Here is a 111,672-nt window from a genome sequence, read left to right as displayed (position 1 = left end):
TCCGATGCTGCTGCGCCGATTGCCAACCCCAAAACGGAATTGGTCGCTAGGAACAATTGAAGCGCGAGAATTTGCGCAATCATATCCCCTGTCATCAGCGCGAGCGGGCCGGACCCGGCAAGCGTAAAGGGGAGTGCGATGGCCGTGATCATAAGAAGGCCAACTGCCGCGGCTTTCACTCCTCGGCTGAAGGCCAAGAATACCAGCGCAGGCGGCACCAGGAACAGGAATGGATAAGCGCTTTGCGCGAAGACGAAGAAAGTCGTTGCGCAAAGTAAACCGAGCTTTGCAACATACTGAAAGTCTGGGGCACTGGTGCCGTACTTCGAAGAGCGCTCCAGAAGAGACCAGGTGATTGGCGCGAATAGCAAAATGCCAAGGAAGTCCGCAGAAAACCAGTTCAATGCTTCGCGCAGGACGAATGCCTCGCCTGTTACCAGTAAACCAATGGCGGCCAATCCAGCAGAAATCGCGCATCCGATGGTCGACCCTGCCACAAGAACTGAAATTCCCGGCAGACTGAAGAAGCGAACGGAAGGCACGCGCTCAAAAACGTAAAGGACGCAGCAGATCTCAGCGAGATTCGCGAGAGTGAGAATGGCGGATCGCGGAATGTCATTGCCTGAAGTCAAGTTCGCGGCGAACAGGCCCATGCCGGTGGCGACAAGGAGCGACAGCCAGTTGGAGCGATGGCTTTTCAGTAGAAGGGCGATCAAGATGGCATTGATCGGCCAGATTGTGGCGATCTGACCTGCGCCTCTTGTGAATTCGATTGCAGCGACTGCGATCACATATGCGAGGATACTAACAGCGAGCGCTCTAACGGTCAGCGATCGAATCGCGCCGGTACCTGTCACGTTCTTCAGGACCAGGTTTCTGGAATGAGGCTGTTCCGTCATTTCAGTGGTCTCGGCGACTGCGCCTGACCGAATGTCCCCTCACGAAATGAGCGGCCAGACTGGCATAGACGAAACATAAGCAAAGTGTCCCAAGTCAGGTAGTGTGTATGATCTTGTTGGATAGTTTCAGATTCGCGTGCTTTCGAAGCAAGTGCTCAAACCATTTCCGGTCTGAAATACCTTCGCGACTCGCCAACCGTCCGTTGCGACCAATATGAATGAAATCGATTGTTGTTTGATAGAGTTAACATCCAGATAGCGTGGCAGATTCGGCAATATAATGCGCCAAAAAGAGGGATAATTGACAGTTTTGCTGCGCTTTCAAGTAGAAGCAAGCTGCCTAGAGGCGTATCTTCCTACCGGAAATAATTGCCAAGCAAGCACTGAGTGCTCGCGAGCAAACCTTGGCCCGATATCAAGAAGAGGGGACCGTTCTTGATTTTCAAAGCTGTATCCGAGGCGCTCCCATCGCTACGCTCGTATGCGCACTTGCTCATTGAGGACACAGTCGCTGGGGACGAAATCGTCGGTCATGTGTTGAAGGACCTTGTTTACGATGACGAGACGTCCGAGTGCCAGGAAGTAAGCCGAGAGGATTTGTTCCAATCGGTCGATGCGAGATTGCTGAACCACCTGCAGGCGATGAGCGATGGCGGAGCGGCATTGGAAACGTTGCGGGGGCTGACCCTTTATGAGCGAAGATGCCTGTTGCTTACGGCGATTGGCCGGTTTGAACCGTGCCAGGTCGCGCGAATTACCGGGATAAGCCTCGGAACCGTCGAGTATGTTCTCAACCGCGTTCGGCCCATAGTTTCCGCCGCGCGGTGCACAGGCGTGCTAATCATCGAAGATGAGCCGCATATGGCAGAGTTGTTGGGGGTATTGGTTGAGCAGTCCGGACACCACGTGGCTGGCATCGCTCACACGCTGGACGAAGCTGTAGAGCTTGCGCGCTCGAAACAGTTTGAATTGATCCTCTCAGATATTCAGCTTCATCATAGCGAAAGCGGCAAAGACGCCGTCCAGAAGATCTGCTGTTTGGTGGGCTGGCGCATTCCGACGGTTTACATCACTGCGCATCCAGAGCGTGTCTCACCAGAAGAGGCTGCGCAGGCGGATGGTCTGATCTCGAAGCCGTTCGATATCTGGCGTGTTCGCGAAGCGATTGACGGGGCTTTGGGCCGTGCGACGGCCCACCAGCAGGCCGGTTAGTGAGTTCCCGCTCTGGTTCGCCTCCCAAACCAAGGTGCTAGGGGGCGATCGAATCCGATCGTAGATCGCTATTCTTCGCAGCGATTTTCACGCTGACGATATAGGCCTTTTCATTATCCATATTGGCCAGGATCAGACCCGCCTGATCGCTTGGTATGAGGCGCAGAAAGCCAGCCGCAAAGCCAGCGTCCATCTGATCGAAGATACCGGCAGCCTGATCAGGTTTCATGGCTGCATACATTTGGGCCAGATGGTGCAAGTCCTGATTGGCGGTATCAGACATTTTCTGCCAACGGGTGTCCAGCTGCTCCTGAATCTGCTTGAGATCCTCGGCCTGCTGGGCAAGTTCGAGCTTGCGATTACGCAGTTCAATCTCGTCTTGTCTCAAATCGGAGATGCGTTGCTCTATGTCCTTCTGATCCTGCTCCATCGCGGCGGCAAGGTCGCCCGTCAGGCAGACATTCTGGACGCGATCAGATTCATCAACAGTCATGGCCTGCGGGAGCGCCTTGAGCGGGTCGTTCACGGTCGAGGCGCGGTCCGTCGTCGCGAAAGCCTGCGGCAGCCAGCGTGTGCCACCTGCAATCGTGAACAGGACGCCAATGGTGAGAAGGACGTGAGTGCGGCCTTTGCTGTTCATTCCTTCAACCCTCGTAAACCCGTTTGGACTTGCTCATTTGTTCTTCATCGAAAAGGTAGTCTGCGCTGTCGAAGCGTGCCGACGTGCGATCAGCGATAGCTTCGAGCCGTTTCGTCAGCCGTGTGATTTCAGTGATCTTGCCAGATGACGCTTCAAGTGTTTCTCGCAATGTGCTGCGAATGTCGGCATCGGCCGCTTGGATGCGACGTGACAGTTCGCGATCTTTCACTTCCATCGCCGTCTTTAGCTCTTTCAGCTTTTCCGCAGTTTCCTGAGCCTCTTTCATCGTCGCGGCGAGCCGGTTGGCCAGGTCACCGGCCTGAGCTTGCGTTTCGTGCCGCGCAGATGAGACAGCGGCGACAGAATCCGACATTGCCCGGATCGTGGCGCCAAGGCCGTTCTTAGTGTTCTGAAGCGCTTTCAGCCGACGGCTGAGCAGCGCGCAGTAAAGGCATGCTGCAAAGGAAACCAGAAACAGGGCGATGTCGGAGATCTCGAAGGGCATCGGCTTACCTCAGCAGGAATTCAGTGATGAGGACGCCGTGCGACGCCTCCGGGCCAAGGACAACTTCAGATCTCACCGCGAGCTGTTCGCGCATTCGGGGATAAAAGTCAGCGGATTCAAAGTCCGACAGCGTCAGGGCGCGCAAATAACCAACAAAGGCGTCGACCAGCATCGGTTCGGCCTTTTTGACGGCGCCCATGTGTTCACTATCGGAAATCACAGACATGTTGATTTTGACATAGCGGGTCGCTGGTTCGTTGCCGATTGTCACGAGAATTTCCTGCAGGTCGACATATACATAATCGTCCATCGCCAACGGCGCGTGTGCGGGGCTGCCTTCCTCGTGATCAGCGCAGGCGAGCACAGTAGGCTCGTCGCCGCCCGACAAAATGAAGACCGTGCCAAATGCGCCAAGCGCGCAGACGACTGCGAGCACAATAAGAGGTACGAGTCCGCCGCCGCTCTTCGGGGCGTCGCCAGGTTCCTTTTCCGGATTCGAAGCCACCAACGCCCCCGATCAAACTATTTGCCGCTGGTTCACGCATATTAAGGGTCGGGTAAAGGAAGCGTTAACAATTTCACGGAAAATATTAACCAAATCGAGAGTCGATGTCGTAAACGGGAAGTACGCATCCATGAAATTGCTGGAAACACTCAAGGCGCTATCGGTCGCGCAGAAACTGGCGCTTGCCGGTTCGGTGGCTGGCGTTGTCATCGCCATGACAATGATGGTGCAGGGAGCTGTCCAGCAGCCGAAGGCACTATTGTATTCCGGCCTTGATCCGATGCACACGGGCGAAGTGATTGCAGAGCTCGAAAAGCGCGGCGTGGATTATGAGCTTCGGGGTGAGGCGATCTTTATTCCGCAGTCGGAACGCGACTCGGTGCGCTTCTCGCTTGCAAAGGATGGCCTGCCACAACAATCGGTGCAGGGCTATGAATTGCTAGATGATGTGAATGGGTTTTCCATCACATCGGAAATGTATAACGCCGCCTATTGGCGGGCCAAGGAAGGTGAGCTTACACGAACCATTCTTGCCATCCCCGGCGTTTCATCCGCGCGGGTACACATCGGTGCCAGCTTGCGCTCAGGATTCTCACGTTCTGGGCCGCCGCAAACAGCATCTGTAACGCTTGTCTCCAACAGCAAGGTCAGCGCCAGCCAGGCCGAAGCCATCCAATACCTTGTGGCGCTGGCTGTGTCTGGTCTGGACCCCGCAGATGTTGCCATCATTGATCCCAAGCGTGGCCTTCTTGCGGGCCCCAATGTAGACCGGATGGAAGAACCGGCGATCGTTGCAGAATCCCAGTCTACCCGTCTCGAACAAAAGATTCTTCGCCTTCTTGAGGCGCGCGTCGGGCCTGGTAATGCGCGAGTCTCGGTATCTGTCGATGTCAATCGCCAGCGCCAGCGCGTGTCCGAAATTGTCTATGATCCAAGCTCACGAGTGATCCGGAATCGGACTACGAATGATGTCAGTGAAGCGAGCGGAGGCGGATCGGCTGGGGTTACCGTTGCCAGTAATCTGCCGCAGGGCGCAGGTGGGCAGGCTGGAGGCTCAAGCACTCTCAAGAACTCGACCGAGAGTGTCGTATACGATGTGAATGAGACCCGCCGGGAAACTGAAACACTGCCCGGCGAGATCGAGCGCATCTCTGTGGCTGTTCTTTTGAACGAACAGGTCCTCGGCTTTGATGCGAATGCGGAGGACTCTGCGCCGCTCATGCGCAGTCTGGTGTCTGATTTCGAACAACTGATCTTGTCGGGAGCTGGCCTAAGCGCAGATCGCGGAGATTCTTTGACGGTAGAGTTGATGCCGTTTCAGGAAATCGAAGTTGAGGAACTCACACCCGCGCCGAGTCTCGTCGAGACTTTGACCGAGCGCTATTTCTGGTCTGGACTTCAGGCCATACTGCTCGGAATTGTGGTTATCGTGCTTGGATTCGGTGTGGTGCGTCCTCTCCTGTCCCAAAGGCCGGCTTCAGTCCTCGATACGACGGCGGACCCGGCGGTCGATGGATCTGGTGTGCTGACGACTGAATCCGTCGACGCGCTGGAGTATCTCAAGAGCTATACACGAGAGCGTCAGGATGAGACAGCCAGTCTGCTGGAAGAATGGCTGAACGAAGATCGAAAGGCGCTCGTCAATGAGTGAGTCCCTTTTCGCGAATCTTCCGCGGTTCGACAGTGGAGACCTTCCAGCTGTGCTTGCGGAAGCGCCTGATCCAGTTGTCGCGGAGCCAGAACTTGTTCAGGTGGACGAACCTGAAGATACGCCGGAGCCAGCGGCTCAGATCGATCCAAACGTAGAAGTGTTGCTGAACCGTCTGGCGCAGGAAATTGAACAGGCGAACAAGCGGGTCGTGGCTCAAACAGCAGATTGGGTGTCGGCGATCATTGAGCGATTGTTTCCGGAACTATCCAAAGCATTCCTCGCCGAAGAGATCGTGCGCCAGATTCCAAACCTGCTTCCTGACACGCCAAATCATGCGGTGCTATCTGCGCCAGCGCCACTCGCGGAGCAGCTCACTGAGATCATCGAGAGCAACCCCCGATTGTCCAACTCATGCATTGTCCAGGTCTCAGAGGATGCGGAGCTCCATGACATTCAGGTCTCTTGGGAGACTGGAGGACTGTCATTGGAGTTTGATGAGCTTCTGGCCGCCTGCCTCGAACGCCTGCAATCCTACAAAACGCCTCAAAAGGACTTTTAGAGATGGCTATTCCCGAAATGACGCCTTCGGATGAAATTGCGATTGAACAGCAGGAAGACGTCCTTCCTGGTGGCAAGGCCTATCGATCAATCTACAACGTCCCAGTGAACGTGATCGTGTCCATCGGTCAGAAGCGCCTGACGGTGGCAGAAATTCTAGACCTCAAACCCGATTCCGTCATCGCGCTTTCCGCGAAGATAGAAGACCCGGTGTCGCTTTCGGTTGACAACAAACTGATCGCACGTGGAGAACTCATCGAGACTGAAGAAGGCGGGATCGGAGTGAAGATCACGGAGATCGCGGAGGATCCCGATGATAAAGGGACCTGATTTCGTTCCGCGCTTTCTTGGCGGGGTCATTGTATTCTTGTTTCTTTACGCGGTCTCAGGGGCCGCTTTTGCGCAAGAAATAGACCCATCGCAGATACAGGTGCCTGAGGGGCTTCTAACCAATGGTGGGGAAGGGGGGCTGAGCGGGTCAGTCATCCTGCTCCTTGTCCTGGTTACAGTTCTGAGTCTGGCGCCCGGTATCGCCATGATGGCGACCTGTCTGCCATTCATGATCATCGTCTTCTCATTCCTGAGGCAGGCGATTGGCGTTCAACAGGCGCCGCCCAACATGTTGATCATGGCGCTCGCAATGTTTCTCACATTCTTCGTTATGGAGCCGACCTTCATGGAGGCGTGGAACAACGGCATCTCACCTTACATGGATGGTGCCATTGACGAAGGGCAGGCCTGGGCCGCCGCAACAGAGCCGTTTCGCGCATTCATGACGGCCCGCGTAGACCCTGAGACCATTCCGGTGCTGGCCGATGCTGTGAATCGTCCGCTGGAAGAGGGCGAAGAACCTTCCTTTGCGCTCTTGTCGACGAGCTTCATGTTGTCAGAGATCAAACATGCGTTTCAGATCGGGTTCGTTATCTTCTTGCCCTTCCTGATCATCGATCTGGTCGTGTCGTCTGTTCTGATGGCGGTTGGTATGATGATGGTGCCTCCGACCGTTGTTTCGCTTCCCTTTAAGGTTGGGTTCATTGTTCTGGCGGATGGCTGGTTGAAGATTACAGAAGCACTTCTGCGAGGGTATGCCGGATGAGTTCGGTTGTTGAAATGAAACAGGCTGCCACGCCACAAGCGGTTGCACGCGCGACCCCGCCGGTGCCGGCCTCGGCGCTAAAGCTTACTCGCGCTCAGAAGGCTGCGGTCGTGATCGCAATGCTTGGTGAGGCTGAGGCGCGGCCGATTGTCGAACGGTTGGATGACCGCACCATGGCGCAAGTCGCAACGGCGCTGGAAACAATCTCCACACTCGCACGCGAAGACCTGATCGAGATTGCTGTCGACTTTCTGAGAGAGCTGCGCGCAGCAAGTGGCTCCTTCTCGGGCGGGCAGGACAAGGCGCGTGAGATCATTGCGAACTTGCTGGACCAGAACCGCTATCAGCAGATCTACGGATCAGAGGAATCTGTCGAATCTGGTGCAGAGGAAGTTGCCACAGATACCTGGCAAAAGCTGGAGCGCCACGATCCACAGAAAGTGGCCGATTATTTCAGCAGCCTCACGCCGAATATCATTGCGCTCATCCTGCGCCGGATCGACGTAGCCGCCGCGTCCGAAATCGTCGGGTTTCTCGAGGAGAACCAGCTCGACCCGGTTGTTGGTCATCTCGTGGAAGATGAGGCGCCGGACGCCGAAATTTATACCGTGCTCGCGCACATGCTGGAAATAGAACTGCTCAACAAAGCCGAGGGCGCGAGCGAGGGAGACGACAGTCATCTGGACGTGATCGGTGAAATGCTCAGCCTCGTGCCAAGTGATCGCCGCGACCGGATTTTGGCATTCCTGAGCAGCACGCATGAGAGCAAACTCAAGAGTATTGAACGGGTCATGTTCACGATCGACAGCTTGCCGGAGATTCTCCCAAGAGAGGTTGTCTCTGTTGTCTTCCGTGAACTGGGTGACGAGTCGATGACGCGGTTGCTCGCGAGTCTTCGGACGAGCGGTGGAGAAGTCACAGACTATCTTCTGAGCAACATTTCATCGCGATTGGCAGACCAATACCGCCTGCAGCTTGAAGATGTCCCGGAAATGTCGCCTGAAAAGGTCGAAAAGGTCCAGCGAGAGTTTCTTCTCTCGCTGATGTCGCTCAAGCGGGATGGCACGATCAAGATCGGCAAGCCTGAAGAGGACTAGGCCGCGTATCGCTGTCTCGGCTTACGCTCAAGCGAGAGCGAATTGTTCGGATTCAGCGAATGATCAGGTCGGCGTGTAGTGCGCCGGCTGTCTTCATCGTCCGGATGATGTCTGCAATTTCCTGGGGTGTCACGCCGAGTGCATTGAGGCCGGCGATCAGCTCGGAAAGCGAGACATTTGGCTCCAACATGGCGATGTTTTTGCTGCCAGTCTGACCGATCGTGATTTGTGACCGCGGCAGCGCAATCGACTCCCCTCTTGCAAATGGGTTTGGCTGCGACACGACAGGACTTTCGACGACCTTGATCGAGATGTTGCCCTGAGCAATCGCGACTTTTGAGATCGTGACGTCTTCTCCGAGCACAATCGTTCCAGACTTTTCGTCGATCACGATACGGGCGGGAACGGAAACGCTGACTGGAAGGTTTTCGATGTCTGCCAGAATGCGGGAGGGTGAGCCCTGAAGACCGCGAAGGTCAAGATCAACAGTGCCGGGATCGCGAGTGTAAGCAACTTGAGTGCCGTATGCGGTGTTGATCACATCTTCCACGCGCGCAGCCGTTGTGAAGTCGGGATCGCGGAGGGCCAGGGTCAGGCTGTCTCGTTGATTGAAATCATAGCCGATCTCGCGTTCAACACGGGCACCATTCGGGATCGCACCAGCCGTCGGCGTGCCACGCGTTTCCCGCGCCGCCTGAGCTTGAACATCAATACCAGAAACGATGATGCTCCCTTGGGCGACAGCGTAGACTTCGTTGTCCGCGCCTTTGAGCGGGGTGAGGATCAAGGTGCCGCCTTCCAGGCTTTTTGCGTCTCCAATTGATGACACGGAAATGTCGATCGTCGATCCACTCCGTGCGAACGAGGGAAGGGTGGCTGTGACAAGAACAGCTGCGGCATTATTCGGCTTGATGTCCTCGCCCTGCACATTCACGCCAAGGCGCTCAAGCATGTAGGTGAGGGAATCCTCGGTAAATGGAGAATTTCGGACCGAGTCCCCAGTGCCATTCAGACCAACGACGATACCGTATCCGATGAGATCGTTTTGGCGAACGCCTTCGACATCCACGACGTCGCGTATGCGCGTTTGTGCTGTGACATTTGTTGCTGCGGTCAATGCAACGAGACAGGAGAGAGCGAGCGTTTTCCAAAACATCGTGATTAGCCTAGATAGTTCAGGAGTGAGAGTTGCGACAGCCGTGCCGTTATCATGTATGAGGCTTCGAGCGTGGTCTCGAGAGACTGAAGTTCACTTGCCGCTTCATACTGATCGCGGGCAGTCAGATTGTTGAAGGAGGCCGTCAGGATCGTTTCTTCTGCAGCAAGGCTTTCAAGGTCATCTGCAATTCTCTGTTCGAATACACCAAGATCCGCACGAAGATTCGTGATCGCTGTTTCACTCGCGGAGAGTTTGAGCGACGTCGATTCGATTAGGCCGGAGTACCCATCGAGGTTTGCGATGCTTCCATCCGGACCTGAGAGAGACAGAATAGCCAAATTGCGGATCTGCGAGCGAATAGCTTCATGGTCCGCATTGACCCCGTCGGGATCAGAAGTCGTGGTATTGCCTTGATAGATGTTCTGCTGCCAGCCGCCGGTCGGAGAACTGAAATAGTCATCGAGCTGGATTTCAAAGTCGTTGGCATCAGTCGCCATTTGAGCGATCGCTTCGATGTCAGCTAGCAGTTGATCTGAGCCAGCAAACGGGATGGAAGATGTTGCATCCCCAGCAAACAGGAATCTCTCGCCATAACGCGCGTTCAGCGCCGACATTGTCGTTGAAAGAGCAGCTTTGGCGTCTCGGGAGGCAGTTGCGATTTCCGTTTCATGGTTGCCAACAACTGCACTGAGCATGCTGGCCGCAATACCCGTGGAACTTTCTTGTACGGTTGTGAGGCTGGACTGGACGAGTGAGAGCCTGGCGCTTCGCAGGTCCAGAACCTCCTTCTCGGATGTGAGGTCGGTTAGTGCTTTCTGGCTCAGCATAGCTTTGCCGATTCGACCGGAGAGATGCAGCGTCAAATCTTCATATCGTCCTGTCGTTGCCTCGGTAGACGTCTTTCCGATCTGTGATCTGAGTTCTGAGATGTGCTGGCTCAGCGTGGAGGTCATGAGACCCGAAGATATGGCAAAACGATCCATGCTAGATCTCCATCAATCTTTGCAGCATCTGGTTGGCGATCTCGATTACGCGGGCATTGGCTGCGTAAGCCTGTTCAATCGCCAGAAGATCTTGCATCTGGCTGTCGATATCGACACCTGTCTCGGATAGTTCCGCCTCCATCATCAAATCGTGCTGGGTCGATGCAGCAGAGAGGGCGGTTTCATGTGAAATGCGCGTCTGCCCTGTCATGGAGGCGACATGTGCAACGAGGTCAGTGGCTGAGAAGCTGCCCTCAATGCCATTGGCGTTCATCGACTGGATTGCTGTGAAGGCGTCCGACATCGCGGACAGGATGGAATTGTTGCCAGGAGGACCTTCGCTCGCTGCCCCGATCCCATCGCGAAGCCGCCAGATGCTACCACCCTGAGTGGGGTCGATCTGAGCGTTGATGTCGATACGCCCTGCCAATCCCGGATCGCCGGGAGTGCCAGTGTCTACAAACAGTCCAAATTCACCAGCAACTTTCGTCGGATCGATCGCGTCGTTGGACAGGCGACTAACCAAATCGTTCGCAATCGTATCAAGCTGGGCACCGAATGCAGGAAGGTCGGCATCACGAAGAGTGAATAGAGCGCCAAACATACCACTTGATACGGCCGCGTAGCTTGAAGCCCCAGGGGTAAGTTCCAAATCGCCGACCATCAGTTTGGACAAAGCACCGTTGTCGACAGTCATGTTTGGTCCGAACGCGTTGCCAGGAGTGAATTCAAGCTGCTTTGCGGTGCCGGCGACCAGGTAGACACCTTCACTCGTGACGACATCTATTGTGCCGCCGTCGCGAGGCACTGCTTCAATAGGAAGGTATTCCGAAATCGTGTCGAGTGCGCGCTGGCGGTCGTCCATCAATGCTGCAGCTTGAGCCGTCGTGCGATCCATACCGGCCAATAAGCCATTGAGTTCTTCAACTTGCTTCAGGGCGGCATTCACGACGTTCACACCATCGGCAATTTCACGATCCGCTTCTGTGCGTTGCTGGGTAACAAGTTGAGAAAGGCTATTCAGCTCGTTCACGGCCGAGTTTGCAGCGTCGAGCAACGCTGACAGCTGCGTTCCAGATTCTGGTGACGCGACCGCAGCAGATAAGGCGGACTCAAAATTTGATAGCTTGCTGAACAAGCCAGTGCCTTCCGCATCGTCTCCAATTCGCGATGAAAGTACTTGCCAAGTGCTGGCCATCAGACTGGATTGTGCGACGTTGCTCGACAATGTCATACGCTCAGACGTGAGGCCTGAATCTGTCGCGCGGACGACACCGGTAGAGCTGACCCCGCTTGTGCGTCCACCGACCAATGTTTCGCTTAATATGATCGAACGCCGGACATAGCCCGGCGTTGATGCGTTTGCGACATTGGTAGCGACAACGTCGGCCCGCAGGCCTGAGACCTTCAGGCCGGTTTGGGCCGCATTGATGGCGTGGGATATACTCACGGCAGGGCTCGCATTTCAGCTAAGGCGGGCTTAGCGCTTCAGATTGGTCGTTTCCTGAAGCATCTCGTCGACGGTTTGAACGATCTTGGCGCTTGAAGAGTAGGCGCGTTGAGTTTCGATCAGGTCAGTCAATTCCGCTGCAATGTCCGTAGTGGACTCCATCAGTGCATAGCCTTCGATGCTGCCAACCGGTCCCGTACCTGCATCCCACAAGTAGAGGTTTCCACTTTCTGCGGATACGCGGAACGCCTGGCCATCCAGCGCCTTGAGACCGTTCATGTTCGGAACGTCACCGACTGGGATCTGATAGAGAGTGCGGCGGAAGCCGGTGTTGTAAATGGCCTGCAGATAACCATTCTCGTCTATCTCGACGGATTGAAGGTCACCGATGGGCGCGCCATCCTTGCTAACCGAAGTCGGAGAGAAGTTGGCAGAAAGCTGGGTGATGCCGGCGCTGTCATTTGGACGCCCGATGAAAACTTCGACGTTTCCGTGTGGCAGGCTCAAGGTCACTGTGCCGGTCGCGTCGTCATATGTCGCGCCATTGGAAGCAGTTACACCGCCTGTGTCGATACGACCGCCATTGGCAGCACTATCAGCAAAGCTGATTGCCAAGTCGCCGATGGACGTCAGCGGATTACCATTGGCGCTGTCAAAAATTTGGACAGTCCAGTCATTGCTGGATCCGGTAGCAGGAACCGACGGGGTGAATTCAATGGAAAGCGTCTGTGCACGGCCCAGATTATCGAAGTACTCGATAGGTAGTGTGTAGGCTTCTCCCGTGCCGCCAGCTGTGGTGGCGTCAGCGGGCAAATTAATGCCCAGTTCGATACGGGACGTCGGTGAGGCGGTGTATTGGGACGCGGCGATGTTGACCGGCTCCAGGTCAGTACCGCTGTTCCGGCTTACATTACCGATCTCGCCATCGGAGTTGGCTGGCCATCCAAGCAGGAACAGGCCGCTTTGAGTGCGAAGATTTCCGCTTTCGTCAGCATAGAAAGATCCGGTAGGGAGCAGCATCAGGCTGCGTTCGGACGACAGAGAGTTCACGCCTGTATTATCAGTTACCGGAACGAGGCCTCGGCCGGAAACCGCAAGGTCAGTCGCGTTTCCGGTTGAAATCAGGGACCCCGTCGCTGCGATATCCTTGAAGGCAGTTACGCGAACACCGCCAGCAGCGTATGCCGATGATTGTTGTTGCAGCACCATGCTCGAAAAATCGACCTGGCTACGCTTGTAGCCGTAGGTGGATGAGTTGGCGATGTTATCGGAAATGGCGGAAAGACGACTCGAATTCGAGTTCAGCCCCATCACGCCCGCATTCAGGGATGAAGAAATGCTCATGGTCGACTCCTACGACAGATGTATTTCTATCAGTGGAGCGCATTCCTTAATAAGCCGATAACCTTAGTTCTTAACAACCCTACAATCTGAGTTCATCTTTGTTCGGCTGATTTGTCAGGATCACGATTGAGATTCGACGGTTCTGGGATGCAGACGGATCGTCTGGAGCCAGTGGGTCTGTGTCAGCGCGACCGGAAACTTCCTTGAGGCGAGAAGGCCTCATGCCCTTTTCCAGCAGGAGCTTACGGATCATGTTGGCGCGATCAGTCGACAAGTTCCAGTTGTCGTAATTGGCATCCAGTCGATATTGGAGGCTATCAGTATGCCCGACAATCTTGATGTCGTTTCGAAATGCATCGAGAGATCCTGATATCGATGTCAGCAAATCCTGGAGAAGAGGGGTCGGATTGCTACTGCCAACCATAAACAGGGGTGAACTGTCGGAATCGATGATTTCGAGAACCATCCCTTCGGGAGACATTTTTATCATGAGGTGCTCAGAAAGCTGTTTGGCATCCTCATTCAATTCGGCCCGCAGATTTTGAAGGTTTTCGGCGACTTCCTCGGCACTAGCATCTGCCGCAGCGGCGCTGGCTTCCTTCTTTGGCGTGTCAATCGTTACATCGCGCGTGCCGCCCGTTCCCATTTTGGCGTAGGTGTCCTCGGTAAACATTGAAGAGCCATTCAGGCCATCAGACCCACCGCCAGAAATCCGGCTCACCGGAATGGTCGGGTTGAAATAGTCGGCGATGCCCTTGCGTTGTTCCTCCGTGGTTGCATTGAGCAACCACATGAGCAGGAAGAACGCCATCATCGCAGTCACGAAGTCAGCATAAGCAACTTTCCAGGCGCCGCCATGATGGCCGTCGCCCTGAACCACTTTCTTGCGCTTGATGATGATTGGTTGCGCGTCTGTCGATGCTTTATCGACCATAATCAGTCCTGCCCCGGTGCTTTGGAACACTACTCCTAACAGGCTTGAATCAATTCATGGCTAATCTGGGCGCAGGGTTTCAGACGGTCGTAGTAACCATTCAGCAACCAAATTACTTAATTCCTACCAGACGGAACTGGGTAAATATGTAGGCTTGTTGTGTCGTCTGTGCTGCGAAAGAAGATCGGGGCAGGGGGAGGACTCCCTCCAACGATTCGCCAATGCGAACCCCTTTGGCTCGCCTTGGCGTCTTCCATTGGTCAATGGACACAAGAAGTTTACGGTCAGGTTTCCACGCCGGACCTTATTTCTCGCAAGGTTTTCGCAGGGGCCGATCTGCCGAGCGCGGCCCATGACGTGTTCACTTATGTAAGCCCTGAGCATAATGTTGGACCTGTTGCTGCGGTGACAATCAACTTCGCGGGTGCCCAGAGATATTCTGCTCAGCGTTTGCGACAGGGCGCGTCTAGCCTGAACAATGCCCCTGAATTGTTTCTTCGTCTGATGGCGGAGAGCGCTGCGCGCGCCCTTTGGAAAAGAATGGCCTGTTCTATCTCCAGCGATAGTGATGCCAATGCTCCGGCGCAATTGATCGATATTGCCCGTGCAGCAGAGCCATTCGACGCCGATACAACTTACATCAACCTGACCTACAAATTGGGAGATGGAGACGGCGAGGACAGTTGGCTTATTGAAGGCGAAACTGCCGCTCCGGAAATTGGAGTGATAGTTCGGTTGTCCGCAATCAAGTCACTTGCCAAGGCCTTTCAAGAGAATGCGGCCAGACCCAAGTCACAGGATGATACGGGACGAGGTGTTCTGCGGGAGCGCGTTCGGCATACGTCAGTCGTGCTGGATGCAGTGCTGGATTCCATGCGCATGACTATTGGTGAGTGCGCCGAGATGAAAATCGGGCAAGTCATCTCACTGCCGGGCGCGAAGATGGACAAACTTGATCTGAGCGCCGGTACGGTGAGCGGATCACTGCCGATCAGCCAAGGGGAACTTGGCGCCTGGAAAGGGCAGAGAGCCTTGAAGCTGAAGGCACCCGTGCCCGAGGATGTCATTCGAGAAATTGCCGAGATTTGAGTTTGTCCCCGCTGATGGCGGAGGAATGCAAGGAGTTTGTAAGTGAACGCAATAGCAGGACTTGTCGTCACAGTCGTGATGGTCTTCGGCGGCTACATGCTGGCTGGGGGGCACCTCGATATTATCATGCATTCTCTCCCCTTCGAGATGATGATGATTGGTGGCGCCGCTACGGGCGCATTCCTCGCCGGCAATGATTTGACTACGATCAAACACGCAGGGGGCGATATTGTCGCTGCGTTCTCAGGCCCAAAATGGAAAAAATCCGACTATCAGGATCTCCTCTGCCTGATGCACGAGCTATTGAATGTTCTCAAAAAGAACCCGGTCGACATCGAAGCTCATATCGAAGCTCCTCAAGATTCAGATATCTTTGCGCGTTACCCGAAAATCCTGAAGGACAAGCGGGCGATTGAAATGATCTGCGATACCATTCGCTCAATGATCATGAATTTCGACAACGTTCATCAGGTTGAGGAGCTTCTCGAAAAGCAGCTTGAAAGCCTGATTGAGGAAAAACTTCACGGATCCCACGCATTGCAGAACATGGCGGATGCACTGCCTGCACTCGGCATTGTTGCGGCTGTTCTGGGTGTGATCAAGACAATGGCATCGATTGACAAACCCCCTGAAGTTCTTGGCGGCATGATCGGCGGCGCGCTTGTTGGTACGTTCCTTGGCGTGTTTCTCGCCTATGGAATTGTTGGCCCTTTCGCGACCCGGGTGAAACATATCCGGCTTGAGGAGCACAATTTCTATTCGATGATCGGCGAAGTTCTGGTGTCAAACCTTCACAAAAATCCGGTGAACATTTGTGTTGAGGTGGCGCGACGCCATGCACCCACCCGTGTGCGCCCTTCTTTCAATGAAGTCGAAGAAGCGATCCGGGGGTTGAAACAAGCCGCGTGACCCGTTCTCGTCTCCCTCTTGTTGTCGGCTTATCCGTCGTGATGAGCATGCCCGCACTTGGGGAGATTTCAGGTGAAACTGGCGTGCCTGTGGCGGAAGCAGATCAACTGTCAGAGCATTTTCGCCAGTTCGTTGACGACGCGATTGATGAAGGATTGCTCGCGCCGGCCGGCTCCAACCCGCAGGCGACGCCGGTGTTCCGGGGGCGCCTGGATAGCGCAGAGCCCAGCCGCCCCGTTCCCATGTCGACAGGATGTACTGCTGAAACTGAACTGGATTTCGCGCCGTACATAAGCCTGAGCAGCTATGAGGACTTCTTGCATTGGCGAGCGCAGAAGCTTTCGGATCAGGAGTCTATACACCCAATCGAGATGGCGATGGCCTACATCACGATTGGGTTGTTTGCTGAAGCCCGGCTTCAACTCGCTGATCTTGAAGGACAGAATGCTGAACTGCTCCGAGACTTCTCTCATTTTCTGGAAGAGGGGCGGGTCACTCGGATCGACGCACTCAATCAGGCCGCGGAGTGCAACCCTTCGGCGGCAATCTGGCAATCTTTGGCGAAGGTCACGATGCTCGATCCGGACGGGGTCTCACAGCTGAATGCCAGTCTGACTCTCTACAGAAAACTACCTTGGTATCTTAAGATACGCTTCGCTGCGATGGCTGTGCCCGCTCTGGACCAGATGGGGGAGCCCTTGCTGGCCGAGAAAATGATGGCGGATTTCACTGCGGAACAGATTGCGCGCTCGCCGCGCTTGTCGCTGAACCAGGCCATTCTTGACATGTACAAGGGCGGACTGGTTGCGGATGAGGGCTTACGACCATTCCTGAGAAACTCTGATCTGAGGTCGGTTGCGGCGGCTGCTTTGTTGAAGCATGGATTTCCCGTCGAAACCGAAGTCCAGAATGAAGTGGTCGGCAACATTGTCGAGAATGTGCAGCGCATGCCGGACGGCCAGAACATCCGTACGAACTTGCGGGCTATGCTGGATCGTCCTGCTGAAATCACGGATTACGAAACGATCTCACGACTGGCGTCCCTGCCGACGCTTCAGGAACCGGAGACGAGACAACTTCTCAGCGCGCAATTGGTGAGAAGGCTGGAGGCGGACTTTTCAAAGGACGACCATTTTTTCAAGGTTGCCGCAATGAGTGCGACATTCCTGAATCGCGATCTGTTGGGAGAGAGCGACGAGGCAGCAGAAGTGCTAAAGTCTGCCACTATCGTCGCTGCGGATCTCGGTCTGGTGAATGTGGTGAATGAGTTCGCCAACGATATCAAACAGGATGATGATCTGGCCTCGAAACGCGCGGAAATGGCGTTCCGGATGTTTGACGTGACAGCACTTCGGAATCTGTCCGGAACAGACCCGAATAATACTGACGTGACCCGACTAGCCGCGATGAGCGCAATCATGGCGCGGGACACGATGTGGCTTCAGACTCTGGTTTCCAAAGTCTCTCTCGACGCAGCGACTCTCGTGGATCTCATCGAATGCGATGCGGTGTATGGCGACTGGGTTCTGCCAGAGAACTTCTATGTCGCTGCTGAACAGATCGCGGACGAACAGTACATAGCACGCGCTCAAGCTGTGCTTGCTCTGCGGGCGCGAGGTTCAGCCACGGGTTCACGAAAGATCCATCTGAACGAAATTCCGGAGAATCTTCAGCTGATCAGTCAGCTCCTTGATTCGACAATTGGAGGTGCTCTCTAGTGTCCAATGCAATTTATGCCACCTTGACGCGCCAAGACGGTCTGCTTCGAGAAATGCAGGTTATCGCGAACAATGTCGCAAACTCCAGCACAACTGGTTACAAATCGAATCACGCCATCTTTGCCGAGCATATTGCTGCGGTAAATGGAGAAGGCGACAGCGTCTCCATGGGTAGCTTGTCGGGCCATTCGCACGATCTGTCACAAGGAGCGATGAAGCATACCGGCGGACAGTTCGATCTAGCGATTCATGGCGAGGGGTTCTTTGTCCTGGAGACTCCAGCAGGTGAGCGGCTTACGCGTGCAGGGGCGTTCCAACTTTCCGCGGACGGAATTCTCGCCGATGCTTTTGGTAATCAGGTCATGGGCGCTGGCGGCGGAGCCATTGCTATTCCCGAAGAGGTTACACGCATCTCCGTTGCGCCCGACGGAACTATTTCGTCAGGCCAGGAAATTTTGGGTCAGATCGGTGTGGTAACTGCGAACGGACAGATCGCTCAAGAGGGCGGTACCATGTTTGTGGCCGCTGAGGGCTATGAGCAGGTCGAAGAGCCAAATGTAATTCAAGGTGCATTGGAACAATCCAATGTGTCTTCGATTCTCGAGATTTCGAGACTGATTGAAGTCCAGCGCGCTTACGAGGCGGGGCAAAGCCTGATCGAAAAAGAAGACGAGCGGATCAATCAACTGATCAAGACAATGCGGCAGCTCTAGAGCTTTCGCAAATTGAGGGGAATGAGATGAAATCATTGCAAATCGCCGCGACAGGGATGGCCGCTCAGCAATTGCGAGTGGAGGTGATCTCCAACAACATTGCCAATATGAGCACGGCTGCTTATCGACCGCGTACGGCTGAATTTTCGGATCTCATGTATCAACAGCATTTGACCCCGGGGACAATCACATCCCAAGTGGGAACGGTCGTGCCCGCAGGTATTCAGCTCGGCACAGGCGTGAAGCCATCCTCAGTGTCAATGGAGATTACTCAAGGCGGCCTTCGGGAAACCAGCTCAGAGCTGGACCTTGCGATCGACGGTACAGGATTCTTTGAGGTTACGCTGCCGTCTGGCGAGTCCGCCTATACACGCGATGGTAAGCTGAACCGCAGTCCGGACGGGGAGATCGTAACGATGGATGGATTCCCGCTCGCAGATGGAATTGTCATTCCGGAAGAGGCGCGCAGCATATCCATCAGTCGCGATGGGGAAGTGGTCGCATACTTTGATGGTGAGTCTGATGGTCAGCCTATAGGCAATATTTCGTTGGTTCGTTTCATCAACGAAAAAGGTCTTGAGGCGATGGGTGACAACATGTTTCGACAGACAGAGGCATCGGGTCCACCAAACCAATTGGTCGCGGGTACGGAGGGTATGGGCCTGATTCGACAAGGCTACCTGGAGGAATCTGGTGTAGATGTGGTTCAGGAAATTTCTGAGCTCATCGAGGCTCAGCGCGGATATGAGCTGAACTCCAAAGTGATCACAGCCGCCGACGAAATGCTCGCGGCGACAACAAGGTTGAGGTAACAGAATGATACCAGCAATAGCATTGGGCCTCGGGCTTGCTGCGCACATGATGGGGGCGTCAGCTTCTGTCGCGACTGAAGTGATACGGGCAGGGGACACCGTCACTGCTGCGAACATCTCTACTGAAACCGGCAGTATGGTGTCATCGGATAATCCACTTATTGGCCGCGAAGTTCGGCGTACTGTCTATGTCGGACAAGAGCTCAGCCTGGACGATACCCAGCCCGCGCGATTGGTGCGGCGTAATCAGGTCGTGACGGTAAAGTTCGTCAGCGGTGCGCTGGAGATCACTACCACGGGACGAGCCATGAGCGAGGCGACAGAAGGAGACAGCGTTTCCATTCTGAACCTCAACTCGAAGAAGATCGTAAGCGGAATCGTGCAATCAGACGGATGGGTACTTGTTCAATGAAGATTACATTCACTCTGACTGCGGCGGCCCTCAGCGTTACCGCCTGTGCTTCGATCCCTTCCGCAGACGCGGAGTTCGACATGACGACACCCACGGTTGTGCCGATGGTGCATCAGCCCGTCGCTGAACCGGTAGGTGCGGATGATGCGTCCCTCTGGACGACGTCTCCAAATGCCTTGCTGAGCATGCGTCGGGCAAAGGCTGTCGGCGATCTTTTGACAGTTGTTGTAGAAATGGATGACCGGGCAAGTCTCCAAAGTTCGCTATCGAGAAATCGGAATAGCAGTGCGGATATGAATGTCGATGCCCTGTTCGGCCTGCCAGAGTGGGCAAATGGTGTGCTGCCCGGCGGGGCTTCCCTGTCTCCTGGTGTAGACTATAGCCGTGGTTCATCTCTCGATGGCAGCGGGGCGATGAACCGGGCCGAGAGTATTGCTTTCACATTGGCGGCACGTGTCGTTGCAATGGAACCGAATGGAAACCTGGTCATTCAGGGCTACCAGCAAACCCGGGTCAGCAATGAGTTGAGAATGCTGACCGTCAGCGGTGTAATTCGCGCACAGGACATTACACGGACAAATACGGTGTCCTACGAGAAAATCGCGGAAGCCCAGATTTCTTATCTGAATACAGGTGACGCAACATCCGTTCCGCAACAAAGGGTAGGGCAGAAAGTGCTCGACCGGGTTATCCCGTTCTAGGAAGACGCCATGAAACAGATAGTTCCGTCCATCGTTGCGTTGCTGGCCATTGTTGCGGGTGGGGGAACGGCGCATTTCCTGACATCAGGTTCAGATGCAAAGCCGGCTGCGGCTGCCCATAAAGACGATAAGCATGCGGAGCCGAAGAAGGAAAAGAAGGCTCACGGCAAAGCAGACAAGCACGGGAAATCCGACGGTTCGGAAGTCACTTACTACAAGTTTTCGCGTGAGTTTGTCGTGCCAATGATCGAAAATGATCGTGTGCAGAGTCTCGTAATCCTGAACCTCAATCTCGAAGTCGATACGTCGATCTCTCAGGAACTGTTCTCGAAAGAGCCGGTCTTGCGAGACAACATCATGACGACACTGGTCAAGTTGAGCAGTGGTGGTCGCACGCTCAATTCGATTACTGACGTCGACAATTATGAAACGCTTCGAGCCATGATTCTCACGAACCTACAGAATGAGGTTCCGGAGGGAATACGAAACGTACTGATACTGGATATGGCTCGGCAGGATCTTTAAAGGTTCGAGAGGTCGTTAGCCTTCGTCCCGGTACTTCGTCACACTGTATAGATCGGCCGATAGGTGGGAAGAGGTTCCGAACCGGAGCGTCCCATTCTCGCTTCCAACTTCAGTGATTGTCGTGATCAGCTGAGGCGCACCAAGGCTGATGTACTCGCTGCCGCTGTAGTAGTCTATGGAGAACTCGAACAGCTCATCTTCAGTGATCGATTCGCCAGTATTTGTTTGTCCATTCCAAGTATGCACGCTGTCTTCAGTGTCGAGTTGTTCGGACCATATCAGTTCACCATCGGAATTTCGGACAGTCAGATATGCACTGTCGGCACTTTCAGGCGCATTTGTCAGATACCTAATTTCAGTGCCTGAGTAAGGCACCCAAGATGACTCGATCGTGACTGTTTCTCCCAGCCATTCACTTGCAAACATCGTGTGTAAGTCGCCGATCAATGATGAGATGCTGCCCAGGCTAGAGTTCGTTTGAACTTGCTGTTCCAGAGACGAGAAGGTGGCCAACTGATCGACGAACTGGGTCGAATCCATGGGAGACAGCGGGTCCTGATTCTGCACCTGTGCCGTGAGCAGTTTGATGAAGTTTGTGAACTCTTCGCCAAATTGCTGAGTGGCGGCTGAGCTGTTCGTTGTCTGCTGGGCAGATTGGGTAGAAGTCGTGTTGGTGACGGTGCTCATGATCGTTGTCTCTTAAACCCGTATGTCCAGGCTAGTTGTGGCTGACGTGTCTGCCCGCGTTGCTGGTTCGCGGTTTAGAAGAGGTGCGTCCGAGCGTTCCATCTCTTCCTCTGGCGTAGTCAGATTTGACGACTCCCAGTTTCGGGCGTTCTGTTGTTGCGGCGTTTTCTCTTGGAACGTCATATCGCTTCCAGACAAGCCATGTTGTTCCAATGTCGCGACCAGGTCTGGATGGAATGCCCGTATCCGGCGAATGGCTTCAGCGGAATCGGCCGTAATTACCACATGCTGCAGACCTTGAGAGTCAAACTTGAACTCCAGCGATACCCTACCGAGTTCGGGCGGATCCAGCTGAATTCGGATTCGAGAATTTTGTGTGTCTGATGAGAGTTCCTGAGAGATGATGCTCGCAATATCGTCAGGAACCGCGACGTAGTTCGTCATAGCAGGTGGCGTCTGAACGGCGGTCTGTATTGGCGGGGTAGCCACCAAAGTTGGGCTTGAAGTCGCGCCGGCAGTCGCCCCTAGGGACGACATAGCGGACACGTCGCTTGGTCTTGGCTGGGTTTCAATAAGCGCATCTGGTTGAGCCTTCGCCGCCGTGATTTGTGTGGCTGCTCCGGACGTTTCAGACTTCGATGTGCGTTCTGGTTGGTCCACAGAAGCGGGATCTTCGACTGGCGGTGCGGCCTGCTTTTCCGTTGATCCAGCCTCTGACGTGCTAGCGACGTTCTCTATCTCCACGCTGGCGATTTCAGGTTTGGTTTGCTGTTCCAAACTTGAAATGGTGGAACGAACGAGCGTTGCGTTGTCTTGATCGACTTCGAGCATATGTCCGCTACGAGAAGTGACAGCGGCTTCCGATGCTTCGGATTGAGCTGCCTCACCAACTTGGTCTGCAGTTGTTACTTCGCCGGACGAGGAGTTGGGTGAAATCAACAAGGGCTGATTCGACTCAGCGTCAATTTCCACGACTGTAGTTTCACGGCTGGATATCGTGGAGGTGGGATGCTCTGGCTCGGTTGGACGTGCCGCCGTCTTCTCTACTCCGGGCGCATTGTTCAAGGCGCTTAGCTCAGCCAGTTCAACGGCTTCAGAATCCGCAGAAGCTGGCAGGTCTATCTCTGCATCGCCAGTCTCGTCGGTCGTTGGTTCCGTCGCGTCTAAATCAAGAAACTGGTGTGATGTCTGATCACTCAGGGGCCCAAAAGGTTGAGCCACAACCTGGAGTTTGTCTGAAGTTTCTTCATCAACATCTTCGTATGAGAGTGTTGAGAGCGCCTCCAGGAATTCCTTCGCAAATCCGCCTCCGACCGGAGCGGGCCTCGTCTCGTCATGGCCACTTTTTTCGGCCGCAGACAAACGTTCCAAGCTAAGGAAAGGCGTCATTCGTTAATCCAGATTAGCTATCTTTTAACCCTAATTGCCTCACCAGTGGTAAATTAAGATTTAAGTTGCGGGGGATTCCGCGCGATTGTTCCAGCCAGAAGGGGAGCCGGTTCATGACGACGATTCAGGGGCAGGGTGGCATTCCTTTGCCTGTTGCAGCCAGTCAATCCGGCGCGCCAACATCCAGCGCGGACGAGCTGATCGATGTAGGAAAGCGGTTCGAACAGCTGCTGTGGGCAGAAATGCTGAGCCACACTGGCTTGGAGAAAGCCTTCACGCAATCAGGTGGGGAGGCGGCGTCGGCATTTTCTCGCATGATCGTCGAATCCATCGCTGAAGATCTGGCTGAGTCTCATCCACTGGGGTTGAACGCGACCGGAGTAGCGCAACTTTCGTCCAATATGGGGAATGGGGATGAGTGAAATAGTAGCCGCCGAAGCCGCTTTGTCTCGTCTGGAGACGGTCTTGGCCACAGAGCGCGTAGCTTTGATGTCTGGTCAAGTTCACCAAATAGCCGAACTGATGTCTGAAAAGATGGAGGCAACTCAGGCAGTCGACGCACTGATTTCTAGTGAGCATCCTGCGCTCGGTCGGGAGCGCATCAGGACCCGCTTGAAAGGTATCAGCGCGGCTGCAATTGAGAACGCTCAGCATTTCAAAGCGGCGCAGAATGGACTCCGCAGCCTTGCCGCGCGCATCGGAAATATGGCGCAGGATTCTTACGTTGGAGCCTACTCCTCCAATGGTTTGCAGACGCCGTTTACCAAGGCGACAGGAAATTATCTAAAGAAGGCATGATGATTAACTGATTGTACACGGCTCCTGTATACTCAAGTACAGCGAACCAAGATGGGTTGCGGGGAATCCCGACGTCAGGACGACGTAAGATCGAACCTAGGCAGCGCTAAGCCGCTCGCCTGACGCAAATGGGGTACATTCAAATGTCCAGTATTCTGACTAACAATAGTGCGATGGTTGCGCTGCAGACTCTGCGCAACATCAACAGCAACCTTGAAACCGTTCAGTCCGAGATTTCGACCGGTAAGAAAGTTGCTACCGCCAAAGACAACGCCGCCATCTGGGCTATCTCGACGGTCATGTCGACCGACGTTGAGAGCTTCAACCAGATCACGGACTCTCTGAACAAGGGTTCTTCCACCGTAGGCGTGGCCCGTGCTGCTTCCGAACAGGTCACCGAGCTTCTCCAGGACATGAAGAACCTGATCGTGTCCGCTCAGGAAGATCTGAATGCTGACGACCGCGCAAAGATCCAGACGGATATTGATGCGAAGCGGACCGCAATCAGCAACATCGTGAACGCCGCTCAATTCAACGGTCAAAACCTCCTGCAAGGCACCGAGAGCATCTCTATCCTCGCATCGCTTGACCGTGGATCTGATGGCTCTGTCTCTGCAACCTCTATCACTGTTGCTCGCCAGGATCTGCAGACAACGGCAGCAGTCGATGCGGCTGCGAAGGAAGCAACTGATGCAGGTTATGTTTCGACTGCAGACTCAGCTACAGACTCCACTGTAGATCTGTCTAGCGGGGATGCAGGTTTCATGTCCACGGCTCAGTCTGGCAATATCACCGATGGTAACGATGCAGACATTACGCTCGACGCCGGTACAGTTACGACGGGTGATGAGTTCACCATCAATGTTGGTGGCTCTGATTACACCTACACCGCGCTGGAAGGTGACACAGCCAATGATGTTGCTGCAGGCCTCAAAACGCTGATCGACGCAGGTAGCATTGCCAACCTCACCGTCACGGTCACCCCAGGCGCAGATCCTGCCTCTGATGATGCGACCATTAATCTGGCCGCTGCTGGCGGAAACGTGACCTTTGACGAAACTGGTCTGGCATCTGAGACGACTCAAGGCGTCATCTCCGATGGTGATACGATCGATGTTACACTCGCTGGTGGCACAATCACCGCTGGTGATACGTTCACGATCAATGTGGGTGATGCAGAGTATACCTACACTGCCGTCGACGGTGACACCAACAATGACGTTGCCGCTGGTCTTAAAACCCTGATTGATGCTGGCAGCATCTCTGATCTTGTCGTTACTGTGACTGATGCAGGGGACCCAACTTCCGATGCTGCGACGATCTCGCTTGAGGCCGACGGTGGCGACGTAAACGTCAGCCTAGCTGGTCTTGGGTCTCAGAACGCAGCTGTTGCGGCAGGCGGTCTTGGCGCGATTGCTGACCTCAGCGTTGCAACGGCTGAAGATGCCACGACGGCTCTGAATACGATCGAAGACCTGCTTGATACGGCGATCAACGCTGCGACATCATTCGGTTCTGCGCAGACGCAGATCGAAGGTCAGGGCGAATTTGTTCAGACACTGATCGACTCCATGACATCCGGCATCGGCGCCATGGTTGACGCAGACATCGAGGCGGCTTCCGCCAAGCTTCAGGCCCTGCAGGTTCAGCAGCAGCTCGGCGTCCAGGCGCTGTCGATTGCGAACTCGAACCCGCAGACACTCCTGTCGCTGTTCAGATAATCCTAACCGGACCCGGGCGCACACCAGTGCCCGGGTTCACCCAGTACCAAGCATAGAGAGGGTGTATGCAACAACTGGCTTACAAGGCATACGGCGAAGTAACGAGCCGTACTGCCAACACCGGACAGATTGAATACACCTTGTTTGAGGAGATCACTCAGGCCCTCAAAGCGGTTGATGCCGAAGAGCATCCCCAACCGACCATCTGGGCAGACGCCATTGATCGCAATATGAAGCTCTGGCAAATTCTTTCCACGGATCTCGTGAGTGACGAGAATCAGCTGGACCCGATGCTCAAGCGCAATCTGATTGCCCTGGCGGAATCTGTTCGCCGCATCAGCTATCACGTTCTTTCTCGTAAAGCAGAATTGTCCGAACTCATCGAGATTAACGAAATCATCATGCAGGGGCTGTCTGGTCAGGGATCAGCAACAGCAAGCGTGGCGGCAGAATAATGTCTGGACTCGTATTGAAACTTGCAGCAGGTGAACGTTTCGTCGTAAACGGAGCTACGCTCGAAAATGGCGATAAGCCCTCGACGGTGCGGGTGGTCGACGATGATGCTCGTATTCTCCGTTGTCGCGATGCGTTGCGACCTGCGGATGTTGATACGCCAACCAAGCGCATATACTACGCCATCCAGCTGATCATTACCGGTGATCTTCAGGAAGAGGAAGTTCTGCCTGCGATCATTGAAGAGTGCGGTCGATTGGAAGACGTGTTCGAAACAATCGACAAAAAACTGATTGCTGTTCTGCGCTCGATGCTTGGCCGAGGTAATTTCTATTCGGCTCTTTGCCATTTGCGAAATGTCATTGCCATTGAGGCGGAGCTGTTGAAACATGCGAACAGCCGCCAGTCGGCTGAACCCCACGCCCGGGTCGCCTGACATGGTGTATCAGCCGGTCATTCCCCTGGCAGGCTATGGCGGGTGGAAATTCTTGGAATCCACCTTCGACAAGCAGTTTGAGGGGTATTCGGATTCAGCCGGTGTAAAAAACGACCGCGCCTACTTCGAAGATAAGATGTCTTCGCCGATTTCGATGGAAGATTTTCTTTCGGATAAGCGGCTATTGAGAATTGCGCTCACCGCGTTCGATCTTGGTGGAGAAGAGTGGAAAGTTGGTTTCATTCGCCACGTCATGGAAGAGAATGCTGATCCCGAGAGCACCTTCCTCAAGCGATTGAACAATCAGTCCTATACAAACTTTGCGACAACGTTCGGATTGAACGATGGGATGATCTCCTTGTCGGCCGATACGATTTCGACATTGGCGGACGATTTTGAGCTTGCGGGCTTTCGCTCAGCCGTAGGCGAGGTCGACAACAACATGAAGCTCAGCCTGAACTATCAGGCAAAGATTGGTGAATTGGTTCGTGAAGGGTCCAGCGACTCGGCCAATCTCTACCGGATTCTCGGCGATGTTCCCGTTCGCACCATGTTGGAAACTGCGCTAAACTTGCCCACGTCCTGGCAAGAGCTAGACGTCGATCGCCAAGCCGAGATCCTCAAAGAACGGATGCTGAGTGTTTTCTCGATAAGCCGGGTTACGGACATTACAAATGAGGACGTTGTGGAAAAGGCGATACAGCGCTTCCACACGATGGACTCTATTCTGAATGGTCAGGAATCTCTGTCTTCCGGCTCTGTGGCGCTAACGCTGTTGAACAATGCTGCCGGCTTTGGTTCGTCTGCCAGTCAGAACTTGTTTCTCAGCATCGTATCGAGCGGTTAGTCTGACTTGCTTTCAGGCTGAGGGGACTCGCCCAGAAGAGAGCTGAGCCTCAAGAATGCGTCCGGAATATCCGCCGGATTCTTCTCTGAAACGAAAGCGTCCAGATCCGGATAGAGCCGGATCGCTCGATCGCCTGCAGCGTCATGACCCTTTTCATAAAGATTGGCGCGCAGCATCGGAGCAATCTCCTCAAATAGTGCGACGGTACGCCGGTAGTCTTTCAAGGTCAGGTTTTCCTCGGGCGTGGCGGCGTCTGGCAGGCACCGAGAGACGCTGCGCAAGACGTCTATCGCGGGATAGCGACCACGTTCTGATATTTCTCGCGATAGAATGATATGCCCGTCCAACACGCCGCGAACCATATCTGCAACCGGTTCTTCCATGTCGGACCCCGCTACGAGCACTGAGAAAATTGCCGTGATGTCACCACACCCGTGCGGGCCGGGTCCGGTGCGCTCCGCGATTTCGGCAATCGCGCGCACTGTTGACGGTGGGAAGGCGTTGAGCGCCGGTGTTTCACCTGCCGCCAGAGAGACTTCCCGGTGTGCTTCGGCGAAGCGCGTAATCGAGTCGAAAAGGAACAGGACCTGATGCCCCTCGTCACGGAAATGCTCAGCTGTGGCGATTGCGCACAAGGCAGCCCGTTTCTTGGCGCCGGGCGGATCATTCGCTGTCGCAGCCACAATGACCGTTCGGGACAGGATGGATGCAGGCAGGGTTTTCTGCACGAATTCGTTCACTTCGCGGCTGCGCTCGCCAATGAGTGCGATCACCACGCGGTCAGCTTTCACGCCCGCAGCCAGCGAGCCGAGGAAGGTTGATTTTCCTACGCCAGATCCTGCGAACAGGCCGAGGCGTTGGCCTTGGCAGATTGGCAGGAGGGTATCAGTGATCATCCATCCGGTGGATAATCGGTTGCCGAGGCTTTTCCGATTGGTGTTGGGCGGAGGCGGCGCGCGCAGCGTCCGGCGTGCCGTGTTGGGGGCAGGAGGCACACTCTCCAGTCCGGGTGATACGCCCCGATAGTCGATGATCTTGCCAAGCCAATGATCGCCGGGGTCGACATAGGCTTCCTGCTCCAGAAATGTCCGGTCTCCGATGCGGATGGCGTCGGACTCACCGTAGAGCATGGCTTTGACGTGCTCTCCCGTTACCGAGAGGACTTCGCCAAAAACTTCCCCCTGGCGGGTTTGAACGCGGATCTCATTGCCGAGCCTGGCGAATTCACTGATGCCCGCAAGTTGGACGAGACCCGGAGTCACCTCCGTTACCGTGCCCCAGATTCGGTACAATCGATCCGGAAAATTGGGTATTTCTCGCAACAAGTAAACAGATCCCGCTCATTCGTTAACCATTTCTTCAAGTTAGAACGGCTAATTTTCTAAACAGTTAATTAAGGGTGATTCCGTGTCGATTCTTAATCTGGACGTTCTGAGTGTCTACAGCGCTATGGCCCGCCACGCGGCGGAAAGCCAAAAGGTGTCTGCAACCAATATTGCGCACGCCAATGACCCGGGCTTCAAGGCCACTCAGGTAGAATCCTTTCAGGACTTTTTGGCGCGTGCTGCTGCAGGAACAGCAGACGAAACGGATCCCGTATTTCGGACATTCCAGAAAGAGATCGCGAACTCACCGAACGGAAATTCGGTCAATCTCGAAGTTGAAATGTTCAAGGCCGCCGAAGCGCAGGGGCAGCACGAGATGGCTTTGTCCGTCTACACAAAGTCGCTGGACCTGTTGCGGACCGCAATTGGCAGGAAGGGGTAAATCATGGACTCGTTGAAAGCCACGATGTTGCAGGCTGTGTCTGGTATGCAGCTGCAGTCAAAACGCATCGACATCACGTCGCAGAACGTCTCGAACGCTGATACGCCCGGGTATCGCCGGAAGGTGCTGACCATTGAGCAGGCCCCATCATCCGGTAGCGCGTTCATGCAGACACGCATCGATCTGGATGAGAGCGAAGGCGAGCGCCGATACGATCCAGCCAGTCCGATGTCTGATGCCGAGGGTTATGTCACGTCGTCGAACGTATCGCTTGTGACCGAAATGGCTGACATGCGTGAAGCAAATCGCAGCTATGAGGCGAACCTCAATTCGTTCCGTCAGGCGCGAAGCATGTACCAATCACTTCTTGATGTTCTCAGGCGCTAAGGGGAGGGCAGAATGTCCAATGTAAGTTTCAGCGCATATGCAGCGCTTGGCTCGGTTCAACCTACGAAGACACCGGAAAAGCCGGCGCAAGCTGAAGAGGGAAAGTCGTCGGGGCTCGCCGAGGGGTTCTCTACGTTCAAGGCCGCGCTACAGGATGCCGAGCAGGCCGCGATGCAGACGGCCGTGTCTGGCGCTGATCCCCATGCGATGGTGGAAGCGCTGGCGCAGGCGGAACTTGTTCTGGATGCAGCCGTGACGGTGCGCGACAAGGTCGTTGAAGCCTATCAGGAATTGCTCCGGATGCCGGTCTAACCAGGACAGGCACAGATGACCGAACTTGCCATCTTTGAAGTCTTGCGCGGAGCGCTGTGGGCGGCGGCGATGATGGCTCTGCCAATCCTCGCTGTTACATTGGTATTGGGTTTCGTGATTGGCTTGCTTCAGGCGCTTACCTCCATTCAGGAAATGACACTAACCTTCGTTCCCAAGATTCTGGCTGTGGTCGTCGTGTTCTTCCTGACGCTCGGCTACATGACCCGTATTTGCCTCGATTTTTTCAATAATACTGTCCTTCCGATGATCTCCCGATAGGGGCACCATGCCGACTTCACGCTTTTTCGACCTTTCGAAACCGACCGCCGTCATCGCCATCGGCCTGATGATGGTGATTTTGGTGATGGTGTTACCGGTTCCGGCCTGGGTAATGGACATTGGCCTGACCGCATCATTCGCCTTTGCGATCTTGATCTTCACGACGAGTATCTTCATCGAGAAGCCGCTGGACTTTTCATCATTCCCCAGTGTCTTGCTGGCCAGTCTCGTACTTCGTCTGGCGCTCAATGTCTCTTCCACCAAACTGATCATCAGTGAAGGGCATACCGGCACGAATGCGGCGGGAGGGGTCATCGAAGGGTTCGCCATGTTCATCATGGGCGGGAATCTGTTCGTCGGATTGGTTGTGTTCGCGGTTTTGGTAATTGTGAACTTCATGGTCATCACAAAAGGTGCTGGTCGCATGGCGGAAGTCGGGGCGCGCTTTGCCTTGGATGCTATGCCAGGCAAGCAAATGGCGATCGATTCCGATCTTGCCGTGGGCGCCATCAGCCACGAAGAAGCGCGCAATCGCCGCCAAAAGGAACAGGAAGAAGCGTCCTTCCTCGGATCTCTCGATGGTGCCTCCAAATTCGTGAAGGGCGACGCAATAGCAGGGCTGTTGATTACGGCGCTGAATCTGGTGGCCGGTATTGGCTTCGGAATTGTCGCCCATGGACTCAGCTTCACCCAGGCGCTCAGCAACTATTCCATTCTCACCGTTGGTGACGGTCTTGTCTCCCAGATTCCGGCCGTGATCGTTTCGGTTTCCGCTGCGTTGCTTCTCGCCAAGGGGCGTGAAGACGGCGCCATTGATCTTGCGCTTGGCGCGCAATTGGGCGGCAACGCCACGTCCCTGATGATTGTTGCCGGCATTCTCGGCGCGTTTGCGCTCTTCCCCGGCCTTCCATTCATCCCGTTCATGCTGGCTGCCGCTGCCTTCGCCACGGCCTCCTTCTACATTCGCAGTCGCGAACGCGAAAAGGCCGCGCAAGCTGAAGCGGAAGAAGTTGAGGCCCCACAAACCAGCCTCGTGATAGGAGACTCCATCCACTCTGATGAAATTCATCTGGAAGTCGCTCCGGACCTTGTCGGCATGGTGCTTCAAGGGGCAGGGGGCTTCGAAAGCCGCATCGACAAGATTCGCCGTTACATTGCGGAGGAATACGGCTTCGTCCTTCCGTCGATCCGCATGACGGACAATCCGACCTTGAGCAAGAACGAGTACCGAATTCGAATTCAAGGTGTGCGTGTTGATAGCGGACTTGTGCGCCCCGGCTCACTGCTGGCTTTGATGGAAGATTCCCAGCTGCCGCATTTGCAAGGCGAAAAGGTCAAGGAACCGGTTTACAAGGCCGCCGCGCGCTGGCTGCCGAGCACAAAGAAGCAGGAGCTTGCTGCTTCAGGTATTCCGGCGATCGAGCCTACGGAAGTGTTGGCGACCCATATGCTCGAAGTTATTCAGGCCAACTTTACCCTCGTCTTTACGCGTATGGTCATGCTCGACACGCTGGATGCGCTGACACACATCAGCGACACGGAGCGCGCGGCCTCCAACCGCCGGTTCCTCGACGAGTACATACCAGGGAAGGTTACGCCGGAATTGCTCCTTTCGGTCTTGCGCCTTCTACTCGAAGAGCGCGTTTCAATCCGGAATCTGTTCCTGATCGTGGAGACCATCGCGGAAGTGAAGTCGCAATCCAGTGCGCCTTCTCGCATTGTGGAGCTTGTGCGCCAACGACTTGGATTCCAGATCGTTGATCGTTTGCAGGATGGCCAAGGGCGCCTGCCCCTGCTGCAGCTCTCTACAAACTGGGAGCAGAAATTCAATGAGCACGAGATATCTCGCGAAGACGGTGGGTCTGACATAGCATTGCCGCCGGAAATGTTTGGCGAGCTGACGGCAGCCGTGCAGGCCAAGCTGAATGAGATGGCGCAGAAGGGGGTTGTTGCATCGGTAGCGACCTCTTCCCGTCGTCGGCGGTTCTTGCAGACCGTGCTCGCCAGCAAGGGCGTGCGTAACGCTGTGCTGGCCTATGAAGAGATCGGGTCCAAAAGCAAGCCGTATATCGTCGGCGTGGTGTGATGCTGGAGCAGCTGCCATTTGGGCCGCAGCTTTCCGCTTGGATCATCATGTTCATGTTGATCGTAGGCAGGTTGACCTTCGTCGTCTTTCTCATGCCCGGTATCGGCGATCAAACTGTTCCAGCGCGCGTTCGCTTGTCCCTTCTTTTGGGGGCGGCGATGCTGTTTGCAATGTCAGGACTTGTCAGTCCACCAACCGATTTATCCATCGGAAATTTTGTTGGGTTGTTGGGCGCGGAGATTATCATTGGCCTGGGCCTTGGCGTCCTGTTGAGAACGACAATCTGGATTCTCAACATGGCGGGTGCGTTGATTGCGCAGTCCATCGGCCTGTCCCAGATGCTGGGTATCGCTCTGGATACAGAGGCGCAAACAGTCACATCGAACCTTCTCGCTTTGGCAGGTGCTGTCCTGCTCTTGTCGGCTGACTACCATGTCAGCGTGTTCGTTCGCATGGCTGAAGTGTATTCCGAAATTCCCGTTGGCGCACTGGCTCAGTTCGATCAAGGTTTCGTCATTGACGGCATGCTGAATGCTGTAAAGTTCGCTGTATTGATCGCTTGGCCTTTCGTGGCGATCAACTTGCTCTACAACATCTCACTGGGCTTCATCAACAAGGCCTTGCCGTCCCTCATGGTGGCGTTTGTGGGCGCCCCCTTCATGATCGGTGCGGGGTTTGTCTTGTTGGCCATATCAATATCAACAATACTGATGGTCTGGATGGATCGCGTGTCCGGTTCTATAGGGTGGTGGTGAGGTGAGGCATGGCTGAAGATCAGTCTGGTGGTGGAGAAAAGGAGTTTGAAGCCACTGAACAGCGGCGCAGGGAAGCGCGCCGTGAGGGCAATATTCCTCAGTCCAAGGAAGCGAATACGTTCGCCCTCTTTGCAGGAATCGTAATTTCCGCAATCGTCTTCAGCGCGATTGTTGCCGGTGCAATGTTCAACGAGTTCTCGTCTCTCATGTACCATGCCGATAGTTACGCATCGGATGTCTTCACGTCAGACGGCAGCGCTACGCGCAGCTGGCTTGTGCGGATCCTAGTCTCGCTGACGCCCATCTTTGCCATTCTCGTTGCGCTCGTGCTCGGGACATTGATTATTCAGCAAGCGGTCGCTTTTTCCTTCAAGAAAATCAAACCCGAGTTCAACAAGATTTCGCCCGCCGAGAACTTGAAGAAGAAGTATGGTGCGAAAGGAATTCTCGATTTCCTCAAAGACATGGCGAAGATGCTGTTCGCGGGCGGTTTGGCCGCGGTATTCCTGTATGGATTTGCTCAGCATTACTACGCCAGCAGTGCGGTAGAACTTGGGCAGTTCTTCAATTTCACATTCAGCCAGGTGCTTACCCTGTTCCTGATCTTCGGCGCCTTTCAGTTCGCCTTGGCCGCGATTGACCTTCCGCTGCAGCGTCAGCTGCATGCGAACAAGCTGAAAATGAGCCGTGAAGAAATCAAGAAAGAGCAGAAGCAAAGTGAAGGCGACCCTCAGCTCAAGCAGAAGCGTCGTGAAAAAGCATCCAGCATGAGTCGAAACCAGATGATGCAGAATGTGAAGACTGCGACCGTCGTCATGGTGAACCCAGAGCACTATGCCGTCGCACTCAAATGGGATCCGGAAGGCGACCGCGCTCCCGTCTGCGTGGCCAAGGGTGTTGATCACCTCGCCGCCAAGATTCGAGAAACGGCAATTGCCAATGACGTTCCAATCTACCGGGATCCGCCTTCGACCCGCTCAATCTATCGACTTGTGGACATTGATGAAGAAATCCACCCGGATCATTTTGCAGCCGTGGCTGCTGCGATCAGTTTTGTTGACCGGGTCCGGAAAGAGGGGCGGGGATCTTGATGTTGAAGGCCGATCAAACACTCTCCAGGATAGTCGCCCTGAAACGCCAGAAGGCGGAGCAATCCCTCGCTCTAATGCAGGCATCGCTTCGGCAATCACGAGAGAAACTGGTGGAGTTGGAAACCGAGCTCGCCCGCGCGAACGATATTGGGCTGGACTTTGAAATGTTGAAGCTCGCGAACCAGAACGGTCACATCCGCCGAATGCTTCACGACATGGAGCGAGTGCGCGGCGAAATTGCTATCATTGAAGGCCGACTGGAAGACGCCAGAGAGGCGCTAAAGCAGATTTTGATGTCGGAAGACGAGTTATCACGAATAAACGTGGCGAGACGTTCAGCGTAAAGCTCTTCTACGCGGCATGCGAGTCAAGCAAGCCGGACTCCACCCGATTCCGCCCATTGCTCTTGGCAAGGTAGAGCTTCTTGTCGGCCTGTTCTATCAGGTCCGCACTCGACGTGCCCGGGCTGAAACGGGCGAGGCCAAATGAGGCCGTGATGTCTCCAATTGGTGTCTTCGTCCCTTTCAGAACCAATCGGCGTTCGCTCATCTGAACCCGGATTCGATCAATCAGCTGTGTCGCCGCGGTAAGGTTCGTCGCCGGCAGGATAATGGCGAACTCTTCACCGCCATAGCGGGCCACCAGATCCTGCCCCTTGATATTGCTCGTAATGACAGAGGCAAAGATCTTCAGGATCTCATCTCCGACCCGATGGCCAAATGTGTCGTTTACACGTTTAAAGTGATCGAGGTCTGCAATCGCTAGGCACAGTTCGGATTGTTGTTTTGACGCGGAGTCGATCTCTGCGGACAGGCGCATGTCAAAGGCGCGGCGATTGTAGATCTTTGTCAGAGGGTCGCGCAGGCTCTCATTCCGAACGGTTTCCAGTTCTTTCTGAAGACGTTCGATCTGTCGTTTTGATTCCTGCAACCCCTCAATAAGATGATGGCTCTGTTCACTCATGCGCTGGTTCTCGGACAGCAGGCGCGTGATTGCGGCGGACACAGGCGCAGTAGAGTCCGAGTTCGAAACCGCTTGCTGGATTTGTTTCAGGGCGAGTTCAAATTGGTCGCTATTTTCTACGCCGGTCCCGACCAGGTCCAGGACGCTGGATAATTGCTGTTCGACTTCACGGCCGATGCCTTCGCGTTTTTCGGCATCATCGCTGCCACCGAGGTGCATATTATAGACTTGGTCGATTTCGTATTGGCTGAAGGAACCGCGTTCCAGCATTTCATTGACGGCGATAACGACGCTTTCGTCAGATTGCGCAGCATAGGCGTACATCAGGGCAAAAGTATTCGGCAGGGGCGGTGTGCCATATTCAGTTATCAGCTCGCAGGCCGAATTTGCATGAGCATATGACTTCGCAAATGCCTGCTGATGTTCCGGGCATTGAAATACAGGCGTTTTACTATCGCTCATTTTCTGGAACCGTCCCCATCGGTTACTGCCAATCGAATGGAAACTTACATGCGTGATGTTCAAATATAGTTAAATTGACTTGCGAACCCTTACAAATACTGGCGATCCCGGCGCGATTCGAACGCGCGACCTACAGATTAGGAATCTGTTGCTCTATCCTGCTGAGCTACGGGACCGCAGGGTTGAGGTGGCTATACGGCAATTGCTGCCTGGATTGAAGTTAGCAATCTCTGGTCTTAATCTGCAATGGAAATTGGCGATCGCGGGGAGCCCGCACGAGATCAGGTGAGGGGTGGCGTGCGCGCGATCGGGGCGATTTGGTTGATTTTACTTGTTGCGGCATGTGGCGCGCGCGGTCCATTGGAAGATTTGGAGCCTGGGGAACGTGGCCGGGTTGTACGCGTGGTGGATGGGGACACAATTGTGCTGGATACCGGCCAAAGTGTACGACTCGTCGGTATCGAGGCGCCATCCGGTGGATTTGGAGACCGCGACCCGCAGCCCTTCCACACAGAAGCCAAACGCATGATGGAAGACATGGTACTTGGCCGTCAGGTCCAGCTTCATTATGGCGGTCTGACGCGGGACAGGTATGATCGTGCCTTGGCGCACGCAGAAACGGTTGATGCCTTGGGGCCCAGATTCTGGCTTAACGCTGAAATCGTTAAGCGCGGCGGTGCCCGGGTTCGGGTCTATCCGGACACGTCAGCTGCCAATGCTCCTCTATTTGATCTAGAGCGGGACGCGCGCGAAAATTCTGTCGGCATGTGGAGCACACGCGAGTATCGCATACCCCACGCCACAGATTTGCCGGACACGTTTGACGGGTTTCAGCTCATATATGGAAATGTTGCTGACATGCAGGGTTCAGACGGTTTCGGCGCCGTATGCGATCTGTCTCTGGAGGGCTCGCATCTTCGTTTGCAAATACAGGTGCCGGCCGCGGGGCATTGTCAAAGCGCGCTGGGCGCAAATGTACTTGCCCGCGGTTATGTGCGCGATCGTGTGATGGAGATATCGGACAAACTGAACTTGCAAATTATGTCGGCGCCACCTGACTAGGTGCCAGGCAACAGACCCGCTTCGTCCGGGTCGCCGACAATACGCTCTAGCGCGCGGCGGAGCTTGCCCAATGCCTGATGCTCAATTTGCCGTACACGCTCTTTCGAGATGCCCAGTTCGTGGCCGAGTGTCTCAAGCGTGACGGAATCCTCACATAGTCGTCGTTGCATGATGATGTGAGTTTCGCGAGGATTGAGCGCTTTCAGGGCGTTGGCGATCCATTCCTTGCGCCGTGAGGAGTCGTGTGACTCCATCACTTGCTGTTCTGGAATTGCCGACTCGTCCGGCAGCAGGTCCTGCCATTCTCCATCTCCATCTTCGGCCATCGGGGCGTTCAGTGAGCGGTCTGATGCGGAGAGGCGAGACGCCATATTCTCAACATCTCGTTCAGGCACGCCCAGATGCTCCGCAATCCATGCGCGATTTTCCTTGGTCATCACGCCATCACCCGTGTCATCAATCCGGGCACGCAGACGACGCAAATTGAAGAAAAGCGATTTTTGGGAAGAGGTAGTCCCCGTCCGGACGATCGACCAGTTGCGAAGAACGAAGTCCTGTATGGAAGACCGAATCCACCAACTGGCATAGGTCGAGAAGCGAACTTTACGGTCAGGCTCAAACCGGGCGGCCGCCATCATCAGGCCAACATTCCCTTCCGAGACGAGATCTGGCATGGGCAGGCCATAGTGGCGGAATTTTGATGCCATCGCGATGACAAGGCGAAGATAGGCGCGAGTCAGTTCGTGCAAGGCCTTTTCATCTTCCTGCTCGCGCCAGCGTCTTGCAAGTTCCAGCTCATGCTCAGCTTCCAGCATGGGGGCTTTCATGGCTTTCTTGACGTAAGACCGGTCTGCAGGTCCGTTGGAGCTGTAGGCGTTCGCCATGACGGGTCATCTCCTTCTGCGACAAGGCATGCTGCCAAACTATCACAGTCTCTACGGACAAGAGCGCGGACCGGATCAACTTCGTTCCCAAAATTGATCACATTCTAGCGAGTGGAGGTGCAAAGCAGGGGGCTGGTCAGGCTTGACCGCGTGCGCCGCGCTTTTGTAACGTTCGAACGAAACGGGAACGAGGTGTCGCTCATGACGGATATGAACAGTGTTGATGAGGCCATGACGCGCGCGGCTGAAATCGTTCGCGGGACACAGCGCCTGTTGGCCGGGCTCGGCTTTTTCGGCGTGACGGAGCTGAGCCTGGCAAACAACCGTCGCGCGGATATCGCCGCGCTGGGGCCGTCCGGAGAGGTCTGGATGGTGGAGGTGAAATCCTCGATTGCTGACTTCCGATCAGATTCCAAGTGGCCTGAATACATGCCGTATTGCGATCAGCTCTATTTCGCGGTGGCGGATGATTTCCCGCAGGAATTGATCCCGGATGAGACTGGCTTGATTGTGGCAGATGCCTTCGGAGGGGCGATCATTCGCGAGTCTCCGGAAGACAAGCTGCCGGCGGCACAGCGAAAGGCAATGACCCTTCGCCTAGCGCGACTCGCGGCGATGCGTTTGACGCAGACGACAGATACTGGCTGGACGGCGGCATCCGGCTTGCTTACCTGAGGCGCATGAGCAACGCTTTTCCCATTGCGGTACGACTGGAAGACGCCCTGAAGCCCGGCGTGAAAGCGGCGCGTACGCGCGCGGCTGCTGAAGCCCTGGTCCCAGACCAGACGATCGAGTCGCTCGAGACCGAATGGCTGAATGTGACCGAGGAAGAAGCCGCAGCCTATCTGGCAGTGCAGTCTGATGAGTCTGGACCACATGGTCATCTTCAGAAGTACGAAGACAATGAGGGCAATCTGGTTCTGGCTGTGACCTGGTGGAAGCTGGTTGATCAGGCAGACATCATGCCGCTTCCGAAAACACGCAAGAAAAAACCGGCGACTGAGAAGCCGCCGGTCGAAGATCATACAGATGATCTCTATTTTCGGTCTGGTCGGACCAAGACGCGCCGGAAGCGCTACATTGACCCCCGACAGCTGGACCTGTTCAAGAACGTCTAGATCAGGCCCTTTACCGTCTCGGCAACGTTCTCGGCCGTGATGCCGAAATGCTCGTACAGTTTCTGGTAAGGCGCGCTTGCACCGAAACTGTCCATGCCGACAAAGCCGCCCTTCGGGCCAATCCAGCGATCCCAGCCAAAGCGGACGCCCGCTTCAACGGCGACTTTTGGCAGGTCGCCGCCAAGTGTCTCTTGCTGGTACTTTTCGTCCTGCTGCGCGAACAGTTCCATGCATGGCATGGAGACGACGCGCACATGGATTTTTTCCTTCGCCAGCTCGGCTTGAGCCTGAAGCGCGATTTCGACTTCAGACCCTGTCGCGATCAGGACGGCTGCTTCGCGAGACTTCACCTTCGATGGCGAGAGGACGTAGCCGCCCAATGCGCTGAGGTTTTCGTCTGTGTGCTCCGTGCGTGCCGGGCTGAGGCCCTGACGCGTCAGCGCCATCGTGGATGGGCCGTCTGCGTGGCCGACAGCCACTTCCCAGCATTCAGCCGTTTCGACACCGTCTGCCGGGCGGAAGACCAGCATGTTTGGCATTGCGCGAAGCGAGGCGACTTGTTCCACCGGCTGGTGCGTCGGACCGTCTTCGCCAAGGCCAATGGAATCGTGCGTCATCACATGGATAACGCGAGTGCCCATCAAGGCGCCGAGGCGGATGGCTGCGCGGCTATAGTCTGCGAAGACCAGGAACGTGCCAGAATAGGGGATGATGCCGCCGTGCAGCGACATCCCGTTCATTGCGGCGGCCATACCATGCTCGCGCACCCCATAATGCACGTAGCGGCCTGACCAGTCGGATGGGGTCATCGGCTTGGTTTCGGCCGTCTTGGTGTTGTTGGAGCCGGTCAGGTCCGCGGACCCACCAACCGTTTCGGGCACCAGATGCGTGATGACTTCCAGCGCGGCGCCGCTCCATTGGCGGGTAGCTTTCTTCTCGCCCCCTTCAACAACAGCCTTCTTGTGCTTGTTGATCGCTTTGGAGAGATTCTTCGGCAGGCGACCGGCCATTGCCGCATTGAACTCGCCCTTGTGCGGCGAGGCCATCTGGCGCTCTTTCCATGCCTTGCGGGCGTCGACGCCGCGTTCACCGACCTTTTTCCAGGCCTTCTCGATATCTGCGGGGACTTCAAACGGCTCATGCGGCCAGCCGATATTCTCGCGAATGCCAGCGATTTCTTCGGCGCCGTAAGGGCCGCCATGTGCCTTGCCGGTGCCGGCAATCTTGGGGGCACCATAGCCGATAATGGTTTTCACGGCGAGGAAGACAGGCTGCTTCTGTTTCTGAGCCCATTTCAATGCGGCTTCGATGTCTTTCTCATCATGGCCGTCAACCTTGCGGGTGACCCAGCCGGACGCTTCAAAGCGGGCGCACTGATCTGTTGAATCGGCCACATCGATGTTGCCGTCGATGGTGACGGAGTTGTCGTCCCAAAGAACGATCAGGCGGTTCAATTTCATGTGGCCAGCAAGCGTGATGGCTTCCTGGCTGACGCCTTCCATCAAGCAGCCATCACCGGCGATCACATAGGTTTTGTGGTCAACCAACTCGTCGCCGAAGCGCGCATTCAGGTGACGCTCAGCCATCGCCATGCCAACAGCTGTCGCAATGCCCTGGCCAAGCGGACCGGTTGTTGTTTCAACGCCTTTGGTGACGAAGTTTTCCGGGTGGCCCGGCGTATTCGCGCCCAGCTGGCGGAAATTGCGAATGTCGTCGCGGCTGACGGATTTGTAGCCGCTGAGGTGCAGTAGCGAGTAGACCAACATTGAGCCGTGTCCGGCGGACAGGATGAACCGGTCACGGTCCGGCCAGTCTGGCTGGGAGGCGTCGAATTTCAGGAATTTCCGGAACAGGACCGTTGCGGCATCTGCCATGCCGAGCGGCAGGCCGACATGTCCGGATTTGGCCGCCTCAACGGCATCCATGGAAAGTGCGCGGATGGCATTGGCCATGTCGCGGTTCGTGACAGCCATTCTGCTGATCTCCTTTGGTTTGCGGGAGTCCTAGGCCAGACTAAGCCCGTTGCGTCAAGTCGCTTGGCTGATTGAGATAATACCGTTACTTCATTGTGTATATGAGTGAAATCGACCCTGCTATTCGCCAATTGGATGAGGCGCTCACACGATTCGAGTCGGCGCTCGACAGTTTGCTGGCGCGCGCGGGTGATCCGGATGTGATCAAGGCTGAACTCGCGGCCCTTGCGCGCGACCGGTCCGACCTTGCTGAACAGCTGGATGCGTCTTTGGCCAGAGAGCGGGAATTGCAGGCCCTCGCCGATGAGGCGAGCGCAGCGCTCGGTGCTGCAATCGAAGAGGTCAAATCTGCCATCGGGCAACAGGGGCAGGGCGATGGCTAAAGCTGACATTCAATTGCGCGGCCGGTCGTATTCAATCGCCTGCGCGCCCGGACAGGAGAGCCGTATTGAAGCGCTCTCGAAACAGCTCGACACACGGGTCAAGCAGATTGAAGGTGCAGTTGGCGATATCGGCGAAGAACGCTTGCTGCTGATCACGGCGCTGGCATTGCTGGACGAACTGGACACCGCGAAACGAACCGGGCCGGGCACGGCATTCAGCGAGGCACGGGCGGCCGAAGCGCTCGTGAAGGCGGCCAGCCGCATCACATCCCTCGCCGAGCGGATGGAAACTGGCAAATGATCGCCGCGACGCTTTGCGCATGGCCTTCCAGTTGCTGCGCCCTATGCTCTGGTCTCTACGCTGCTTGAAAGGCTGCCCATGCAAACCGTTTTGATGACTGGATTTTATATTGCGCTGGTGGCGCTCCTTGTTGTGCTGGGCCTTGGCATTGCGAACATTGCCCGTTCTGACGACAAGCAGGCGAGCCGATCCAACAAATTGATGCGCTTGCGTATTCTGGTGCAGGCTGTGGTGATCGTCATTCTCGTGGCGCTGGGCGTTACTGTCGGCGCGATCAAGATCGGTTTCTAGAGGCGCCAATGGTCAAGCTCGACAAGATCTACACGCGCTCAGGCGACAAGGGTAAGACCCGTTTGTCGACAGGTGAGCCGGTCGACAAATGGCATCCCCGCGTTGTCGCCTACGGAACGGTGGACGAAACCAATGCGGCGCTCGGTGTCGCGGCGTTGAAAGCAGATGGCGACATGCTGACGGCCATCCGCCGTATCCAGAACGATCTGTTTGACCTCGGAGCAGACCTTGCCACACCGGACAGGGGCAAGCCTCTGGAATGGACCCCTTTGCGCATCATCGAAAGCCAGGTTCAGCGCCTGGAGACAGAAATCGACGCGATGAATGAAGCGCTCGCGCCGCTCGACAGTTTCATTCTGCCGGGGGGCAGTGAACTGGCCGCCTACCTCCATGTGGCCCGCACCCTTTGCCGCCGCGCAGAGCGGGAGGTTGCTGAACTCCACGCGATGGAAGACGAGATCGTCAGCGCTGAAGCTCTGGCTTACATCAATCGGCTGTCTGACTGGATTTTTGTTGCGGGGCGCGTCGCCAACAATAATGGTGCGAACGATGTAAAATGGGTGCCGGGCGCGAACCGCTAGCTCGCGGGCGCTCTAGAACCGATCCAGCAAGCGTCGCAGATATTCGCGCTCTTCGGGATCGTCGGACTGATTGTAGCGCTCACGCAGCTCTTCTAGAATGTCCTTGGCGCGTTGGCGTTCGGTCGCATCCGGAACATTGACTTCTTCGCCATTATTGCCGGGTCCGCCGGTCGCACGGCCGAACGGGTCGCTTTGCTGAGAGTCCTGTCCGCGGCGTTCCCGTTCCAGCGCATCGAGACTTGCAGCCATGTCCCGCGCGATCTCCGACAGCGTGTTCGTGGCCCTTTCCTGATTGCGCGCGGCACTGCGCTCATCGCCGCGTTCAAGCGCGTTTTCCGCCAATCTCTGGGCGCGTCGAATGTCTTCCAGCGCTTCGGGATCCACGAGGCCGGCAAGGGCATCTTCGCCGCTGCCGGTTTCCCCGAGGCCGTGCTCGCGGGCGAATTCTTCAACCATACGACCAAGGCGGGCTTGCCGCTCAGCAAGAGTTTCGGATTGTCCGGGGCCTGACCCTTCGCTTTCATTGCCTTCGGCAAATTCGCCGCCATCCGATCCCGGGCGTTCGCCATTCTCGTTCCCGCCGCCTTGTGGGGCTTCCGTCTGGCCGCTCTGACCTTCGCCACCACCAGCTTGTCCTGTGTCCTGACCTTGTTGGGATCCAGACTGCTGGCCTGGCTGTTGCCCGCCCTGTTCCTGGCCGGATTGCCCGGGTCGTTCGCCGCGCTCCTGGGCGAGTGTATCGTCGCTTAGTTGGCGCTGTTCCCGCAGGATTTCGGACAGGCGACGCATGGCATCCGTCAGTTCCTGTTCTTCCTGGGGTAGGTCGTCTTCTTCGCCATCTGCCTGTTGTCCCGGCATGCCGGGCATTCCTCCGGAGCCGGATTGACCGCGTTGGAATTCCAGATTCTGCAGCATGTTTGTGATATCAGACAGAAGCTGGCGCGCCTGATCCGTTGCGCCTGTCTCTGTCAAATCCTGAAGCGCATTCAGCATGTCTTCGAAATCCTGACCGCCAAGGTTCGGCCCGCTGGCCATGGCTTCCTGATCGGATTGCATCTGCGGCTGCTCTTCTCCATTGGCGATGGCTTCCGCCATCTTCGCAGCGAGGTATTCGTTCGCCGCATCCCGGAAGGCTTCCATGCGCTGCTTGATTTCATCCTCAGACGCCCCGTCTCGCAAGGCTTGCTCAAGTGCGCGCCGCGCTGCTTCCAGTCGGCGCAGGGCATCGGCGGCGCTGCCATACTCTGACTTGAGGGCTAGCGCCCAGAGCAGGGGGTCAACTTGCTCGGCTTCTTCCTTCGTGCCCGCAGCCTGCAGAATACTCTTCGCAGTGCGGAATGTGAGGTAGACACCCTGGTCTGGAATGTAGCGTTCGCCTTTGTAGGTCATCGCATCCAGCATCAGCGCAGCCTTCTGGATATCTGGCGGGGCCGTGTCCAGACGGTTTGCAGCGGTCACATTGAGCGCATCCTGCTGCAGCGCGGTCTCGTTTCGTGACAATTCTTCATAGTCTCTCGGTTCTCTCAGAACCGTGACACGGACTTCCTGAGCCACGCGGGCGATCGGATCGAGGAACAGTTTTTCAGGCAACGTGAAATCCAGCGGCTCGCTGAGCCCGGTCTGGCCCGCGCCGTCTGTCGCGACCAATTGCATCTCCACAGGCAGCCCCGCCCAGCGATGCCGCGTCAGGTCCAGTTGGGTGATGTCTTCTGCCGAAGTCGGTGCCACTCCGGGCAGCGGAACGGGCATGTAATCTGCTTCGTCTGGCGCAGCGGGATTCGGTGTTTGCAAGCTGATCTTGAGTTCGAGGGAATCCACGCCATAGTCATCCGTGACCGACCAGGCGATCTCCGTTCGATCCAGCCGTCCCCGTTCGGGCGCCTTCACAAAGGTTGCAATCGGGGCGTCATCTGGTGACGTCAGCAGGCGCCAGGCCGCGCGTTCCCCCCACCAACGGACCGACAGGCGGGTATCTTCCATGATCCGTGCACGCGCTTCGAATGCCCCATCCGGTGTGGGCGCGAATGTCTGCTTGAGCGTCTTCTCGCCCTTCAGGATGAGTTTCGGCGCGCTGTGTGCATCCGTGCGGAGGGTGACTTCAGACCCCTCCGGTACACGCACATTCTGCAGGCCGGGTGTCAGGAAGATCGGCGCGCGCCCGGTATGGTCGGGCGGAGTAATCCACGCTTCGACCACCATATTGTCCGCGCCAACAAGGGCGCCATAGTCCGGAAAGAGAGCCCTTTGCAGGCGGGATGCCGCATCATTGCCTGCCAGAACTGTCAGAAGGATCAGAGCTGCGGGCAGGGCGGCGCGCATCCAGTAAGGATCGAGCCGTCCCCACTCACGCGCCAGTGACGGCAAGCGCAGGCGGGATACTTCTTCCAGCAGTCTCGCGCGATGTTTCTGCCAAAGCCCCTGGGAGTCACGATGCGTCGCTGCGGGTCGATCCGTCAGCGAAGAGACAGGTCGCAGGTCGGATTGCCGGTCCAGAACACGCGCGGCATCTTCCCGGCTGACCGGTGTGAAACGGCGCCCGCCCTGCAGGATGAAGAATACCGATCCGACGAGGAAGATAAGTGTAGCGATCGCCGCAAGCGAGGCCGTCATCCGGTCGATGAGGCCTGCCAGTGCGATCGCCAGAAAAATCGCGGCAAAAGTCAGGAAAGGCCAGAAGGCCTTGAAAAAGGCATAGACCGTCAGCTTCCGCCGTGTCGCGGAAACCTTGGCATTGAGTGCCTTCATGCCTTTTGCGTCAGCCAATCGGGAACCTTTTCAAGGGCGATCATTTCTTCAAATTCCGGACGGCGGCGAACCACATCAAAGGATGACCCGTTCACCAGAACTTCCGGAACCAGCGGCCTTGCATTGTAGGTCGAAGACAGCACAGCGCCATAGGCACCTGCAGACATGAACGCGATCCGCTGGCCGGGGCGGAGCGCTGTCAGTTCACGCGCCTTGGCAAACTTGTCCGTCGACTCGCAAATCGGCCCGACCACATCATAGGTCTTGCGCTCTGCACCCGCGCCAGCTTGCTTGATGGGCAGGATGTCGTGATGCGCATCGTACAGCGCCGGGCGCATCAGATCGTTCATGCCGGCATCGATGATCAGGAAATCCGTCTCAGGTGCGGCTTTCTCATAGAGAACCGTGCTCAGCATCACCCCGGCATTGCCCGTGATCACACGGCCCGGCTCCAGAATGACCTGAACGCCAAGGTCCTGCGTCACGTCCGCGATCATAGCGGCATAGTCGGATGGGGGCGCCGGGGCGTCGTCTTCCTTGTAAGGAATCCCAAGGCCACCCCCCAGATCGATACGGCTGATTTCGTGCCCCGCGTCTCGCAGACGCTTGGTCAGGCCGACAACTTTCTCGAATGCGGCGCGCATCGGGACGAGATCACCAATCTGGCTGCCGATATGCACGTCCACACCGACTACCTTGATACCGGGCAAGGTTGCCGCCTCGGCGTAGAGGTCTTCGGCGTCGCTCCACGGCACACCAAACTTGTCGCCCTTCTTGCCGGTCGAAATATTAGGGTGGCCTCCCGCGGCAACGTCTGGATTGACCCGGATGGCAACAGGCGCGTCTGTGCCCAGCATCGTGGCAACTTCGGACAGGCGGCGCAGTTCTGCGGCGCTTTCGACATTGAACTGGTGAATCCCGGCTTGTAGCGCCAGACGCATCTCTTCGGCGGTCTTGCCAACACCTGAAAACACGATCCGATCCGCCGGAATGCCAGCACGCATCGCGCGCTGCAGCTCGCCGCCGCTGACGACATCCGCGCCGCACCCTTCCTGCGCCAGAGTCGAGAGGACGCCCAGATTGCCGTTCGACTTTACCGAATAGGCGATCAGGCAGTCCTGTCCTTCAAAGGCGGAAGCAATCACGCGTGCGTGGCGGACCAGGGTTGCAGATGAATAGACATAACAGGGCGTACCGACTTCGTCGGCGATCTGCTCAAGGTTCACACCTTCGCAGTGAAGGCAGCCATCCTGATAGGTAAAGTGATGCATAAATTATTCGATCTCACCGAGCGCGCCATTGTCGATAGGCGTTGTGGGTTTGGCATCCGGGACGATACCGCCCCATTGGTTGACGACCGGTCCTTCCGGTTCTGCTGTGTCGAGGGCCGTTGCCACCGTTACTGGTTCAACAGGCTCAGCCGGGGCAACAGCTTCCACGACCAGGGTTTCCGGTTGGCTCTGGCAGGCAGCGGCGAGGCACATGGCGACCAGACCGGCGCCCCAGCGCGCGGTCTTTACAGGTTTGGAAAACGTCATGGAAAACTCCTTACGCGCCGCCGAGCAATTCATCGTCAGCGTCCGGGGCTGCGTCTTCGTCTTCCCGGTCTGGCAGGTCAGGAAGATTGGTCTGGTTCTGGTTTGGCAATTCCGCAGGCTCCAGGTCCCCGCTCGGCTCGCCCCAGAGCGGATCGGGACGCTTCAGGTCTCCGGTCAGCCCACAGGCGGCCAGATTGGCAGACGCCAGAACGGCGGCGACAAATAGAAGAGGGCGTTTCATCAATGACTACTCCAGTCGAAGTCTCTGTTTCCACTGTGCCACTTGTTCGGCGACGCGAACAGGGCTTGTAGCGCCATAAGATGTCCGAGATGAGGCAGACGCCTCAACGGTCAGCACGCCGAAGACGGCATCAGTAATTCCACCATGCACGGCCTGCATCTCTGCCAGAGACAAATCGGCCAGATCGCAGCCCTTTTCCTCTGCTTTCGCAACGAGCGTTCCGGTGACGTGATGGGCATCCCGGAAGGGCAGGCCAAGCTCTCGCACCAGCCAGTCTGCCAGATCGGTGGCTGTAGAGAATCCCTTGGCGGCAGCGGCGCGCATATTCTCGGGCTTGAAGCCGATCGTGTCGATCATGCCGGTCATCGCCTGAATGCAGAGATTGTAGGTGTCAAAGGCTTCAAAGGTCAGACGCTTGTCGTCCTGAAGGTCTTTTGCATAAGCCAGCGGCAGCGCTTTCACTGCGCCTTGCAGCGCCGCGTAGAGCCCGGTGATCAGGCTGGCCTTCGCGCGGATCAGTTCGGCGGCATCCGGGTTGCGCTTCTGCGGCATGATGGAGGAGCCGGTCGACCACGCGTCCGTCAGCTGGGCAAAGCCGAATTGCGCGCTCGTCCAGAGCACGATCTCTTCTGCCAGGCGCGAAAGGTGGGTCGCTGCGATGGAAAGGGCCGCGAGCGCCTCCAGCGCGAAATCACGGGCCGAAACCGCGTCCAGCGAATTTGCCATCGGGCGTGCAAAGCCGAGCGCATCGGCGGTCATGTCACGATCAATCGGGAAGCCTGTACCCGCGAGCGCTGCGGATCCAAGCGGGCACTCATTCAGGCGCTCCGCACAATCCAGCAGGCGGGAGCGGTCACGTTCCAGCATCTCGACATAGGCCAGCAAATGATGGCCCAGCGTGACAGGCTGCGCGGTCTGAAGGTGGGTGAAGCCCGGCATGATCGTCTCAGTGTGCTCACCCGCGCGCTTCACCAGTGCAGCCTGCAGGCCAGCCACGAGCAGACTCGCTTCGTCCAGCGCGCCGCGTGTCCACAGGCGAAAGTCCGTGACGACCTGATCATTGCGCGAGCGCGCTGTGTGAAGTCGACCGGCTGGCTCCCCGATCAGTTCCTTGAGGCGCGCTTCCACGTTCATGTGGATGTCTTCGAGCTCTCGGCGGAAGGGGAAGGTTCCGGCTTTCAGCTCTTCAGTGATCGCATCGAGCCCGCCCTGAATGGCTTCATTGTCCTCAGCCGAAATAATGCCCATTTCGGCCAGCATGTCAGCGTGTGCCCGGCTGCCTGCAATATCTTCGGATGCCATCCGCCGATCAATATCCAGAGAGGCGTTGATGTCTTCCATGATGTCGGATGGGGTCGCGGCAAAGCGTCCGCCCCACATTGTCTGGCCTTTGCCTGTCGTCACTGCCATATCCTTCGAACTTGAATTGGAGACCCGTGCCCCATGACCCGTCTGGCCTATATCGCCCTCTTCTTGGTGGGCCTGATCGCAATTGTCTATGCGCTGATGAGCGCAGGGAGCGGAAAAGCTTCAGATAACCGGCTGGAAGCCTTCGCGCGAGGGGAAATCGAGAAGCTGGACTTCTCAAAGGCCGGAACGCCCGCCGCCTCGTCGCCCTTCTACCGGCAAGACGGCACTCCGGTAACCCTGCAGGCCTATCAGGGCAAGGTCGTGCTGGTGAATTTCTGGGCCACCTGGTGCGCACCCTGCGAAAAGGAGATGCCCTCGTTGGGCGCATTGCAGACAGCGCGGGGCGGCGACCGGTTTGAAGTCGTGGCGATCAGTGTCGATTCCGAGGAGGACCGGGACTATGCCGCGCAGAGGCTCGGGGAACTGGGCGCGAGCAACATCACTTTCCACATTGCGACGCCGGAACAGTATGAAATTGTCTATGATAGCGGCGCTCAGGGATTCCCGACGACGATCCTGTACGATGAAGCTGGTCTCGAGATTGCCCGGCTGGCTGGCGATGCCGACTGGAGTTCGATAGAGGCGGTCGGGTTTATTGATGCCCTTCTAAAGGATTGAGGCCGCTAGGCGCGCGCGGGCGATCTGCGTGCCGATGGCAGGCTCGGGCGCAACGGCGTCGGCGTCTACCGGACCTTCATCAGGCCACATCCGCACCAATATCTCCAGTTCCAGCAGGAGATCATCTCCGTCTTCGATCTGGCGGGCGATGTCACGGGCGATGACCGCGTAGCCATATGACGCCTGATAGGCGAGGGGGCGCTCAATGGCGGCGTCCAACACGCCAGCGGCGTAGGAGTCAGAGCACTGTTCCAGCAGGAACAGGATCTGATCCAGCGGCCTTGTGCCGGTTTCAGCGATCACGTCCAGAATGTGGGCTTCCGCTTCTGACGGATCAGCGCTTGTTTCAGTTTCGCCTGTGGGGTCTGTCGGAAAATCGTCAAACGCTGCGGGTTCAAACCCAAATGCTTCAAAACCGGCGCGTTCTGTCGCCGAGCCATCAGTCGTCAGGCGGCCGAAATGCGATGTGGCAGCTTCGCGGTCGCCAGCACGATATAGCGCGGCCCCGGCTGCAACGTGACCTGACAAGACGAGAACACGCTTTTCCGCCGGCAACACACGAATGCCGGCAGGCGTCCTGATTTCATCCAGACCAAGCGGGCGATCCGTGACGACGGGCGCCTTCGTCTCTGCGCTCGGCATTTTCTGGGTCTGCGGGGGAGGGGGATCCAGCGCGTCGCACGCCGCAAGTCCGGACAGGATCAGAGGCGCAATCGCCAGGCGCAAATTGAACATCGGCATCAATTCCTCATGGCTTCCTGGGCAAGCCTAGGCAGTGTTCACTCGAGGGGCAAGCTGAGCGAAGGCTTACGGGCTCAACGGGGCGGTATTGGATGCGGGACGCCGGGGCGCACACCAGTCCGGCTTTGGGGCACCGCCATCATAATCCCAAACCTGGTGCGTGCCTTCGGCCACCAAGCGTGCAGCGAGGTCTTCGCCATTGATGCTGAGATCGACCACCTGCCGCTTGTACCGGTCCGGCCCGTAGTCACGCGTCACCTTGATATCCGCGTCGCGCGTCAGTTCGAGCACTTTCTCCTTGGCGATATAGCCAAGCTCACGCTCGGACTCGCACTCTGCGCCGCCAATCTGTTTCAGGCTTCGGGTTTCTGGTGCGTCCACGCCATGCAGGCGGAATTTGGTGCCATCCGGAAGGCGCCCGGAATCACCATCTGACCAATAGACCAGGCCGTCCTGGTCAATCGTGGCCTGTGCTGCCAGGGCAACCGCTCCGGCCAGTCCGGCGAGAATCGTCACGGAATACAAGAGGGATTTGACCTGACCGCCGCGCAGCATGCTTTGTGCCTCCTTGGAATTGGAGGGCACGCTCGCTTGGACGGGTTAAGTGGTGGTTAATCCGTCGGTCCTGCCGCGACATTCAGATATGGTGGGATCAACAGAAAAACCCCGGCCAAAAGGCCGGGGCTTTCCACTGTACGCATCATGCGAAGCGAAGGACGCTTACATGAAGCCTTTGAACTTGTCTTTGAAGCGCGACACGCGGCCACCGCGGTCCAGCATCTTGCCGTCGCCGCCGGTCCATGCCGGGTGCGATTTGGAGTCGATATCCAGAACAAGGCGGTCGCCTTCGCTGCCATAGGTGGAGCGTGTCTGGTATTCGGTGCCATCGGTCATCACCACGGTGATGAAGTGATAGTCGGGATGACCTTCTTTTTTCATGGCCTTCGCCTCTCTTGAACTCTAATGACAACCGCGCTCTGCCGTGTTCGGGTGCGCGGGCTTGTCTCAGCCTGTTTTCGAAGTGGCGCGTGTAACTGAAACAGGACGCCTCTGCAAGTGGTTGCTGGCAGGGAATCTGAAAGGAACTATAGACACCCAATGGCCGATACTGACAGCTCCCTTGTAGACGATCGTCGTGCAACGCAGCCGGAGGGTGGCGAGGCCATCCATCGTCCCAAGGCGAAGTCCCTGAAGCCGCTCGCCTTGCTGCTGCCCTATGTGGCGCGTCACTGGGTGACGGTCACGGTTGCGCTGATCTTCCTGGTCGCGGCTGCGGCTGTCAGCCTTGCCATTCCCTTGCTTCTGGGCAGCGCTGCTGATGCCGGTAGTGCGGCGCAAGGAAATGCCGAAGAATTGCTGTCGCTGGTCGACCGCGCATTTCTCTGGGTGGCGCTGGCGGCAATCCTGTCTGGCGTGCTTGGCGCTGTCCGGTTTTATTTCGTCTCGCGTTTCGGCGAGCGGATCGCCGCTGACCTGCGCAAGGATCTCTACGCCCACCTTCTGAAGCTGTCCCCGCGCTATCATTCCCAGATGCGGTCGGGGGAGGCGGTCTCACGCCTGACGGCAGACATTACCCTGATAGAGACATTTCTCGGGTCATCGGCCTCTCTGGCGACACGCACCCTGCTGACGACAATCGGCGCACTGACCATGATGCTGGTCGTGAACTGGAAACTGGGGCTGACCCTTCTGGCCATGCTGCCGATTGCGGTGCTGCCCGTGATGGCGATTGGCCGCGTAATTCGAACCATGTCGAACCGGGCGCAATCGCGGCTGGCAGATGCGGGTGCGGAGGCCGCCGAAGCGCTTGATGCCATCGAATTGGTGCAGGCCTATAACCGGGAACAGAGCCGCCTTGGCGCTTTCACCGAAGCGGTCGAAGCAACGTTCGAGGCCGCGATGCGGCGGATCGGGGCGCGCTCCATCATGATCGTGCTGGTGTCGGTGCTGTTGTTTGGCGGCTTTGTGGGTGTGTTGTGGCTTGGTGCGCGCGCCGTTGCGACGGGGGAGATGAGCTTTGGCGATCTCGCCTCCATGGTGTTGTACGCGCTTTATGCCGGTTCAGGCTTCGGAATGCTGGCGGAAGTCTATGGCGAGGTGATGCGCGCTGCGGGTGCGGCGGACCGCGCGGCAGAGGTTCTGAACGCCGAGCCTGAGATCACTGCGCCAGAGCATCCGGTGGCCCTGCCTGCGACGGTGACTGGCGCGTTGGAGTTTGATGACGTCACCTTCCGCTATGGGGATGAGACCGTATCGGCGCTGGAGCATTTCTCGCTGTCTGTGAAACCCGGCGAGTTTGTTGCCCTGGTCGGCCCCAGTGGTGCGGGCAAGACAACCGTCTTCCGTCTCGCGCTTCGCCTGTTCGATGTTCAGTCAGGCCGAATTGTTCTGGACGGCGTGTCCGCGATGCAGGCGGATCCGCGCGACTGGCGACAGCAATTTGCCTATGCCCCGCAGGAGTCTGCCTTGTTCACAGGTACGGCGGCGCAGAATATCGGCTTCGGGACCGATAATCCCGACGAGGCGCTGCTGGAAAATGCCGCGCGCATGGCGGAAGCGTTCGAGTTCCTCGCCGAGAAGGATGGCCTCGCGACAGATCTCGGCCAGAAGGGGCGGAGCCTGTCTGGTGGTCAGCGCCAGCGGGTTGCCCTCGCGCGCGCGCTCGTACGTGACGCGCCGGTCCTGTTGCTGGACGAGGCGACCTCCGCGCTCGATTCCGAAAGTGAAGCAGCGGTGCGCCGCGCGATCTCCAATGCCGCTGAGGGCCGGACGACGCTCGTCATTGCGCACCGCCTGTCGACCGTGCGCCGGGCGGACCGGATCATCGTGATGGAGCATGGCCGCATCGTGGAAGAGGGCAATCATGACCAACTCGTCGCCAAAGGGGGGCTCTATGCCCGCCTCGCCGAGTTGCAATTTGCAGAAGGCTGATCCGCTTATTTCTTGCGGAGTTTCTTGACCTTGCCGTCAATCGTGAACGCAAAGGCAAGCGACAGGACAAGGGGCACCCAGATCGGCAGCTCCCCGAGGCCCGGCGTTTCCAATGCCTCTGCCAGATGATCGTCTACACACCACCACAATAGCCAAAGCCACATAGTTCCAGTTCCTTCATCAAGCCCCTACGCGGCGGATGATATCGGCTGGCAATGACGTGTCCATTGAAAGATGGAGCAATCTGCGCCACCCTCGAAAGGTATATCAATGAGGGCGCCTCTGATTGGCTGCTGCTTCTCTGGACCGGATTTGGGGTGAAACCGCATGATACATTGGCTGCTCGTGGCTCACATTATCGTGGTGGGATATTGGCTGGGCTCAGAATTGGTCATCAATTCCTCTTTCCGGTTCGCCACCCGAGACGTTGCTTCTCCGCTCGAGGCGCGAGACCGGATGCTGCAGCATGTGATGAATACGGATCAGCATGTCCGGTTTGCGCTGGTGCTTCAGGCCTCCCTCGGAACCATTCTTCTGGCCGCGTATGGCTGGGTCCCCGGCGGCCAGACATTGATGATCGTCGCCGCTGTGCTTGGCGTGTTCTGGCTTGGCTTCGTCGAATACATTCACCGCGTGCGGCACTCGGCAGTAGGGGCCCGGCTCGCTGCACTCGACCGTGGATCGCGCTATGTGCTGATGGGCGTTCTGCTGCTGATGTCGATCGGTGTGATCGGAGGGGATTGGCCAATTCCACTTTGGCTTCGATTCAAGTTCGCGGCGTTCGCCGGCGTGATCGCGACTGGCGTTCTGGTGCGGCTACAGCTTATCCGTTTCTTCCGGGTCTGGGGCGAAATGAAAACGGATGGCGTGACTGACGCGCGCAATGCGCGCGTCAGCACTCTGGAAAATCAGGCAAGCTTCCTGATCGTCATGATATGGGTATTCATCGCCATCATCGTGGCCTTGAGCCTGTTCAAGCCTGTTTGATTGGCCTGCCTCATTCGGCGGCCTGCAAGGCTGGCGGAACGTCCGCTTCTTCTGCGGGGGTAAAGCTCAGCACGCCATCATCAAGTTTCCCGAATCGCAGATTCATCAGGTCCGCGCTGTAGCTCTGATTCAACTTCCAGGGCTTCTCCGTATGCTGGCGAGGGAACTGGTCCATGACGCGCTGGAAATAGCCTGACGAGAAATCCACGAACGGCTCTGTCTGGTTTGGATAATGATCCAGCTTCGGCATCGCCGAGCCATACCCGTGCTGGTCCATGTAATTCAGCAGGCGACAGACATATTCAGACGTCAGATCGGCTTTCAGCGTCCATGAGGCGTTCGTGTAGCCGAACGTACACGCCAAATTCGGCATGTTGGACAGCATGACGCCCTTATAGTTCAGCATGCGACCGGGATCGCGCTTTTCGCCATCGATGGAGACTTCGACCCCGTTCAGGAATTGCAGCTGAAGCCCCGTCGCGGTCACCACGATGTCCGCGTCCAGTTCCTTGCCGGATTTCAGTTTGATTCCCGTCTTGGTGAATGTCTCGATATGGTCAGTTTCGACGCTGGCCTTGCCGGATTTCAGCGCATTGAACAGGTCTGAATCCGGCACAAGGCAAAGCCGCTGCTCCCACGGATTGTAGGCGGGATTGAAATGCGTCTCGACCGGATAATCGGGGCCAAGTTCTTCCTTCACCATGCCGACCAGGCGGTCCCGGGCCTTGTCCGGATTTGCGCGGGTCTGCCTGAAAAAGAATTGTTGCAACAGGACATTCCGCCAGCGGATGAAGGAATAAGCCCAGCTATCGGGCAGAATCTTGCGCAGGAAGTTTGCGAACTTGTCTACCGCCGGGCGCGACACGACATAGGTGGGCGAGCGCTGCAGCATGGTGACGTGCGCTGCCTTGTCGGTCATCGCGGGCACCAGCGTCATCGCCGTTGCGCCGGAGCCGATGATCACGACTTTCTTGCCGGAATAGTCCAGATCCTCCGGCCAGTGCTGGGGATGGATGAACTGGCCTTCATAGGTGGCTTCCCCCGGGAAGTCCGGACGATATCCCTCATCATAGCGATAATAGCCGCCGCACATGAACAGGAACCGGCAGGTCGTGACGTCCCGCGCGCCAAGGTCATCCTCATGCGTCACATGCCAGAGTTGCTCTTCGCTCGACCAGTTCGCGGCCACGATCTTCGTATTGAAACGAATGTGGGGTGTGATGCCGTATTCATCGGCCGTGTCTTCAACATATTTCCGGATGGACGGGCCGTCTGCGATCGCCTTGGCTTCGGTCCAGGGTTTGAAATTGTATCCCAGCGTGTGCATGTCACTGTCCGAACGGATGCCCGGATAGCGGAACAGGTCCCATGTCCCGCCAATTGCGCTGCGCTGCTCGAAGATCTGATAGCCCAGACCGGGGCATTTCTTTCCCAGATGAACCGCTGCGCCAATGCCGGAGAGACCGGCCCCGATGATCAAAACGTCCGTATCGGAGTGTGTCATGACTGTTTCCTGCCCGTTTTTCAGCCCATAAGGCCAAAAAATGACGCAGGTGTCACGGAGTTTCTGACCCTTGCGGGGGGCGACCCTACGGAAGGGGCCTAGTCTGCCTTGCGGGCAAATGCAGCGGCGTGGCGCAATTGCTTTTCGATCAGCGGGTGCAGGTCTTCATTCGCTGCGAGCAGGGATCCGGTCTGCATCACATCTCCGCCATCAATCTCTGTGATCGTGCCGCCAGCTTCCCGAACCAGCACGATTCCGGCTGCAATGTCCCAGGGCTGCAGGCCGCGTTCCCAGAAACCATCGAACCGGCCAGCGGCAACATAGGCCAGGTCCAGCGCCGCCGACCCATAGCGACGAATACCGGCGCAGGCTGGGGTCATGGCCAGCATCTCGCGGGCGAAATGCGTGTGTTTCTCTTCGGCCTTGCCATGCCAGGGCGTGCCGGTGGCAACGACCGCTTCATGCAGCTTGGTCCGAGCGGCAACGCGCAGCTTGCGGTTCTCCAGCCAGGCACCGCGACCGGTTTCGGCCCAGAAGATCTCATTCTTGGCGACATCATAGACGACGCCTGTCAGCAGCTTGCCCTCACGTTCCAGCGCGATGGAAACGGCATAGTGCGGTTGCCCGTGCAGGAAGTTCAGCGTGCCGTCGAGCGGGTCAACGATGAATTTGTTGGACTTGTCCGTGCCCTCGACAATGCCCCGTTCTTCCATGACGAAGCCATAGCCTGGCCGCGCCTTGGTGAGGGAATTGTAGATGATCTCTTCGGCGCGATGATCTGCGTTCGAGACGAAATCAGCCGGGCCCTTCTTTGAGACCTGCAGGTTTTCGACTTCGCCGAAATCACGCGCGAGGGAGCGACCCGCTGCGCGAGCGGCTGCGATCATTACGGTGCCGACGGGGGAGGGCTTGGACATGTCTGACCTTAGTCTGCGCGGCGGAGATAAGTGGAATCGGCGGTCTGGACGACGATTTTCTCGCCGGTGCCGACAAAGGGCGGAACCATGATGCGGACACCGCCGGTGCAGCTGGCTGGCTTGAAGCTGTTTGCAGCAGTCTGGCCTTTCACGACCGGCTCGGTTTCCTCGACTTCGAGGATGACCTGCTCGGGCAGGGACACGCCAATCGGCTTCTCGCCATAGAACTCGATCTCGACAACCATGCCGTCCTGCAGGAAAGCGCCCTGATCACCGATGAAATCCCGCGGGATCATGATCTGCTCGAAATTCTCCTGATCCATGAAGGTGAAGGAGTCATCGTCTGCGAACAGGAATTGGTGGTCTTTCTGCTCCAGGCGGACCTTCTCGACGGTCTCGGATGAGCGGAAGCGAACATTGGATTTGGACCCGTTCAACAGGTTGCGCAGCTCGACCTGATTGAATGCGCCGCCCTTGCCTGGCTTGACTGAAGCCGTCTTCAGGGCGCGCCAGACGCTGCCGTCATGCTCGATGACGTTGCCCGGCTTGATTTCGTTGCCATTGATCTTGACCATGGGAGGCGTGTCCTTTTGAAGGTTTGGCGGGGGCGTAAGCCCTAGGCTGGAAACGGTCAAGCCGGGGTGTGTTAATGCGCCTGCCAAGCAGGCTGGGCAACAAATCCGGCCCTCCTTGCCCCGACCTCTATTCACAGATGGCTGCAATCGTGAGCAGAATGCCATTTCCACTGGAATATGGGGGACACAAAATGATTCAACGCCTGCTTACTTTTGACAAGCTGATCGGCACGACGCTGATCAAGATACTCTACTATATCGGCCTCGTGGGGATTGGGCTTTACGCTATCATCATGCTTTTGACGGGGCTCGGTGTCATGGTCAGCCAGAGCTTCCTCGGCGGCATAGGTATCGTCATCGCGGCGATCATCGGTGGCGCAATCAGCCTGCTGTTCTGGCGCTTCATGTGCGAGCTCTACATGCTGTTCTTCCGCATCAGCGACGATGTCCGCGAACTCAAGGAAATGAAGTCCGGCCCGACGCCGCCTGCGGCAAGCCCGGCTTCGTCAGACTTCTAGTTTGCGGATGGATCCAGTCGATCCAGCAATGCATTGAACTCTGCCACCGCGGCCGGAGCACCGGCCGGGTGGTTCCACACGCCGGAGGACACGGCGAGGAAGTCTGCGCCGGCCATGACAAGCGGCTCGGCGTTCTCGACGGTAATTCCGCCAATCGCGACGCAGGGCACTTCCATGCTTTCCTGCCAGATCTCCAGCAGGTCTGGCGACGCCTCCACCGTGTCATCTTTCGTGCCGGTGGCGAAGAACGCGCCAAACGCGACATAGTCCGCGCCGGCTTCGCTGGCCTGCATGGCCGCGTGGCGGGAATTCTTGGCGGTGGCGCCGACGATCATATCCTTGCCGACGATCTCCCGCGCCGTTTGCACCGGCACATCGTCCAGGCCGACATGCACGCCGTCCGCGCCTAGTTCCACGGCGAGCTGAGGGCTGTCATTGATCAGTACGGCAGCGCCATAGGCCTGTGCCATAGCCGTCACGGCAGCGCTGACCTCGCGGGTCGCGGCTTCGTCTATTTCTCCGGCCTCGGTCTTCAGGCGAAGCTGAAGACAGGCCACATCGCCCGCCGAGAGGGCAGTTTCCAGCAGGGCGGCAAAGCCATCCACATCCTCAATGCGGGGAGGGGTGATCAGGTAAAGCCGCGTACGCGGGCGGACATAGTCTTCAGGTGTGCTCATGGCGCGCGCTATAGCGCAGCGGACAATCTGCTGAAAGTCCTCAGACTCGGTGATGTGGCGGCCAAATGAAAAAGGCGGCCCCAGAGAGCCGCCTTCTCATCAAGCTGTCTGCAGCGATCAGCCCGCTGCGGAGGCTGCGCAGATATTGTCGATTGTGGCGGCCAGCGTCGTGTTGAAATCCTCGTCGCTCTGCTGTGCCGAGAGGCCTTCGGTCAGGGCGCGGGAGAAGCTGGCGATCATGCCGGTGTTCTGGGAAAGCTTGTCACATGCGTCGGTGCGGGAATACCCACCTGACAGGGCAACAACGCGCATCACGCGCGGATGCTCGACCAGTGATTTGTACTGGTTCGCCTTGGTCGGCAGGGACAGTTTCAGCATCACCTGCTTGTCTTCACCGAGCGCGTCGAGCTGTTTGGTGATCTCTGCCAGAAGGATGTCTTCGGCTTCAGCCTTGTCAGAGATGGTGATCGTGACTTCCGGCTCGATGATCGGCATCAGGCCATGGCCCAAGATCTGGCGACCCACGTCGAATTGCTGCGCAACGATGGCGGCGATGCCTTCCGGGTTGGCCGCATGGATGACGGAGCGCATCTTGGTGCCGAAGATGCCCTTTGAGACAGCGCGCTCCAGCAGGCTGTCGAGGTCTGGCATCGGCTTCATCAGTTGAACGCCATTCGCCTCGTCGGCGAGGCCCTTGTCGACCTTCAGGAAGGGGACGACCTGATGTTCGTTCCAGAGATATTCAGCGGTCGGCGTTCCGTCGACTTCACCATCCATCGTGCGTTCGAAGAGGATCGCGCCGATGACTTTCTCGCCATTGAAAGCAGGCGCCTTGATGATGCGGGCGCGCATGTCATGGATCAGCGAGAACATCTCTTCATCATTGGAATAGGCGTCTTCGTTGACACCATACAGCCGCAGCGCCTTGGGCGTGGAACCGCCGGATTGGTCGAGTGCTGCGATGAAGCCATTTTTCTCGGCAATCTGCCGGGCCATTTGTGGATTGGTCATAGGAATAACGGGGCGTCCCTTGCATGCGTGAAGTTTGCAAACTTTGCATTCAAGTACCGTGCCTGTCAGACGGGTCAACAGGGCTACCTATCTGGAAAATCCCGCACGGCAGATCGCCTGAATCGTAATCACTACAGGCGATCTGGGGAAGTATCAGGGCGAAATCCGTGCAGGATTAACGGGCTCGGCCGCGCAATCAGGCTGCATAAAAATTTTTCTGATGCCCTGCAGCACTTTCTGGGAACGTTGTCATTTGAAAGGCCCCGCGCGATATGCCGCAGGGCTGTCTCAAAAAGGATCAGGCCTTGAGCGCTTCGACGCCGGGCAGGGCCTTGCCTTCCATCCATTCGAGGAAGGCGCCGCCGGCTGTGGAGACGAAGGTGAAGTCGCATGCGGCGTCTGCATGGTTGAGCGCGGCGACGGTGTCTCCGCCCCCGGCAACGGCAACCAGCTTGCCGTCCTTGGCGCGAATGCCTGCAGCCTGGGCGGCGGCTACCGTGGCCTTGTCGAACGGGGTCAGTTCGAACGCGCCGAGCGGGCCATTCCAGACCAGAGTCTTCGAGGCGCCCATTGCGGCGACCAGCTTGGCGACGGTTTTCACGCCCGCGTCGAGGATCATCTCGTCCTCGGCAACGTCATCGACGGCGCAGGTGCGGTTCTCGGCATGGGCCTTGAAGTCCTTCGCCACGACGACATCGACCGGCAAGAGGATCTCGCATTTGTTTTGCTCGGCCACCTGCATGATCTCTCGTGCGGTGTCGGCGAGGTCATGCTCGCACAGGGACTTGCCGACGCTGATGCCTTGCGCGGCCAGGAAGGTGTTGGCCATGCCGCCGCCGATGGCGAGCGAGTCCACCTTGGTGACGAGGTTCTTCAGCAAGTCGATCTTGGAGGAGACCTTTGCGCCGCCAACCACGGCGAGGACCGGGCGCTCCGGCGTGCCGAGGGCCTTGTCCAGCGCGTCCAGCTCCGCTTCCATGTTCACGCCGGCATAGGCCGGCAGGAGCGAGGCCAGAACGGCCGTCGAGACGTGCTTGCGGTGAGCGGCGGAAAAGGCGTCGTTGACGTAGATATCGCCCAGCTCAGCGATCTCTTTTGCCAGTTCGGGATCGCCTTTTTCCTCACCGGCATAATAGCGGGTGTTTTCCAGCAGGATCACGCCAGCCGGTTCGAGCTTCTCGATGGCGGCCTTTACATGATCGCCCTTGCAGTCGGCGATGAAGCTGACATTGGAGCCGAGCACCTTGCCGAACGCGCCTGCCACGGGGGCAAGGCTCATCTCTGCCACGCGCTCACCCTTCGGGCGTCCGAAATGCGCCAGCAGGGCCACTTTGGCGCCCTGGGTCCGCAGGGTCTGGACTGTATCCACCGCTGCGCGCAGGCGGGTGTCATCCGTTACGAGGCCGTTTTCCATCGGCACGTTGAAGTCGACCCGGACGAGGGCAGTCTTGCCGGTCAGGTCACCGGCATCGGCAAGGCGTTTGAAGCTGGACATGAGGATATCTCCAATAGGCCCGGCCATGCGGGCGCAATGCGGTGGGGATGGAAAAAGAGCGCCTCCCGGCCAGGAAGCGCTCTTGGAAGAGGGGGGCTAGATCAGCTTTGACATGGCGAGCGCCGTATCGCTCATCCGGGTCGCAAAGCCCCACTCATTGTCATACCAGGACAGGACGCGAACCATCGTGCCTTCGATGACTTGTGTCTGGTCGAGCGCGAAGGTGGAGGAGTGCGGGTCGTGGTTGAAGTCTGCAGAGACCAGCGGCTTGTCGGTATAGCCGAGCACGCCTTTCATCTCGCCATCGGCGGCGGCCTTGATTGCGGTGTTGATTTCTTCAACCGTGGTTGGCTTGCCGGCGTCAAAGACGAGGTCGATCATGGAAACGTTCGGTGTCGGAACGCGAACGGCGGAACCGTCGAGCTTGCCCTTCAGTTCCGGCAGGACGAGGCCGACAGCCTTGGCAGCGCCGGTCGAGGTCGGGATCATGGACATGGCAGCCGCGCGGCCGCGGTAGAGATCCTTGTGCATGCGGTCCAGCGTGGGCTGGTCGCCTGTGTAGGAGTGGACCGTGGTCATGTAGCCGCGCTTGATGCCGACCGTATCGTTCAGGACCTTGGCGACCGGTGACAGGCAGTTCGTGGTGCAGGACGCGTTGGAGACAACGAGATCATCCTTGGTCAGCGTGGAATGGTTCACGCCGTAGACGATGGTCTTGTCGGCATTGGTGGCCGGGGCGGAAACCAGCACGCGCTTGGCGCCAGCCTTCAGGTGGGCGGAGGCTTTTTCCTTGTCTGCAAAGATGCCGGTACATTCCATCGCGATGTCGATGTCCAGTTCGGCGTGCGGCAGGTCAGCGGGGTCGCGCACGGCGGTGCAGAGGAATTTGCGGTCGCCAACGATGATCGTGTCACCGTCCACCTCGACCGTCTGGTTCAACCGGCCATGAATGGAATCGTACTGAAGCAGGTGGGCATTGGTGGCCACTGGGCCGAGATCGTTGATCGCGACGACTTCGATATCCTTGCGATCATGCTCGATGATCGAACGCAGGACGAGGCGGCCAATGCGGCCAAAACCATTGATTGCAACACGAATGGCCATGAAAAATCTCCTTTGGAGCGGCAGGCTTTAAATCTGCTGGCCCTTTACGACGACTACGCAATTTCGTCCACCCGCTCGCCATGCGGCCTCGCGCCGCTCACCCCTGATTGCGCTAACAGTTATCGGGCGTGGACTTGCCCTCGCCGGGCCCGTATTGCGGAAGGCTTCAGGGAGTGAGCGCATGCGGCAAACGCAGATCGGATCGAGCGGATTTGAGGCCGGCAGCCTGGGCTTTGGGTGCTGGCGTTTTCTGGGACATGACCTGTCCCATGCCGAGACGCTGATCGAGACGGCACTCGATCTGGGCATGACGCTGATTGATACGGCGGACATTTACGGTTTCGGCGATGCCGGGTTCGGCGCGGCAGAGGCGCTGCTGGGCGAGGTGCTGGCGGCAGACCCTGCGCGGCGCGGCCGGATGGTGCTGGCCAGCAAGGGCGGGATCATTCCGCCTGTGCCCTACAATTCCAGCCGGGCCAATCTGATCGAAGCCTGCGAAGCCTCGCTGACGCGGTTGGGCGTTGAGCAGATTGATCTGTACCAGATCCACCGCCCGGACCTGCTGACCCCGTGGGAGGAAGTTGCCGGAGCGCTGGACACTCTGATTGCGGACGGAAAGATCGGCTATGCCGGCGTGTCCAATTTCACGGTGGCGCAGACCCGCGCGCTGCAGGCGCATCTGGGCGCGCGCATTGTCAGCACCCAGCCGGAATTCTCGGCCTTGCATCTGCAGCCGCTGGAAGATGGTACGCTGGACTGGTGCCAGGAAACCGGGGCAACGCCGATTGTCTGGTCGCCGCTGGCCGGGGGCAGGCTGGGAGAGGGATACTCACCGCAGGCGGATGACCCCGGCCGCCTGGCCGAATTGCACGAGACGCTGGACCGGCTGGCCGCCCTGTATGATGCGCAGCGCAGCGACGTGGCGCTGGCCTTCCTGCTGAAGCATCCTGCCAGGCCGATTGTCCTGCTGGGCACGCAGCGCCCGGAGCGATTGGGGGCGGGGCGCAATGCGCTGGCCATCCCGCTGACGCGCCAGCAATGGTATTCCATCCTCGAAACCTCTCGCGGCGAACCCATGCCATGAGCCAGCAATTGCCCACTGGCCGGTCGGCATCCGACTGGGCGCTGTTTGCGCTGCTGACCCTGTTCTGGGCCGGGGCCTATGCCCTGACGCGCGTGGCGGTTGACAAGGGCAATCCGGACGCAGGCCTGCCGGTTGGCTGGGTGTTGCCGGGCCGCCTGACCATCGGCGCGGCATTGCTGTGGATCGTCATGCTGGCGCGCGGGCAGAAACTGCCATCCTTCCGGGACAAGCCACGCTGGATCGCCATCATTGGCATGGGGCTGGCCGGGTCTGTCTTTCCCTTCTTCCTGATCACCACGGCGCAGGAGACGGTGAATTCCAGCCTCGCGGCGCTCTATACGGCGGCGGTGCCGATCTTCGTGGTCAGTGGCGCAACCTTTCTGTTTGCGGATGAGCGCATGACGCGCGGTACGGCGGTGGGCGTACTGGCCGGGTTTGCGGGCGTGGCGGTGTTGTTCGGGCCGGACGCGATGAAGGGGCTGGGCAATGCGAGCGTGGTGGCGCAGCTTCTGTTGATCCTGGCAACGATGAATTATGCGGCGGCCAGTTTGATGGCGCGGGGCGCGCCGAAGATCGAGGCCATTCCCTTTGCCACCGGCTTTGTCACGCTGGCGGCGATCGTTTCATGGCCTCTGGTCTTCACGGTGGATCCGTCCGACGTGAATGCGGACTGGACCCATTGGGCGGGCGTTGTGGGCCTTGGCGTTATCCCGACCGCGATTGCGCAGGCGCTCTACATGTTTCTGATAGCGCGGACCAGCGCGACGTTCCTCTCATTGACCGGCTATGCCATTCCGGTGGTCAGCGCCGTGCTCGGATGGATCTTTTTCCGGGAGACCCAGAGTTGGCATGCGCTGATCGCTTTCGCATTGATCCTTGGCGGGGTCTGGCTCGCCCGGCGTGGCGGCGGCGTGAAAACCGGGTAGGCAGCTGCACATGCGACGCCCGTGAAGGCGCTTCGTTTCTGGAAATCGAGTTTTCTTCTGTAAGGAGACCGGTCAGGTGTCTGGGGGTGGCAGAGTGCAGCCCGCAATAGGGGCGCAGGCCGCGGGCGCGACAGGCGCAAGGAAGGCGTTCGCTTCCGGGGCCCCGCCTTCGATGGGGTGCGCGGACAGGAGGGACGCGCCGTCCAGCGCTGCTGTGAAAGCCTTTGACGGCGTCCAGTTCAGCATGTCCTGCTGTTTCTTGCGGGCAAGCGCCGCCTGATGCTCGGCCTTCGTGTCGCCGATCTCGACGAGGAAGACCTGTCCGGTGCGGGTCAATCCATAGAGAAAATTCGCGTCCGCGCCCTTCACCATGCGCACATGGAGGCGCAGGAGGATCAGTTGCAGCCAGATCCAGAACCGGCGGGGTTCCATTTCCGGCGGCAGATTCTGGGGCGGGGCGAACAGGTGATCCATGCACGCAGTATAGCTCCGTTCCCGGAGGGGGAGGACATACTAATCGCTCATCGCTGTTTTCATTGCGGTTTTGTGACGAAATTAGGGGGATTGCTGTCATAAAACTCATACCGAACTGGCTTATGGGCCGTTCCCATGACCCGTCCAGACAAACGCCCGGATTATCGCTCGATCTTCATTTCGGATGTGCACCTCGGCAGCGCCGGGTGTCAGGCCGATGCGCTGTGCGCCTTCATGAAGACGCATACGTCAGAGCAGCTCTATCTGGTGGGCGACATCATTGATGGCTGGCGTATGCGGAAGAAATGGTACTGGCCGCAATCGCATACCAATGTCATCCGCCGTATCCTGACGGCCGCCAAGCGTGGCACGGATGTGACCTATATCATCGGCAATCATGACGAGTTCCTGCGGGCTTTCCTGCAGTTTCGCCTGGCCTTTGGTGAGATCAAGGTGAAGAACCGCGCGGTGCATGAGGGCGAGGATGGCAAGCGCTATCTCGTTGTACACGGCGACATGTTCGACGGCATGATGCGGGCCGACCGCAAATGGATCATGCATCTGGGCGATCACGCCTACAATTTCCTGCTCTGGGCGAACACGAAGCTGAACGCGATCCGCCGCCGGCTCGGCATGCCGTACTGGTCTCTCTCGCAGGCGCTGAAGAAGCGGACCAAGCGCGCGCTGAACCATATCCACAATTTCGAGGGGCATGTGGCGGACTATTGCCGCCGCAAGGAATTCGATGGTGCGATCTGTGGCCATATCCATGTCGCCGAAATGCGCGAGATTGACGGCATTACCTACATGAATGATGGCGACTGGGTGGAAAGCTGCACCGCCCTTGTCGAGCATCATGACGGCCGCTGGGAATTGCTGCACTTCCAGCCGCACGCCGTGAAGGATGACGTGCCGAGCGTGAACGAGGCCCGTATCGCAGTTGTGGCATAGGTGGCTTTCCTGCCCTGTGTAGCAGGGGAGGATATGAGCATGTCCATATCACCAGACCGATAACCCGACAGTCTGTGTTTCAGCCCAGAAACGGCTTCAGTCCGGAGCTGAGGCGATGGCGGGCGCGTAGCTGGCCGAGTAGCCAGAGCAGCATGCCCGAGGCGAGGAAGGCTAGGATTACTGTAATGGTGACGCGCAGGCCCAATGCGCTGTCCGGCAGGCCGATCCGTTTCAGCAGGATATTCGTCATGTGTCGCACGGGTTCGTGCACGCAGTAGAGTGGGAAAGACAGTGTGCCGAGGCCGTCACAAACTGCAGTCAGCCAGCTGCGCCCCGGCGTGACGCGCGCTCCCACCAGGATCAGCAGAGGGCAGAGCATTCCGATGGCCACGAATTGATAGACGCCCTTGGCGTAAAAGGGGCACATCAGGACACAGAGCGTCGCCGCGAACAGGCCAAGCGTTGGCAGTGGTCCGGCGAGGCGCGGCAGGTGCGTCTCGATCCAGTCATCCAGACGCCTGAGCAGGCGATAGATGATGATGCCCATCAGGAAGCCGGAAAACACCCGGGGGAAGCCGAAGAAAAACGTCGCATGATTCCAGCCGACATTGGCCGTCAACGCGGTTCCGGTCATGCGGGACAAGGCGAGACAGCAGAACAGGTAGAGGGAGAAGGCGGCAAGGGCCGCACCGACCAGCCGCCAGCGTGGAATGCGCGCAATCCAGATGAAGGCCAGGCTGGCGACAAGTTCGTAGAAAATGGACCAGAGCGGCGGATTGGATGGAAACAGGATCAGGGAATCGCTGGCGGGTATCTGATAGTCGGACAGGGCCGGCACGAAAGCGAAATGGCCCATATGCGTAAGGGCAAAGTCCAACGGACTGAAATCCCGTCCTGTTTCCAGCATCACGATCAGCGCGGCAATGGCACCCAGCACCACGCCCCCCGCCACGGTGGGAGCGAGGCGCGATATGCGCTTGTTGGCAAACACGCCCGCCGGCATGCCGCCGAGTATGGCCGTGGCATAGGCGTGATAGATGACAAAGCCGCTCAGGATGAAGAAAAGGTCCACAGCGATATAGCTGTTCATGAACAGCCGGGACTGGGACGCGCCAACATAGTGATACAGCATCACAACGATTGCTGCGATGCCGCGCATACCGTCCAGGGCATGAAACCGCTGCACGGATGAGAGAGCCGGGTTTGCGGCGGTTCCTGACACGATATTGTCCCCACTTCTGAGCGAGGATGTTTAGGTTAACAGAAAATGAACGGCAAGGTTTAAATCCCGGAATAAAAACAATTTTTGGAAGTGACAGCTCGCGATCAGGTTGACGTGAAACTGCATGATTTCCGGGCGTTTTGCGGTCGGGCCCGGCGTCGCCCGCTTGACTTCCGCGAACCGGCCCGCCACGCAGCGACGATGAGTTCCACGCTGAAGGCCATTCTCGGCCCCACCAATACTGGCAAGACGCATTACGCCATTGAGCGGATGACGGGCTATGGCACCGGCATGATCGGTTTGCCGCTGCGCCTGCTCGCGCGGGAGGTGTATGACCGGGTGGTCGAGCGCAAGGGCGCGGCGCATGTGGCGCTGGTCACCGGCGAGGAGCGGATTGTTCCGTCCACGGCGCGCTATTGGGTCTGTACCGTGGAGTCCATGCCGGTCGATGTGCGGGTGGACTTTGTGGCGATTGACGAGATCCAGCTGGCCGAAGACCAGGATCGCGGCCATGTCTTCACAGACCGCATCCTGAATTTGCGCGGATCTCACGAGACCCTGTTGCTGGGCAGCGATACGATGCGCGGCGTGTTGCGCACGCTGGATTTGGGCGCAGAGACCGAGCCGCGCGAGCGTTTTTCAGAGCTGCGCTATGCGGGCCATTGCAAGATCACCAAACTGCCGAAGCGGACGGCCATTGTCGCCTTCAGCACCGACGAAGTCTACGCGATTGGTGAATTGCTCCGCCGTCAGAAGGGCGGGGCCGCCATCGTGATGGGCGCGCTGAGCCCGCGTACCCGCAATGCGCAGGTCGCCATGTATCAGTCAGGCGAGGTGGATTACATTGTTGCGACGGACGCCATTGGCATGGGGCTCAACCTGGATGTCGACCGGGTGGTGTTTGCCTCGCGCTCGAAATTCGACGGGCGGCGTCATCGCCTGCTGACACCTGCCGAGTGCGCGCAGATTGCGGGCCGGGCCGGGCGCTTTCGCACCGATGGCGAGTTTGGCGAGACGGCGACCTGTCCGCACTTTGACGAAGAAACCTGGAAAGCGATCGAGGCGCACCGGTTCGATCCGGTGGACCATCTGCAATGGCGCAATTCGGCGCTGGACTTTTCCAGCCTGCGTCGCCTGATCCTGAGCCTTGAAAAGCCGTCCGGTCATCCGGCCCTGATCCACAATCCGCATGCGCTGGATGAATGGGTGCTGCGGCGGATGAGTGAGGATGGCGCCATCGGGCCGAATGTGGCCGGGGCGCGCCGGGTGAAGCGTTTGTGGGATCTGGCCCGCTTGCCGGACTTTCGCAAAGCCGGGCCGGAAGGGCATGCGCGACTTGTGCTCGGCCTTGCCGAAACGCTGGCAGACCCCGATGCGCGCCTGTCTGACACGGGGCTTGAGCGGCGGCTGGATGATCTTTCCTCAACGCAGGGAGACATCGCAAAGCTGCAGCAACGGCTTGCCAATATCCGGACATGGACCTATGCCGCCCACCGGCCTGACTGGCTGGAAAACCCCGAAAAATGGCAAGATCGTACGAGGGAGATTGAAGACTCCCTGTCAGACGCGCTACACGAAGCCCTTACAGCCCGGTTTGTGGACCGGCGCACAACCGCTTTGCTTGCCAGCCTGAAGAAGGAAGACGCCCTCGTGACCGAATTGACCCCGGAAGGAGATGTCCGTGTGGAAGGCCATGTTGTTGGACGCCTCAAAGGCCTGACATTCGAGCCTGTGCTGGATGCGCGGACACTGGAAGGCAAGGCCGTGCGCGGCGCAGCGCAGGCCGCCGTTCGCCCTCTGATCGTGGAGCGGCTCAGCCTGATCGTGGCGGCGCCGGATGACGCGTTCAAGCTGAATGATGAAGGCCAGGTGGAGCATATCAATTCGCCTGTGGGCCAATTGGTGAAGGGCTCTGGCTGGATGTCTCCGCGCGTGGAGATCATCGGCGCGGCCGAAGTTGACCCGGCAGAGCGCGAAGCCGCGCGGCAACGGCTGGAACAATGGGCGACAAAGGAAACCGCCCGCATCCTGCCCACACATACGAAACTGGCCGTCGAAAAGGCGGGAGACGCGCTGGACGGATTGGCGCGCGGCATTGCCTTCCGTGTGCTGGAAAGCGGCGCGGCGGTCGATCTGCGCCAGGATGATCCCGGCCTGCGGCTCACCGCTGAACAGCGCGAAGCCCTGAAGGGGATCGGCATTCGCGCCGGCCGTGTGGCGGCCCATGTGCCGGATGCGCAAAAGCCCGCAGGCCAGCGCATGATCGCCATTCTGCGCGCAGTGTTTGAAGGCCAGCCTTTCCCGCTTGCGCCGGAAGGGGCGGGGTCTTTCGCGCTTGACGGCACATGGCCGGAAGAGGCGCTGGCCGCGAATGGCTATCTGCGCTTCGGCAAGCGGGCCGTGCGGGCGGACCTGGCAGAGCGCCTGGGCTGGGAAATTGCCAAGCGCCGCAAGGAAGCCGGGAAGAATGCCTTCCCCATCGAGATTGACCTGGCTTCGGTTGTGTCCTGTCCAGCCGATAACTGGCCTGCCGTGCTGAAAGGCTTTGGTCTTGCCCCGGCAGAGAAGGACAAGGAAACCGACGCCGTCTTGCTATGGCGCTATGCGGCGCGGGCGCGGCCGGAGGGTCGCCCGGAGCGTGGCCGCAATCAGGGCGGCGCCCCGCACCAGAATGCGGGTGGCAAGGGCGGCAAGGGCCCGCGGGGCGGCAAGCCTCAGGGGGGCGGACGTGGTCCCTCGCGCAATGCGCCGGCGTCTCGCAAGCCTGACCCGGACAGCCCGTTCGCGGCGCTGGCAGCCCTGTTGCCAGAGGAAAAGCCGAAGCCCAAGAAAAAGAAGCGCAAGCCAAAGCCCAAGGCAGAAAGCGGCGCGCCTGAAACCGGCAGCGACTTCACCTATACGCCCTTCCAATGACGGAAACGCCGACGCTGCGCCTGGATGTATGGTTGTGGCGGGCACGGTTTTTCAAGACGCGCGCACTCTCCGGCGCGCATATCCGCAAGCGCGGTATTCGCCTCACCCGGAATGGCCAGACGCGGCGCGTTAATAAGCCCGGCGCAACCATTGCGGTAGCGGATATTGTCACAATGGCCCTCGGGGGGCATATCAAGGCTGTTGAAGTGCTGGACCTCGGCACACGGCGTGGACCCGCGGACGAGGCAGCGGCGCTGTACCAAACGTTGGAGATGGACGAATGATGAGCGCGCTGAAAAACCTGTTCCGGCAGAAAACACCTGCGGAACGGTCGATGGATCCGCAAGTGGCGGCAGCGGCCCTGTTGGTCGAGGCGGCCTTGTCTGATGGTGTCTATGTGAACATCGAAAGCGACATGATCGCCGAAATCCTTCTGGAGGCGTTCGGGTTTGACGCCGACAAGGCCGATGCCGTGCTGGCGGAAGGGGAGGCGCTGGCCGAAGAGGCTGTCGGCTCTCACCAATTCACCAAGCATGTGAAGAAGCTGCCAGTGGCAGAGCGGGTCTCCATCATTGAGGGGCTGTACCGGGTGGCGCTGGCGGATGGGGAAAAGAGCGATATCGAGGACGCCTATATCCGCCATGTGGCGTCACTGCTGTATATCGACGATATTTCACGGGCCCAGGCCCGGCAGGCGGCGGAACAGCGGATCACTGACGCTTCCTGAAGAGACCTGTCAGCTCGCCTCATTGACATAAGCGCCTGCGCGCGCCATTTCGCCCGTGCACAAATTGCAGAAGGCCCTCCCGCCCATGACCTATATCGTCGTCGACGCCTGTATCCGTTGCAAATACATGGATTGCGTCGAGGTTTGCCCGGTTGATTGCTTCTATGAAGGCGAGAACATGCTGGTCATCCATCCGGATGAGTGCATTGATTGCGGCGTGTGCGAGCCGGAATGCCCGGCAGAGGCGATCGTACCTGACACCGAGGACGACCCGGACGGGAAATGGCTGAAACTCAACAGCGAATATGCGAAGGTCTGGCCGAACATCACCCGGATGAAGGAACCGCCTGCAGATCGCGAACAATTTGCGCAAGAGACCGGCAAATTGGAAAAATATTTCAGCCCCAAGCCGGGTGAAGGCGACGTCTGAGTCAGCCCGTCCGAACCCTGATTTTGCAGGGTTTCTCAATAAAGGTTAACAAAATCAGAGGCCTTGAGAACTTTACTCTTGGTTAGCATCTGGGCGTGTCTGTTGAAAAACCTGCACATTTATGCTAGTGTTCAGACTTGAGTAATAACTGACAAGAGCCGGAATCTTCAACTCAGACCGTCAACTGCGTCGGACTGGGAAGGACTTTATCGGCTCTATTTGCGTAAAAAAGGGCGATATCCAACATGGCTAAAAAAGCATCTGCGGAACTGGCGTTTGAAGTGGGTCAAAGCGTCGTTTACCCCGCACACGGGGTGGGCAAGATCACGAGCGTCGAGAAGCAGACTGTGGCCGGCATGGATCTGGAGGTCTACGTGGTCTCCTTTGACCAGGACAAGATGATCCTTCGCGTTCCAACCAACCGCGCCGAAGCTTCCGGCATGCGCGCTCTGGCCGGCTCCAAGCTGGTTGATGACGCTCTGAAGACGCTGGGCGGCCGCGCCCGCATCAAGCGCACCATGTGGTCGCGCCGTGCGCAGGAATACGAAGCGAAGATCAATTCCGGTGACCTGATCTCCATCGCGGAAGTCGTGCGCGACCTGCACCGCGGCGAAGACCAGCCGGAACAATCCTATTCCGAGCGTCAGCTTTACGAAAATGCGCTGGACCGTATGGCCCGCGAACTCGCCGCTGTCGAAAACATCGACAAGGACGACGCCATGGAAAAACTTGCTCAATCCCTCGCAAAGAAGAAAGTCGCCGCCTAAGGCCTCTTTCCTTTTCGATCATGCAAGGCCCCCGTCTGGTGAACACCGGGCGGGGGTTTTTCGTGTTTGGGTCCGAAAAACCCGTCATTCGTGAAGATTGGGCGTAATTCCATTAAAAAAGCCGCGGTTTCGTCAGATCGCTGTTAACCATACGGCAAAGGAGAGCAGGCACTCTTTGCCTGTCGCCGGAACGATCCGGTGGCGGATGGATGCTCAGGCTGACATGCCCAAAAAGGGTGGCGGCACGGGCAGGGTGACAGGAGAAACAAGATGCCCTTTTCAGAGATGGAAATACAGCCAGGCGGCCTGCTGGGTGCCGAGGCAAATGCGGATGAATTCTATCAGGCGGGTCTCGCCTGTGCAGCCGGTGTCGGATCTGACATCGACCTGATCTCCGCGCACAAATGGTTCAACCTCGCAGCCTCCAAGGGCCATGACGAGGCCAAGCTGCAGCGTCAGGAAATGGCTGACATGCTGAGCACGGATGAAGTCAAGGTGGCGCTGTCGGCAGCGCGCGACTGGCTGAGCCTCGCCAACTAAGGCGACGTGATCATGGCGGACAGCGCAGGGGACGCTGCGCCATCCGCCCTATGATCAGCTGACGCGGCGTTCCTGGTCTTTCCAGTAAACCTCGCGCAGATCCTTGCGCAGGATCTTTCCGGATGGATTGCGGGGCAGGGCCTCGATAAATTCGACCGTCTTCGGACATTTGTATCCGGCGATACGCTCGCGCGCATAGGCGATAATGTCTTCCTGTGTCGGAGATTCGCCGGGCTTGACCACGATGATGGCCTTTACGGCTTCGCCCCATTTCTCGTCCGGCACGCCGATCACGGCGACATCGGCCACACCTGGGTGGCCAAAGATCGCATTCTCGACTTCAGCCGGATAGATGTTCTCTCCGCCAGAGACGATCATGTCTTTCACGCGGTCATGGATGTAGAGAAATCCGTCCTCGTCGAAATAGCCTGCATCCCCAGTGCGGAAGAAGCCGTACTCGTCAATCGCTTCGGCGGTGGCGTCGGGACGGTTCCAGTAGCCCTTCATCACAAAAGCCGATTTGATGGCGATCTCGCCAACTTCGCCGGTCGGCACGGAATTGCCCTCCGCGTCCAGGCAGCGGACAATGGTTGCCGGGTAGGGGACACCGCAGGAACGCAGCTTGCCCCAGGACGGATCATGCGCCTCTGGTGGAAGATATGTTCCGCATCCGCCCGTTTCTGTCAGGCCATAAAGCTGCGTGAATTTTGCGCCCATGATCTCCTTGGCGTCGAGGAGCAGGCTTTCTGCGATCGGCGAGGCGCCATAGAAGACCTGTTTCAGCGGGGTCCAGTCAATGTCGCGTACATTCGGCATCTGCGTCAGCATCAGGATCACCGCCGGCACCCAGAAGGCATGTGCGATCTTGTGCTCCGGGATCAGTTTCAGGATGAGCGTCGGGTCGATTTCCCGCAGGACAACAGCGTTTGCACCCTGCGCTGCGGTCAGGATGCCAATGTTCACGCCTGCCACATGAAATAGCGGCATCGCGTTCATGACGGCATCGCCCACATCATAGCTGGCCCAGTCGAGCTGGCCAGCCTGTTCGAAGATGGCGCGGTAGTTGCCATTGGTCAGCTGCACGCCCTTCGGCATGCCGGTCGTGCCGGACGTATAGAGCTGGATCACATCATCCGTATCATGCGTTTCGATGCCGGGGGCGTCGGTCGACTGGCCGTCGCGCCAGATTGTGTAGGATGGCCAGTCATCGCGTTCGCCATCAATCGCGATGACCTGTTCCAGATCGGGCAGGTCAGCGCGGATCTGGTCGATCATGCTGTAGAAATCCTTGCCGACGAACAGGATCTTCACGCGGGCGTCCGACAGGATGAACTGGACCTCAGGCGGGGCAAGGCGCGTATTCACCGCCGTCATCGCCGCGCGCGCCTTGGCCGCGCCGAACATCATCTCGTAATAGACAGATGTGTTCTTCGCGAGATAGCCGACGCGGTCATCTGTCTGGACGCCGAGCGCGATCAGGCCGTTTGCAACCTGAGTAGACCGGGTCTCAAGCTGGGCAAAGCTGGTGGTTTCGCCTTCGAACCAGAACGCGGTTGCGTCCGGACGGATGCCGGCCTGGACACGCGGAATATCCGCCAGATGCGGCATCGCCTTAACGTCGATCATGTACTTCCTCCGGATGGTGTTTTGTTTCCTCGACTTTCATACTAGGGCAAATTTTCGAAGAGTCAGCCCGTCGCCGCGCCTTGTAGTCATTGCAGCCATAGCCGAATGCATCATTGGCGCATCTTGCAGACAGGCCGGGTTTCCGGCACATCCATCGCCATGATGGATACGATGACAGACCAGACCGCAGATCTCGGCGAAACCATGCTTCGGGTGGGGCGCAATGCCCGTGAGGCTTCGCGCAAGCTGGGCCGGATGAGCCCGGCAGACCGGACGCGGGGCCTGAAGGCGGTGGCCGGCGCGATCCGGGCGGCGTCTGACAAGATCCTCAGCGCGAACGAAGCCGATATGACCGCTGCGCGAGAGAAGGGGCTGGACGCCGCCATGCTCGACCGGCTGGCGCTGGATGCGGCGCGGCTGGAAGGCATTGCATCCAGTGTTGAGGCGGTGGCTGAACTGGGCGATCCCATCGGACGCGAGCTTGCGCGGTGGGAGCGTCCGAACGGGCTGGATATTGCGCGCGTGGCCGTGCCGCTGGGCGTGATCGGCATTATTTACGAGAGCCGCCCGAACGTGACGGCGGATGCGGGCGCGCTCTGCCTGCGCTCCGGCAATGCGGCCATCCTGCGCTGCGGATCGGAAAGCACCCAGTCATCCCGCGCGATTGTTGCGGCCATGCGCAGCGCCCTCAAACAGGAAGGCCTGCCGGAAGATGCGGTGCAATTGGTGATGACCAGGGATCGCGCCGCCGTCGGGCATATGCTGGCCGGGCTGGAGGGCAATGTGGATGTCATCGTGCCACGTGGGGGCCGCAGCCTGGTTGAGCGGGTCCAGAAAGACGCCCGCGTTCCGGTGATCGGACATCTTGAAGGTCTTTGCCATGTGATAGTGGACAAGGCAGCAGATCCGGAAAAGGCGGTGTCGATTGTGCTCAATGCAAAGATGCGCCGCACTGGAATTTGCGGGTCTGCCGAGACGTTGCTGGTGGATGCGGCAGTGGCGGATGACCTGCTGCCGAAGATGGCGGCGGCCCTGACGGATGCGGGGTGTGAGCTGCGCGGCGATGCGCGCGCGCGGGCGATTGTACCTGATATGGTCGAGGCGACAGAGGCGGACTGGTCAACGGAATATCTCGCGCCGATCCTGGCAGTGGCTGTCGTGGATGATCTCACTGCCGCGCTGGACCATATCGGCACCTGGTCGTCCGGGCATACAGAATGCATCATCACTGAGGACGAGGCGGCTGCTGAGCGTTTCTTTGCTACGGTCGATAGCGCGATCCTGTTGCACAATGCGTCAACCCAGTTCGCTGATGGGGGCGAGTTCGGCATGGGCGCGGAGATCGGTATTGCCACAGGCCGCATTCATGCGCGCGGCCCGGTAGGCGCAGACCAATTGACGACCTACAAGTACGTCGTGCGCGGAAATGGGCAGGTTCGTCCTTGAGCAGAGCACTTCTACCAGGGCCAGCGCGTGGCCTGCGCATCGGATTGTTCGGGGGCAGTTTCAATCCGGCCCATTCAGGGCACCTCCATGTGGCCACGACCGCAATGAAGCGTCTGCAGCTGGACTGGGTCTGGTGGATTGTGGCGCGGGGAAATCCACTCAAGACCGGGCACGGAGACTTCGGGGAACGTTTCTGGTCTGCGATGGCTGTTGCCGATCATCCCCGCATGCGCGTGACTGATATCGAATCGCGTCTTGGCCTGACCTATACCTATCGAACCCTTTCCGCGATCACGCATATTGCGCCGGATGCGGACTTTGTCTGGCTGATGGGCGCGGACAATATGGTGAACTTCCATATGTGGAGTGAGTGGCAGGAAATTGCGCGCATGATGCCGATTGCGATTGTTGCGCGCCCCGGCGTGGGGCCGGGCGCGCGAAACTCGCCCTTTGCGCGGCGGTTCGCTCATAGTCGTATTCCTGAAGCGGAGGCGACGATCTTGCCAGGTCTCGCGCCGCCCGCCTGGGTCTATCTCACCGCGCCGCTGGATCCGATTTCCTCTACCGCCATTCGTCAGATGAAGGCTGCGTCATGAGCCTCAGCCCGGAAGAACTTGCCCGCCACAAGCGGCATATCATGCTGAGGGAGATTGGCGGGCCCGGCGTGCAGAAGCTGCGCGCGGCGCGCGTATCGATCGTTGGGGCAGGGGCGTTGGGCGGGCCGTGCGCGATGTACCTGGCTGCTGCGGGTGTCGGCCAGCTGGAGCTCTGGGACGATGATCATGTCGAACGCTCAAACCTGCAAAGACAGATCCAGTTCGGAGAGAACAGTCTCGGAAAGTCGAAAGTGGAGGTGATGGCCGCGCGCCTGACAGCAGATCATCCGTCCACACATGTTCTGGGCCGACGAAAGCGCTGGTCGAAGGACGATGCGTTGTCAGGCGACATACTGGTCGATGCAACGGACAATTTCCCTGCGCGCTATGCGTTGAACAGGGTCGCGCATCAGAGCGAGCGTCCGCTGGTGCATGGCGCCGCGGCGGGGTGGAGCGGACAGGCCAGCGTGTTTGCGTCTGGATACGTTGCGGACGCGCCCTGTTATCAATGCTGGGTGCCGGAGACGCCACCGGATGCCGAGGCCTGTGATGAGATTGGTGTTGTAGGGCCAGTTACAGGAATGATTTCTACACTGATGGCACTGGAGGTGATCAAGCTGATCACCGGTGCGGGGGAGCCATTGATCGGGCGGCTCGCTTTGGTTGACGGGCTTTCCACCCGTCAGCGGTCGGTTGTTTTGCGGTGGGATGCTGCATGCCCGATCTGTGGGACTGATCGCAGAATTTGACTTGTCACGAGACGCAGGGCTTTAGTGCGTCACCCTTTGGTGTGCATGTAGGGAGTTCGGGATTGTGTTGAAACGACTGTTTGTCGTGCTGGTGACGCTTGCGATCATATTGACGGCGGGATGGTGGATGCTTCGCCGGGATGACATATCCTACACGACGCTCGAATCGGTCTATTCGAAATCCAACAGTCGCTTCCTGAAATCCGGCAAGGACGTCGAGATTCATTTCACGGATTCTGGCCCGCGCGATGCGCCGGTTGTTGTTCTGGTGCACGGTTATTCCGCCTCGCTTCAGACTTGGGATGCCTGGGCGCGGAAACTTCGCAAGGATTACCGGGTCATCCGTCTGGACCTTCCGGGGCATGGCTTGTCTCGCTGCCCTGATAATGACTCCATCGGTATCGAGCAATTCGTCGAGACCGTGGACCGTGTTGCGCGCACGCTGGACGTTGAGCGGTTTACCCTGGTCGGCAATTCCATGGGCGGTCACACTGCCTGGGCCTATGCGCTGGAACATCCCGAGAAACTCGACGGCCTCGTCCTGGTCGATGCTGCCGGTTGGCTGGATGCGCCGGGGGAAGGGGAGTCCGACCCCTTCATATTCAAGCTGCTGCGCAATGGCGTGGCGCGCAGTGTGATGAAGGATCTCGATATGTCAGCGCTGATCCGATCCGGCCTCGAAGACAGTTTTTATGATCCGGCATTTGTGACTGACGAAATGGTGGACCGCTACTCGGCCATGTCGCGCGCGCCGTGTCACCGGGATGCATTGCTGAACCTGATGAGCGGCGCGACGCTGCGGATTTTGGCGTCGGAGGAGCTGCTCGGAAACATCACCGCACCGACCCTGGTCATGCATGGGGACAGCGACAATCTGATCCCGGTTGCGCATGGGCAGAAATTCGCGGACGCCATTCCGGGCGCTGAATTGATTATCTATCCGCAAACGGGGCACATCCCGCAGGAGGAGAAGGCGGCGGAGTCTGTCGCCGATCTGCGCGCCTTCCTTGCGGGCCTCCATGCTGAGGAGACGCCGTCAGACATTGTCGATCCGCTGGACATCGCGCCTCAGAATGGGGGGTGATACGTATTTGCGAAACCGAACAGGCGGGTCAAGCGTAAGAGGGGAGAAGGAGATTTCTCATGCGCATTGCCCTGTCGACACTTGCCGCCGCCCTGGTTGCCGCCTGTACCAGCCAGCCTGATTACCGTGCGGAGACGGCGCCACCGCCGACTGTCGATTCGGTGGATCTGGAGCGCTATTCGGGCCTTTGGTACGAGATTGCGCGCTACCCCAATTCCTTTGAGAAAAACTGCACGGGCGTGACCGCCGAATACGGTCTGAACGACGACGGCACGGTGAGCGTGACCAATACCTGTTACAAGGGATCGCTCGATGGCGAGAAGGATGTTGCAGAGGGCACGGCCCGGATTGTCGAAGGCAGCAACAACACAAAGCTGAAAGTGAAATTTGCGCCGGCCTGGGTGCCGTTTGCATCGGGCGATTACTGGGTGCTGGCGCTGGAGCCGGACTATTCCGCCGTGCTGGTTGGCAGCCCGGATGGCAAGTATCTCTGGATCCTGTCCCGCACCGCGCAGTTGGACCCGGTGGTGCTGGATGGGCTGAAGCAGCGCGCCGAGGCGCTTGGATATGCAACCGAGCCCTTGGAGATGACGGTTCAGGCGGAACAGGGGTGACGCTGGGGGCGGGCTTTGCTACGCGGAAATCATGAGCCTGCCAGACCTTGACGCCCAGAATTTCGATGCGGACCGCCAGCACTGGATCAGTGTGCGTGTCTATTACGAGGATACCGACTTCACCGGCATGGTGTATCACGCCAATTATCTTCGTTTTTTCGAGCGGGGCCGGTCTGATCATCTGCGCGATGCGGGTATTTCCCATCAGTCCCTGCTGGAGCGGGAAGACCCGGCTGCCTTCACCCTGACGCGCGTTGAGGTGGACTATCGCAAAGCCGCCAAGGTCGACGATTTGCTGCACATACGCACGCGCTATATCGGCACTGAGGGGCCGCGTATCCGCTTTTCGCAGACCTGTTTCCGGGGCGAGGAGATCATTGCCGATGGCGAAATCACAGCTGTGATGATCCACGCCGATGGCCGCCCGCGCCGCCCGATCCGCGAACTGGTCAAGCATCTGGAAGCGTATCGCTGGGAACCGAAAGAGCGTTAACGCGCTGCCATAAAATCTTAACCGTTCCAGCCTAGCCCCCAAGAGAGCTGCGGAAACTGGCAATTCTGCCGTGTTTCTGCCGGATTTGGTGTGGATGAAGGGGTGTGCCGGTCCCGGGTGGGATGCGGCTGATCACCCATGATACGTAGACAGGAGCATTAGCCCCCATGGAATCAGAAGCGATAGGCACCGCCGCAAGTCATGCCGACTTCTCGCTGTTCAGCCTCATCATGGCGGCTGACCCGGTTGTCAAACTGGTCCTCCTGTTCCTGCTGCTGGCCTCGATCTGGTCGTGGATGGTGATTGGCGAGAAGCTGTTCTCCCTTGGCGGCCTGCGCAAGAAATCGCGCCAGTTTGAAGAGGCCTTCTGGAGTGGCCGCACTGAAGATTTCGACATGCGCCCCGGTCAGGCCACCAATGATGCGGCCAGCCGCGTGTTTGCCGCGGCTGCGCGCGAATGGTCCGATGCACGCCGCCAGTCCCACAATCCTGCCGAAGCCGCCGCAATCGTGAGCCGGGCGGAGCGCTCCATGCGCGCCGCTGTCGATCGTGAACTTGGCCGGGCCGGCAGTGGTCTGGGCGTGCTCGCGACGATCGGTTCAGCCTCTCCCTTCATCGGCCTGTTCGGAACCGTCTGGGGCATCATGAATGCCTTCCTCAACATTGCCGAACAACAGGATACGAGCCTTGGCACCGTGGCCGGCCCGATTGCAGAGGCCCTGTTCGCCACCGGCCTCGGCCTCGTGGCCGCTATCCCGGCGGTTATTTTCTACAACAAGTTCACTGGCGACCTGACCAAGCTGGGCGACCAGCTCGACACATTCTCTCAGGACGTGCTTGTGCGCCTGTCGCGCCGCGCCTCCGAATCCGCGAGGGACTAGGCGATGGGATTGATCCTCGGTTCAGGCGGGAAGGGCGGACGGCGCGGGCGACGCGCGTTGAACGCTGAAATCAACGTGACACCCTTTGTGGACGTCATGCTGGTTCTGCTCATCGTGTTCATGATCACGGCGCCCCTGCTGGTGCGCGGGGAGGAAGTGAACCTGCCCAAGACGAGTTCGGGGCCGATCAAGACCGAACCGAATGACGATCCGCTGGCGATTTCCATCCGGGAGAACGGGGATGTGTTTATCCAGACGACCCTGGTGGAGGATGTTTCGACGCTGGGCCCGCAGCTTCAGGCCATCATCGGCGAAGGCTATGAGCAGCCAATTTACCTGCGCGGTGACGAGAACACGCCCTATGGCCGGATCATGGAAGTGACCGCCGAAATCCGGGCTGCCGGCTATACGCGCGTATCCTTTGTGACTGAACAGAAGAAGTAGGAGCGCATCGCCCCACATGCTTCGCGGCTTTACCATCTCGACTGTGCTTCACGCCACCGTGCTCGCCGCGGCGGTGATGACGTGGCCGATGCAGAAAAGCAAATGCGATCGAGAGATCGAGCGGCTGGAGCGCGAGGAGCCCGGCCTGTCGCCGGTCGATATCCTCATGCGCCTGCCGCAATGTGCCAGCACGATCGACGTGCCGATTGATATTGTCGACATTGGGCTCGTGACCGATGTGGCGCCGATCCAGAAGGCGGAAGAGCCGCCAGAGGAAGAGGTCGAAGAGCCCGAGCCGGAAGAACAGCCCGATCCGGTGGAAGAAGATGCCGAGATCGTCGAGGACCCGCCTGAAGAACAGGAAGAGGTGAACGAGACCCGCGAGACCGAAACGGCCGAGGAAGAACCGGTCGTGGAAGACACGAAGGCCGAGCCCGAGGAACAGCCCAAGGAACCTGAGCCGAAGAAGGAAGAGCCTCCGAAAAAGGAGCCAAAGCTGATCGAGAAGCAGAAGCCGAAATCGGAGTCTGACGATCTCGACTTCCTGAACGACTTTGAAGACATCCTGAAGGACAAGGCGCAAACCCAGCGCAAGGTCGCGCAGGAGCAGGCGCCACCGCCGATCAACAAGCCGGTGCTGAAAGACGTGCAGCAACCCCGCAAGGGGGCAGGGGACCGCCGCGGCAATACTGCTTCGCTTCAGGCCGCCATGCGCCGCCAGATCGGCTATTGCTGGAATGGTGTGGATGATCTGCCCAAGGAAGACCAGTTCGACGTTGTGATCCGAGTGAGACTCAATGTGGATGGCTCTCTGGACGGCAATGTGAATCTGGTGACCCCGCGCTCCATGCCGATTGGCCGCCGGGGTGTTGTGGTCCAACGGGCCCTGACAGCGGTGCGCCAGTGTGCGAACTATCAATTGCCTGAAGACGATTACGACGAGTGGAAAGACATTGAGGTCACGATTGGCCCGCTCAAGTGACCTGAACCGAGATTCTGAGGAGACTTTCAAATGACCCGCATCCTGACAGCGCTAATGCTGGTCCTCCTGACGCCATTTGGCCTCGCCATGCCTGCCGCTGCGCAGCTGCAGGTCCGCGTCGATGAGGGCAATTTCCAGCCCACACCCCTGGCTATCCCGGACTTTGAAGTTCGCGGCACGAACGCTGAAATGGCAGAGGACATCGCCGATGTTGTCCGCGCCGATCTGGAATCGACCGGCCTGTTCGACATTCAGAACCCGGCCTCCTTCATCCAGAAGGATCTGTCGATTGATGTTCAGCCACGCTTCCCGGACTGGCGCATCATCCAGACCGAAGGTCTTGTGGTGGGCGCATATGAGGAATTGCCGGACGGCAAGATCGCGGTCTCGTTCCGCCTTTGGGACGTTTATGGCGGTGAAGTCATGCGCATCAATGGCCAGCCGGGCCGCCGCCTGACGACCACGCCGGACAATTGGCGCCGCATTGCGCACAAGATTGCCGACTCGATCTATACGCGCCTGACCGGTGAAGATCCGTATTTCGATACGCGCATCGTTTACATTGCGGAGACCGGCCCGAAGACCGAGCGCGTGAAGCGCCTGGCGATCATGGATGCCGATGGTGCGAACCAGCAATATCTGACCGGTGGTACGAACACCGTGCTGACGCCGCGCTTCAGCCCGTCGGCGCAGGAAATCACCTACATGTCCTATGAAGGCGGGCGCCCGCGCGTCTATCTCTTCAATATCGAGACAGGCCGTCAGGAATTGCTCGGCAACTTCCCTGGCATGACGTTCGCGCCGCGCTTCTCCCGGGATGGGGAAAGCGTTCTGCTGACGCAGGCGCAGGGCGGTAATTCCGATATCTATCTGATGAACCTCCAGACGCGCCAATCACGCCGCCTGACGGATCATCCGGCGATTGATACCTCACCGTCCATGTCGCCGGATGGGCGGGGCATTGTCTTCACGTCCGACCGGGGTGGCAGCCCACAGCTCTACATCATGAATACCGATGGCAGCCCGCGCACCTGCCCGTCAGGTGGTCGTGACGTGGCATGCCGGATCACCTTCAATAAAGGCCAGTATTCCACGCCGGTCTGGAGCCCGCGAGGCGATCTGGTCGCCTTCACGAAGCAGCTTGGTGGCCGCTTTTATATCGGTGTCATCGGCACGGACGGCAAAGGCGAGCGCCTTCTGACCGAATCGTATCTGGATGAAGGTCCGGACTGGTCTCCGAATGGCCGCGTGATCGTGTATTTCCGCGAGAGCCGCCCCGGCGCAGGACCGCAGCTCTGGTCGGTGGACCTGTCTGGCCGGAATGAGCGCCGTCTGCCGACGCAAACAGATGCGTCTGACCCGGCCTGGTCACCGTTGTTGCAATAATTTCATACACTTCGTCCCCGGTTTTTATCCGGGGGCGTTGCTTTTTGGAGATAAACCGTCAAAATATCGCGAAATCGGGGTTGCTGCTCTGCTTCCGCCCGATTGTCGCCCGAATTCTGTCAGAATATGGAGACAGATACCCGCTACATCCGGCACAACGTTGACAAACGCCAGCCGTACGGCGTCAATTAGCACTCAGGACATCCAGGGGAGTCTGAATAGCAATGAATACCACTTTCAAACTTGCAGCTGCTGCAGCAGTTGTTCTTTCCATCAGCGCATGTGCATCCCAGCCGGAGCCTGTCGAACAGGTTGAAGAACCGGCACCGGTAGAAGTTGCCGAACCGGCACCTGCTCCGGCACCCGTCGTTGAAGAGCCTGCCGCACCGGCTGGCCCGCTCGCAGGGTCTCTCGAAGACTTCCGCGTCAATGTTGGCGAGCGCGTTTACTTTGACCTCAACGGCTACCGCCTCGACGTCGACGATCAGGAAGTCCTGAAGCGTCAGGCTGCCTGGCTGTCTTCCTACCCAGCTGTTCGCATCATCGTGGCAGGCAACTGCGACGAGCGCGGCACGCGTGAGTACAACCTTGCCCTCGGCGAGCGTCGTGCATCCATCGTGAAGGACTATCTGGTCAGCCTCGGCGTCGACCCGTCCCGCATCGACACGATCTCCTACGGTAAAGAGCGCCCGATCGCTGCTGGTTCTGACGAGCAAGCATGGGCACTGAACCGGAACGGCTTCACGCAAATCGTTTCCGGCGCGACCACAAGCTAAGCTTTCTGTCGCGAATAGCTTCACAAGATGCAGCCGGGTGCCTTAATTTGGCCCCGGCTGTTTTCGTATGAATCCAAGAAATCCTCCGGAGGCTCATCCATGTTCAAAGCGCCCGCTCTTGTCCTCGCCAGCCTGTGCCTCGTGGCCAGCCCTGCCATCGCTCAGCGGAGTGCGCCGATCACTCAGGGGGTGACGAGTTCAGATCTTTCCCAGCAGGTGGCGCAGGCGCGTCAACAGAGCGCTCAGGTGCAGGTTGAGGTAAACGGCCTGACCGGCGATGTGATGCAGCTGACGGGCCGCGTTGAAACCCTGGAGTTCCAGCTTCAGCAATCGCGCGAGCAGACCGAAAACCTCCAACGCGACAATGAAGCCCTGATTGACGAGATTGATGATCTGCGCACCCAGCTGGACGCGCAATCTGAGGACATGGCCGCATTGAAATCCTTCATGGCGTCAGCTGGCCTGATGCCGGAAACCGAGCCGACACCGGACGGTATGACGGGCGCGTTCCCGGATGATGCGATGACGGGTCTCGGCGATTCTGCGGCATCCGGCCCGCGCCGCCTCAACGGGCTGAGCGAAATGCCGGAGCCTGAACCTGAATCCCAATCCGGACCTACGCGCCTGACGCCTGCCAGCACCCTTGCAGAGAATGACGCGTTGCCGGAAGGCTCACTCGGCACCATTCCTGCCAGCGCGTTGCCGGGGGAGGCGGGGCCATTGTTCGCACTCGCCAAGTCTCGCCTGATCCAGTTCGACTATGCGGGCGCAGAAGAAGCGTTCCGGGCTTTCCTTGACCGGTTCGGAGATGATCCGCAGGCGGGCGAAGCGCATTACTGGTTGGGAGAGTCGCTTTACCAGCAGAAGGCCTATGCTGATAGCGGTGCGGCCTATACGACCATGATCCGCTCTTATCCGGATGATCCGCGTGCCCCTGATGCGCTTGTGAAGCTCGCCCGCGCAATGCGCCTGATCGGTGACAAGGAAAAGGCCTGCCTGGCGCTTGGCACCTTGCCGAGCCGGTATCCCAATGCCTCCGGCGTGACACGTGACCTGGCCGCGGTGGAGCGCACCAAGTCCGGTTGCGACAACTGATTTGCACGTCTGTCGTCTGATGGACCTGTTTGACCGGCTCTGCGGCAAGGCCACAGGGCCGGTTGGCGTTGCGGTCTCAGGTGGCAGCGATTCCCTTGCGCTGCTCATCCTCGCGCATGAATGGGCGGAGCAGTCCGGTCGGGCGCTTGTCGCGTTCACGGTCGATCACAGATTGCGCCCGGAAGCCGCTGACGAAGCCCGCGCGGTGGCAGAGATTTGTGCAGGCCTCAATGTGCCCCATCAGACATTGGTCTGGCGTGCCCCGAAAGGGAAGCAGGCACTGGCCCGGCGGGCCCGTCACGCAATGATGGCTGAGGCGCTGCGGGCCGAGGGCGGCACGCACCTTCTTCTGGGGCATACAGCTGACGATCAGGTTGAGACTTTTCTGATGCGCGCCCGGCAAGGGTCCACCTGGTATGGATTGGCGGGTATGCAGCCCATCGCGCTGTCGCCCGTCTGGCCGGAAGGGCAGGGCGTGCGGATTGCCCGTCCGGTTCTGAAGCGCTCGCGCGCGGATTTGCGGGAGGAACTGGAACGGCGCGGCGTCGACTGGATCGACGACCCTTCCAATCGAAATCCGGCCTATGAACGCGTGCGGGTTCGCACCTTGCTGGCAGGGCAAGACCGGCTGAAAACCCGAATCCTTGCCTGTCAGGCCCGGCTTCAGGATCTGCGGCGGCTCGAAGAACGACTGATTGCACACTGGATGCGCGAACAGGTTTCGATCGATGGCGAAGGTGTGTTCCAGCTTGATTTGTCGGGACTGCCGGAGGAGCGCCTGATCCGCGCCTTGGGCGTGATGCTACAGATTGTTGGAGGGCGTGAGACGCCGCCGCGAAAGGATGCGGTGGAGCCGCTTGCCATGCGGCTGACCAGTGATGAGCCCTTCTCGGGCGCGACGCTTGGCGGCGTCATGATCTATCGCAATCGCGATCATGTAAGTCTTGCGCCCGAGCCAGAGGTTTCAGGCGATGCTGCAGAGGAAAAGCTGGCTCGCGCCCGGTTCGCGGCAATTCGCAGCCTGTATGGCGCCGGTACGTGACAAAACAGCCATTTTAAGAGCTTTTGAGTCGTTTTCGTGCCATAAGCTTCCTATCTTACGGAACGAACACCGGAATCTGGAGCGAGACGCGATATGAACGTCAGGAATTTGGCTATCTGGGGCGCCATTGCCCTCCTGGTCATCGGCATGGCCGTGGCCATGGGTGGTAACCCACAGGCGGCCCGGGCCGAGAAGGCCAAACTGTCCGTAATCTATGAGCTGGTCGAGGACGGCAAAATTGCCGATGCGACGCTCGGAGATCAGCGCATAATTGTTACCACGACCGATGGCCGGACCATGGTCAGCGAGCTGCGCTCTCTCGACATGACGACCCAGCAATTCCTGGAAGAAAACCAGGTGCCGTTTACGGTGGATGCCGACAGCGGCCAGAACACCTTCGCATCGCTTATTTTCTCCATTCTTCCCATCCTGCTGATTGTCGGCTTTGTCTTCTTCATGATGCGCCAGATGCAGTCTGGCGGCGGTCGCGGGGCAATGAGCTTTGGCAAGAGCCGCGCGCGCCTGCTGACTGAAAAGCATGGCCGCGTCACATTTGACGACGTTGCCGGCGTGGATGAAGCGAAGGAAGAATTGCAGGAGATTGTCGAATTCCTTCAGGATCCGTCGAAATTCCAGCGTCTTGGCGGCAAGATTCCAAAAGGCGCGCTTCTGGTGGGGCCTCCGGGAACTGGTAAGACGCTGCTGGCGCGCGCTGTTGCGGGTGAAGCCGGCGTGCCCTTCTTCACAATCTCCGGTTCGGACTTTGTCGAAATGTTTGTGGGTGTTGGCGCAAGCCGGGTCCGCGACATGTTCGAGCAGGCAAAACGCTCTGCGCCTTGCATCATCTTCATCGATGAGATCGACGCAGTCGGCCGCTCGCGCGGTGCCGGTCTTGGCGGCGGTAATGACGAACGCGAACAGACGCTCAACCAGTTGCTGGTCGAGATGGACGGTTTCGAAGCCAATGAAGGCATCATCCTGATCGCAGCGACGAACCGCCCGGACGTTCTGGACCCGGCCCTGTTACGTCCTGGCCGTTTCGACCGTCAGGTGACCGTCGGCAATCCGGACATTATGGGCCGCGAGAAAATCCTTCGCGTTCACATGCGTAATGTTCCGCTGGCAAAAGATGTCGACGCGAAGACCATTTCGCGCGGCACGCCCGGCTTCTCGGGCGCTGACCTGGCGAACCTTGTGAACGAGGCCGCCCTGCTTGCGGCCCGTCGGGGCAAGCGCGTGGTCGCCATGCAGGAATTCGAAGACGCCAAGGACAAGGTGCTGATGGGGCCGGAACGCCGCTCCATGGTCATGTCCGAAAAGGAAAAGGAACTCACCGCCTGGCATGAGGCTGGCCACGCCATTGTGGCGCTGAAAGTGCCTGCGGCAGATCCGGTCCACAAGGCGACGATCATCCCGCGCGGACGCGCACTCGGCATGGTTATGCAGCTGCCGGAAGACGATAAGCTGTCCATGTCCAAGATCGAGATGACCTCTCGTCTGGCCATCATGATGGGTGGCCGCGTGGCGGAGGAACTGAAATTCGGTGACGACAATGTCACCGCCGGTGCAGCATCCGATATCCAGCAGGCGACACGTCTGGCTCGCGCCATGGTTACGCGCTGGGGCTTTGCAGATGCCGTCGGCCCGGTCGACTATGGCGATGATCAGGGCGATGTGTTCCTTGGCCAGCAACTCATGCAGTCATCTCACGTGTCCGAAGAAACATCTCGCAAGATCGAGGAAGAAGTTCGTACGCTGATCCAGACGGGCATGGATGATGCGCGTCGCATCATGACGGATTATCGTGGCGAGTGGGAAGCGATTGCGACCGGCCTGCTAGAATATGAGACGCTGACGGGCGAAGAAATTGCCGAACTGTTGAAAGGCAATCCGCCTTCGCGGCCGGATCTTGGCGATGATGATTCCTCGCCGGGCTCTGCCGTTCCCGTGATCGGCAAGCGGCGCAAGCCGAAAGGTGATGGCGGTCTTGGAGACCCAGAGCCGAACCCGGTCTGACAGGTTCAGCTCAAGTGACAAAACTCGAAAAGCGCGGCCAGGTCGGTCGCGCTTTTTGCGTTTCTGGAAGTGCTTGCCTTTGAGGATAGGGGCACTACCGTTGTGAGGCGAATCCGGAACGAACATTCCGCTCGGGATTTATGCGTTGGAGCCATCGGCACAGGTGAGCCGACTGGTGGGAACTCTAGACGGAGGCTGGCAGGCCTTATGTGTAACGCTCCGCTTCAGGTCTCTCTGGATACTGGCCATGATGTGTTGCTGCGGCCCGTCGGGATTGAGGATGAGTCGAAGTTCCAGCAAATCTTCCGGGCAATGTCTCCGGAATCCCGCTACCTGCGATTTTTCAGTGGGGCGAACCCCGTGCCGGATGCGGTGGTCCGATCCCTTGCTGATGCAGACGGGCACAAGCATATCGCCTGGGGCATTCTGGATGAGGGCGAGGATGGCACGCCGTTGATGGCTGCGGCCCATGCGATACGCAGTGAAGAGGGGAGCGACCGGGCGGAACTGGCGCTGGGTGTGCTGGACCAGTATCAGGCGCATGGCCTCTCACGGCTTTTGATCGCGTCTGTTGCCCTGTCCTGCCGGGCGCGCGGCATCATCACGTTGGAGGCGGAAACGCTGCCGGAAAACCGCAAGGCAAACAGCCTGTTCAAGGCGCTGGGCGGGAAAGTGATCCGGCCCATGCCGCCAACGACACTCTGGGAGTTTGATGTCGCCCAATTGATCGAAACCCTCCGAACGATGGAACGTCCGGAGGGTTTGCGAAAAGTCTTTGCCGTGAATGCAGGCGGGACCGCTTAGGAAACCCGCTCCACCATCATGTGCTTGATCTTGGCGATGGCCTTGGCCGGGTTCAGGCCTTTCGGGCAGACCTGCGCGCAGTTCATGATTGTGTGGCAGCGATACAGTTTGAACGGATCTTCCAGATCGTCCAGACGCTCGCCGGTGGCTTCATCGCGGCTATCGATCAACCAGCGATAGGCCTGAAGCAGCGCGGCAGGGCCGAGATACTTGTCGCCATTCCACCAATAGGACGGGCAGGACGTCGTGCAGGATGCGCAAAGGATACATTCGTAAAGGCCGTTCAGCTCTTCGCGGTCTTCCTCGGATTGCTTCCATTCCTTTTCAGGCTCTGGCGTCACCGTTTTCAGATAGGGCTGCACATAGGCGTGCTGCGCGTAGAAATTGGTCAGGTCCGGGATCAGGTCTTTCACCACTGGCTGGTGGGGAAGGGGCGCGATCGAGATTACGCCGCCCGGCAATTCGTCAAAGCCCTTGGTGCAGGCAATCGTGTTCTGCCCGGCAATGTTCATTGCGCAGGACCCACACACGCCTTCGCGGCAGGAGCGACGGAAGGCCAAAGTCGGGTCAATGGTGTTCTTGATGTAGAACAGCACGTCCAGGATCATCGTGCCGGCCTTGTCCATGTCTACCCAGTAGACATCCCAGCGCGGATTGCCGCCCTCTTCGGGGCTGTAGCGATAGATCTTGAACTGGCGAAGATTGGTCGCGCCTTGCGGCTTTGGCCAGGTCTTGCCTTTTTTAGGCGCGGAGCCTTTGGGGAGGGTAAGCTGTACCATGTCTTGCGTGCCTTGCTGTCCTTAGTACACCCGGGCCTTCGGCTCGATGTAGCTGATTTCGTTCGAGAGCGTGTAATTGTGCACTTCGCGATAGTCGATCGTGACCTTGCCGGCCTCGTCACACCAGGCGAGCGTGTGCTTCATCCACTTCTCGTCATCGCGCTCGGAATAGTCTTCGCGGGCATGGGCACCGCGGCTTTCTTCCCGGTTGGCAGCCGAATTCACGGTAACGGCGGCCTGAGCGATGAGGTTGTCGAATTCGAGGGCTTCGAGAAGATCGGTATTCCAGACCATGCCGCGGTCTTTCACATCGATGCCCGGAGCCTTCTTGTAGACTTCCTCGATGGCGTCGACACCGTCCTTCAGAACGTCGCCGGTGCGGAACACTGCGCAATTGTTCTGCATACCCTTCTGCATTTCCAGGCGCAGCTTGGCGACCGGCTGGTCGCCGGTTGCGTTGCGCAGGCGGTCCAGGCGCTCAAGATGCTTGTCGGTCGCGCCTTTTGGCAGTTCCGGCTGGGTCGCCCCGGCTTCGGTGGTTGCGCCGCAGCGCTGGCCGGCTGCACGGCCGAACACAACAAGGTCGATCAGGGAGTTGGAACCGAGACGGTTTGCGCCATGCACGGACACACAGGCCGCTTCGCCAACAGCCATCAGGCCTGGCACCACGGAGTCCGGATCGCCATTCTTCTTGGTCAGCACTTCACCGTGATAATTGGTCGGGATGCCGCCCATATTGTAGTGAACGGTTGGCAGAACCGGGATCGGCTCTTTCGTGACGTCGACGCCTGCGAAGATTTTCGCGGTCTCGGAGATGCCCGGCAGGCGCGCCGCCAGCACATCTGCGCCGAGATGCTCAAGGTGCAGGTGGATGTGGTCTTTCTCTGCGCCAACGCCGCGACCTTCGCGGATTTCCATCGTCATCGCGCGGGAGACAACATCGCGGGAGGCGAGGTCTTTTGCGGATGGGGCATAACGCTCCATGAAGCGCTCACCTTCGGAATTGGTCAGGTATCCGCCTTCGCCGCGGGAGCCTTCGGTGATCAGGCAGCCGGACCCGTAGATGCCGGTCGGGTGGAACTGAACGAATTCCATGTCCTGCAGCGGCAGGCCGGCGCGCAGCACCATGGCGTTGCCGTCGCCCGTACATGTGTGGGCAGAGGTACACGAGAAGAAGGCACGTCCGTATCCGCCAGTTGCCAGGACAACCTTTTGCGCGCGGAACCGGTGAAGCGTGCCGTCATCCAGTTTCCATGCCGTGACACCGCGGCAGGCGCCTTCTTCATCCATGATCAGGTCGAGCGCGAAATACTCGATGAAGAATTCGGTCTCTTCCTTGACGCACTGGCCATACAGCGTGTGCAGCATGGCGTGCCCGGTCCGGTCAGCCGCAGCGCAGGTACGCTGCACGGGGCCCTTGCCGAATTCGCGGGTCATGCCGCCGAAGGCGCGCTGGTAGATCTTGCCTTCATCGGTCCGGGAGAAGGGCATTCCCCAATGCTCCAGCTCGTAAACAGCGGCGGGCGCTTCACGGCAGAGATATTCAATCGCGTCCTGGTCGCCCAGCCAGTCAGACCCTTTGACGGTGTCGTACATGTGCCAGCGCCAGTCATCCTCACCCATATTGCCGAGCGAGGCAGCGATGCCGCCCTGTGCGGCAACCGTGTGGGAGCGCGTTGGGAAAACTTTCGAGATACAGGCGGTTTTCAGGCCGGCCTGTGCGGCGCCCAGGGCAGCACGGAGGCCAGAGCCGCCAGCGCCCACAACCACGACATCATATGTATGGTCGGTCCAGGTGTAATTGCTCATCTTGTTGCTTCTCCCGCGGGCTCTAGGCGCCCGCGCCAATCCAGAGTTTGAGAACCGAAAGAGCCACAGTCACGAACAGCGCGATGCACACGAAGCTGTTCAGGATCAGCAGGGCCGACTTGGTTCCCGTTTTTGCGATATAGTCCTCGACGACCACCTGCATACCGATACGCATGTGGTAGAACGCCGCGCCGGCGGTCAGTATCAGCAGGATGGCGTTCCACGGCTTTGCGGCCCAGGCCTGAGCAGAGGCGAGGTCACCGCCCATCGCATTGATGATGGAGAAGACGAACCACGGGACGAGGAAGATCAGCGCAATCGCGGAGACGCGCTGGCGGATATGGGTTTCGGTGCCCGACTTGGCAGAGCCGAGACCGCGGGCCGCCTTGGCGGGCGTGATGAAATTGTTCGATGCCATGTCAGTCGCCCCTTAAAGCCAGGTGGCAGCAGCAAAAATTGCCGCGGCACCAATGATGGAGAAGAGGTAGATGAACACCGAAACCGTGCTGGCGGTCTTCGGGTCAAATCCGACATGTGGTCCGTCCCAGAGCAGGTGACGAATGCCGTTCAGGAAGTGGTACATGACCGCCACAGCCCAGAGGAACAGGATGACCTGACCATACCAGGCGGACACGATGTCTTCGATCACGCTGTACCAGCCTGCGCTGGTTGCGAGGGCAATGATCCATGCTGTGATGAGGAATGTTCCGAAATACAGGGCCATGCCCGTAAACCGGTGTGTGATGGACGCAGCCATCGTGATGTGGAACCGCCAAATCTGAAGATGAGGCGACAATGGGCGCGTATCTGCCCGTGTAGTGCTTGTCATGAGGGAATGACCTTGCTTGCCTGCAATGAATGCTTTGGCTTGGGTTCTAGGTTTCTCTATGCTTCTGTCAACGGCACAGGGCGTGGGAGCGACAATATGAAACCTTTTCTTTTTGCAGTGGCTTTTGGTGGGCTGGCCAGCGTTGCCGTCGCGGACCCACTGGACACGCTCGTGCCTGAATATGAGGCCTATGTAGATGCCAACAGCCCCGAAGGCGCTGCGCGCACGGCAGGTCTGGCGCCGGATCGCTGGTCTGATGTGACGCCTGAAGCGATTGCTGAGCAGGCCGATGCGGCGAGAGCCTTGTTGGAAGAAGTGCAAAAAGCTGAAACTGAGCGCGAGATAGATCAGGCCATCCTGATCCGGCTGCTCGACTCGGATATCGTATGGGCAGAGACCGATTCGGCGCGCATACCGTTTGTCGGGGATTGGGGGTTTCAGGCAGAGCCGGTTTTTGCAGCCCTGCGGGTAAATCTCGACAGCGAGGCGGCCGCTGAAGCCTGGATCGCACGCCTGAATGACGTGCCGCGATACTTTGATGAGAATATCGCAAACATGCGCCGGGGGATCGAGACAGGCTGGACCGCGCACAAGGATCCGCTGGACACGGTGATCGCGCAAATTCGAGAGCAGGTTGTGGATGATCCGGCGGAAAGCGACCTTTATGCGCCGTTCCTGTCCCTGCCTGAAAATATGGACCCGGCGGTTGCCGAGCGACTGAAGGCTGAAGGCCTGACTGCGACGCGGCGCGCAATGGATGCCTATCTGGATGCCTGGCGGTTCCTCGAAATCGAGTACAAACCCTATCTGAGACAGGGCGCAGGCATTGCGGGCCTCGAGAACGGTCAATCCGTTTATGCGGCGATGGTTGAATACCATACGGCGGGCGCGGGGTATTCGCCGGTTGAGATCCACCAGCTTGGCCTCAGCGAAGTTGCGCGGATCCGTTCTGAAATGGAGGCGATCATTGCTGAAATCGGCTTTGAGGGGAGTTTCGAGGAATTTCTGACCCATCTGAGGACAGATCCGAAATTCTATGCGCAATCCGCTGACGAGTTGATGGCGGCAGCAGAAGAGATTTCATCGCGTCTGCGGGCCAGTCTGCCAGACTATTTCGGGAATCTGCCAGAGCTGGAGTTTGAGGTGCAGCCTGTGCCGGACGCGATTGCGCCGGGCTATACAACAGGCCGCTATGTATCCGGCGATCCGGAGGAGGGTCGGCTGGGCATTTACCTTGTGAATACCTACGCCCTCGACCAGCGACCGCTCTATGAGCTGCCCGCCTTGTCAGCGCATGAGGCCGTGCCAGGGCATCACCTTCAGATCGCCCTTGCCCAGGAAATGAGTGATCAGCCGAAATTCCGGCAGGACTATTACGCAACCGCCTTTGGCGAAGGGTGGGGTCTGTATGCAGAACGGATTGCGGGTGAAGCGGGCATCTATCGCACGCCCTATGAGCGGTTCGGGGCGCTGTCCTATGAAATGTGGCGCGCGTGCCGTCTCGTGGCCGATACGGGACTGCACTGGTATGGCTGGACCCGAAGCGCAGCTGAAGCCTGTTTCATCGAGAATTCCGCCTTGGCGCCGCTCAACATTCAGACCGAAGTGACGCGCTATATAGGCTGGCCGGGCCAGGCCGTGGCCTACAAGGTCGGGGAACTCAAGATCCGCGAATTGCGCGCGCGCGCCGAAGCCTCATTGGGCGACTCGTTTGATGTGCGGGAATTTCATGATGCGTTTCTTGCAGAAGGCGCTGTGCCGCTCGATGTAATGGAGGCGCGCATTGATGACTGGATCGCCGCGCAACATTCCACCGCTTCAAACACCGATACGCTTGCAGACTGATCCCCAATGAAATTGACCATTATCGAGACCGGACTCGTGCCCGAGGCCATTCGGGCGGACTTTGTCGACTATCCCGAGATGTTCCGGGACCTGATCTCGGTGGCCAGTCCTGACATGGAGTTCGAGACAGTTTCGGTGATCAAGGGCGAGGCCCTGCCCGATCCGTCGACGTTGGAAGGTATCCTGATCACAGGCTCGCCGGCGGGCGTTTATGATGACTTTCCATGGATCGCGCCGCTTGAGGACTTCATCCGAGGGGCGGCGAAGGCTGGCGTTCCGCAAGTGGGCATCTGTTTCGGCCACCAGATCATGGCCGAGGCATTGGGCGGCAAGGTGATCAAGTCGCCAAAAGGGTGGGGGATTGGCCTGCACACCTACGAGATGAAAGCCTGTCCGGACTGGATGGAGGGCAATTGCCCGGCGACCATATCGGTGCCGGTGAGCCATCAGGACCAGGTGGTGGAGTTGCCGCCGGGCGCAAGCGTGATGGCGAGATCAGACTTCACCCCAATGGCAGCCATCGATTACGGCAAGACGCCAGCGGTCTCGTTTCAGTGCCATCCTGAATTCAATGCCGAGTATTCCGCCGCGCTCTACCGCAGTCGAAAAGGGCGGCCCCTGACAGAGGCCGCCGTTCATGGGGCAATCGAGAGCCTCAACGCGCCGCTGGACAGTCAGCGGCTGGGCGTCTGGATCGCAAACTTCCTGACATCCGGGCGTTAGCCGAAACGATAGCGTACGCCGACCGTGAACAGGTTCTGTTGGTTCTCGATTTCGAGATTGCCGGGGAAGAGGTCATTGTTGACCTCAATGTCTTCGGTCGCCCGGTAGGCATATTCGCCATAGACTTCCCAGGTCTCTGACGCCAGCCAGGTCAAACCGGCCTTGAGCTGGTAGGCAAATTTGGTCTCGCCATCATCAACTACGCCAACGCCTGATGGGTTGTATTGTACGTCCACATCGGAAAAGCCGATGCCGGCGCCCGCATAGGGCTGGACTGTGCCACCGTTGTTGAAGTCATAGTACAGGTTCGCAAAGACAGAGGTGCTTGAAATGTCACCCCGACCGTCTGCGACGACATCCGCTACGGTTGCGCCGAGGGGCGTCGGGCTGCCCGCGATGGACGCGGCGTCGAGGGCATCAATGCTGCCGCCGCCGAGTGTAACGCCGGTATGAGTGTCGACATCGGCACTGGAGTAGGCGAGTTCGACTGCGCCGCGGAAACCATTGCCATAGCGTGCGCCGACTTCAGCGCTGAAACCTGTGCCATTATCGAATTCCGTGTTCCAGCCATATGGCGTGCCAGCGGCGACATCGAGTGTCGTTCCGTCGCCAAGATTACCGGTGGTGAACGCGCCGGTCGTGCCAGAATTGTCGCTGTCTGACTGATTCAGGTAGCTGACTGATCCGGCAGCGTACCAGTCCTGGGCCATGGCGGGGGCGGCGAGCAATGCCGCCACGGAGATGGTAACCGATATGTGTGAGAGTTTCATGGGGGGTTCCTCAATGACAGGGTTGGTGTCATCAGGGAGTACGAACCGAGTGAAAGATCGGATGATTAATAAAGAGTCATGTTTTGACGCCTATGGCGCACCTCATGCATATCCTAATCGAAATGATACACTCGACGTGTAGGGACGCATTAAGCCTGGAGACACAAGACTCATGATGCCCAAACCATTGGCTGATATTCAGCCGAACACGCTGGAATTTGAAATTCTTCCGCTCGTGAAGCCGACCGGCTTTCGTGAATATGATGCTCGCTGGTGGTTCAACGGCATTGGCAAGGAAAAAGCGCCTGAGCTGAACCTGACAGGCGTGCAGGCGCTGGGCCTTGGCATGGCGACGCTCTTCCATGAGCTGGGCGTGGAACCGAAAGTGGTAACCGGCCACGATTTCCGCTCTATCAGCCAACCGATCAAGAACGCGTTGATTCTCGGCCTGGTGCAGGGCGGATGTGAAGTCCTGGATGTGGGGCTGGCCCTCTCGCCAATGGTGTACTGGAGCCAATTCGAGCTGGACGTGCCATGCTGTGCGATGGTGACGGCGAGCCATAATGAGAATGGCTGGACCGGTGTGAAGATGGGCGCCAACCGCCCGCTGACTTTCGGGCCGGATGAAATGGGCCGCCTGAAGGAAATCGTCATGGGTGGCGACTTCCAGCCACGCGCTGGCGGCGCGCATCACCGCGTCGATGGCATTCGCGAGAAGTATATCGAGGCGGTTGTGGGCGACACCAAGCTGACGCGTCCGCTGAAGGTGGTCGCGGCATGCGGAAACGGTACGGCAGGTGCGTTCGCTCCGGATGCGCTGCGCATGATGGGCGCCGAAGTTATCGAGATGGATTGCAATCTCGACATGACGTTCCCGAAATACAATCCGAATCCGGAAGATTCCGAAATGCTGCATGCCATGGCCGAGATGGTGCGCGAGACTGGCGCCGATGTGGCGCTGGGCTTTGACGGTGACGGCGACCGCTGTGGTGTGGTCGACAATACGGGTGAGGAAATCTTTGCTGACAAGATCGGCCTGATGCTGGCACGCGACCTCTCAAAGATCTATCCAAACGCAAAATTCGTGGTCGATGTGAAATCCACAGGCCTCTACAAGACAGACCCCGTCTTGCAGGAGAATGGCGCGACAGTCGATTATTACAAGACCGGTCACTCCTACATCAAACGCCGCACGACAGACCTTGGCGCACTTGCGGGCTTTGAAAAGTCCGGCCACTTCTTCTTCCGTGAGCCAATCGGCCTCGGCTATGATGATGGCCTGGTGGCGGCAAAGGCGGTTCTGGAAATGCTGGATCGCAATCCGGACAAGAACATGGCCGACCTCAAAGGTGAGCTGGGTGTTGCTTACACGTCTCTCACCATGTCTCCGCATTGCGATGATGAAACCAAGTATGGCATCGTTGACAAGATGGTTGAGGAATACAAGAGCCTCAATGGTACGGAGATCCTTGGGCGGAAGGTCGTTGACGTGAACACAGTCAACGGCGCCCGCGTAACGCTTGAAGACGGCTCCTGGGTGCTCGTGCGGGCGTCCTCAAACAAGCCGGAACTGGTCGTCGTGGTAGAATCCATGGCCAGCGCGGATGACATGCGGGACCTGTTCCACAAGGAAGTGAAGCCACGCCTTGGCAAGCATCCGGAAGTTGGTGCCTACAATCAGGAAATCTGATCAGGCATTTGCCGGCGGAGTTTCCGGTCCGTACCCGTCCATTTCAGCGTCGTCCTTCTCGGTCGCGCGCTGGAAGGCGGGGCGGGCCATGCCGCGTGAGATGTAGTTCGTCAGGCGTGGGGTTGTGGGTATGGTGCCGAACTGAACGCCCCAGGCGATCTGTGAACCGACATAGATGTCGGCTGCGGTAAATCGATCACCACAGATGTGGGGCCGGTCATCCAGGATCGAGGTCAGCGTCGCAAGTGTGCGCTCGAAATCGCCATAACCGGCCATGCCGGAATGTTCGGATGGCACGTTGAACCCCATTGCCCTGTTCGTGCTTGCCTGCTCCCAGGGGCCAGCGGCAAAGAACATCCAGCGATAATAATCGGCCCGCTCTTCGGGCAGGGGAGCGAGACCCGCATCGGGAAACGCTTCGGCGAGATAGGCGCAGATGGCGCCGCATTCTGTCACCGTTTTTCCCCCATGGACGATGGCAGGCACTTTCATCATGGGATTGATGGCTTTGTAGTTGTCTGACTGCATTTCCGGCCCGTAGTGCAGCAGAACAGTTTCATAGTCTGCGCCGGTCTCTTCCAGCATCCAGCGTGCGATCCGGCCGCGCGACATGGGGTTCGTGTAAAAGGTCAGCTTCGTCATCATTATCCCCAATGGATTTTCCATGCACTATCCTAGTCTGGTGCGTGCAGCATTGCCAGAAGGATACCGGACTCACTCCTTCGACCTCAGGCCGGTGTTCCCGCACTGGCCCTCTTGACCGATTGGCACAAAAATCGCACCCCTCGCGATCAATCCATATGGTTTGTTTGAAGTGAGGAAATCTCATGCGTGTTGCGATGATTGGGACAGGCTATGTCGGCCTTGTGAGCGGGGCCTGTTTTGCAGATTTCGGACACGTTGTGACGTGCGTCGACAAGGACGCGTCAAAGATTGAGAAGCTCGAAGCGGGCGTTATGCCTATTTACGAGCCGGGCCTGGACAGTCTGGTCGAGAAGAACGTCAAGGAAGAGCGTCTGTTCTTCACAACTGAAGCCAGGGACGCGATCCGCAATGCCGACGCAGTGTTCATCGCAGTTGGCACGCCATCCCGCCGCGGCGATGGGCATGCCGACCTGTCTTACGTCTACGCGGCAGCAGAAGAAATCGCCGAACTGATGGACGGCTTCACTGTCGTTGTAACCAAATCAACTGTTCCAGTTGGAACTGGCGACGAGGTTGAGGAAATCATCCGCAAGAAGCGCCCCGATGGCGATTTCGCAGTTGTCTCCAATCCGGAATTCCTCCGCGAAGGCGCCGCCATCAAGGACTTCAAGATTCCAGACCGTGTGGTCGTTGGAACGGATGATGAGCGCGCCCGTGAGGTGATGACGGAACTCTATCGCCCATTGTTCCTGAATGAGACGCCAATCCTGTTTACAGCGCGTCGTACGTCAGAGCTTATTAAATACGCCGCCAACGCATTCCTGGCTGTGAAGATCACGTTCATCAATGAAATGGCGGATCTGTGTGAAAAGGTTGGGGCCAATGTCCAGGAAGTGTCGCGGGGAATCGGACTCGATGGCCGTATTGGCAAGAAATTCCTGAATGCCGGACCGGGCTATGGTGGATCCTGCTTCCCGAAAGATACACTCGCGCTGACGAAGACGGCAAATGACTACAATTCACCGGTTCGGATCGTGGACACGGTTGTCGAGGTCAATGCGGCCCGCAAGAAAGCGATGGCGGACAAGGTGATCGCGGCAATGGGCGGCGATGTGAAAGGCAAGACGATTGGCGTTCTGGGCCTGGCATTCAAGCAGAACACCGACGACATGCGCGACGCGCCGAGCCTCGACATCATTCCGGCGCTTCAGGCGGCCGGTGCGAAAATTCGCGCGTTTGACCCTGAAGCGATGGAAGAGGCATCTCACCTGCTCAGCGATATCGAGTTTGCGAAGAACGCGTATGATGCGGTCGAGCAGGCGGATGCGATGGTGATTGTGACGGAATGGGACCAGTTCCGTGCGCTGGACCTCGATCGGATCAAGGCGGCACTCAATTCAAACATTGTGGTTGACCTCCGGAACATCTATTCACCTGAGGACATGGCGGGCCGTGGATTCCAGTACACGTCCATTGGGCGCCCGTTGGTCTGAGACGTCAGGAAAACAGGATTCTGAACATGAAATTTTTCGTAGATACAGCCGATACAGGCGACATCGCCGAGCTGGCCGCCACCGGCCTGATCGACGGGGTGACCACCAACCCATCGCTGGTCGCCAAATCCGGTCGCCCGTTCGCCGATGTCATCAAGGAAATCTGCGAGATCGTCTCCGGGCCGGTCAGCGCAGAAGTTGTTGCAACCGATTATGATGGGATGATCACCGAAGGCCGTAAATTGGCGAAGATCGCTGACAACGTTGCCGTAAAGCTCCCGCTGACCCTGGATGGCCTTAAAGCTTGCCGTACCCTCTCGGATGACGGCACGATGGTGAACGTCACGCTTTGCTTCTCCGCCAATCAGGCGCTGTTGGCAGCGAAAGCTGGCGCGACCTTCATCTCGCCCTTCATCGGCCGCTTGGATGATATCAATGTGGATGGCATGGAGCTGATCTCCGACATCCGCCAGATCTATGACAATTACCTGTTCGACACGGAAATCCTTGCCGCGTCGATCCGCACGGCAAACCATGTGAAGCTTTCGGCTCTGGCCGGCGCTGACGTGGCCACAATGCCGCCAGCCGTCATCAAGGGACTGGTCAAGCATCCGCTGACCGACAAGGGTCTTGAGACCTTCCTGGCGGACGCTGAAAAGGCCGGCATCAAGGTCTGAGTGTCATGACCCAGTCAGACGGCCCACGCGGTCGTGTTCTCATCATCGCCGGATCTGACTCCGGCGGTGGTGCTGGTATCCAGGCCGACATCAAGGCCGTCAGCATGCTTGGCGGCTATGCGATGACTGCGGTGACCGCGATTACCGTACAGGATACGCGCGGTGTGCATGGTGTCTGGCCTGTACCGATCGAGGCCGTTACCGGCCAAATGCAGGTGACGCTAGCCGACATTGGCGCAGATTCCATCAAGACCGGCATGCTCGGCTCCGCGCCTCTGGTTGAAGCGGTCGCAGAAATTCTGTCAGAGCGCGCGCAGTTCGTACCGAGGGTGATAGATCCGGTAATGGTCGCCACGTCCGGTGACCGTCTCGTGGATGCGAAAGCCGTTGAGGCAATCCGGGCGGAACTCGTGCCCCTGGCCCGTGTGGTGACCCCAAATGCGCCCGAAGCCGAAGTCCTTACCGGCAAGGCAGTCGAAACCGTCAGCGGACAGAGACGGGCGGCTGAAGCATTGCTGGAATTGGGCGCGAACGGAGCATTGGTGAAAGGCGGCCATATTGGCGGGGATGTGATCACCGACGTTCTTCAGACCACGACGGGGGAGTGGATCTTCGAAAGCCCGCGGATTGATACGACCTCCACGCACGGAACCGGCTGCACGCTGGCCTCAGCGATTGCTGCGCGTCTTGCGCAAGGCATCAGTGTTCCGGATTCGGTTGAACAGGCGCGTGAGTACCTGATGAAAGCCATCCGTGAAGCGAAAGGCTTCGGAAGCGGTCACGGCCCGGTTCATCACGGCTGGGTTCTGGACGAGGAATAGCCCCCCTTAACGGGTGTTCAGAATTCATCGTTTTTCCAGAACGGACTGCCGTGGCATTCAGGTCTTCTTCTTTGGAGACATCGCCATGCCAACCCTGCCATTCTATCAGATAGATGCATTTGCCTCGAAGCCGTTCGAAGGAAACCAGGCCTGCGTCATGCCGCTGGACGCCTTTCTGCCGGATGAAACGCTTCAGGCGATCGCCGCCGAAAACAATGTTGCCGAGACAGCCTATATTGTCCCTTCAGGGGAGGGGGTGTGGACGCTGCGCTGGTTCACGCCTGCTGTGGAAGTACCGCTTTGCGGCCATGCGACGCTTGCGACGGCACATGTCCTCTATGAAGAGCTGGGATTTTCCGGAGAGTCTATTGCGTTCGACACGGTGAAGTCAGGCCGGCTGACTGTCCGGCGGCTGGATGATGGCCGCCTGGAGATGGACTTTCCATCTGGACCTGTCACAGAAATTCCTGTCACGGACGAGGTAGCGACGGCTCTGGGCGCACGACCGGCGCAGGCTTGGGGTGGCATGTTCTATGCCGCCCGGTTTGATACGCCGGACCAAGTGCATGCCCTGGCGCCTGACCTGAAAGCATTGAAAGATCTCGGCGCGCCGGGCGAGGGCTGGGACCGTGGGAACTTTGGCTGTTTTGCAGCGGGCGGCGACGGTGTGGATGTGACCAGCCGTTTCTTCGCGCCGGGAAGCGGCATTGACGAAGACCCGGCTACAGGAAGCTGGCATACCATGCTTGCGCGTGTGATGCGTGAGCGGTTCGATCTGGATGCAATGAGTTGTTTTCAGGCGTACCCGGGCCGCGGCGCTTACATCGATACAAAGCTTCAGGGGGACCGCGTGAAGCTGATCGGCCAATCCGTGACCGTGATCAAGGGCAGCTTCAGCCTCTAGGGCAGGCTATTCGGCGCCCCAGGGCGCGGGCGGTGTTGCGACCGGTTTTGACGTATCGAACTCGACGCGGAAAAACCGGTTCGGCCGCTCCATTTCGTAAGCAAATAGCGTATGCGTGGGGCGCACTTCGATGGCCCATGTATTTTCCTTCGACTGAGGAATTCCCTCGGCGTCGAACAAGGCCTTGGTGGCGTCATCCGCCGGAAAGTTCATCCGGCTGCCGCTCAGGCGATCGTCGCGCGCGCCGCCATACCAGGTAATGGCGTCCAGGCTGCCATCCTCATGACGATGGTCATGGTGCAGGGTGAGGCGTCCACCTTCGTGGTGGATGACCCATGTGCGGGAATGATCATCGCCCACGTGAAGCGGGATACGGATTTCGTCATCGGAGCATTCACGGACATGCATGACAACGCGTTCAGCGCGCCAGGAATCATCTTCCTTGTCTTCGCTGACGATCCGCCCCTCGAAAGCTTGTCCGCAAAGCTGGGACAGGCGGTGCATGAACTCTGCTTCCCTTGAGTCCTGTCCGCTACAGGCGCTGAGAGCCAGTATCGTTACAAGGGGAAGCAGAGCGCGCATCAGACAATCCTAGTGGCGGAAGTGGCGCATGCCGGTGAAGACCATGGCGAGGCCAGCCTCATCGGCGGCGGCGATGACTTCATCGTCGCGGATCGAGCCACCCGGCTGAATGACGGCTGTCGCACCCGCTGAAGCGGCTTGCAGAAGACCATCAGGGAAGGGGAAGAACGCATCCGATGCTGCCACACAGCCTTTGGTCTTTGGTTCGGACCAGCCGGCCGCTTCGGCGGCGTCTTCGGCTTTGCGTGCCGCAATGCGGGCTGAGTCGATGCGGCTCATCTGGCCAGCACCGATGCCAACAGTTGCGCCATCTTTCGCATAGATGATCGTGTTGGATTTTACGTGCTTTGCGACGCGCCACGCAAACAGCATGTCTTCCAATTCCTGTTCGGATGGCGCTTTCTTCGTCACGACTTTCAGGTCTTCACGCGTGATGCGGCCAAAATCGCGGTCCTGCATCAGGAAGCCGCCAGCGACCGTTTTCACGAACCGTCCGCCCGCTGCCGGGTCTGGCAAGCCTTCCGTAATCAGGAGGCGGAGATTTTTCTTTTTGGCGAAGATGGCTTGAGCCGCTTCATCAGCGCCGGGGGCGATGACGACTTCGGTGAAGATCTGGGAGATTTCGGCCGCGGTCTCTTCGTCCAGCGCGCGGTTCAGGGCCACGATGCCGCCAAAGGCCGACGTGGAGTCGCAGGCCAGAGCCGCGCGATAGGCTTCAATGATGCTGGAGCCTTGCGCCACGCCGCACGGATTGGCGTGCTTGATGATGGCGACGGCTGGTGTCTCGGCGCCCAGTTCGCCGATCAGTTCATAGGCCGCGTCGGTATCGTTGATATTGTTGTAGGACAGTTCCTTGCCTTGTAGTTGCTTCGCGGTGGCGACGCCGGGGCGTTTCTCACCGGTCACGTAGAAGGCTGCCTTCTGGTGCGGGTTCTCGCCATAGCGCAGGCTCTGCTGTCGCTTGCCGCCAAGGCTTGCCCAATCCGGAGCCGGCTCGCCCAGTTGTTCGGCATACCAGGTCGAGATGGCGGAATCGTAGGCTGCTGTGCGTGCATAAGTCTTGGCCGCGAGTTTTCGGCAAAGTGCCACGCTGACCTCGCCATTGGCCGCCTCCATTTCGGCCAGCACAGCATCGACATCGCCGCCATCGGTACAGACGGCCACGAACGCGCCATTCTTTGCCGCGGCCCGCAACATGGCCGGTCCGCCAATGTCGATGTTTTCAATGCAGGTTTCGAAGTCCGCGCCGGAAGCGACGGTCGCTTCGAAGGGGTAGAGGTTCACGTAAATCAGGTCGATTGCACCAATACCGTGCGTCTCGGCATCTTTCACATGGGAAGGATTGTCCCGTAGATAGAGCAGGCCGCCATGAACTGCGGGGTGAAGCGTTTTCACGCGTCCATCCATCATTTCCGGAAAGCCGGTAAGATCTGCCACGTCCTTCACGTCCAGCCCTGCCTCTTTCAGGAGCTTGGAGGTGCCACCCGTGGAGACGAGTTCGACACCCATCGCGGCGAGCTTCTGGGCTTGCTCCACCAGTCCGGTCTTGTCCGACACGGAAAGCAGGGCGCGGCGAATGCGAACGGGGGCTCCGCGAGAGGCGGCATCTGTCATGTTGGGAAATCCTTTGGCGCAGGCTTCAAGCTGTTGCCGCGGGGGGTAGCATGACCGCCGATTGCGTCAAGCGCTCCAGCGCCGCGCACGTTCGGCGCGTTCGCTCGCATATTCGGGAACGAGCACGCCGAGCAGCCTCAGAGCCTCTGACCGTTCCCGTCTCGATGCGGCTTCGATCAGCTCAGCCAGCCGTTTATCGAACAATTCGGAAAGGGTGTGCACATTCTCGACTTGCCAGACGCCATCCACGGTCGTTGAGCTGACGGCCTCATGTTCATAGGTGAGCGCTTCGTGCATCTTCTCACCTTCACGCAAGCCGGTCGTCGTGATCTGGATATCCACGCCGGGCACGAGGCCTTTCATGCGGATCATTGTTTCGGCGAGCTGCAGGATGGGCATGGGTTCGCCCATATCGAGAACGTAAAGGCCTGTCTGCGCTGTCTTGTCCTGTATTGCTGCCGATTGCAGCACAAGAGCGGACGCTTCTTCGACGGTCATGAAGTACCGCGTCACGCCGGGGTCGGTAAGCGTAATCGGGCCGCCTTCGGCGATCTGGCGCTCGAACAATGGCACCACTGATCCGGACGAACCGAGCACGTTGCCAAATCTGACGATAGACGCCGCCATTCCGGTTCTGCTGGCAATGCGCGAGATTGCTATCTCAGCCAGGCGTTTCGTGGCTCCCATGACATTGTCTGGGTCTACAGCCTTGTCGGTCGAGATGAACACAAACCGTTTGGCTCCAGCCGCGGCTGCTGCTTCAGCAGCGTTCACGGCCCCGAACACGTTGGTCAGGATTGCCTCGCACAGATTCCGTTCCATTAGCGGTACATGCTTGAGGGCCGCCGCATGAATGACGACGTCCGGCTTGGCGTGAGCCATGATGTCGGAAACGCGTTTCATGTCGCGCACATCACCTAGTCGGGCTTGATGCCGACCTGGCAAGAGGCGCGATAGCTCCATATCAATAGAGTAGAGATTGTACTCCGACGCATCCATCACCGTGAGAGAGGCCGGGTTCAGACGAGCAACCTGGCGGGTCAGCTCAGAGCCGATTGTGCCGCCACCCCCGGAAACGAGTACGTTGGAGCCGGCCACGAGATTTCGTACCGGCTCAATGTTCAGGTGCCTTTCAGGACGTGACAGCAAGTCTGACGGGCGCACAGGTTCAAGCACTTGTGCGGTTTGATCCTTGCTCAGCGCCATGATCTCAGCGCCATGGTCTGAAGCAATTTCCAGAATGCGGATTGTCTTGTCACGCTGGCGAGCTGTTCCGGTCAGTGCGACCCAAGGGGTCTGCTTGTAGCGAACAGCAAGGACGTCGATCAGATCACCGAGTTCATCAAGCGATCCGAGAATAGGGATTCCCCGAATGGCGCGCCCGGTTTCTGTTGGCTGAACATCGACCAAACCGAGCAGGCGGATCCGGTTTGTTTGAGCAGACGATTGAAGCCGCCGGATGACGTGCACGCAGCTTTGCGAATCTCCTACGAGCAAGACCGGCTGACCGTTTTTCGCGATCGGGCTGAAAATCTGGAACGGGGCATGGGTGGTGCGAGACAGGGCGAACATGCGCCCGATGAACAAGCCGATCGTCCATATGATGAGGGCGGACGTGAGGGTTGTGTACGGTGTTGCCAGCAACCCATTCAACATCAACATGACGGGTAGGTATATCAGCGCCGACAGGCAGACTCCCTGAAAAACCCGTACAGCGTCCGGCCACCCCATGTGGCGCCAGACCTGCTTCTGGATTCCAAGAATCAGAAAGGCCACTGTGACCGCGAGTGCGAAGAAGCATGTGCTGATTGCTATGGATGAAACGGGGAATTCTGGTCGAGGGTTTTCGGACGACCAAATCAACAATCCGGAGAATCCCATTGCGCAAACTGCAATGAACACATCAAATCCGAGTGTCAGCGCCATCGCCCTGCGGGCGGCCTGTTGTGGCGTCATGCGGATCTTTCCTTCAGAAATGCCCACCGAATACAATTCGGAGGCTGCTGCCCGTCCCCATTCGGATCTGCGAATCCAGCCATAACGATTTGCTCAGGTCTTTCAACCACTCCGCGCGCCAAATAAACGGTTCTTTCAAGCCGGGCGCCCTCATGACTCGTCTTGAATTTCCACACTGCGCCGTCGTCGCAGACAAGACGAATCGCGTCTTTTCCCATGATTGCCGTCACCGTGGGATGTAGATGAAAGCGAATTTCGAAGCCAATGAACTTCCGGTCATCTGCGGGTGGCTGTGAGACGGGGCGGACCAGCGAATCCTCGCCGGTAAGGCGTTTTCCGTCACCCGACATGAAGAGGCGACGACGATGAAGCAAACCGCAGGCCGCCTTGTAACCGCCGTGCTGGGCGTCCAGCCAGATCTCGTCGGCTTCTTCCAGGCGTTTGGCCGATATGCCTTCCGGCCCGTGCGCAGACAGCAATCTGGACTCTTCGTTCAGCGAGAAAGTCGCAGAGTCACGACCGGAAAGAACAAGGGTTGAATGTGCACCTGATCGACGAACGGCCGCCTGCCAGTCGACGTTCACTTCGGCGCTGTACCCACATGATGTGACCAGCCGACATGGGCCGTCAGAGAGTTCAAATCCCAATGCGCCGGCATGGGCGAAGTCGCTGAAGGGTCTCTCCGGTGCGTCCCCACAATCAAGAATTAGTTTTAATCCATTCTTTTCAAGCTTCTGGAAGCCAGATTTCGGTGCAAACATGAATCGGCGTGGTGGCGAAGGGAGCCGGGCGAGGGCAGCTTCAACGGCCTCGGGACGGGATTCGTCTCCGTCATTGAACGGGCTTAGTGCACCATCCTCTACCTGAAAGAATGCGACCATCGCGCCGACACGCGAAATCCATTTCTCGAGAAAATCTGGCTCGGGGTGACCTGCGCGATGGAACAAGTCCTGCAGGGTCAGCAAGTGGATGAGTGTGTTGAGCCCGCGTGACGGGCTGCGCGTGACGTGGCCACCGTCTGGCAGGATCTGGGCTGTGCATTCCGCGTCGAGGCGGGCGACCGCTGCGTCCAGGCTCATCGCGCGATCTATACAAAGCGCAGCAGCAACCATTGTGACCGATGCAAACCACCTGGCCTTCGGGTCTGTCGCCGCATCCACTTGCCCCGAGATGTAGCGGAGCTGGCGGACGAGACAGTCCAGCCGGACTTCCCGCTCGCTTGTCGAGCCGGTTTCGAACACTTCCCGACCGCAAAGCAGCCAATTCCAGCATCGCACGCTCGTAGGCGCCAATCGCCAGGAAAACCCGTTAAAGTTGCCGTGAGACTGTATCCATTCATCGACAAATCTGACGGCACGTTCGGTGCCTTCATTGCCTTGATCTAGCAGGTCAGGCAGCCATGAAAACCGATGCAGACGATCTGCGAAATGCTTCGAGGGCAGGGGTGTTGACCACGGGGACTGACCCGGTGCCAGCGTCATGCGCTGCATGCCGATGCGCCAGATATCCTGCATGAGGGCTTCGCCGCGGCGATCATCCGACGGGATGAGGCGGTTCAGATGATGAGAGAATTGTTCCGGAACAGGCCCGGAAACGCCAGAGCGCTGCAAGGCCGAGACTTTCACATCATCTCCGGATATCCCGCGAAACCTGCGCCAGAGCGCGGCGTCATCAGCCCCCGTTCTGGTGCGGTCAGCCAGGATTTCGCTGTCTCCGCCTCCCACGCTCACCGTCCATTCTGTCTCAAACTATACTTTTACGTGCGGCCTGAGTGACCGAATATTCTCAGCATAGGCGTTTGGACCGCCCTTGAAAACGGCAGATCCGGCCACGATGGCGTTTACGCCGGCAGAGATCGCTTTTGGGGCAGTTTCTGCATTCAGGCCGCCATCAATCTCAAGAATGATGTCGCGTCCTGTCGCGTCGATCATGCTCCGCAACTGCTCGACCTTGCGCAGCTGGCTGTCGATGAAGGCCTGGCCTCCGAAACCCGGATTGACGGACATGACAAGGATCAGGTCGGTCTCGTCGAGAACGAGTTCAAGAATGCTTGCAGGGGTGCCCGGGTTCAGGGCGACACCCGGTTTCATGCCGGCGGCGCGTATGGCCTGAAGGGTACGGTGCAGATGGGGCCCTGCTTCCGGATGCACGGTCAGGATGTTTGCGCCAGCTTTTGCAAACGCCGAAATGAACGGGTCCACTGGGGCGATCATCAGGTGCACGTCGAAGGGCTTGTCTGTGCATTTCCGCAGTTTCTCGATGACGGGAGCCCCGAATGTCAGGTTTGGCACGAAGTGCCCATCCATGACATCGATGTGGATCATATCTGCGCCAGCATGGTCGATGGCGGCAATTTCCTCACCGAGACGGGAGAAATCTGCGGAGAGAATCGAGGGAGAAATAAGCACGTCGCGCATGCCCCCTCCCTATGCCGGAACAGCCAACCGCACAAGGCGGTCGGCTGCCGGAATATGCGTGAAGCGGCTTAGTAGGCTGCTGCCGGAACGAGTTTCCAGCCGTCGGCACCAGCGATGATGTCAACCGGGGTGCCCGGCGCGATATAGACGTCTGCGCCCTGGATGATTTCCTTCACGTCGCCCGTCGAAAACCGCACGATGTAGGCATAGCCCTGTTGCTTGCCGACCGCTTTGCCCGCTGCGTTACCGGCAATACCGCCGATCACGGCACCGCCAATGGCGCCGGCCGTCTGGGCCTTGTCACCACCGCCGAGTTCAGAGCCGGCGAGGCCGCCTAGAACAGCGCCGGTTGCCGTGCCGATGAGGGAGCGGTCAGACTGGATCGTCACCGCGCGCACCGAGGTCACAGTGCCCTGATATACGGTCGAGGCCTGGCCGACAGCGCCTGGGGTTGCGGTGCCTGCGCCATAGCTGTTTGCACATCCGGTCAGCGCAAGTGTCAGGGCAGCAAAGGCACCCACAGCGACCTTCCGGGGGGAAAATTCGGTAATCATGTTCGAGTGCTCCTTGCACATTTTGATGGGGCGATTTTGCACAAAGCGCCCTGAATGGCAGATGAACTCTGCGGGGCGTTTTTGTGGCGCGTCAATTTAAAGATTGGAAACCATCAAAGCGGCCGGGTCAGAGGCGTGTCAGTCTGGTGATGAAGAACGCATCATGCCCAGCGCCTTCGCTCGGAATGGTCAGTAGATCGCCAGCTTCGGTGAGGCAGTGCTCGAAGCCGGGGATTTCGTCCGGTTCAATCGCATGGCGCGTATAGAGGCCGTTCGAGAGCGCGCCTTCCACGATCTCAAGCCCCTCAGACTTGAGCGGCGTGCAAACGCAGTAGATCACGGTCCCGCCCGAGACGACCATGTCTGCAGCGGCGGCGAGCAATCTGGCCTGCGCGGTTGGGAAACGGTCGATCTCTGCTTCGCGCTTGATCCACGCGCCTTCCGGGTGGCGTCGCAGCGTGCCTAGAGCCGAGCAGGGGGCATCCAGCAGCAATTTCGAGACGGGCGCATTCGGTCGCCATTCGTCGGCGTTTGCCGCGATGATGTCGGCCGACAGGCCGGTTCGTGCGAGGTTTTCCCTGAGCCGTTCCAATCGCGGCTTGGAGCGATCAACTGCCGTGACCTGTGCGCCGCTTGTCGCCAATTGTAGCGTTTTGCCGCCGGGGGCCGCGCAAAGATCTATGATCTTGTCGTCTTCTGTCGCGCCGAGTAGCCGGGCAGGCAGGGCAGCGGCTGCATCCTGAACCCACCAGTCTCCGCTGTCATAGCCTGGAAGCGTTTCGACGTTCGAGTGCCCGAGGCGAACAGAACCGGTCGGCAGCAGGTCGCCATGTGTCGCCGTCGCGACTTCAGCTGGGTCTGATCGCGCGGACAGGAAAAGAGGCGCCTCTGACAATTGATGCGCCGCGAGCCTTTCAGCGCCCTCCGCGCCGAGGTCTGCCGCGAACCGGTCAGCCAACCAGTCTGGCCAGACGGAGATTGCGGGCATGGCGTCCAGTCCCGGATCCGTGTCCGCGGCCCGGCGCAAGACGGCATTGAGGAAGCTGCCGCCTGAGCGGGCGTCCGGCCACCCCTTGGCGGCCTCAACGGTCTCGGACACCGCCGCGTGCGCCGGTGTGTCCAGTCGCCAGAGCTGTACCGCGCCGATGCGCAGCAGCGCGCGAATGGCGGGGCTTGTTGCCTCAAGAGGGCGGGAGAGAAGAGGGGAGAGCCCAGCATCAATCCGACCGAGTTCCCGCAGCGCGGCGCTCGCCATCACGCGCGCAAAGCCGCGATCCGGGCCTTCCAGGTCATTGTAACTGTCTGTCTTCGCCATCGCTTCATCAAGCGTTCGACGACTGTCCAGCGTCAGCATCAGCAGTTCTGCTGCTGCGCGCCGTGTTTGGGCTCCGCTCATCCTGTGTCTTTTCCCTTCAGCCCCACGGGCCGGCTTGTCGGCGTGGGGTCTCGGCTTTTTCCGAGCTCACGCCCATTTCGGCGGCCATGCGGCGCAGGGCCTCGATCCGGTTAGCGGTTGCCGGGTGGGTTGAGAACAGATTATCTGCGCCGCGACCACTAAGCGGATTGGCGATGTACATGTGCGCCATCGCCGGATTGCGCTCTGCCGCCATGTTCACGGACGACCGTGTGCCGCGTTCAATCTTCTGAAGGGCTGAGGCGAGCCAGAGCGGATTTCCGCAGATTTCCGCGCCGCGCTTGTCAGCCTCGTATTCGCGCGACCGGCTGATTGCCATCTGCACGAGGGCCGCTGCCATGGGTGCGAAGATCATGATCGCCAGAGAGCCGATCAGGCCCGAACGCTCCCGGCCAAAGAACATGGCAAAATTGGCAAGCATGCCGATGGCGCCAGCAATCGTGGCCGTCACAGTCATGGTCAGCGTGTCGCGGTTCTGAACATGGGCAAGTTCGTGCGCCATGACGCCGGCAACTTCTTCGCGCGAGAGCGAACCAAGCAGTCCCGAAGTTGCTGCAACGGCGGCGTTTTCCGGATTACGGCCAGTGGCAAAGGCGTTCGGTTGCGGTGTCTCGATGACATAGACGCGGGGCGCGGGCATGCCTGCACGCTCTGCCATGCGGGCGACATCCGCTGCGAAGGTGCGCAACATGGGGGAGGAGGTTTCAGGCGTCACTTCTTTTGCGCCCTGCATGCGCAACACGATCCTGTCTGCATTCCACCAGGAAAAAATGTTCATGCCCGCCGCAACGACAAAGGCGATGATCATGCCCATTGCGCCGCCAACCAGATAGCCCACCGCCATGAACAGCGCGGTCAGCGCGGCAAGTAACATGAAGGTTTTTGCGGTACCCATGGGTGACACGTCTCCGGTAGTTTCAGTCTTGGGGGTGTTTAAACTTCCCACTAATCTATATGGGGATTGTTAACGAATTGGGGAGTGCAAATGAGCACACCAGACTTTCTTGATGAGGCCGAAATAGCGCGCCGGAATACTTTGCCTGCTGCGGCGCGGCGCGCCCTGGAAGAGGCCGATGCCCGAAAGGCCAAAGAGGCTGAAGACGCCGCTGCGCTTCCGGAAGACGAACGCGGTGGCCCCCGAAAGATCGAGCCGACCCGGTATGGTGACTGGGAACGCAAGGGCATCGCTTACGATTTTTGATCGCGAGTCCGGCGCTAGAGGCCTAGCACCTTCTTGGCGATGATGTTGCGCTGGATCTCGTTGGTCCCGCCATAGATTGATTGAGCCCGGCCGCCGAAATAGGTGGCGACGTCCGGCGCGGCGAATGCGGGCAGGCTATCTGGCAAATCCCCGGCCTTGCCGAAGGGCTGGCCGAAATGGCCGACAGCATCCAGCATCAATTCCGTAATCTGTTGGTGCGTTGTTGTGGCCAGAATCTTTACCGTCGATGCTGCGTCTCCCGGTGATCCGCCTGCGGAGAGGGCGGATAATATGCGGAACACGGTCATCTCCAGCCCATCGACGGCCATTTCCGCTTCCGTCAGCTTGCGGGCAAATCCCGGATCATCAATCAGGCGGTAATTGCCATTTTCCGGCATTTCGCGGGCGATGTCGCGAACATGGCGCAGCATGGCGCGCTTGCCGCCAATGCGGGCATAGGAGGTGCGCTCGAAACCGAGCAGGTATTGCGAATAGGTCCAGCCTTTGCCTTCCTCGCCGATGCGATAGTCTTCGGGCACGGTGATATTATCGAAGAAGACCTCGTTCAGCACATGTTTGCCATCGATTGTGATGATCGGCTTCACGGTCACACCGGGGGCATCAATCGGACAGCAGATGAAGGTGATGCCTTCCTGCTTCTTGCCAGCATCCGAGGTGCGCGTGAGCAGGAAGATCCAGTCCGCATGCTGCGCGGCGGACGTCCAGATCTTGTGGCCGTTCAGCGTGTAGGTGCCATTCTCCAAAACAGCGCTGAACTGGAGAGAGGCAAGGTCTGATCCCGAACCCGGCTCGGAATAACCTTGCGCCCAGCCGACTGAGCCGTCGCGGATGCCGGGCAGCCATTTTTCCTTCTGCGCATCAGACCCGAATGTGTAGATAACAGGGCCGACATAGACGACGCCCATCGGCGTGACGGTCGGCACGCCGGCGCGTTCCAGTTCTTCGTCAAAGACGTATTGCTCCTCGACCGACCAGCCGGGGCCGCCATATTCCTCCGGCCACGCACTGGCGAGCCAGCCCTTTGCGCCGAGCGCCATTTCGGACCGGCGGACTTCTGTTGTGGTCAGGGCAAGCCCTGCGCGGTTCTTCTCGATGATGTCCTTCGGAAATTCGGTCTCGAAGAAGCGGCGGACCGTCTGCCGAAAGGTTTCGGTCTCTGGGCTGAAGTCTAGATTCATGGCGTTTTCTCCCTGCCCAAAAGCGTAGGGCAGGGCCTGCCTCAAGCAAGCCCTGCCCTCGCGTCGCCCGGTTGGACGATCAGGTTCCAGCGGAGATTACGCCGCCTGTTGTTCCGCGATCCACTGGTCGACCCTACGTTCGAGGATTTCCAGTGGCATGGCACCGCCACCTAGAACCGTGTCGTGGAAGCCCTTGATGTCGAACTTGTCGCCCAGTTCGTCTTCGGCCTTCTTGCGCAGCTGCTGGAGCTTCATCATGCCGATCTTGTAGCTGGTCGCCTGTCCCGGCATCACGATGTAGCGCTGGATCTCCGAGCGGGCCTGCGCCTCTGTGATGGCTGTATTGTTCAGGAAGTATTGGACTGCTTCTTCCTCAGTCCAGCCCTTGGAGTGAAGGCCGGTGTCCACGACCAGCCGGATGGCGCGCCAGATTTCAGAGCCGAGTCGGCCGAAATCGGAGTAGGGGTTCTGGTAGGTGTCCGGGAATTCCGTGGCGAGCCATTCGGAATAAAGCGCCCAGCCTTCGATATAGGCGGTGAAGCCGGCCTGGGTACGGAATTGCGGCACGCCTTCCAGTTCCTGCGCGATGGAGATCTGCATGTGGTGACCCGGAATGCCCTCATGATAGGCGATCACTTCCAGTTCGCGCTTTGGCATCGCTGTCATGTCTGACAGGTGAGCGTAATACGTGCCGGGACGTGTGCCATCGGGCGTGCCCGGATAGTAGTGCTG

Annotated in this window: 121 protein-coding genes and 1 tRNA gene (2 of these 122 running past the window's edge); 71 read left to right on the top strand and 51 right to left on the bottom strand. The window is 58.5% G+C overall.

Annotated elements, in window-relative coordinates; translation table 11 throughout:
• Positions 1–899, bottom strand: the start of a protein-coding gene (locus HY36_RS17600; RefSeq protein WP_051602424.1) for a PAS domain S-box protein. 2,287 nt of this gene lie to the left of the window's left edge; the window shows 899 of its 3,186 coding nt (coding positions 1–899); it begins with the start codon at positions 897–899; its stop codon lies off the left edge, out of view.
• 435 nt (positions 900–1,334) lie between these two features.
• Between HY36_RS17600 and HY36_RS17595 the strand changes: the two genes are divergently transcribed.
• Complete coding sequence (locus tag HY36_RS17595) at positions 1,335–2,111, top strand: response regulator (protein ID WP_051602423.1); 777 nt, start codon at positions 1,335–1,337, stop codon at positions 2,109–2,111.
• A 37-nt stretch (positions 2,112–2,148) separates the two neighbouring features.
• Here the strand turns inward: HY36_RS17595 and HY36_RS17590 are convergent, their stop codons facing one another.
• The 3 genes from HY36_RS17590 to HY36_RS17585 are packed head-to-tail and all read right to left on the bottom strand — an operon-like array spanning position 2,149 to position 3,761.
• Entirely contained in the window at positions 2,149–2,751 is a 603-nt protein-coding gene (locus HY36_RS17590) for a MotE family protein (protein WP_051602422.1), read from the bottom strand.
• A gap of 4 nt (positions 2,752–2,755) precedes the next feature.
• Complete coding sequence (locus HY36_RS02785) at positions 2,756–3,256, bottom strand: hypothetical protein (protein ID WP_035547864.1); 501 nt, start codon at positions 3,254–3,256, stop codon at positions 2,756–2,758.
• 4 nt (positions 3,257–3,260) lie between these two features.
• Complete coding sequence (locus tag HY36_RS17585) at positions 3,261–3,761, bottom strand: flagellar basal body-associated FliL family protein (RefSeq protein ID WP_051602421.1); 501 nt, start codon at positions 3,759–3,761, stop codon at positions 3,261–3,263.
• Positions 3,762–3,891: 130 nt separating this feature from the next.
• On the opposite strand from HY36_RS17585, the gene fliF reads away from it, so the two are divergent.
• Genes fliF through HY36_RS02755 form a run of 5 tightly spaced genes read left to right on the top strand, consistent with a single transcriptional unit; the run spans position 3,892 to position 8,163 of the window.
• Positions 3,892–5,412 carry a flagellar basal-body MS-ring/collar protein FliF gene (gene fliF, locus HY36_RS02775; protein WP_035547861.1) on the top strand — a complete coding sequence of 507 codons (1,521 nt, stop codon included), beginning with the start codon at positions 3,892–3,894 and terminating at the stop codon, positions 5,410–5,412.
• The gene (locus HY36_RS02770; protein WP_035547858.1) at positions 5,405–5,971 is read left to right on the top strand and encodes a hypothetical protein; all 567 of its coding nucleotides are present in this window, start codon (positions 5,405–5,407) and stop codon (positions 5,969–5,971) included. The genes fliF and HY36_RS02770 overlap by 8 nt, the downstream gene beginning before the upstream one ends.
• Positions 5,972–5,973: 2 nt before the next feature.
• Positions 5,974–6,300 carry a FliM/FliN family flagellar motor switch protein gene (locus tag HY36_RS02765; protein WP_035547854.1) on the top strand — a complete coding sequence of 109 codons (327 nt, stop codon included), beginning with the start codon at positions 5,974–5,976 and terminating at the stop codon, positions 6,298–6,300.
• On the top strand, positions 6,284–7,066 hold the full coding sequence (fliP, locus tag HY36_RS02760; protein ID WP_051602420.1) for a flagellar type III secretion system pore protein FliP: 783 nt from the start codon (positions 6,284–6,286) through the stop codon (positions 7,064–7,066). Before HY36_RS02765 ends, fliP begins: the two co-directional genes overlap by 17 nt.
• 14 nt (positions 7,067–7,080) lie before the next feature.
• The gene (locus HY36_RS02755; protein ID WP_162175935.1) at positions 7,081–8,163 is read left to right on the top strand and encodes a FliG C-terminal domain-containing protein; all 1,083 of its coding nucleotides are present in this window, start codon (positions 7,081–7,083) and stop codon (positions 8,161–8,163) included.
• A 52-nt stretch (positions 8,164–8,215) separates the two neighbouring features.
• On the opposite strand, the gene HY36_RS02750 is transcribed toward HY36_RS02755, so the two are convergent.
• The 5 genes from HY36_RS02750 to HY36_RS02730 form a co-directional block, all read right to left on the bottom strand.
• On the bottom strand, positions 8,216–9,319 hold the full coding sequence (locus tag HY36_RS02750) for a flagellar basal body P-ring protein FlgI (RefSeq protein ID WP_081805987.1): 1,104 nt from the start codon (positions 9,317–9,319) through the stop codon (positions 8,216–8,218).
• 5 nt (positions 9,320–9,324) lie between these two features.
• Entirely contained in the window at positions 9,325–10,305 is a 981-nt protein-coding gene (locus HY36_RS02745) for a flagellin (protein WP_035547848.1), read from the bottom strand.
• 1 nt (position 10,306) lies between these two features.
• Positions 10,307–11,755, bottom strand: coding sequence for a flagellar hook-associated protein FlgK (flgK, locus tag HY36_RS02740; RefSeq protein WP_035547846.1), 1,449 nt, complete (start codon positions 11,753–11,755; stop codon positions 10,307–10,309).
• 30 nt (positions 11,756–11,785) lie between these two features.
• Positions 11,786–13,099: a flagellar hook protein FlgE gene (locus HY36_RS02735; protein ID WP_035547843.1), complete on the bottom strand. Its 1,314-nt coding sequence runs from the start codon at positions 13,097–13,099 to the stop codon at positions 11,786–11,788.
• A 79-nt stretch (positions 13,100–13,178) separates the two neighbouring features.
• Positions 13,179–14,033: a flagellar motor protein MotB gene (locus HY36_RS02730; protein WP_035547840.1), complete on the bottom strand. Its 855-nt coding sequence runs from the start codon at positions 14,031–14,033 to the stop codon at positions 13,179–13,181.
• Positions 14,034–14,573: 540 nt separating this feature from the next.
• On the opposite strand from HY36_RS02730, the gene HY36_RS18490 reads away from it, so the two are divergent.
• From HY36_RS18490 to HY36_RS02690, 8 genes are all read left to right on the top strand, one after another.
• Complete coding sequence (locus HY36_RS18490; protein ID WP_162175934.1) at positions 14,574–15,122, top strand: FliM/FliN family flagellar motor C-terminal domain-containing protein; 549 nt, start codon at positions 14,574–14,576, stop codon at positions 15,120–15,122.
• Between the two features lie 42 nt (positions 15,123–15,164).
• Positions 15,165–16,031, top strand: a complete 867-nt coding sequence (gene motA / locus HY36_RS02720; RefSeq protein WP_035547835.1) for a flagellar motor stator protein MotA — start codon at positions 15,165–15,167, stop codon at positions 16,029–16,031.
• On the top strand, positions 16,028–17,749 hold the full coding sequence (locus HY36_RS02715) for a hypothetical protein (protein ID WP_155841648.1): 1,722 nt from the start codon (positions 16,028–16,030) through the stop codon (positions 17,747–17,749). The genes motA and HY36_RS02715 overlap by 4 nt, the downstream gene beginning before the upstream one ends.
• Positions 17,749–18,462, top strand: a complete 714-nt coding sequence (locus tag HY36_RS02710; protein ID WP_035547829.1) for a flagellar hook-basal body complex protein — start codon at positions 17,749–17,751, stop codon at positions 18,460–18,462. Before HY36_RS02715 ends, HY36_RS02710 begins: the two co-directional genes overlap by 1 nt.
• Positions 18,463–18,488: 26 nt before the next feature.
• Positions 18,489–19,274 (top strand): flagellar basal-body rod protein FlgG, encoded by a 786-nt coding sequence (flgG, locus tag HY36_RS02705; RefSeq protein ID WP_035547826.1) that lies wholly within the window; start codon positions 18,489–18,491, stop codon positions 19,272–19,274.
• 4 nt (positions 19,275–19,278) lie between these two features.
• On the top strand, positions 19,279–19,686 hold the full coding sequence (gene flgA / locus HY36_RS02700) for a flagellar basal body P-ring formation chaperone FlgA (RefSeq protein WP_035547824.1): 408 nt from the start codon (positions 19,279–19,281) through the stop codon (positions 19,684–19,686).
• A gap of 80 nt (positions 19,687–19,766) precedes the next feature.
• Entirely contained in the window at positions 19,767–20,387 is a 621-nt protein-coding gene (locus tag HY36_RS02695; protein WP_241764129.1) for a flagellar basal body L-ring protein FlgH, read from the top strand.
• A gap of 9 nt (positions 20,388–20,396) precedes the next feature.
• Entirely contained in the window at positions 20,397–20,912 is a 516-nt protein-coding gene (locus HY36_RS02690) for a flagellar basal body-associated FliL family protein (RefSeq protein ID WP_035547817.1), read from the top strand.
• 15 nt (positions 20,913–20,927) lie between these two features.
• Here HY36_RS02690 and HY36_RS02685 read toward each other — a convergent pair whose 3' ends face one another.
• Together HY36_RS02685 and HY36_RS02680 are read right to left on the bottom strand one after the other, a co-directional pair.
• Positions 20,928–21,599 carry a flagellar hook assembly protein FlgD gene (locus HY36_RS02685; RefSeq protein WP_035547814.1) on the bottom strand — a complete coding sequence of 224 codons (672 nt, stop codon included), beginning with the start codon at positions 21,597–21,599 and terminating at the stop codon, positions 20,928–20,930.
• 12 nt (positions 21,600–21,611) lie between these two features.
• On the bottom strand, positions 21,612–22,988 hold the full coding sequence (locus HY36_RS02680) for a flagellar hook-length control protein FliK (protein ID WP_035547811.1): 1,377 nt from the start codon (positions 22,986–22,988) through the stop codon (positions 21,612–21,614).
• A 113-nt stretch (positions 22,989–23,101) separates the two neighbouring features.
• Here HY36_RS02680 and HY36_RS02675 point away from each other — a divergent pair, with 113 nt between their 5' ends.
• The 6 genes from HY36_RS02675 to HY36_RS02650 all read left to right on the top strand — a co-directional run bounded on the left by HY36_RS02675 (position 23,102) and on the right by HY36_RS02650 (position 27,243).
• Positions 23,102–23,410 (top strand): hypothetical protein, encoded by a 309-nt coding sequence (locus HY36_RS02675; RefSeq protein ID WP_035547809.1) that lies wholly within the window; start codon positions 23,102–23,104, stop codon positions 23,408–23,410.
• 67 nt (positions 23,411–23,477) lie between these two features.
• Positions 23,478–23,786 (top strand): hypothetical protein, encoded by a 309-nt coding sequence (locus HY36_RS02670; RefSeq protein ID WP_206741138.1) that lies wholly within the window; start codon positions 23,478–23,480, stop codon positions 23,784–23,786.
• Between the two features lie 143 nt (positions 23,787–23,929).
• Positions 23,930–25,507, top strand: a complete 1,578-nt coding sequence (locus HY36_RS02665; RefSeq protein WP_035547805.1) for a flagellin — start codon at positions 23,930–23,932, stop codon at positions 25,505–25,507.
• Positions 25,508–25,572: 65 nt separating this feature from the next.
• Positions 25,573–25,962, top strand: a complete 390-nt coding sequence (locus HY36_RS02660; protein WP_051602416.1) for a flagellar biosynthesis regulator FlaF — start codon at positions 25,573–25,575, stop codon at positions 25,960–25,962.
• Positions 25,962–26,396 (top strand): flagellar biosynthesis repressor FlbT, encoded by a 435-nt coding sequence (locus tag HY36_RS02655; protein WP_035547802.1) that lies wholly within the window; start codon positions 25,962–25,964, stop codon positions 26,394–26,396. The genes HY36_RS02660 and HY36_RS02655 overlap by 1 nt, the downstream gene beginning before the upstream one ends.
• A complete protein-coding gene (locus HY36_RS02650) occupies positions 26,350–27,243 on the top strand; it encodes a DUF1217 domain-containing protein (protein ID WP_241764128.1) in 894 nt (297 codons plus the stop codon). Before HY36_RS02655 ends, HY36_RS02650 begins: the two co-directional genes overlap by 47 nt.
• Here HY36_RS02650 and HY36_RS02645 read toward each other — a convergent pair.
• Positions 27,240–28,568: a FliI/YscN family ATPase gene (locus tag HY36_RS02645; protein ID WP_035547796.1), complete on the bottom strand. Its 1,329-nt coding sequence runs from the start codon at positions 28,566–28,568 to the stop codon at positions 27,240–27,242. The genes HY36_RS02650 and HY36_RS02645 overlap by 4 nt on opposite strands.
• An 82-nt stretch (positions 28,569–28,650) precedes the next feature.
• Between HY36_RS02645 and HY36_RS02640 the strand changes: the two genes are divergently transcribed.
• The 8 genes from HY36_RS02640 to HY36_RS02605 are packed head-to-tail and all read left to right on the top strand — an operon-like array spanning position 28,651 to position 34,264.
• Positions 28,651–29,010 carry a flagellar biosynthesis protein FlgB gene (locus tag HY36_RS02640; protein WP_241764127.1) on the top strand — a complete coding sequence of 120 codons (360 nt, stop codon included), beginning with the start codon at positions 28,651–28,653 and terminating at the stop codon, positions 29,008–29,010.
• Positions 29,011–29,013: 3 nt separating this feature from the next.
• On the top strand, positions 29,014–29,397 hold the full coding sequence (locus HY36_RS02635; protein ID WP_035547793.1) for a flagellar basal body rod C-terminal domain-containing protein: 384 nt from the start codon (positions 29,014–29,016) through the stop codon (positions 29,395–29,397).
• 12 nt (positions 29,398–29,409) lie between these two features.
• Positions 29,410–29,709 (top strand): flagellar hook-basal body complex protein FliE, encoded by a 300-nt coding sequence (locus HY36_RS02630; RefSeq protein ID WP_035547790.1) that lies wholly within the window; start codon positions 29,410–29,412, stop codon positions 29,707–29,709.
• Between the two features lie 15 nt (positions 29,710–29,724).
• Positions 29,725–29,988 (top strand): flagellar biosynthetic protein FliQ, encoded by a 264-nt coding sequence (locus HY36_RS02625; RefSeq protein ID WP_035547787.1) that lies wholly within the window; start codon positions 29,725–29,727, stop codon positions 29,986–29,988.
• 7 nt (positions 29,989–29,995) lie between these two features.
• A complete protein-coding gene (locus HY36_RS02620; RefSeq protein WP_035547784.1) occupies positions 29,996–32,074 on the top strand; it encodes a flagellar biosynthesis protein FlhA in 2,079 nt (692 codons plus the stop codon).
• Between the two features lie 53 nt (positions 32,075–32,127).
• On the top strand, positions 32,128–32,829 hold the full coding sequence (locus tag HY36_RS02615; protein WP_241764126.1) for a flagellar biosynthetic protein FliR: 702 nt from the start codon (positions 32,128–32,130) through the stop codon (positions 32,827–32,829).
• 8 nt (positions 32,830–32,837) lie between these two features.
• The gene (locus HY36_RS02610) at positions 32,838–33,920 is read left to right on the top strand and encodes an EscU/YscU/HrcU family type III secretion system export apparatus switch protein (protein ID WP_035547782.1); all 1,083 of its coding nucleotides are present in this window, start codon (positions 32,838–32,840) and stop codon (positions 33,918–33,920) included.
• The gene (locus HY36_RS02605) at positions 33,920–34,264 is read left to right on the top strand and encodes a hypothetical protein (RefSeq protein ID WP_035547779.1); all 345 of its coding nucleotides are present in this window, start codon (positions 33,920–33,922) and stop codon (positions 34,262–34,264) included. Before HY36_RS02610 ends, HY36_RS02605 begins: the two co-directional genes overlap by 1 nt.
• Positions 34,265–34,271: 7 nt before the next feature.
• On the opposite strand, the gene HY36_RS02600 is transcribed toward HY36_RS02605, so the two are convergent.
• Together HY36_RS02600 and HY36_RS02595 are read right to left on the bottom strand one after the other, a co-directional pair.
• The gene (locus tag HY36_RS02600; RefSeq protein WP_035547776.1) at positions 34,272–35,345 is read right to left on the bottom strand and encodes a GGDEF domain-containing protein; all 1,074 of its coding nucleotides are present in this window, start codon (positions 35,343–35,345) and stop codon (positions 34,272–34,274) included.
• 99 nt (positions 35,346–35,444) lie between these two features.
• Positions 35,445–35,521: transfer RNA gene (locus tag HY36_RS02595), tRNA-Arg, on the bottom strand.
• Between the two features lie 70 nt (positions 35,522–35,591).
• Here HY36_RS02595 and HY36_RS17580 point away from each other — a divergent pair.
• Positions 35,592–36,407 carry a thermonuclease family protein gene (locus HY36_RS17580; RefSeq protein WP_051602413.1) on the top strand — a complete coding sequence of 272 codons (816 nt, stop codon included), beginning with the start codon at positions 35,592–35,594 and terminating at the stop codon, positions 36,405–36,407.
• Here the strand turns inward: HY36_RS17580 and HY36_RS02585 are convergent.
• Positions 36,404–37,291 carry an RNA polymerase factor sigma-32 gene (locus tag HY36_RS02585; protein ID WP_035547773.1) on the bottom strand — a complete coding sequence of 296 codons (888 nt, stop codon included), beginning with the start codon at positions 37,289–37,291 and terminating at the stop codon, positions 36,404–36,406. The genes HY36_RS17580 and HY36_RS02585 overlap by 4 nt on opposite strands.
• A 201-nt stretch (positions 37,292–37,492) precedes the next feature.
• Between HY36_RS02585 and HY36_RS02580 the strand changes: the two genes are divergently transcribed.
• Both HY36_RS02580 and HY36_RS02575 read left to right on the top strand, forming a co-directional pair.
• Positions 37,493–37,966, top strand: a complete 474-nt coding sequence (locus HY36_RS02580; RefSeq protein ID WP_035548342.1) for an MmcB family DNA repair protein — start codon at positions 37,493–37,495, stop codon at positions 37,964–37,966.
• Between the two features lie 5 nt (positions 37,967–37,971).
• Positions 37,972–38,409 carry a hypothetical protein gene (locus tag HY36_RS02575; protein WP_035547769.1) on the top strand — a complete coding sequence of 146 codons (438 nt, stop codon included), beginning with the start codon at positions 37,972–37,974 and terminating at the stop codon, positions 38,407–38,409.
• Here HY36_RS02575 and tkt read toward each other — a convergent pair.
• Positions 38,406–40,391, bottom strand: a complete 1,986-nt coding sequence (tkt, locus tag HY36_RS02570) for a transketolase (RefSeq protein ID WP_272982564.1) — start codon at positions 40,389–40,391, stop codon at positions 38,406–38,408. The genes HY36_RS02575 and tkt overlap by 4 nt on opposite strands.
• 92 nt (positions 40,392–40,483) lie before the next feature.
• On the opposite strand from tkt, the gene HY36_RS02565 reads away from it, so the two are divergent.
• From HY36_RS02565 to HY36_RS02550, 4 genes are all read left to right on the top strand, one after another.
• Positions 40,484–40,765: a DUF4164 family protein gene (locus tag HY36_RS02565; protein ID WP_035547764.1), complete on the top strand. Its 282-nt coding sequence runs from the start codon at positions 40,484–40,486 to the stop codon at positions 40,763–40,765.
• Positions 40,758–41,066: a cell division protein ZapA gene (locus tag HY36_RS02560; RefSeq protein WP_035547761.1), complete on the top strand. Its 309-nt coding sequence runs from the start codon at positions 40,758–40,760 to the stop codon at positions 41,064–41,066. Before HY36_RS02565 ends, HY36_RS02560 begins: the two co-directional genes overlap by 8 nt.
• Before the next feature lie 93 nt (positions 41,067–41,159).
• Positions 41,160–41,357 carry an HIG1 domain-containing protein gene (locus tag HY36_RS02555; RefSeq protein WP_241764125.1) on the top strand — a complete coding sequence of 66 codons (198 nt, stop codon included), beginning with the start codon at positions 41,160–41,162 and terminating at the stop codon, positions 41,355–41,357.
• Positions 41,358–41,365: 8 nt separating this feature from the next.
• Positions 41,366–41,938 (top strand): cob(I)yrinic acid a,c-diamide adenosyltransferase, encoded by a 573-nt coding sequence (locus tag HY36_RS02550; RefSeq protein WP_035547755.1) that lies wholly within the window; start codon positions 41,366–41,368, stop codon positions 41,936–41,938.
• 12 nt (positions 41,939–41,950) lie between these two features.
• Here the strand turns inward: HY36_RS02550 and HY36_RS02545 are convergent, their stop codons facing one another.
• The 5 genes from HY36_RS02545 to argH are packed head-to-tail and all read right to left on the bottom strand — an operon-like array spanning position 41,951 to position 47,872.
• Positions 41,951–44,701, bottom strand: coding sequence for a DUF4175 domain-containing protein (locus tag HY36_RS02545; protein ID WP_155841644.1), 2,751 nt, complete (start codon positions 44,699–44,701; stop codon positions 41,951–41,953).
• Entirely contained in the window at positions 44,680–45,954 is a 1,275-nt protein-coding gene (gene lysA / locus HY36_RS02540) for a diaminopimelate decarboxylase (RefSeq protein WP_035547749.1), read from the bottom strand. Before lysA ends, HY36_RS02545 begins: the two co-directional genes overlap by 22 nt.
• A 3-nt stretch (positions 45,955–45,957) precedes the next feature.
• The gene (locus HY36_RS02535) at positions 45,958–46,221 is read right to left on the bottom strand and encodes a hypothetical protein (RefSeq protein ID WP_035547746.1); all 264 of its coding nucleotides are present in this window, start codon (positions 46,219–46,221) and stop codon (positions 45,958–45,960) included.
• Between the two features lie 10 nt (positions 46,222–46,231).
• The gene (gene lptM / locus HY36_RS02530; protein ID WP_035547744.1) at positions 46,232–46,462 is read right to left on the bottom strand and encodes an LPS translocon maturation chaperone LptM; all 231 of its coding nucleotides are present in this window, start codon (positions 46,460–46,462) and stop codon (positions 46,232–46,234) included.
• A gap of 6 nt (positions 46,463–46,468) precedes the next feature.
• Positions 46,469–47,872: an argininosuccinate lyase gene (argH, locus tag HY36_RS02525; protein ID WP_035547742.1), complete on the bottom strand. Its 1,404-nt coding sequence runs from the start codon at positions 47,870–47,872 to the stop codon at positions 46,469–46,471.
• Between the two features lie 33 nt (positions 47,873–47,905).
• Here argH and HY36_RS02520 point away from each other — a divergent pair, with 33 nt between their 5' ends.
• The gene (locus HY36_RS02520) at positions 47,906–48,490 is read left to right on the top strand and encodes a TlpA family protein disulfide reductase (RefSeq protein ID WP_035547739.1); all 585 of its coding nucleotides are present in this window, start codon (positions 47,906–47,908) and stop codon (positions 48,488–48,490) included.
• Here the strand turns inward: HY36_RS02520 and HY36_RS02515 are convergent.
• The 3 genes from HY36_RS02515 to rpmE form a co-directional block, all read right to left on the bottom strand.
• On the bottom strand, positions 48,479–49,225 hold the full coding sequence (locus HY36_RS02515; protein WP_035547737.1) for a hypothetical protein: 747 nt from the start codon (positions 49,223–49,225) through the stop codon (positions 48,479–48,481). The two genes, HY36_RS02520 and HY36_RS02515, sit on opposite strands and share 12 nt — an antisense overlap.
• 72 nt (positions 49,226–49,297) lie before the next feature.
• Positions 49,298–49,786 (bottom strand): thermonuclease family protein, encoded by a 489-nt coding sequence (locus HY36_RS02510; RefSeq protein ID WP_035547734.1) that lies wholly within the window; start codon positions 49,784–49,786, stop codon positions 49,298–49,300.
• 165 nt (positions 49,787–49,951) lie between these two features.
• Positions 49,952–50,170, bottom strand: coding sequence for a 50S ribosomal protein L31 (gene rpmE, locus HY36_RS02505; RefSeq protein ID WP_027838126.1), 219 nt, complete (start codon positions 50,168–50,170; stop codon positions 49,952–49,954).
• A 159-nt stretch (positions 50,171–50,329) separates the two neighbouring features.
• Here rpmE and HY36_RS02500 point away from each other — a divergent pair, with 159 nt between their 5' ends.
• Complete coding sequence (locus tag HY36_RS02500) at positions 50,330–52,162, top strand: ABC transporter transmembrane domain-containing protein (RefSeq protein WP_035547730.1); 1,833 nt, start codon at positions 50,330–50,332, stop codon at positions 52,160–52,162.
• Between the two features lie 5 nt (positions 52,163–52,167).
• Here HY36_RS02500 and HY36_RS18595 read toward each other — a convergent pair whose 3' ends face one another.
• Positions 52,168–52,326 (bottom strand): hypothetical protein, encoded by a 159-nt coding sequence (locus tag HY36_RS18595; RefSeq protein WP_164473909.1) that lies wholly within the window; start codon positions 52,324–52,326, stop codon positions 52,168–52,170.
• 163 nt (positions 52,327–52,489) lie between these two features.
• On the opposite strand from HY36_RS18595, the gene HY36_RS02495 reads away from it, so the two are divergent.
• A complete protein-coding gene (locus HY36_RS02495; protein WP_035547727.1) occupies positions 52,490–53,149 on the top strand; it encodes a hypothetical protein in 660 nt (219 codons plus the stop codon).
• A 10-nt stretch (positions 53,150–53,159) separates the two neighbouring features.
• Here HY36_RS02495 and HY36_RS02490 read toward each other — a convergent pair whose 3' ends face one another.
• The 3 genes from HY36_RS02490 to efp form a co-directional block, all read right to left on the bottom strand.
• On the bottom strand, positions 53,160–54,653 hold the full coding sequence (locus HY36_RS02490) for a flavin-containing monooxygenase (protein WP_035547725.1): 1,494 nt from the start codon (positions 54,651–54,653) through the stop codon (positions 53,160–53,162).
• A gap of 98 nt (positions 54,654–54,751) precedes the next feature.
• Entirely contained in the window at positions 54,752–55,570 is an 819-nt protein-coding gene (locus HY36_RS02485) for an inositol monophosphatase family protein (protein ID WP_035547722.1), read from the bottom strand.
• A gap of 8 nt (positions 55,571–55,578) precedes the next feature.
• Positions 55,579–56,145: an elongation factor P gene (gene efp, locus HY36_RS02480; protein ID WP_035547719.1), complete on the bottom strand. Its 567-nt coding sequence runs from the start codon at positions 56,143–56,145 to the stop codon at positions 55,579–55,581.
• Between the two features lie 191 nt (positions 56,146–56,336).
• Here efp and HY36_RS02475 point away from each other — a divergent pair, with 191 nt between their 5' ends.
• Positions 56,337–56,663 carry a DUF4282 domain-containing protein gene (locus HY36_RS02475; RefSeq protein ID WP_162175933.1) on the top strand — a complete coding sequence of 109 codons (327 nt, stop codon included), beginning with the start codon at positions 56,337–56,339 and terminating at the stop codon, positions 56,661–56,663.
• Here HY36_RS02475 and thiE read toward each other — a convergent pair.
• From thiE to gap, 4 genes are all read right to left on the bottom strand, one after another.
• A complete protein-coding gene (gene thiE, locus HY36_RS02470; RefSeq protein ID WP_035547713.1) occupies positions 56,660–57,340 on the bottom strand; it encodes a thiamine phosphate synthase in 681 nt (226 codons plus the stop codon). The genes HY36_RS02475 and thiE overlap by 4 nt on opposite strands.
• A 117-nt stretch (positions 57,341–57,457) precedes the next feature.
• Positions 57,458–58,351 carry a fructose bisphosphate aldolase gene (locus HY36_RS02465; protein ID WP_035547710.1) on the bottom strand — a complete coding sequence of 298 codons (894 nt, stop codon included), beginning with the start codon at positions 58,349–58,351 and terminating at the stop codon, positions 57,458–57,460.
• A gap of 298 nt (positions 58,352–58,649) precedes the next feature.
• Positions 58,650–59,846, bottom strand: a complete 1,197-nt coding sequence (locus HY36_RS02460; RefSeq protein ID WP_035547707.1) for a phosphoglycerate kinase — start codon at positions 59,844–59,846, stop codon at positions 58,650–58,652.
• 96 nt (positions 59,847–59,942) lie between these two features.
• Positions 59,943–60,950: a type I glyceraldehyde-3-phosphate dehydrogenase gene (gene gap, locus HY36_RS02455; RefSeq protein ID WP_035547704.1), complete on the bottom strand. Its 1,008-nt coding sequence runs from the start codon at positions 60,948–60,950 to the stop codon at positions 59,943–59,945.
• Between the two features lie 181 nt (positions 60,951–61,131).
• On the opposite strand from gap, the gene HY36_RS02450 reads away from it, so the two are divergent.
• Together HY36_RS02450 and HY36_RS02445 are read left to right on the top strand one after the other, a co-directional pair.
• Positions 61,132–62,034 (top strand): aldo/keto reductase, encoded by a 903-nt coding sequence (locus HY36_RS02450; RefSeq protein ID WP_035547702.1) that lies wholly within the window; start codon positions 61,132–61,134, stop codon positions 62,032–62,034.
• Positions 62,031–62,960 carry a DMT family transporter gene (locus tag HY36_RS02445; protein WP_035547699.1) on the top strand — a complete coding sequence of 310 codons (930 nt, stop codon included), beginning with the start codon at positions 62,031–62,033 and terminating at the stop codon, positions 62,958–62,960. Before HY36_RS02450 ends, HY36_RS02445 begins: the two co-directional genes overlap by 4 nt.
• Positions 62,961–63,032: 72 nt before the next feature.
• On the opposite strand, the gene HY36_RS02440 is transcribed toward HY36_RS02445, so the two are convergent.
• Positions 63,033–63,434, bottom strand: a complete 402-nt coding sequence (locus HY36_RS02440) for a hypothetical protein (protein ID WP_035547696.1) — start codon at positions 63,432–63,434, stop codon at positions 63,033–63,035.
• Between the two features lie 135 nt (positions 63,435–63,569).
• On the opposite strand from HY36_RS02440, the gene HY36_RS02435 reads away from it, so the two are divergent.
• Positions 63,570–64,385 (top strand): UDP-2,3-diacylglucosamine diphosphatase, encoded by an 816-nt coding sequence (locus tag HY36_RS02435; RefSeq protein WP_051602412.1) that lies wholly within the window; start codon positions 63,570–63,572, stop codon positions 64,383–64,385.
• A 79-nt stretch (positions 64,386–64,464) separates the two neighbouring features.
• On the opposite strand, the gene HY36_RS02430 is transcribed toward HY36_RS02435, so the two are convergent.
• Positions 64,465–65,607, bottom strand: a complete 1,143-nt coding sequence (locus HY36_RS02430) for an acyltransferase family protein (RefSeq protein WP_155841640.1) — start codon at positions 65,605–65,607, stop codon at positions 64,465–64,467.
• Positions 65,608–65,808: 201 nt separating this feature from the next.
• Here HY36_RS02430 and HY36_RS02425 point away from each other — a divergent pair, with 201 nt between their 5' ends.
• The 6 genes from HY36_RS02425 (at position 65,809) to HY36_RS02400 (ending at position 70,984) form a co-directional block, all read left to right on the top strand.
• Entirely contained in the window at positions 65,809–68,520 is a 2,712-nt protein-coding gene (locus HY36_RS02425; RefSeq protein ID WP_035548337.1) for a helicase-related protein, read from the top strand.
• A complete protein-coding gene (locus tag HY36_RS02420) occupies positions 68,517–68,804 on the top strand; it encodes an RNA-binding S4 domain-containing protein (protein WP_035547692.1) in 288 nt (95 codons plus the stop codon). Before HY36_RS02425 ends, HY36_RS02420 begins: the two co-directional genes overlap by 4 nt.
• Entirely contained in the window at positions 68,804–69,247 is a 444-nt protein-coding gene (locus tag HY36_RS02415; protein WP_241764124.1) for a TerB family tellurite resistance protein, read from the top strand. Before HY36_RS02420 ends, HY36_RS02415 begins: the two co-directional genes overlap by 1 nt.
• 85 nt (positions 69,248–69,332) lie before the next feature.
• Positions 69,333–69,677, top strand: coding sequence for a ferredoxin FdxA (fdxA, locus tag HY36_RS02410; RefSeq protein WP_035547685.1), 345 nt, complete (start codon positions 69,333–69,335; stop codon positions 69,675–69,677).
• A gap of 245 nt (positions 69,678–69,922) precedes the next feature.
• Positions 69,923–70,444 (top strand): CarD family transcriptional regulator, encoded by a 522-nt coding sequence (locus tag HY36_RS02405; protein ID WP_035547682.1) that lies wholly within the window; start codon positions 69,923–69,925, stop codon positions 70,442–70,444.
• 270 nt (positions 70,445–70,714) lie between these two features.
• Positions 70,715–70,984, top strand: coding sequence for a hypothetical protein (locus tag HY36_RS02400; protein ID WP_035547680.1), 270 nt, complete (start codon positions 70,715–70,717; stop codon positions 70,982–70,984).
• 54 nt (positions 70,985–71,038) lie between these two features.
• On the opposite strand, the gene HY36_RS02395 is transcribed toward HY36_RS02400, so the two are convergent.
• Positions 71,039–72,610, bottom strand: a complete 1,572-nt coding sequence (locus tag HY36_RS02395) for a long-chain-fatty-acid--CoA ligase (protein WP_035547677.1) — start codon at positions 72,608–72,610, stop codon at positions 71,039–71,041.
• Positions 72,611–72,781: 171 nt separating this feature from the next.
• On the opposite strand from HY36_RS02395, the gene HY36_RS02390 reads away from it, so the two are divergent.
• From HY36_RS02390 to HY36_RS02320, 15 genes are all read left to right on the top strand, one after another.
• Positions 72,782–74,056 carry a glutamate-5-semialdehyde dehydrogenase gene (locus HY36_RS02390; protein WP_035548334.1) on the top strand — a complete coding sequence of 425 codons (1,275 nt, stop codon included), beginning with the start codon at positions 72,782–72,784 and terminating at the stop codon, positions 74,054–74,056.
• Positions 74,053–74,652: a nicotinate-nucleotide adenylyltransferase gene (locus tag HY36_RS02385; RefSeq protein ID WP_035547675.1), complete on the top strand. Its 600-nt coding sequence runs from the start codon at positions 74,053–74,055 to the stop codon at positions 74,650–74,652. The genes HY36_RS02390 and HY36_RS02385 overlap by 4 nt, the downstream gene beginning before the upstream one ends.
• Positions 74,649–75,401 carry a HesA/MoeB/ThiF family protein gene (locus HY36_RS02380; RefSeq protein ID WP_035547671.1) on the top strand — a complete coding sequence of 251 codons (753 nt, stop codon included), beginning with the start codon at positions 74,649–74,651 and terminating at the stop codon, positions 75,399–75,401. Before HY36_RS02385 ends, HY36_RS02380 begins: the two co-directional genes overlap by 4 nt.
• Before the next feature lie 64 nt (positions 75,402–75,465).
• Positions 75,466–76,485, top strand: a complete 1,020-nt coding sequence (locus HY36_RS02375) for an alpha/beta fold hydrolase (protein WP_206741137.1) — start codon at positions 75,466–75,468, stop codon at positions 76,483–76,485.
• Positions 76,486–76,544: 59 nt separating this feature from the next.
• Entirely contained in the window at positions 76,545–77,099 is a 555-nt protein-coding gene (locus tag HY36_RS02370; RefSeq protein WP_035547669.1) for a lipocalin family protein, read from the top strand.
• Between the two features lie 31 nt (positions 77,100–77,130).
• On the top strand, positions 77,131–77,592 hold the full coding sequence (locus HY36_RS02365) for a YbgC/FadM family acyl-CoA thioesterase (RefSeq protein WP_035547666.1): 462 nt from the start codon (positions 77,131–77,133) through the stop codon (positions 77,590–77,592).
• A 167-nt stretch (positions 77,593–77,759) separates the two neighbouring features.
• Positions 77,760–78,473, top strand: a complete 714-nt coding sequence (tolQ, locus tag HY36_RS02360; RefSeq protein ID WP_035547662.1) for a protein TolQ — start codon at positions 77,760–77,762, stop codon at positions 78,471–78,473.
• Positions 78,474–78,476: 3 nt separating this feature from the next.
• Positions 78,477–78,917, top strand: coding sequence for an ExbD/TolR family protein (locus HY36_RS02355; RefSeq protein WP_035547659.1), 441 nt, complete (start codon positions 78,477–78,479; stop codon positions 78,915–78,917).
• A 16-nt stretch (positions 78,918–78,933) separates the two neighbouring features.
• The gene (locus HY36_RS02350; protein ID WP_035547656.1) at positions 78,934–79,899 is read left to right on the top strand and encodes a hypothetical protein; all 966 of its coding nucleotides are present in this window, start codon (positions 78,934–78,936) and stop codon (positions 79,897–79,899) included.
• 30 nt (positions 79,900–79,929) lie between these two features.
• Positions 79,930–81,285 carry a Tol-Pal system beta propeller repeat protein TolB gene (gene tolB / locus HY36_RS02345; protein ID WP_035547653.1) on the top strand — a complete coding sequence of 452 codons (1,356 nt, stop codon included), beginning with the start codon at positions 79,930–79,932 and terminating at the stop codon, positions 81,283–81,285.
• A gap of 224 nt (positions 81,286–81,509) precedes the next feature.
• Positions 81,510–82,061: a peptidoglycan-associated lipoprotein Pal gene (gene pal, locus HY36_RS02340; protein WP_035547650.1), complete on the top strand. Its 552-nt coding sequence runs from the start codon at positions 81,510–81,512 to the stop codon at positions 82,059–82,061.
• Between the two features lie 99 nt (positions 82,062–82,160).
• The gene (gene ybgF / locus HY36_RS17575; protein WP_051602411.1) at positions 82,161–83,156 is read left to right on the top strand and encodes a tol-pal system protein YbgF; all 996 of its coding nucleotides are present in this window, start codon (positions 82,161–82,163) and stop codon (positions 83,154–83,156) included.
• 19 nt (positions 83,157–83,175) lie between these two features.
• A complete protein-coding gene (gene tilS / locus HY36_RS17570; protein WP_051602410.1) occupies positions 83,176–84,198 on the top strand; it encodes a tRNA lysidine(34) synthetase TilS in 1,023 nt (340 codons plus the stop codon).
• Between the two features lie 93 nt (positions 84,199–84,291).
• Positions 84,292–86,214 (top strand): ATP-dependent zinc metalloprotease FtsH, encoded by a 1,923-nt coding sequence (gene ftsH / locus HY36_RS02325; RefSeq protein ID WP_035547647.1) that lies wholly within the window; start codon positions 84,292–84,294, stop codon positions 86,212–86,214.
• Positions 86,215–86,421: 207 nt separating this feature from the next.
• A complete protein-coding gene (locus HY36_RS02320; RefSeq protein ID WP_051602409.1) occupies positions 86,422–87,018 on the top strand; it encodes a GNAT family N-acetyltransferase in 597 nt (198 codons plus the stop codon).
• Here the strand turns inward: HY36_RS02320 and HY36_RS02315 are convergent.
• The 4 genes from HY36_RS02315 to sdhC are packed head-to-tail and all read right to left on the bottom strand — an operon-like array spanning position 87,015 to position 90,435.
• Positions 87,015–87,797, bottom strand: coding sequence for a succinate dehydrogenase iron-sulfur subunit (locus HY36_RS02315; protein WP_027838092.1), 783 nt, complete (start codon positions 87,795–87,797; stop codon positions 87,015–87,017). The two genes, HY36_RS02320 and HY36_RS02315, sit on opposite strands and share 4 nt — an antisense overlap.
• Positions 87,798–87,818: 21 nt before the next feature.
• Complete coding sequence (sdhA, locus tag HY36_RS02310; RefSeq protein WP_035547641.1) at positions 87,819–89,606, bottom strand: succinate dehydrogenase flavoprotein subunit; 1,788 nt, start codon at positions 89,604–89,606, stop codon at positions 87,819–87,821.
• A gap of 22 nt (positions 89,607–89,628) precedes the next feature.
• Positions 89,629–90,024: a succinate dehydrogenase, hydrophobic membrane anchor protein gene (sdhD, locus tag HY36_RS02305; protein WP_035547638.1), complete on the bottom strand. Its 396-nt coding sequence runs from the start codon at positions 90,022–90,024 to the stop codon at positions 89,629–89,631.
• Between the two features lie 12 nt (positions 90,025–90,036).
• Positions 90,037–90,435: a succinate dehydrogenase, cytochrome b556 subunit gene (gene sdhC / locus HY36_RS02300; RefSeq protein WP_035547636.1), complete on the bottom strand. Its 399-nt coding sequence runs from the start codon at positions 90,433–90,435 to the stop codon at positions 90,037–90,039.
• Positions 90,436–90,531: 96 nt separating this feature from the next.
• Between sdhC and HY36_RS02295 the strand changes: the two genes are divergently transcribed.
• Positions 90,532–92,280 (top strand): DUF885 domain-containing protein, encoded by a 1,749-nt coding sequence (locus HY36_RS02295; protein ID WP_081806003.1) that lies wholly within the window; start codon positions 90,532–90,534, stop codon positions 92,278–92,280.
• A 6-nt stretch (positions 92,281–92,286) separates the two neighbouring features.
• On the top strand, positions 92,287–93,003 hold the full coding sequence (locus HY36_RS02290) for a type 1 glutamine amidotransferase (RefSeq protein WP_035547633.1): 717 nt from the start codon (positions 92,287–92,289) through the stop codon (positions 93,001–93,003).
• On the opposite strand, the gene HY36_RS02285 is transcribed toward HY36_RS02290, so the two are convergent.
• Positions 93,000–93,773, bottom strand: a complete 774-nt coding sequence (locus tag HY36_RS02285; RefSeq protein WP_035547630.1) for an outer membrane beta-barrel protein — start codon at positions 93,771–93,773, stop codon at positions 93,000–93,002. The genes HY36_RS02290 and HY36_RS02285 overlap by 4 nt on opposite strands.
• Positions 93,774–93,948: 175 nt before the next feature.
• Between HY36_RS02285 and HY36_RS02280 the strand changes: the two genes are divergently transcribed.
• Complete coding sequence (locus HY36_RS02280; protein ID WP_035547627.1) at positions 93,949–95,463, top strand: phosphomannomutase/phosphoglucomutase; 1,515 nt, start codon at positions 93,949–93,951, stop codon at positions 95,461–95,463.
• Here HY36_RS02280 and HY36_RS02275 read toward each other — a convergent pair whose 3' ends face one another.
• Positions 95,464–96,108: a glutathione S-transferase family protein gene (locus tag HY36_RS02275; RefSeq protein WP_035547624.1), complete on the bottom strand. Its 645-nt coding sequence runs from the start codon at positions 96,106–96,108 to the stop codon at positions 95,464–95,466.
• A gap of 182 nt (positions 96,109–96,290) precedes the next feature.
• Here HY36_RS02275 and HY36_RS02270 point away from each other — a divergent pair, with 182 nt between their 5' ends.
• The 4 genes from HY36_RS02270 (at position 96,291) to HY36_RS02255 (ending at position 100,003) form a co-directional block, all read left to right on the top strand.
• The gene (locus HY36_RS02270; RefSeq protein ID WP_035547621.1) at positions 96,291–97,601 is read left to right on the top strand and encodes a UDP-glucose dehydrogenase family protein; all 1,311 of its coding nucleotides are present in this window, start codon (positions 96,291–96,293) and stop codon (positions 97,599–97,601) included.
• A gap of 26 nt (positions 97,602–97,627) precedes the next feature.
• Positions 97,628–98,278, top strand: a complete 651-nt coding sequence (fsa, locus tag HY36_RS02265) for a fructose-6-phosphate aldolase (protein ID WP_035547618.1) — start codon at positions 97,628–97,630, stop codon at positions 98,276–98,278.
• Between the two features lie 5 nt (positions 98,279–98,283).
• Positions 98,284–99,099 (top strand): bifunctional hydroxymethylpyrimidine kinase/phosphomethylpyrimidine kinase, encoded by an 816-nt coding sequence (thiD, locus tag HY36_RS02260; RefSeq protein WP_035547615.1) that lies wholly within the window; start codon positions 98,284–98,286, stop codon positions 99,097–99,099.
• Positions 99,100–99,184: 85 nt separating this feature from the next.
• Positions 99,185–100,003: a PhzF family phenazine biosynthesis protein gene (locus HY36_RS02255; protein ID WP_035547614.1), complete on the top strand. Its 819-nt coding sequence runs from the start codon at positions 99,185–99,187 to the stop codon at positions 100,001–100,003.
• 6 nt (positions 100,004–100,009) lie between these two features.
• Here HY36_RS02255 and HY36_RS02250 read toward each other — a convergent pair whose 3' ends face one another.
• The 8 genes from HY36_RS02250 to htpX all read right to left on the bottom strand — a co-directional run bounded on the left by HY36_RS02250 (position 100,010) and on the right by htpX (position 109,435).
• Positions 100,010–100,585, bottom strand: coding sequence for a hypothetical protein (locus HY36_RS02250; protein ID WP_035547611.1), 576 nt, complete (start codon positions 100,583–100,585; stop codon positions 100,010–100,012).
• A 9-nt stretch (positions 100,586–100,594) separates the two neighbouring features.
• Positions 100,595–102,199: a bifunctional phosphoribosylaminoimidazolecarboxamide formyltransferase/IMP cyclohydrolase gene (purH, locus tag HY36_RS02245; RefSeq protein WP_035547608.1), complete on the bottom strand. Its 1,605-nt coding sequence runs from the start codon at positions 102,197–102,199 to the stop codon at positions 100,595–100,597.
• Positions 102,200–102,265: 66 nt separating this feature from the next.
• Positions 102,266–104,155 carry a polysaccharide biosynthesis protein gene (locus HY36_RS02240; RefSeq protein ID WP_051602408.1) on the bottom strand — a complete coding sequence of 630 codons (1,890 nt, stop codon included), beginning with the start codon at positions 104,153–104,155 and terminating at the stop codon, positions 102,266–102,268.
• On the bottom strand, positions 104,152–105,879 hold the full coding sequence (locus tag HY36_RS02235; protein WP_051602407.1) for a heparinase II/III family protein: 1,728 nt from the start codon (positions 105,877–105,879) through the stop codon (positions 104,152–104,154). Before HY36_RS02235 ends, HY36_RS02240 begins: the two co-directional genes overlap by 4 nt.
• Before the next feature lie 24 nt (positions 105,880–105,903).
• Positions 105,904–106,572 carry a ribulose-phosphate 3-epimerase gene (gene rpe / locus HY36_RS02230; RefSeq protein ID WP_035547605.1) on the bottom strand — a complete coding sequence of 223 codons (669 nt, stop codon included), beginning with the start codon at positions 106,570–106,572 and terminating at the stop codon, positions 105,904–105,906.
• A gap of 68 nt (positions 106,573–106,640) precedes the next feature.
• Entirely contained in the window at positions 106,641–107,126 is a 486-nt protein-coding gene (locus HY36_RS02225) for a glycine zipper 2TM domain-containing protein (RefSeq protein WP_155841636.1), read from the bottom strand.
• 127 nt (positions 107,127–107,253) lie between these two features.
• Complete coding sequence (locus HY36_RS02220) at positions 107,254–108,522, bottom strand: RsmB/NOP family class I SAM-dependent RNA methyltransferase (RefSeq protein WP_035547602.1); 1,269 nt, start codon at positions 108,520–108,522, stop codon at positions 107,254–107,256.
• A 16-nt stretch (positions 108,523–108,538) separates the two neighbouring features.
• A complete protein-coding gene (gene htpX / locus HY36_RS02215) occupies positions 108,539–109,435 on the bottom strand; it encodes a zinc metalloprotease HtpX (protein ID WP_035547599.1) in 897 nt (298 codons plus the stop codon).
• Between the two features lie 90 nt (positions 109,436–109,525).
• Between htpX and HY36_RS02210 the strand changes: the two genes are divergently transcribed.
• Positions 109,526–109,741 (top strand): DUF1674 domain-containing protein, encoded by a 216-nt coding sequence (locus HY36_RS02210; RefSeq protein ID WP_035547596.1) that lies wholly within the window; start codon positions 109,526–109,528, stop codon positions 109,739–109,741.
• A gap of 14 nt (positions 109,742–109,755) precedes the next feature.
• Here HY36_RS02210 and HY36_RS02205 read toward each other — a convergent pair whose 3' ends face one another.
• Positions 109,756–110,940, bottom strand: a complete 1,185-nt coding sequence (locus HY36_RS02205; RefSeq protein ID WP_035547594.1) for an acyl-CoA dehydrogenase family protein — start codon at positions 110,938–110,940, stop codon at positions 109,756–109,758.
• A gap of 96 nt (positions 110,941–111,036) precedes the next feature.
• A protein-coding gene (locus HY36_RS02200; RefSeq protein ID WP_035547591.1) for a DUF885 domain-containing protein crosses the window boundary here: on the bottom strand, positions 111,037–111,672 show its 3' end. 1,236 nt of this gene lie beyond the right edge of the window; 636 of the gene's 1,872 nt are visible here — the last part of the coding sequence; its start codon lies beyond the right edge, outside the window — the gene reads right to left on this strand; it ends in the stop codon at positions 111,037–111,039.

Source organism: Hyphomonas atlantica corrig., assembly GCF_000682715.1.
In the GTDB taxonomy this organism is placed as follows: Bacteria; Pseudomonadota; Alphaproteobacteria; order Caulobacterales; family Hyphomonadaceae; genus Hyphomonas; species Hyphomonas atlantica.
Note: the sequence above shows the minus strand (reverse complement) of the source record. Positions and strands in the feature narration are given on the sequence as shown.

Coding starts and splice junctions, on each gene's coding strand:
- HY36_RS17590 (WP_051602422.1), bottom strand. CDS start 2,751: ATGAACAGCAAAGGCCGCACTCACGTCCTTCTCACCATTGGCGTCCTG.
- HY36_RS02785 (WP_035547864.1), bottom strand. CDS start 3,256: ATGCCCTTCGAGATCTCCGACATCGCCCTGTTTCTGGTTTCCTTTGCA.
- fliF (WP_035547861.1), top strand. CDS start 3,892: ATGAAATTGCTGGAAACACTCAAGGCGCTATCGGTCGCGCAGAAACTG.
- HY36_RS02770 (WP_035547858.1), top strand. CDS start 5,405: ATGAGTGAGTCCCTTTTCGCGAATCTTCCGCGGTTCGACAGTGGAGAC.
- HY36_RS02765 (WP_035547854.1), top strand. CDS start 5,974: ATGGCTATTCCCGAAATGACGCCTTCGGATGAAATTGCGATTGAACAG.
- fliP (WP_051602420.1), top strand. CDS start 6,284: ATGATAAAGGGACCTGATTTCGTTCCGCGCTTTCTTGGCGGGGTCATT.
- HY36_RS02755 (WP_162175935.1), top strand. CDS start 7,081: ATGAAACAGGCTGCCACGCCACAAGCGGTTGCACGCGCGACCCCGCCG.
- HY36_RS02750 (WP_081805987.1), bottom strand. CDS start 9,319: ATGTTTTGGAAAACGCTCGCTCTCTCCTGTCTCGTTGCATTGACCGCA.
- HY36_RS02745 (WP_035547848.1), bottom strand. CDS start 10,305: ATGGATCGTTTTGCCATATCTTCGGGTCTCATGACCTCCACGCTGAGC.
- HY36_RS02735 (WP_035547843.1), bottom strand. CDS start 13,099: ATGAGCATTTCTTCATCCCTGAATGCGGGCGTGATGGGGCTGAACTCG.
- HY36_RS02730 (WP_035547840.1), bottom strand. CDS start 14,033: ATGGTCGATAAAGCATCGACAGACGCGCAACCAATCATCATCAAGCGC.
- HY36_RS18490 (WP_162175934.1), top strand. CDS start 14,574: ATGGCCTGTTCTATCTCCAGCGATAGTGATGCCAATGCTCCGGCGCAA.
- flgG (WP_035547826.1), top strand. CDS start 18,489: ATGAAATCATTGCAAATCGCCGCGACAGGGATGGCCGCTCAGCAATTG.
- flgA (WP_035547824.1), top strand. CDS start 19,279: ATGATACCAGCAATAGCATTGGGCCTCGGGCTTGCTGCGCACATGATG.
- HY36_RS02695 (WP_241764129.1), top strand. CDS start 19,767: ATGACGACACCCACGGTTGTGCCGATGGTGCATCAGCCCGTCGCTGAA.
- HY36_RS02690 (WP_035547817.1), top strand. CDS start 20,397: ATGAAACAGATAGTTCCGTCCATCGTTGCGTTGCTGGCCATTGTTGCG.
- HY36_RS02685 (WP_035547814.1), bottom strand. CDS start 21,599: ATGAGCACCGTCACCAACACGACTTCTACCCAATCTGCCCAGCAGACA.
- HY36_RS02680 (WP_035547811.1), bottom strand. CDS start 22,988: ATGACGCCTTTCCTTAGCTTGGAACGTTTGTCTGCGGCCGAAAAAAGT.
- HY36_RS02675 (WP_035547809.1), top strand. CDS start 23,102: ATGACGACGATTCAGGGGCAGGGTGGCATTCCTTTGCCTGTTGCAGCC.
- HY36_RS02670 (WP_206741138.1), top strand. CDS start 23,478: ATGTCTGGTCAAGTTCACCAAATAGCCGAACTGATGTCTGAAAAGATG.
- HY36_RS02665 (WP_035547805.1), top strand. CDS start 23,930: ATGTCCAGTATTCTGACTAACAATAGTGCGATGGTTGCGCTGCAGACT.
- HY36_RS02660 (WP_051602416.1), top strand. CDS start 25,573: ATGCAACAACTGGCTTACAAGGCATACGGCGAAGTAACGAGCCGTACT.
- HY36_RS02655 (WP_035547802.1), top strand. CDS start 25,962: ATGTCTGGACTCGTATTGAAACTTGCAGCAGGTGAACGTTTCGTCGTA.
- HY36_RS02650 (WP_241764128.1), top strand. CDS start 26,350: ATGCGAACAGCCGCCAGTCGGCTGAACCCCACGCCCGGGTCGCCTGAC.
- HY36_RS02635 (WP_035547793.1), top strand. CDS start 29,014: ATGGACTCGTTGAAAGCCACGATGTTGCAGGCTGTGTCTGGTATGCAG.
- HY36_RS02630 (WP_035547790.1), top strand. CDS start 29,410: ATGTCCAATGTAAGTTTCAGCGCATATGCAGCGCTTGGCTCGGTTCAA.
- HY36_RS02625 (WP_035547787.1), top strand. CDS start 29,725: ATGACCGAACTTGCCATCTTTGAAGTCTTGCGCGGAGCGCTGTGGGCG.
- HY36_RS02620 (WP_035547784.1), top strand. CDS start 29,996: ATGCCGACTTCACGCTTTTTCGACCTTTCGAAACCGACCGCCGTCATC.
- HY36_RS02615 (WP_241764126.1), top strand. CDS start 32,128: ATGTTGATCGTAGGCAGGTTGACCTTCGTCGTCTTTCTCATGCCCGGT.
- HY36_RS02610 (WP_035547782.1), top strand. CDS start 32,838: ATGGCTGAAGATCAGTCTGGTGGTGGAGAAAAGGAGTTTGAAGCCACT.
- HY36_RS02605 (WP_035547779.1), top strand. CDS start 33,920: ATGTTGAAGGCCGATCAAACACTCTCCAGGATAGTCGCCCTGAAACGC.
- HY36_RS02600 (WP_035547776.1), bottom strand. CDS start 35,345: ATGAGCGATAGTAAAACGCCTGTATTTCAATGCCCGGAACATCAGCAG.
- HY36_RS17580 (WP_051602413.1), top strand. CDS start 35,592: ATGGAAATTGGCGATCGCGGGGAGCCCGCACGAGATCAGGTGAGGGGT.
- HY36_RS02585 (WP_035547773.1), bottom strand. CDS start 37,291: ATGGCGAACGCCTACAGCTCCAACGGACCTGCAGACCGGTCTTACGTC.
- HY36_RS02580 (WP_035548342.1), top strand. CDS start 37,493: ATGACGGATATGAACAGTGTTGATGAGGCCATGACGCGCGCGGCTGAA.
- HY36_RS02575 (WP_035547769.1), top strand. CDS start 37,972: ATGAGCAACGCTTTTCCCATTGCGGTACGACTGGAAGACGCCCTGAAG.
- HY36_RS02565 (WP_035547764.1), top strand. CDS start 40,484: ATGAGTGAAATCGACCCTGCTATTCGCCAATTGGATGAGGCGCTCACA.
- HY36_RS02560 (WP_035547761.1), top strand. CDS start 40,758: ATGGCTAAAGCTGACATTCAATTGCGCGGCCGGTCGTATTCAATCGCC.
- HY36_RS02555 (WP_241764125.1), top strand. CDS start 41,160: ATGACTGGATTTTATATTGCGCTGGTGGCGCTCCTTGTTGTGCTGGGC.
- HY36_RS02550 (WP_035547755.1), top strand. CDS start 41,366: ATGGTCAAGCTCGACAAGATCTACACGCGCTCAGGCGACAAGGGTAAG.
- lysA (WP_035547749.1), bottom strand. CDS start 45,954: ATGCATCACTTTACCTATCAGGATGGCTGCCTTCACTGCGAAGGTGTG.
- HY36_RS02535 (WP_035547746.1), bottom strand. CDS start 46,221: ATGACGTTTTCCAAACCTGTAAAGACCGCGCGCTGGGGCGCCGGTCTG.
- lptM (WP_035547744.1), bottom strand. CDS start 46,462: ATGAAACGCCCTCTTCTATTTGTCGCCGCCGTTCTGGCGTCTGCCAAT.
- argH (WP_035547742.1), bottom strand. CDS start 47,872: ATGGCAGTGACGACAGGCAAAGGCCAGACAATGTGGGGCGGACGCTTT.
- HY36_RS02520 (WP_035547739.1), top strand. CDS start 47,906: ATGACCCGTCTGGCCTATATCGCCCTCTTCTTGGTGGGCCTGATCGCA.
- HY36_RS02515 (WP_035547737.1), bottom strand. CDS start 49,225: ATGTTCAATTTGCGCCTGGCGATTGCGCCTCTGATCCTGTCCGGACTT.
- HY36_RS02510 (WP_035547734.1), bottom strand. CDS start 49,786: ATGCTGCGCGGCGGTCAGGTCAAATCCCTCTTGTATTCCGTGACGATT.
- rpmE (WP_027838126.1), bottom strand. CDS start 50,170: ATGAAAAAAGAAGGTCATCCCGACTATCACTTCATCACCGTGGTGATG.
- HY36_RS02500 (WP_035547730.1), top strand. CDS start 50,330: ATGGCCGATACTGACAGCTCCCTTGTAGACGATCGTCGTGCAACGCAG.
- HY36_RS18595 (WP_164473909.1), bottom strand. CDS start 52,326: ATGTGGCTTTGGCTATTGTGGTGGTGTGTAGACGATCATCTGGCAGAG.
- HY36_RS02495 (WP_035547727.1), top strand. CDS start 52,490: ATGATACATTGGCTGCTCGTGGCTCACATTATCGTGGTGGGATATTGG.
- HY36_RS02490 (WP_035547725.1), bottom strand. CDS start 54,653: ATGACACACTCCGATACGGACGTTTTGATCATCGGGGCCGGTCTCTCC.
- HY36_RS02485 (WP_035547722.1), bottom strand. CDS start 55,570: ATGTCCAAGCCCTCCCCCGTCGGCACCGTAATGATCGCAGCCGCTCGC.
- efp (WP_035547719.1), bottom strand. CDS start 56,145: ATGGTCAAGATCAATGGCAACGAAATCAAGCCGGGCAACGTCATCGAG.
- HY36_RS02475 (WP_162175933.1), top strand. CDS start 56,337: ATGATTCAACGCCTGCTTACTTTTGACAAGCTGATCGGCACGACGCTG.
- thiE (WP_035547713.1), bottom strand. CDS start 57,340: ATGAGCACACCTGAAGACTATGTCCGCCCGCGTACGCGGCTTTACCTG.
- HY36_RS02465 (WP_035547710.1), bottom strand. CDS start 58,351: ATGACCAATCCACAAATGGCCCGGCAGATTGCCGAGAAAAATGGCTTC.
- HY36_RS02460 (WP_035547707.1), bottom strand. CDS start 59,846: ATGTCCAGCTTCAAACGCCTTGCCGATGCCGGTGACCTGACCGGCAAG.
- gap (WP_035547704.1), bottom strand. CDS start 60,950: ATGGCCATTCGTGTTGCAATCAATGGTTTTGGCCGCATTGGCCGCCTC.
- HY36_RS02450 (WP_035547702.1), top strand. CDS start 61,132: ATGCGGCAAACGCAGATCGGATCGAGCGGATTTGAGGCCGGCAGCCTG.
- HY36_RS02445 (WP_035547699.1), top strand. CDS start 62,031: ATGAGCCAGCAATTGCCCACTGGCCGGTCGGCATCCGACTGGGCGCTG.
- HY36_RS02440 (WP_035547696.1), bottom strand. CDS start 63,434: ATGGATCACCTGTTCGCCCCGCCCCAGAATCTGCCGCCGGAAATGGAA.
- HY36_RS02435 (WP_051602412.1), top strand. CDS start 63,570: ATGACCCGTCCAGACAAACGCCCGGATTATCGCTCGATCTTCATTTCG.
- HY36_RS02425 (WP_035548337.1), top strand. CDS start 65,809: ATGAGTTCCACGCTGAAGGCCATTCTCGGCCCCACCAATACTGGCAAG.
- HY36_RS02420 (WP_035547692.1), top strand. CDS start 68,517: ATGACGGAAACGCCGACGCTGCGCCTGGATGTATGGTTGTGGCGGGCA.
- HY36_RS02415 (WP_241764124.1), top strand. CDS start 68,804: ATGAGCGCGCTGAAAAACCTGTTCCGGCAGAAAACACCTGCGGAACGG.
- fdxA (WP_035547685.1), top strand. CDS start 69,333: ATGACCTATATCGTCGTCGACGCCTGTATCCGTTGCAAATACATGGAT.
- HY36_RS02405 (WP_035547682.1), top strand. CDS start 69,923: ATGGCTAAAAAAGCATCTGCGGAACTGGCGTTTGAAGTGGGTCAAAGC.
- HY36_RS02400 (WP_035547680.1), top strand. CDS start 70,715: ATGCCCTTTTCAGAGATGGAAATACAGCCAGGCGGCCTGCTGGGTGCC.
- HY36_RS02395 (WP_035547677.1), bottom strand. CDS start 72,610: ATGATCGACGTTAAGGCGATGCCGCATCTGGCGGATATTCCGCGTGTC.
- HY36_RS02390 (WP_035548334.1), top strand. CDS start 72,782: ATGACAGACCAGACCGCAGATCTCGGCGAAACCATGCTTCGGGTGGGG.
- HY36_RS02380 (WP_035547671.1), top strand. CDS start 74,649: ATGAGCCTCAGCCCGGAAGAACTTGCCCGCCACAAGCGGCATATCATG.
- HY36_RS02370 (WP_035547669.1), top strand. CDS start 76,545: ATGCGCATTGCCCTGTCGACACTTGCCGCCGCCCTGGTTGCCGCCTGT.
- HY36_RS02365 (WP_035547666.1), top strand. CDS start 77,131: ATGAGCCTGCCAGACCTTGACGCCCAGAATTTCGATGCGGACCGCCAG.
- tolQ (WP_035547662.1), top strand. CDS start 77,760: ATGGAATCAGAAGCGATAGGCACCGCCGCAAGTCATGCCGACTTCTCG.
- HY36_RS02355 (WP_035547659.1), top strand. CDS start 78,477: ATGGGATTGATCCTCGGTTCAGGCGGGAAGGGCGGACGGCGCGGGCGA.
- HY36_RS02350 (WP_035547656.1), top strand. CDS start 78,934: ATGCTTCGCGGCTTTACCATCTCGACTGTGCTTCACGCCACCGTGCTC.
- tolB (WP_035547653.1), top strand. CDS start 79,930: ATGACCCGCATCCTGACAGCGCTAATGCTGGTCCTCCTGACGCCATTT.
- pal (WP_035547650.1), top strand. CDS start 81,510: ATGAATACCACTTTCAAACTTGCAGCTGCTGCAGCAGTTGTTCTTTCC.
- ybgF (WP_051602411.1), top strand. CDS start 82,161: ATGTTCAAAGCGCCCGCTCTTGTCCTCGCCAGCCTGTGCCTCGTGGCC.
- tilS (WP_051602410.1), top strand. CDS start 83,176: ATGGACCTGTTTGACCGGCTCTGCGGCAAGGCCACAGGGCCGGTTGGC.
- ftsH (WP_035547647.1), top strand. CDS start 84,292: ATGAACGTCAGGAATTTGGCTATCTGGGGCGCCATTGCCCTCCTGGTC.
- HY36_RS02320 (WP_051602409.1), top strand. CDS start 86,422: ATGTGTAACGCTCCGCTTCAGGTCTCTCTGGATACTGGCCATGATGTG.
- HY36_RS02315 (WP_027838092.1), bottom strand. CDS start 87,797: ATGGTACAGCTTACCCTCCCCAAAGGCTCCGCGCCTAAAAAAGGCAAG.
- sdhA (WP_035547641.1), bottom strand. CDS start 89,606: ATGAGCAATTACACCTGGACCGACCATACATATGATGTCGTGGTTGTG.
- sdhD (WP_035547638.1), bottom strand. CDS start 90,024: ATGGCATCGAACAATTTCATCACGCCCGCCAAGGCGGCCCGCGGTCTC.
- sdhC (WP_035547636.1), bottom strand. CDS start 90,435: ATGACAAGCACTACACGGGCAGATACGCGCCCATTGTCGCCTCATCTT.
- HY36_RS02295 (WP_081806003.1), top strand. CDS start 90,532: ATGAAACCTTTTCTTTTTGCAGTGGCTTTTGGTGGGCTGGCCAGCGTT.
- HY36_RS02290 (WP_035547633.1), top strand. CDS start 92,287: ATGAAATTGACCATTATCGAGACCGGACTCGTGCCCGAGGCCATTCGG.
- HY36_RS02285 (WP_035547630.1), bottom strand. CDS start 93,773: ATGAAACTCTCACACATATCGGTTACCATCTCCGTGGCGGCATTGCTC.
- HY36_RS02280 (WP_035547627.1), top strand. CDS start 93,949: ATGCCCAAACCATTGGCTGATATTCAGCCGAACACGCTGGAATTTGAA.
- HY36_RS02275 (WP_035547624.1), bottom strand. CDS start 96,108: ATGATGACGAAGCTGACCTTTTACACGAACCCCATGTCGCGCGGCCGG.
- HY36_RS02270 (WP_035547621.1), top strand. CDS start 96,291: ATGCGTGTTGCGATGATTGGGACAGGCTATGTCGGCCTTGTGAGCGGG.
- fsa (WP_035547618.1), top strand. CDS start 97,628: ATGAAATTTTTCGTAGATACAGCCGATACAGGCGACATCGCCGAGCTG.
- thiD (WP_035547615.1), top strand. CDS start 98,284: ATGACCCAGTCAGACGGCCCACGCGGTCGTGTTCTCATCATCGCCGGA.
- HY36_RS02255 (WP_035547614.1), top strand. CDS start 99,185: ATGCCAACCCTGCCATTCTATCAGATAGATGCATTTGCCTCGAAGCCG.
- HY36_RS02250 (WP_035547611.1), bottom strand. CDS start 100,585: ATGCGCGCTCTGCTTCCCCTTGTAACGATACTGGCTCTCAGCGCCTGT.
- purH (WP_035547608.1), bottom strand. CDS start 102,199: ATGACAGATGCCGCCTCTCGCGGAGCCCCCGTTCGCATTCGCCGCGCC.
- HY36_RS02240 (WP_051602408.1), bottom strand. CDS start 104,155: ATGACGCCACAACAGGCCGCCCGCAGGGCGATGGCGCTGACACTCGGA.
- rpe (WP_035547605.1), bottom strand. CDS start 106,572: ATGCGCGACGTGCTTATTTCTCCCTCGATTCTCTCCGCAGATTTCTCC.
- HY36_RS02225 (WP_155841636.1), bottom strand. CDS start 107,126: ATGATTACCGAATTTTCCCCCCGGAAGGTCGCTGTGGGTGCCTTTGCT.
- HY36_RS02220 (WP_035547602.1), bottom strand. CDS start 108,522: ATGAGCGGAGCCCAAACACGGCGCGCAGCAGCAGAACTGCTGATGCTG.
- htpX (WP_035547599.1), bottom strand. CDS start 109,435: ATGGGTACCGCAAAAACCTTCATGTTACTTGCCGCGCTGACCGCGCTG.
- HY36_RS02210 (WP_035547596.1), top strand. CDS start 109,526: ATGAGCACACCAGACTTTCTTGATGAGGCCGAAATAGCGCGCCGGAAT.
- HY36_RS02205 (WP_035547594.1), bottom strand. CDS start 110,940: ATGAATCTAGACTTCAGCCCAGAGACCGAAACCTTTCGGCAGACGGTC.